The sequence below is a fragment of the Comamonas sp. JUb58 genome (genome assembly GCF_004364775.1).
Classification (GTDB): Bacteria; Pseudomonadota; Gammaproteobacteria; order Burkholderiales; family Burkholderiaceae_C; genus Comamonas.
Window position 1 is genome coordinate 1 of the sequence record NZ_SOAL01000024.1, and the last position, 83,205, is coordinate 83,205.

Annotated in this window: 73 protein-coding genes, 1 tRNA gene and 2 pseudogenes; 36 read left to right on the forward strand and 40 right to left on the reverse strand. The window is 63.8% G+C overall.

The genetic code is table 11. From position 1 onward, the window contains the following. The 4 genes from EDF71_RS21420 to EDF71_RS21435 all read left to right on the forward strand — a co-directional run. Positions 1-462 (forward strand): FAD-binding protein (locus tag EDF71_RS21420; RefSeq protein ID WP_208301109.1); only part of this gene is annotated, 462 nt, incomplete at its 5' end. 170 nt (positions 463-632) lie between these two features. Then, positions 633-2,426 (forward strand): acyl-CoA dehydrogenase, encoded by a 1,794-nt coding sequence (locus EDF71_RS21425; RefSeq protein WP_133858570.1) that lies wholly within the window; start codon positions 633-635, stop codon positions 2,424-2,426. A 107-nt stretch (positions 2,427-2,533) separates the two neighbouring features. Continuing rightward, positions 2,534-3,523, forward strand: a complete 990-nt coding sequence (locus tag EDF71_RS21430; protein ID WP_133858571.1) for a nitronate monooxygenase family protein — start codon at positions 2,534-2,536, stop codon at positions 3,521-3,523. Between the two features lie 86 nt (positions 3,524-3,609). After that, a complete protein-coding gene (locus tag EDF71_RS21435; protein ID WP_133858572.1) occupies positions 3,610-4,251 on the forward strand; it encodes a DUF1439 domain-containing protein in 642 nt (213 codons plus the stop codon). Here EDF71_RS21435 and EDF71_RS21440 read toward each other — a convergent pair. Then, entirely contained in the window at positions 4,248-4,709 is a 462-nt protein-coding gene (locus tag EDF71_RS21440) for a hypothetical protein (protein WP_133858573.1), read from the reverse strand. The genes EDF71_RS21435 and EDF71_RS21440 overlap by 4 nt on opposite strands. 1 nt (position 4,710) lies before the next feature. Next, on the reverse strand, positions 4,711-5,295 hold the full coding sequence (locus EDF71_RS21445) for a GbsR/MarR family transcriptional regulator (RefSeq protein WP_208301110.1): 585 nt from the start codon (positions 5,293-5,295) through the stop codon (positions 4,711-4,713). A 209-nt stretch (positions 5,296-5,504) separates the two neighbouring features. Here EDF71_RS21445 and EDF71_RS21450 point away from each other — a divergent pair, with 209 nt between their 5' ends. Next, positions 5,505-6,689, forward strand: a complete 1,185-nt coding sequence (locus EDF71_RS21450; RefSeq protein WP_347876684.1) for an acyltransferase family protein — start codon at positions 5,505-5,507, stop codon at positions 6,687-6,689. Positions 6,690-6,705: 16 nt separating this feature from the next. Here EDF71_RS21450 and rnk read toward each other — a convergent pair whose 3' ends face one another. Next, positions 6,706-7,119, reverse strand: coding sequence for a nucleoside diphosphate kinase regulator (gene rnk, locus EDF71_RS21455; RefSeq protein WP_133858575.1), 414 nt, complete (start codon positions 7,117-7,119; stop codon positions 6,706-6,708). A 248-nt stretch (positions 7,120-7,367) separates the two neighbouring features. Between rnk and EDF71_RS21460 the strand changes: the two genes are divergently transcribed. Then, positions 7,368-8,576, forward strand: coding sequence for a PA0069 family radical SAM protein (locus EDF71_RS21460; RefSeq protein WP_243854395.1), 1,209 nt, complete (start codon positions 7,368-7,370; stop codon positions 8,574-8,576). Here the strand turns inward: EDF71_RS21460 and EDF71_RS21465 are convergent. From EDF71_RS21465 to EDF71_RS21500, 8 genes are all read right to left on the reverse strand, one after another. Beyond that, positions 8,573-10,432 (reverse strand): phosphoethanolamine--lipid A transferase, encoded by a 1,860-nt coding sequence (locus EDF71_RS21465; protein ID WP_133858577.1) that lies wholly within the window; start codon positions 10,430-10,432, stop codon positions 8,573-8,575. The genes EDF71_RS21460 and EDF71_RS21465 overlap by 4 nt on opposite strands. Positions 10,433-10,551: 119 nt before the next feature. Beyond that, the gene (locus tag EDF71_RS21470; protein WP_133858578.1) at positions 10,552-11,862 is read right to left on the reverse strand and encodes a citrate synthase; all 1,311 of its coding nucleotides are present in this window, start codon (positions 11,860-11,862) and stop codon (positions 10,552-10,554) included. Between the two features lie 20 nt (positions 11,863-11,882). Beyond that, positions 11,883-12,176 (reverse strand): succinate dehydrogenase assembly factor 2, encoded by a 294-nt coding sequence (locus tag EDF71_RS21475; protein WP_021026928.1) that lies wholly within the window; start codon positions 12,174-12,176, stop codon positions 11,883-11,885. A gap of 15 nt (positions 12,177-12,191) precedes the next feature. After that, complete coding sequence (locus EDF71_RS21480; protein ID WP_021026927.1) at positions 12,192-12,896, reverse strand: succinate dehydrogenase iron-sulfur subunit; 705 nt, start codon at positions 12,894-12,896, stop codon at positions 12,192-12,194. 31 nt (positions 12,897-12,927) lie between these two features. Beyond that, positions 12,928-14,733 carry a succinate dehydrogenase flavoprotein subunit gene (sdhA, locus tag EDF71_RS21485; protein WP_133858579.1) on the reverse strand — a complete coding sequence of 602 codons (1,806 nt, stop codon included), beginning with the start codon at positions 14,731-14,733 and terminating at the stop codon, positions 12,928-12,930. A gap of 22 nt (positions 14,734-14,755) precedes the next feature. Further along, positions 14,756-15,121 (reverse strand): succinate dehydrogenase, hydrophobic membrane anchor protein, encoded by a 366-nt coding sequence (gene sdhD / locus EDF71_RS21490; protein ID WP_133858580.1) that lies wholly within the window; start codon positions 15,119-15,121, stop codon positions 14,756-14,758. 43 nt (positions 15,122-15,164) lie between these two features. Next, entirely contained in the window at positions 15,165-15,599 is a 435-nt protein-coding gene (gene sdhC / locus EDF71_RS21495) for a succinate dehydrogenase, cytochrome b556 subunit (protein WP_021026924.1), read from the reverse strand. A gap of 135 nt (positions 15,600-15,734) precedes the next feature. After that, positions 15,735-16,529, reverse strand: a complete 795-nt coding sequence (locus EDF71_RS21500; RefSeq protein WP_133858581.1) for a GntR family transcriptional regulator — start codon at positions 16,527-16,529, stop codon at positions 15,735-15,737. A gap of 277 nt (positions 16,530-16,806) precedes the next feature. Between EDF71_RS21500 and EDF71_RS21505 the strand changes: the two genes are divergently transcribed. The 6 genes from EDF71_RS21505 to EDF71_RS21530 all read left to right on the forward strand — a co-directional run bounded on the left by EDF71_RS21505 (position 16,807) and on the right by EDF71_RS21530 (position 23,587). After that, entirely contained in the window at positions 16,807-17,793 is a 987-nt protein-coding gene (locus EDF71_RS21505; protein WP_021026922.1) for a malate dehydrogenase, read from the forward strand. 16 nt (positions 17,794-17,809) lie between these two features. Beyond that, positions 17,810-18,598, forward strand: a complete 789-nt coding sequence (gene tam / locus EDF71_RS21510) for a trans-aconitate 2-methyltransferase (RefSeq protein WP_133858582.1) — start codon at positions 17,810-17,812, stop codon at positions 18,596-18,598. 12 nt (positions 18,599-18,610) lie between these two features. Further along, on the forward strand, positions 18,611-19,597 hold the full coding sequence (locus tag EDF71_RS21515) for an aldolase/citrate lyase family protein (protein WP_133858583.1): 987 nt from the start codon (positions 18,611-18,613) through the stop codon (positions 19,595-19,597). Positions 19,598-19,650: 53 nt separating this feature from the next. Continuing rightward, positions 19,651-20,256 carry a hypothetical protein gene (locus EDF71_RS21520; RefSeq protein WP_133858584.1) on the forward strand — a complete coding sequence of 202 codons (606 nt, stop codon included), beginning with the start codon at positions 19,651-19,653 and terminating at the stop codon, positions 20,254-20,256. A 70-nt stretch (positions 20,257-20,326) separates the two neighbouring features. Further along, the gene (gene acnB, locus EDF71_RS21525) at positions 20,327-22,912 is read left to right on the forward strand and encodes a bifunctional aconitate hydratase 2/2-methylisocitrate dehydratase (RefSeq protein WP_133858585.1); all 2,586 of its coding nucleotides are present in this window, start codon (positions 20,327-20,329) and stop codon (positions 22,910-22,912) included. Positions 22,913-23,137: 225 nt separating this feature from the next. Then, positions 23,138-23,587, forward strand: a complete 450-nt coding sequence (locus EDF71_RS21530) for a hypothetical protein (protein ID WP_133858586.1) — start codon at positions 23,138-23,140, stop codon at positions 23,585-23,587. Between the two features lie 273 nt (positions 23,588-23,860). Here EDF71_RS21530 and EDF71_RS21535 read toward each other — a convergent pair whose 3' ends face one another. Continuing rightward, complete coding sequence (locus EDF71_RS21535) at positions 23,861-24,154, reverse strand: hypothetical protein (RefSeq protein ID WP_208301112.1); 294 nt, start codon at positions 24,152-24,154, stop codon at positions 23,861-23,863. 266 nt (positions 24,155-24,420) lie between these two features. On the opposite strand from EDF71_RS21535, the gene EDF71_RS21540 reads away from it, so the two are divergent. Beyond that, the gene (locus EDF71_RS21540; RefSeq protein ID WP_133858587.1) at positions 24,421-25,098 is read left to right on the forward strand and encodes a 7-cyano-7-deazaguanine/7-aminomethyl-7-deazaguanine transporter; all 678 of its coding nucleotides are present in this window, start codon (positions 24,421-24,423) and stop codon (positions 25,096-25,098) included. 99 nt (positions 25,099-25,197) lie between these two features. On the opposite strand, the gene bfr is transcribed toward EDF71_RS21540, so the two are convergent. After that, a complete protein-coding gene (gene bfr, locus EDF71_RS21545) occupies positions 25,198-25,662 on the reverse strand; it encodes a bacterioferritin (RefSeq protein ID WP_133858588.1) in 465 nt (154 codons plus the stop codon). 209 nt (positions 25,663-25,871) lie between these two features. On the opposite strand from bfr, the gene EDF71_RS21550 reads away from it, so the two are divergent. Beyond that, positions 25,872-26,690: a nucleotidyltransferase domain-containing protein gene (locus EDF71_RS21550; protein ID WP_133858589.1), complete on the forward strand. Its 819-nt coding sequence runs from the start codon at positions 25,872-25,874 to the stop codon at positions 26,688-26,690. Here the strand turns inward: EDF71_RS21550 and EDF71_RS21555 are convergent, their stop codons facing one another. Then, a complete protein-coding gene (locus EDF71_RS21555) occupies positions 26,691-27,590 on the reverse strand; it encodes a LysR family transcriptional regulator (RefSeq protein ID WP_133858590.1) in 900 nt (299 codons plus the stop codon). Between the two features lie 197 nt (positions 27,591-27,787). Here EDF71_RS21555 and EDF71_RS21560 point away from each other — a divergent pair, with 197 nt between their 5' ends. From EDF71_RS21560 to EDF71_RS21570, 3 genes are all read left to right on the forward strand, one after another. Further along, on the forward strand, positions 27,788-29,494 hold the full coding sequence (locus tag EDF71_RS21560) for an acyl-CoA dehydrogenase family protein (RefSeq protein ID WP_133858591.1): 1,707 nt from the start codon (positions 27,788-27,790) through the stop codon (positions 29,492-29,494). 165 nt (positions 29,495-29,659) lie between these two features. Then, a complete protein-coding gene (locus EDF71_RS21565; RefSeq protein WP_243854396.1) occupies positions 29,660-30,586 on the forward strand; it encodes a tripartite tricarboxylate transporter substrate binding protein in 927 nt (308 codons plus the stop codon). Positions 30,587-30,604: 18 nt separating this feature from the next. Then, a complete protein-coding gene (locus tag EDF71_RS21570; RefSeq protein WP_133858593.1) occupies positions 30,605-31,747 on the forward strand; it encodes a CoA transferase in 1,143 nt (380 codons plus the stop codon). Between the two features lie 78 nt (positions 31,748-31,825). Here the strand turns inward: EDF71_RS21570 and EDF71_RS21575 are convergent, their stop codons facing one another. Both EDF71_RS21575 and EDF71_RS21580 read right to left on the reverse strand, forming a co-directional pair. Next, entirely contained in the window at positions 31,826-32,536 is a 711-nt protein-coding gene (locus EDF71_RS21575; RefSeq protein WP_133858594.1) for a DNA/RNA non-specific endonuclease, read from the reverse strand. Between the two features lie 115 nt (positions 32,537-32,651). Beyond that, positions 32,652-33,551, reverse strand: a complete 900-nt coding sequence (locus EDF71_RS21580) for a LysR substrate-binding domain-containing protein (RefSeq protein WP_133858595.1) — start codon at positions 33,549-33,551, stop codon at positions 32,652-32,654. A gap of 250 nt (positions 33,552-33,801) precedes the next feature. On the opposite strand from EDF71_RS21580, the gene EDF71_RS21585 reads away from it, so the two are divergent. Next, complete coding sequence (locus tag EDF71_RS21585) at positions 33,802-34,602, forward strand: IclR family transcriptional regulator (protein WP_133858596.1); 801 nt, start codon at positions 33,802-33,804, stop codon at positions 34,600-34,602. Positions 34,603-34,645: 43 nt separating this feature from the next. Here the strand turns inward: EDF71_RS21585 and EDF71_RS21590 are convergent, their stop codons facing one another. Beyond that, entirely contained in the window at positions 34,646-35,470 is an 825-nt protein-coding gene (locus tag EDF71_RS21590) for a proteasome-type protease (protein WP_133858597.1), read from the reverse strand. Next, positions 35,467-38,058: a DNA mismatch repair protein MutS gene (gene mutS, locus EDF71_RS21595; RefSeq protein WP_133858630.1), complete on the reverse strand. Its 2,592-nt coding sequence runs from the start codon at positions 38,056-38,058 to the stop codon at positions 35,467-35,469. Before mutS ends, EDF71_RS21590 begins: the two co-directional genes overlap by 4 nt. A gap of 540 nt (positions 38,059-38,598) precedes the next feature. On the opposite strand from mutS, the gene EDF71_RS21600 reads away from it, so the two are divergent. Beyond that, positions 38,599-38,979 carry an RcnB family protein gene (locus tag EDF71_RS21600; protein ID WP_133858598.1) on the forward strand — a complete coding sequence of 127 codons (381 nt, stop codon included), beginning with the start codon at positions 38,599-38,601 and terminating at the stop codon, positions 38,977-38,979. Between the two features lie 81 nt (positions 38,980-39,060). Here the strand turns inward: EDF71_RS21600 and EDF71_RS21605 are convergent, their stop codons facing one another. Then, the gene (locus EDF71_RS21605) at positions 39,061-39,972 is read right to left on the reverse strand and encodes an inositol monophosphatase family protein (RefSeq protein WP_133858599.1); all 912 of its coding nucleotides are present in this window, start codon (positions 39,970-39,972) and stop codon (positions 39,061-39,063) included. 162 nt (positions 39,973-40,134) lie between these two features. On the opposite strand from EDF71_RS21605, the gene EDF71_RS21610 reads away from it, so the two are divergent. Both EDF71_RS21610 and cysE read left to right on the forward strand, forming a co-directional pair. Beyond that, positions 40,135-40,959, forward strand: a complete 825-nt coding sequence (locus EDF71_RS21610; RefSeq protein WP_133858600.1) for an RNA methyltransferase — start codon at positions 40,135-40,137, stop codon at positions 40,957-40,959. Between the two features lie 39 nt (positions 40,960-40,998). Next, a complete protein-coding gene (gene cysE, locus EDF71_RS21615; protein ID WP_133858601.1) occupies positions 40,999-41,778 on the forward strand; it encodes a serine O-acetyltransferase in 780 nt (259 codons plus the stop codon). A 39-nt stretch (positions 41,779-41,817) separates the two neighbouring features. On the opposite strand, the gene EDF71_RS21620 is transcribed toward cysE, so the two are convergent. Beyond that, complete coding sequence (locus EDF71_RS21620) at positions 41,818-42,249, reverse strand: helix-turn-helix domain-containing protein (RefSeq protein ID WP_133858602.1); 432 nt, start codon at positions 42,247-42,249, stop codon at positions 41,818-41,820. Between the two features lie 91 nt (positions 42,250-42,340). Here EDF71_RS21620 and EDF71_RS21625 point away from each other — a divergent pair, with 91 nt between their 5' ends. Beyond that, a complete protein-coding gene (locus EDF71_RS21625; RefSeq protein ID WP_133858603.1) occupies positions 42,341-43,582 on the forward strand; it encodes an MFS transporter in 1,242 nt (413 codons plus the stop codon). Positions 43,583-43,588: 6 nt separating this feature from the next. Here the strand turns inward: EDF71_RS21625 and EDF71_RS21630 are convergent, their stop codons facing one another. From EDF71_RS21630 to gdhA, 4 genes are all read right to left on the reverse strand, one after another. Further along, positions 43,589-44,692 carry a PLP-dependent cysteine synthase family protein gene (locus tag EDF71_RS21630; protein ID WP_133858604.1) on the reverse strand — a complete coding sequence of 368 codons (1,104 nt, stop codon included), beginning with the start codon at positions 44,690-44,692 and terminating at the stop codon, positions 43,589-43,591. A gap of 90 nt (positions 44,693-44,782) precedes the next feature. After that, complete coding sequence (locus EDF71_RS21635) at positions 44,783-45,325, reverse strand: DUF2867 domain-containing protein (RefSeq protein WP_133858605.1); 543 nt, start codon at positions 45,323-45,325, stop codon at positions 44,783-44,785. A gap of 18 nt (positions 45,326-45,343) precedes the next feature. After that, complete coding sequence (gene miaA, locus EDF71_RS21640; protein WP_133858606.1) at positions 45,344-46,363, reverse strand: tRNA (adenosine(37)-N6)-dimethylallyltransferase MiaA; 1,020 nt, start codon at positions 46,361-46,363, stop codon at positions 45,344-45,346. A 140-nt stretch (positions 46,364-46,503) separates the two neighbouring features. After that, positions 46,504-47,850 carry an NADP-specific glutamate dehydrogenase gene (gene gdhA / locus EDF71_RS21645; protein ID WP_133858607.1) on the reverse strand — a complete coding sequence of 449 codons (1,347 nt, stop codon included), beginning with the start codon at positions 47,848-47,850 and terminating at the stop codon, positions 46,504-46,506. Between the two features lie 385 nt (positions 47,851-48,235). Between gdhA and EDF71_RS21650 the strand changes: the two genes are divergently transcribed. From EDF71_RS21650 to EDF71_RS21665, 4 genes are all read left to right on the forward strand, one after another. Next, complete coding sequence (locus EDF71_RS21650) at positions 48,236-48,862, forward strand: MarR family winged helix-turn-helix transcriptional regulator (protein WP_133858608.1); 627 nt, start codon at positions 48,236-48,238, stop codon at positions 48,860-48,862. Beyond that, positions 48,859-50,403 (forward strand): efflux transporter outer membrane subunit, encoded by a 1,545-nt coding sequence (locus tag EDF71_RS21655; RefSeq protein ID WP_133858609.1) that lies wholly within the window; start codon positions 48,859-48,861, stop codon positions 50,401-50,403. The genes EDF71_RS21650 and EDF71_RS21655 overlap by 4 nt, the downstream gene beginning before the upstream one ends. An 80-nt stretch (positions 50,404-50,483) precedes the next feature. Next, entirely contained in the window at positions 50,484-51,722 is a 1,239-nt protein-coding gene (locus tag EDF71_RS21660; protein WP_133858610.1) for an HlyD family efflux transporter periplasmic adaptor subunit, read from the forward strand. Positions 51,723-51,775: 53 nt separating this feature from the next. Beyond that, the gene (locus EDF71_RS21665; protein ID WP_133858611.1) at positions 51,776-53,344 is read left to right on the forward strand and encodes a DHA2 family efflux MFS transporter permease subunit; all 1,569 of its coding nucleotides are present in this window, start codon (positions 51,776-51,778) and stop codon (positions 53,342-53,344) included. A gap of 80 nt (positions 53,345-53,424) precedes the next feature. On the opposite strand, the gene mutL is transcribed toward EDF71_RS21665, so the two are convergent. Then, positions 53,425-55,542: a DNA mismatch repair endonuclease MutL gene (mutL, locus tag EDF71_RS21670; protein ID WP_133858612.1), complete on the reverse strand. Its 2,118-nt coding sequence runs from the start codon at positions 55,540-55,542 to the stop codon at positions 53,425-53,427. 193 nt (positions 55,543-55,735) lie between these two features. Here mutL and EDF71_RS21675 point away from each other — a divergent pair, with 193 nt between their 5' ends. Then, positions 55,736-56,380, forward strand: a complete 645-nt coding sequence (locus tag EDF71_RS21675) for a VTT domain-containing protein (RefSeq protein ID WP_133858631.1) — start codon at positions 55,736-55,738, stop codon at positions 56,378-56,380. A 71-nt stretch (positions 56,381-56,451) separates the two neighbouring features. On the opposite strand, the gene EDF71_RS21680 is transcribed toward EDF71_RS21675, so the two are convergent. Then, positions 56,452-57,999, reverse strand: a complete 1,548-nt coding sequence (locus tag EDF71_RS21680) for an N-acetylmuramoyl-L-alanine amidase (RefSeq protein ID WP_133858632.1) — start codon at positions 57,997-57,999, stop codon at positions 56,452-56,454. A gap of 53 nt (positions 58,000-58,052) precedes the next feature. Beyond that, positions 58,053-58,544, reverse strand: coding sequence for a tRNA (adenosine(37)-N6)-threonylcarbamoyltransferase complex ATPase subunit type 1 TsaE (gene tsaE / locus EDF71_RS21685; RefSeq protein ID WP_230774432.1), 492 nt, complete (start codon positions 58,542-58,544; stop codon positions 58,053-58,055). An 85-nt stretch (positions 58,545-58,629) separates the two neighbouring features. Here tsaE and queG point away from each other — a divergent pair, with 85 nt between their 5' ends. Further along, positions 58,630-59,679 carry a tRNA epoxyqueuosine(34) reductase QueG gene (queG, locus tag EDF71_RS21690; RefSeq protein WP_133858633.1) on the forward strand — a complete coding sequence of 350 codons (1,050 nt, stop codon included), beginning with the start codon at positions 58,630-58,632 and terminating at the stop codon, positions 59,677-59,679. Positions 59,680-59,698: 19 nt separating this feature from the next. Here the strand turns inward: queG and EDF71_RS21695 are convergent, their stop codons facing one another. Both EDF71_RS21695 and EDF71_RS21700 read right to left on the reverse strand, forming a co-directional pair. Next, positions 59,699-60,373, reverse strand: a complete 675-nt coding sequence (locus tag EDF71_RS21695) for a GDSL-type esterase/lipase family protein (RefSeq protein ID WP_133858614.1) — start codon at positions 60,371-60,373, stop codon at positions 59,699-59,701. 39 nt (positions 60,374-60,412) lie between these two features. Continuing rightward, entirely contained in the window at positions 60,413-61,342 is a 930-nt protein-coding gene (locus EDF71_RS21700; protein WP_133858615.1) for an AEC family transporter, read from the reverse strand. A gap of 234 nt (positions 61,343-61,576) precedes the next feature. Here EDF71_RS21700 and EDF71_RS21705 point away from each other — a divergent pair, with 234 nt between their 5' ends. From EDF71_RS21705 to xerD, 3 genes are all read left to right on the forward strand, one after another. Continuing rightward, positions 61,577-62,542 (forward strand): tripartite tricarboxylate transporter substrate binding protein BugE, encoded by a 966-nt coding sequence (locus EDF71_RS21705; RefSeq protein WP_133858634.1) that lies wholly within the window; start codon positions 61,577-61,579, stop codon positions 62,540-62,542. A 206-nt stretch (positions 62,543-62,748) separates the two neighbouring features. Then, entirely contained in the window at positions 62,749-63,729 is a 981-nt protein-coding gene (locus EDF71_RS21710; protein WP_027011016.1) for a tripartite tricarboxylate transporter substrate binding protein BugE, read from the forward strand. A gap of 67 nt (positions 63,730-63,796) precedes the next feature. Continuing rightward, positions 63,797-64,741 (forward strand): site-specific tyrosine recombinase XerD, encoded by a 945-nt coding sequence (xerD, locus tag EDF71_RS21715; RefSeq protein ID WP_243854392.1) that lies wholly within the window; start codon positions 63,797-63,799, stop codon positions 64,739-64,741. 18 nt (positions 64,742-64,759) lie between these two features. Here the strand turns inward: xerD and EDF71_RS21720 are convergent, their stop codons facing one another. From EDF71_RS21720 to mfd, 4 genes are all read right to left on the reverse strand, one after another. Next, on the reverse strand, positions 64,760-65,548 hold the full coding sequence (locus EDF71_RS21720; RefSeq protein WP_133858617.1) for an SOS response-associated peptidase family protein: 789 nt from the start codon (positions 65,546-65,548) through the stop codon (positions 64,760-64,762). 127 nt (positions 65,549-65,675) lie between these two features. After that, a complete protein-coding gene (argE, locus tag EDF71_RS21725; protein ID WP_133858618.1) occupies positions 65,676-66,827 on the reverse strand; it encodes an acetylornithine deacetylase in 1,152 nt (383 codons plus the stop codon). Between the two features lie 185 nt (positions 66,828-67,012). Beyond that, positions 67,013-67,726, reverse strand: coding sequence for a phosphoserine phosphatase SerB (gene serB, locus EDF71_RS21730; protein ID WP_133858619.1), 714 nt, complete (start codon positions 67,724-67,726; stop codon positions 67,013-67,015). Between the two features lie 63 nt (positions 67,727-67,789). Further along, the gene (mfd, locus tag EDF71_RS21735) at positions 67,790-71,266 is read right to left on the reverse strand and encodes a transcription-repair coupling factor (protein ID WP_133858620.1); all 3,477 of its coding nucleotides are present in this window, start codon (positions 71,264-71,266) and stop codon (positions 67,790-67,792) included. 392 nt (positions 71,267-71,658) lie between these two features. Here mfd and EDF71_RS21740 point away from each other — a divergent pair, with 392 nt between their 5' ends. Together EDF71_RS21740 and ispF are read left to right on the forward strand one after the other, a co-directional pair. Continuing rightward, positions 71,659-72,423, forward strand: coding sequence for a 2-C-methyl-D-erythritol 4-phosphate cytidylyltransferase (locus EDF71_RS21740; RefSeq protein WP_133858635.1), 765 nt, complete (start codon positions 71,659-71,661; stop codon positions 72,421-72,423). Between the two features lie 86 nt (positions 72,424-72,509). Then, a complete protein-coding gene (gene ispF, locus EDF71_RS21745) occupies positions 72,510-73,010 on the forward strand; it encodes a 2-C-methyl-D-erythritol 2,4-cyclodiphosphate synthase (protein WP_243854393.1) in 501 nt (166 codons plus the stop codon). A gap of 69 nt (positions 73,011-73,079) precedes the next feature. Here the strand turns inward: ispF and EDF71_RS21750 are convergent, their stop codons facing one another. From EDF71_RS21750 to EDF71_RS21765, 4 genes are all read right to left on the reverse strand, one after another. Continuing rightward, positions 73,080-73,475 carry a GFA family protein gene (locus EDF71_RS21750; protein ID WP_133858621.1) on the reverse strand — a complete coding sequence of 132 codons (396 nt, stop codon included), beginning with the start codon at positions 73,473-73,475 and terminating at the stop codon, positions 73,080-73,082. Between the two features lie 94 nt (positions 73,476-73,569). Next, complete coding sequence (locus EDF71_RS21755; protein ID WP_133858622.1) at positions 73,570-75,087, reverse strand: sensor histidine kinase; 1,518 nt, start codon at positions 75,085-75,087, stop codon at positions 73,570-73,572. Positions 75,088-75,248: 161 nt separating this feature from the next. Beyond that, positions 75,249-75,980, reverse strand: a complete 732-nt coding sequence (gene ompR / locus EDF71_RS21760; RefSeq protein WP_021027409.1) for a two-component system response regulator OmpR — start codon at positions 75,978-75,980, stop codon at positions 75,249-75,251. A 323-nt stretch (positions 75,981-76,303) separates the two neighbouring features. After that, positions 76,304-77,092 carry a 3-hydroxybutyrate dehydrogenase gene (locus tag EDF71_RS21765; protein WP_133858623.1) on the reverse strand — a complete coding sequence of 263 codons (789 nt, stop codon included), beginning with the start codon at positions 77,090-77,092 and terminating at the stop codon, positions 76,304-76,306. Positions 77,093-77,205: 113 nt separating this feature from the next. On the opposite strand from EDF71_RS21765, the gene EDF71_RS21770 reads away from it, so the two are divergent. The 3 genes from EDF71_RS21770 (at position 77,206) to EDF71_RS21780 (ending at position 80,578) form a co-directional block, all read left to right on the forward strand. Next, entirely contained in the window at positions 77,206-78,141 is a 936-nt protein-coding gene (locus EDF71_RS21770; protein ID WP_133858624.1) for an alpha/beta hydrolase, read from the forward strand. 138 nt (positions 78,142-78,279) lie between these two features. Beyond that, positions 78,280-80,418 carry a bifunctional (p)ppGpp synthetase/guanosine-3',5'-bis(diphosphate) 3'-pyrophosphohydrolase gene (locus EDF71_RS21775; protein ID WP_243854397.1) on the forward strand — a complete coding sequence of 713 codons (2,139 nt, stop codon included), beginning with the start codon at positions 78,280-78,282 and terminating at the stop codon, positions 80,416-80,418. Between the two features lie 83 nt (positions 80,419-80,501). Next, positions 80,502-80,578 (forward strand) — tRNA-Val (locus EDF71_RS21780). Positions 80,579-80,653: 75 nt separating this feature from the next. Here EDF71_RS21780 and EDF71_RS21785 read toward each other — a convergent pair. From EDF71_RS21785 to EDF71_RS21795, 3 genes and pseudogenes are all read right to left on the reverse strand, one after another. Beyond that, complete coding sequence (locus EDF71_RS21785) at positions 80,654-81,412, reverse strand: site-specific integrase (RefSeq protein ID WP_133858626.1); 759 nt, start codon at positions 81,410-81,412, stop codon at positions 80,654-80,656. A gap of 68 nt (positions 81,413-81,480) precedes the next feature. Further along, positions 81,481-82,197, reverse strand: a pseudogene (locus EDF71_RS21790) (IS3 family transposase); the annotation flags it as partial. Between the two features lie 14 nt (positions 82,198-82,211). Then, positions 82,212-83,108 (reverse strand): annotated as a pseudogene (locus tag EDF71_RS21795) (IS3 family transposase); the annotation flags it as partial. Positions 83,109-83,205 lie beyond the last annotated feature (97 nt).

Genomic DNA, 83,205 nt, shown 5'->3' on the forward strand with positions numbered 1-83,205 from the left:
ACCGGTGGCTCGGCCGCGGTTGAGAACGCAGCAGCCGTTGCCGACAGCGGCAAGAGCAGCTTTGTGGGCCGCGAAGTGACCAAGAACGACCGCCCCGAGCTGACGGCCGCCAAGATCATCGTCTCCGGTGGTCGCGCGCTGGGCAGCGCCGAGAAGTTCAACGAAGTGATGACCCCGCTGGCCGACAAGCTGGGCGCGGCCATTGGCGCCAGCCGCGCAGCAGTGGACGCGGGCTACGCACCCAACGACCTGCAAGTGGGCCAGACCGGCAAGATCGTCGCGCCTCAGCTGTATGTGGCAGCGGGCATCTCCGGCGCCATCCAGCACTTGGCCGGCATGAAGGACTCCAAGGTGATTGTGGCGATCAACAAGGACGAAGAAGCGCCGATCTTCAGCGTGGCCGACTACGGCCTGGTGGCGGATCTGTTTGAAGCTGTGCCTGAGATGGCCAGCCAGCTGTAAAAAACGTGCCTGCCACCAGCCCACACTGCAACAGCATCCTGCTGAGCTTGGATGTGATGGGCAGCGTGGTGGTAGACAGCCGCATCTGAAGGCATCCCTTAGGGGATGCCTTTTTTGTATGCGCGGCACACCCCCAAAACCACAAGCAACGATAAGACGAGGAGACAACGATGAGCTACAAGGCACCAGTCAAGGACATGCTGTTTGCGATGGAGCACCTGGCCCGCATCGACCAGGTGGCACAGATCCCCGGTTTTGAAGAGGCGGGGCTGGAGACGGCACAAGCCGTGCTGGAGGAATGTGCACGCTTCAACGAAGAGGTGGTGGCGCCGCTGAATGTGGTGGGCGACCTGCAGCCCTCGACCTGGAAGGATGGCCAGGTCAGCACCACGGCAGGATTCAAGGAGGCCTTTGCGCAGTATGTGCAAGGCGGCTGGCAGGGCCTGCAGCACCCGGTGGATGCTGGCGGCCAGGGCTTGCCCAAGACGATTGGTGCAGCCTGTGTGGAGATGCTCAACAGCGCGAACATGAGCTTTGCGCTCTGCCCCTTGCTGACCGATGGCGCCATCGAGGCCTTGCTGACGGCTGGTAGCGATGCGCTGAAAACGACCTACCTGGACAAGCTGGTCTCCGGCCAGTGGACCGGCACGATGAACCTGACCGAGCCCCAGGCCGGCTCGGACCTGGCGCTGGTGCGCACGCGCGCGGAACGGCAGGGCGATGGCAGCTACAAGGTGTTTGGCACCAAGATCTTCATCACCTACGGTGAGCACGACATGGCCGAGAACATCGTGCACCTGGTGCTGGCCCGGGTGGCTGGTGCGCCCGATGGCGTCAAGGGCATCAGCCTGTTTGTGGTGCCCAAGTTCCTCGTCAATGCCGATGGCACGCTGGGTGCGCGCAACGATGTGCACTGCGTCAGCATCGAGCACAAGCTGGGCATCAAGGCATCGCCCACCTGCGTGCTGCAATATGGCGACCAGGGCGGTGCCACCGGCTTTTTGGTGGGCGAGGAAAACCGGGGCCTGGAGTACATGTTCATCATGATGAACGCGGCCCGCTATGCCGTGGGCCTGCAGGGCGTGGCCATTGCCGAGCGCGCCTACCAGCAGGCCGCCGCCTTTGCCAAGGAGCGCGTGCAAAGCCGCCCGGTCGATGGCAGCGTGGCCGGCAGCGCCACCATCATCCACCACCCCGATGTGCGCCGCATGCTGATGACCATGCGTGCCTACACCGAAGGCTGCCGCGCGATGGCCTTGACGGCCGCTGCGGCATTCGATGCCGCCCATGCCCATCCTGACGCGCAGGTGCGCCAAGACAACCAGGCCTTCTACGAATTCATGGTGCCGCTCATCAAGGGCTACAGCACCGAGATGAGCCAGGAGGTCACCAGCCTGGGCGTGCAGGTGCACGGCGGCATGGGCTTTATCGAGGAGACGGGTGCCGCCCAGCATTACCGCGACGCCAAGATCCTGACCATCTACGAAGGCACGACCGCTATCCAGGCCAATGACCTGGTGGGCCGCAAGACCGCGCGCGATGGCGGCCAGGCCGCGCGTGGCATCGCCAGCCAGATCGAGCAGACGGAGCAGGCCTTGAAGGCCAGCAGCTCAGGCGCAGCCCAGGCTTTTGCACGCGCGCTGGCGCAGGCGCGGCAGGACTTTCTGGCGGTGGTCGATTACGTGGTGGCTGGCAGCAAGACGGCGCCCAATGATGTGTTCGCGGCCAGCGTGCCGTATCTGATGCTGGCGGGCAATCTGGTGGCAGGCTGGCAGATGGGCCGGGCCTTGCTGGCGGCCGAGCAGCAGCTCAGCCAGGGCGCGGCTGACAAGGCTTTCCTCGAAGCCAAGGTGACAACCGCGCATTTCTATGCCACGCATATTTTGGTAAAAACCTCGGCATTGCGCGAAGAAGTTCTGCACGGTGCGGCCCCGGTGATGGCGCTGCCGCAGGACAGTTTCTGAGCGCCATGCCACACATCTGAAGCCCCTCTCGCGCCTTGGCCAAGGCGCCTGGGGTCTGCGCCGCCCCCACAGCGCAGAAGGCTTTTGCCATTTGAAGGAGACCTTGTATGTCCAAGCTTCCCGGTGCGTTGCAGAACGTGCCTTTTCCGGTCATCGGCTCGCCGCTGTTCATCGTCAGCAACCCACAGCTGCTGATTGCGCAGTGCAAGGCCGGCATCGTCGGCTCCATGCCCGCGCTCAATGCCCGCCCGGCCGAGCAGCTCGATGACTGGCTGGCCGAAATCACCGAGACCCTGGCCGCACACAACCGCGCCCACCCTGACCAGCCTGCCGCGCCGTTTGCGATCAACCAGATCGTGCACCGGACCAATGAGCGACTGGAGCATGACATGGCGCTGTGCGAAAAGTACAAGGTGCCCATTTTGATCACCTCGCTGGGTGCGCGTGAGGACGTGTTCCAGGCCGCCCATTCCTGGGGTGGTGTGGTGATGCACGACATCATCAACAACAGCTTTGCACACAAGGCCATCGACAAGGGCGCCGATGGCCTGATCGCCGTGGCCGCTGGTGCCGGTGGCCATGCGGGCATCAAGAGCCCGTTTGCGCTGGTGCAGGAAATCCGCGAATGGTTTGACGGCCCGCTGGCCTTGTCTGGCAGCATTGCGCATGGCCGTGCCGTGCTGGCCGCCCAGGCCATGGGCGCCGACTTTGCCTACATCGGCTCGGCCTTTATCGCCACCGACGAAGCGCGTGCGGTGGAAGAGTACAAGCAGATGATCGTCAACTCCAACTCGGACGACATCATCTACAGCAACCTGTTTACCGGCGTGCACGGCAACTACCTGAGCCCCTCGATCCGCGCCGCTGGCATGGATCCGGACAATCTGCCGGTCTCCGACCCCAGCTCGATGAGCTTTGGCAAGGACCGCAAGGCCTGGAAAGACATCTGGGGCAGTGGCCAGGGCATTGGCGCCGTCAAGCAAGTGGTGCCCGCTGCCGAGCTGGTGGCCCGGCTCAAGCGCGAATACTTTGAGGCCCGCGATGCGCTGCTGGCCAGCAGCCCGAGCCGCGCAACGGCCCCTGCACAGGCGGCGTAACGCGCAGATACCAACACCGGCCGCCGGGGCTGAACTTTGGCCCTGCGGCGCTGTCCAACGGCGCTTGACGGCTATGGTGTGATGCGATGGAGAATCTGTTTTTTGCCCAAGGGCCCGCCCAGCCGCTGCAGCGCCGCCGCTGCCTGCTGTGGGCGGCCGCTGGCTTGGTGGCTGGCGCAGGCTTTGCGGCCACGGCGGCACAGGCTGCTGATAGCCCACTACCCGCTGGCGCGCGCAGCATCAGCATCAGCCAGGCACAGCTGCAGCAGGCGGTCGCTGCCAAGTTTCCGCTGGCCCGCTCCTGGCAGGGTATGGTCGTCATCCAGCTGCAAAAGCCCAGTGTGCAATTGCTGGCAGCCAGCAACAGCCTGCGTGCCGCCTTCGATATCTGGGTGACCGAAAAGCTGATGGGCAACGAATACCCCGGCCAGATGACCCTGGACTTTGGCCTGGCCTTCCAGGATGCCGATGCCAGCATCCGCCTGCACAACGTGCATGTGCAGCAGCTGCAGATGCAAGGTGTGCCCGCTGCCTACCAGGGCATGTTCCAGACCTATGCGCCCCGCCTGGCCGAGCAGGTGCTGCAAGGCCTGCTGGTCTATGAGCTTCCGGCCAGCCAGCGCATGCTGTTGCAAGGCCTGGGCTACACCGTGGAGCGCATGGAAGTGCAGGAGCAAGGCCTGCGCATTGTGCTGGCGCCCAAGACGGCTGCGGCGCCCACGCGTTAAAACAGGGAATAGGGGTAGTGGGCGGATAAGCCCGGCGCCAGTTGCTCCATCAGCGCCAAGGCTTGTGGCGCCAGTTCCAGCCCCTGGTCTTGCGCCGCTTCCAGCTGGGCCATCAGATCGGCCAGCTGCAGCCATTGCCCGGCATCGATGCCCAGCGGCTGGGGCAGGGCGTCGGGCCCGGCAGCGTGGTCCAGAAAGGCAACGGTCTGCTGCTGGTCCCGGCTCAGCAGCCAGGCATCGCCAGTGCCCGAGCAGGCAAACACCCACCAGTCCTGGCCCAGGTTCGCCAAGGGGGCATCGCGCCCCCAGGTTTCTTCGGCGGCGCCCAGGTGGTCTAGCAATACAAAATCGCCGGCGATCTCGGTCGTGGGCAGGCCATGGCCGGGCATCAGCGCGGGCCAGGCTGTGCCGGGCCAGAGCCGCTCGGCGATGGCGACCGGGGCTTGCAGCGCCAGCATCTCAGTCGTTGCCTTCCTTGCGGGCGGGCGATTTGCCGGTCAGGCGGTCCTTGATGGTCAGCACCCGGGTGACGGCGCTGCCCATGCCCATCAGCTGCAGGGCGGTGTCGGGGTTGAGGCGCTGCACATCGTCAAACCAGGTCATCAGTTTGTCGATCAGGTCGTACATCTCCTGCATGCGTTGCTGGGCGTATTGCTCGTCAGCGGAATGGGTTTCCTGCAGCAGGGCGGAGCGCAGCATCGACTGGGTGGGTTCGATCTCACGGCGGCGGCGCTCTTCGGCCAGGGTGCGAAAGATCTCCCAGACATCAGCCGGCGCTTCGAAGTACTCGCGCCGGTCACCCGGCTGGTGGCGCATATGCACCAGGCGCCAGGATTGCAACTCCTTCAAGCCCATGCTGACATTGGAGCGCGAGAACGACAGGCCCTCGGCAATCTCGTCGGCATTGATGGGCTGGGGCGACAGAAAGATCAGCGCATAGATCTGGCCCACGGTGCGGTTGATGCCCCAGCGGCTACCCATTTCGCCAAAATGTGAGACGAATTGGCGGGTGAGCTCGGGCAGCGGCGTTTGGGCTTGTTTCATGGCGCTGATTATCGGTTTTTTCTGGAAAAGCTGAAACGCCAGGCCGCCATGGCCCGGCGCTTCGCATAACCGCTTTGTAAAGACGGCAGATTTCGGCCTATCAGCGGGGCCGCCCCGTCAACGGCAGCGGATACAAAGGCGTTACACATGGAGTGGCACTGCGCGCGCGGTGCCACATCCTTGTCAGAACATTGCCGGCCTGCGTTGCAATGGCTCGCCCATTGTGGAGTAGCTGGCCAGAGACTATCTTGCCTACCACAACAACCCATAACAAACGAAATCTGTGGCTGGACATGACCAAAGGAGCTTGCTGTGCTGCCATCGTCTGGCACCACCTGGCTTTCTATGGCCCGATGTCGGATGTCGCAGCGCAAGTCACCCCCGGCATCATTGAATGGCTGGCCGAATATGCGCGCATTGCCGTGCAGATTTTCCTGGTCATGGGCGGCTTTCTGTCGGCAGCCAGCCTGGCACCCCAAGGCGTGGCCCGCTTTGGCAGCCCCCTGGCCAAGATTGGCCAGCGCGCGCTGCGCCTGCTCGCGCCTTATTCCGTCGCCCTGTTGCTGGCCGTGCTCATCGCAGCGCTGGTGCGGCCCTGGTTTGCCCATGAATCCGTGCCCGCCGAGCCCACCTGGCAGCAGTTGATCGCCAATGCGCTGATGCTGCAAGACATCAGTGGCGAAGACGCGCTGTCAGCCGGTGTCTGGTACGTGGCGATTGACTTCCAGCTGTTTGCCGCCGTTACCCTGCTGTTTGCACTGAGCCGCCGCTGGGCCCGCCAGTGGCTGGGCCTGCAGCTGGGCCAATGGGTGGTTCTGGCGCTAACGGCCTTGTCGCTGCTGGTGTTCAACCGCCACAGCGAGCTGGACATGTGGTTTGTCTACTTTATCGGCGCCTATGGCATGGGCATGCTGGCCTACTGGGGTAGCCAAAGCGCCAAGCCCTGGACCTGGACGGCCTGGCTGCTGGCGCTGGGCTTTGTGTCACTGGAAGTGGACTTCCGCCTGCGCATTGCGGTGGCGCTCTGCGGCGCCGTGGCCCTGCTGTGGCTGATGCGTGTGCCATCGGATGGCCGTCTGGTCGATTGGCTGGGCCGCCAGGCCCCCGTGCGCTGGCTGCAGTCGCTGGGCCAGATGGGCTACTCGGTGTTTTTGGTGCACTTTTCCATCGTGGTGCTGTGCAACGCGGTGGTCTCGCATGTCTGGCCGAGCCAGCCCTGGCTGAACTGGCTGGGCATGGGCCTGGCCTTTGCGCTGTCGCTGCTGGCCGGGCGCGCGCTCTACCTGGGTGTCGAGGCGCGTACGCCCAGCCTGCGTTCGGTGGCCCGCTGGGAGCTGGGCTTGGTCGGTGCCGGCCTGCTGGTCAGCCTGGTCAGCGCACGTCTGTCGATGTAGATCGGCCCTTGCCCGCTCAGCGGTGCAGATCGCCGGCCCGCTCGGGCTGGTAGCTGATGCCGGTCACGCGCACGGTCATGGTTTTTCCGCCCACTGAAGGCCAGGCCAGTTCATTGCCAATCGACAGGCCCAGCAGCGCACTGCCTACCGGTGCAAACACCGAAATCTTGCTGCTGGTGTCGTCCAGATCCTTGGGGTAGACGAGGGTCAGTTGGAACTGCTTGCCCGATTCGGCAATGTCAAAGTTCACCGTGGAGTTCATGGTCACCACATCCGGCGGGATATCGGTTGGCTCCACGATATCGGCACGCGCAATCTCGGCCTCCAGATCCGCCTTGCCGGGGAAGGCACTCGCCGGCATGGCCTCCAGCAGCGCTTCCAGGCGGTCCACATCCAGGGATGACAGGATGAGTTGGGGTTTGCGAGACATGAAAACTTCCTCCGGAGTATGTAATCCCCGAATGTAGGCCATGCCCCATTTCGCACCAAAATGGTGCGAATAGCCCTGGGTTTGGTGGCGCTTGCAGGGTAGATCGAGATGGCGCACAATGCATAGAAATACTGTATATAAAAACAGTTATCATGACTGCCCGCCATCCCTCCATCCACATCGTCAATACCGCCCCGCTGGAAGACCCGCAGGCCCTGCAGCGCTGCGCGGACGGCGTGGATGGGCCCGTGCCAGTGCGCGTGCCGCTGCCCGTGGCCCGCAAGGGGCGTGGAGCGGTAGGCGCGCCGCGCCACCGTTTTGCCAGCGATGTGCGGGAATGGGCCGACGATGGCTGGACCCCAGCAGCGGCTGAGGTGCCTGTGGCAGACGATGCGGACCCGTATCTGGAAGAAGGCGCCTGGTGGCAGCAGGACGCCGAGAACCTGCCGACCCAGGTGCATGAGGAGCGGGCGCGCAGCGCGATCCAGAAAAACGACTCCCCCGATATCTTCTTTGATCACTCGGTCAACCCCTACCGGGGCTGCGAGCATGGCTGCATCTACTGCTATGCCCGGCCGTACCACAGCTACCTGAACCTCTCGCCCGGGCTGGATTTTGAAACCCAGCTGTTTGCCAAGACCAATATTGCCCAGGTGCTGAAGGCCGAGATCAGCCGCCCGCGCTACCAGCCGGCCTCGCTCAATATCGGCTCCGCCACCGATTGCTACCAGCCGATTGAGCGGGAACTGGGCCTGACGCGGCAGCTGATCGAGGTGCTCAGCGAGGCCGAACACCCGTTCTCACTGATCACCAAGAGCAGCGCGGTGGAGCGCGATATCGACTTGATTGCCGCAGCGGCGCGCAAGAATGCGGCAGCCGTCTACATCACCATCACCAGCCTGGATCCGCAGCTCACCCGGCTGCTGGAGCCCAGAGCGGCTGCACCGCACCGGCGGCTGCGCACGATACGCCAGCTGACCGAGGCGGGCATCCCGGTGGGGGTGAGCGTGGCGCCGCATATTCCGTTTTTGACCGAGGACATGGAAGAGGTGCTGGCAGCCGCGCGCGAGGCCGGTGCCACCACCGCCTTCTACACCGTGCTGCGCCTGCCCTGGGAGCTCAATGGCGTCTTCCAGCAGTGGCTGCAGGCCCATTACCCGCAGCGCGCCGCCCGGGTGATGCAGCGGGTGCGCGACCTGCACCAGATCAGCGAGGCCGACCGGCTGCGCGGCAAGAGCTACGACAGCCAGTCCTTCAGCCGCATGAAGGGCCAGGGCCTCTGGGCCGACCTGGTCCGCCAGCGCTTTGTGCGCGCCTGCGCGCAGCTGGGCTATGGGCGTGAGCGGCAGGAGATGGATTGGCGCGGGTTTGAGGCCTGGCGCGCCCAGCAGCTGCTGCTGCCGCGGCAAGTGGGCGCCGCGCAGGCGCCACACCCAGGGCAGGGAAACCTGTTTTAGCCGCGCTTTCGTGCCGCAGCGCCATTGGCTGGCTGCGCTGTCGCAAGGCTTGCAGGTGCAGTGGCTGACGCCAGGTGCGCCAATGTTGCAGGCGGCGCAGAGCGACCCTTGCAGCTGGCAAAAATATCCAGATCGGCCTGGTGCAGCGCGGTCTGCACATCGGTCATGCCCAGCATCGAGTGGAACAGGTTGTCGTGGCTGATGCGGGCCGTGCCCACGGCCTGCTGCAGGCAGCTGGTACTCATGCCCATGCGTTGCTGCATGGCGGGGGAGAGCCAGGTGATCCAGGGCACATGCTTTTGCACATCGGGTGCGACGGAATAGGGCAGGCCGTGCAGGTAGATATTGTTCTCGCCCAGCGACTCGCCATGGTCGGCCACATACATCATCGCTGTGGGCTGGCGCTGACCTTTGCTGGCCAGCCAGTCGATCAGGCCGCTCAGCATGCGGTCGGTGGCCACTACGCTGTTGTCATAGGCGTTGATCAGCGAGGCGCGGTCGCAGGCCTGCAGATTGACGTTGTTGCACTCGGGGCTGAAGCGCTTGTCCTGGCTCAGCGAGCGCTTGAAATAGGCCGGGCCATGGCTTCCCATCTGGTGCAGTACTACCACCACGCCCTTGGCGCGTTGCTCGGCGGGCAGCGCGTTGATGCGCTCGTCCAGGCCATCGAGCAAAGCCATGTCCACGCATTCGCCGTCCTGGCAGAGCGCCTTGCGGGCGGCGGCGGGCAGGTCGGTCTCGGTGTTGGCGTTGTGCACGCGGGCGCAGACGCCCTTGCAGCCCGATTGGTTCTCAACCCAGAGGACGGCCAGGCCAGCGCGCTGCAGCACATCGAGCAGGTTCTCATAGGACTTGTCGCTGTTCTGGCTGCTGCGCCCCAGGTGCGAGAACATGCAAGGTACCGACACGGCGGTACTGGTGCCGCAGGACCAGGCATTGGTAGCCACGGCCAGGTCCTGGCGGGCAGACAGCAGAGGCGTGGTAGGGCGCTCATAGCCATTGGTGCCAAAGTTGCCGGCGCGGCCGGTCTCACCGACCACCAGCGCATAGATCGGGAAGGCGGTCTGGCCAGCATAGCTGGCGCCCAGCTTGGCATCTTCGCCAATCGGGTACAAGGTGGTGTCGCGGTGCTGGATTTGCTGCGCCACCAGATTACCGGCGGCATAGACGGTGGACAGCGGGTTCATCATGTAGCGCAGGCTGGTGTGGTTGCGCATGGCCGACGAGATGGGGCGAAAGCCCGCCATCACGACCACCACCATGGCCAGCACGGCCAGCAACACCATGCCCAGCTGCTTGAGCACCGGGCGCCAGCCAGAGCGCCGGGCCAGGGTCTGGCGCCAGATCCACCAGGTCGGCGGAATCGCGATGGCGCCCACGGTGACCACCAGGCTCCAGTGCAGCAGGTCGGCCGCTTCCTTCACATCGGTCTGCAGCACATTGACCAGCATCGACGCATCAATGGCGATGCCGTAGTTCAGCATGAAGCAGGCGGCAAAGGCGGCGACCCAGCACAGTGCGATCATCACCGGCTTGGCGGCACGGCCCCAGCTGATCAGGTTCAGCAGTGCCCAGCAGGCGCAGGCAATCGCTGTCCCCAGGCTCAGGCCCAGGACCCATTGCTGGGCGCTGCTCAGCCCCTCGGCCTGCGATATCGCCTTCCACAGAGCCAGATTGCCCACACTGGCCAGCCAGAGGCTGACAACCAGGCTCCACAGCCACACGGGTCGTGCGGGTGGCTGCGAGGTGCTGGTGACCAGATCGGCGCTGAAGGGCAGGTCGGCCGAATGGGGAGGAAATGCCGCCGTGTCTGCGGCCTTGCCTGTGGGGGTGATAAACCGGGCAAAGAATGTCATCCCGCCATGGTCGGCAGGCAAGCTTAACAAGTGATTAATATGACAAACACAATAAAAAAACCCGCCGAAGCGGGTTTTTTTGAAGCAGTGCCGGCGCAGGCTGAGCCTGGCCGCTGCGATCAGCGCTTGGCGATAGGCTGCACGTCGCGGGCCACCGAGCCGGTGTACAGCTGGCGTGGACGGCCAATCTTGTACTCAGGATCAGCCATTTGCTCGTTCAGCTGGGCGATCCAGCCAACGGTGCGGGCCAGTGCGAAGATGCCGGTGAACAGCTTCACTGGGATGCCGATGGCGCGTTGCACGATGCCGGAGTAGAAGTCCACGTTCGGGTACAGCTTGCGCGACACGAAGTAGTCGTCTTCCAGCGCAATCTTTTCGACTTGCTTGGCCAGTGCGAACAGCGGATCGTTTTCCAGGCCCAGTTCGGCCAGGATCTCGTTGCAGGTTTCCTGCATCAGCTTGGCGCGTGGGTCGTAGTTCTTGTAGACGCGGTGGCCAAAGCCCATCAGCTTGACGCCGCTGGACTTGTCCTTGACCTGCTCCATGAACTCACCGACCTTGGCGATGCCGCCGTTGGCCTGGATGCTTTCGAGCATGTTCAGACAGGCTTCGTTGGCGCCGCCGTGGGCAGGGCCCCACAGGCAAGCGACACCCGCGGAGATGGCTGCAAACGGGTTGGTGCCCGAGGAGCCGCACAGGCGCACGGTCGAGGTCGACGCGTTTTGCTCGTGGTCTGCGTGCAGGATGAAGATGCGGTCGAGCGCGCGCTCCACCACCGGGTTCACCACATACTCTTCGCAAGGGTTGCCGAACATCATGCGCAGGAAGTTGCCTGCGTAGGACAGGTCGTTCTTCGGGTACATGTAGGGCTGGCCCGTGCCGTACTTGTACGCCATCGCCACCAGGGTAGGCAGCTTGGCGATCAAGCGGATCGCAGCAATGTTGCGGTGCTCGGGGTTGGTGATGTCGGTGCTGTCGTGGTAGAAGGCCGACATGCCGCCCACCAGGCCCGTCAGAACGGCCATCGGGTGCGCATCGCGGCGGAAACCACGCAGGAAGAACTGCATCTGCTCGTTGACCATGGTGTGCTTGGTCACCGTGTCTTCGAACTCGGCCTTCTGCGTTGCATTGGGCAGCTCGCCGTACAGCAGCAGGTAGCAGGTTTCGAGGTAGTTGCAGTTCTTGGCCAGCTGCTCGATCGGGTAGCCGCGGTACAGCAGCTCACCCTTGTCACCATCGATATAGGTGATGGCCGACTGGCAAGCAGCCGTCGAGAGGAAACCGGGGTCGTACGTGAACATGCCGGTCTGCGCGTACAGCTTGCGGATGTCGATGACATCCGGGCCGATCGAGCCCTGGTAAACCGGAAGGTCTACGCTTGCTGCGCCGTTGCTAAACGATAGCGTGGCTTTGTTGTCTGCTAGTTTCATAAAACTGGTTCCTTCTCGAGTTAGTCCGCAAGAGATGCACGTGGTTTTCGGCTGCGCAGCATCTCCAGCACTTCATGAACATCTGGCGTGTCGAGGTCGCCTGTTGGTTCCTTGCGCCTGAGCATCAAGTCCAGCAGGTCGTTGTCCGACAGGTTCATCAAAGTGGTCAGCCCTTGCGCCTGGCGGACATTCAGGCTTGCTCCGTATGTGCGGAAGAACTGCTCGACGAAGATGTCGTTCTCCACCAGGCCTCGGCGACTACGCCAGCGCAGCAGATCGCGCGCACGTTCATCCAGCAGTTCGTTTTCCATCATTGCTCAATCTGGTTCTTACACCGCACGGCGAACCATCAGTTCCTTGATCTTGCCAATCGCCTTCGTGGGGTTGAGGTGCTTGGGGCACACGTCCACGCAGTTCATGATGGTGTGGCAACGGAACAGACGGTAGGGGTCTTCCAGGTTGTCCAGGCGCTCACCGGTGTGGTCATCGCGGCTGTCGGCGATGAAGCGGTAGGCCTGCAGCAAACCGGCGGGGCCCACGAACTTGTCGGGGTTCCACCAGAAAGAGGGGCAGCTGGTCGAGCAGCTGGCGCACAGAATGCACTCGTACAGGCCGTTGAGCTCTTCGCGCTCTTCGGGCGACTGCAGACGCTCCTTCTCGTTGGCGACAAAGCTGTCAGCCATCAGGTAGGGCTTGATCGAGTGGTACTGCTTGAAGAACTGGGTCATGTCCACGATCAGATCGCGGATGACGGGCAGACCGGGCAGGGGCTTCAAGACGATGTCACCCTTGAGGGTGTTCATGTTCGTGAGGCAGGCCAGGCCGTTCTTGCCGTTGATGTTCATCGCGTCCGAACCGCAGACGCCTTCGCGGCATGAGCGGCGGAAGGAGATCGATGGATCGAGTTCCTTCAGCTTGACCAGGGCGTCCAGCAGCATGCGCTCATGACCGTCGAGCTCCACCTCCACGGTTTGCATGTACGGCTTGGCATCTTTATCGGGATCGTAGCGATAGATTTTGAAAGTACGCTTCATTTTGGGATGTTCTTTCGTGGGCTGCGTGGATTTAGAAGGTACGGACCTTGGGTGGTACCGACGGCACGGTCAGCGGCTTGAGTTGCACTGGCTTGTACTCCAGGCTGTTGGCAGCGCTGTACCACAGGGTGTGCTTGAGCCAGTCGATGTCATTGCGACCCAGTGGGTACTTGGGATCGTCAGCAGGGTGCTCGTAGTCATCCACGGTGTGGGCGCCACGGCATTCCTTGCGGGCGGCGGCCGAGACCATCGTGGCCTGTGCCACTTCGATCAGGTTGGCCACTTCCAGCGCTTCCATGCGGGCGGTGTTCCAGACCTTGGACTTGTCCTTCAAGGTTACGCCACCAACGCGGGCGCGGATGTCGGCGATCTTCTGAACGCCTTCGTCCATGCTCTTTTGCGTGCGGAACACACCAGCGTGCAGCTGCATGCAGGCACGGATGTCGTTGGCCACGTCTTGTGCGTACTCACCGCTGGTCGACTCGTCGAGCTTGTTCAGGCGCGAAAGCGAGAAGTCCGATGCGTTGTCCGGCATGGGCTTGAATTCGCCGTAGCCGTTGACGTAGTTGACGATGTGCTTGCCGGCCGACTTGCCGAAGACCAGCAGGTCCAGCAGCGAGTTCGTGCCCAGGCGGTTGGCGCCGTGCACCGACACGCAGGAGCATTCGCCCACTGCGTAGAGACCGTTGACGACCTTGTTCTCTTCACCATCCCAGACAACGACCTGGCCGTTGATGTTGGTGGGGATACCGCCCATCTGGTAGTGGATGGTGGGCACCACAGGAATCGGTTCCTTGGTGATGTCCACGTTGGCGAAGTTGTGGCCGATTTCTTCCACCGAAGGCAGGCGCTTGCGGATGGTTTCTGCACCCAGGTGGGTCATGTCCAGCAGGATGTAGTCCTTGTTCGGACCGCAGCCACGGCCTTCCTTGATTTCCTGGTCCATCGAGCGCGACACGAAGTCGCGTGGTGCCAGATCCTTCAGGGTAGGCGCATAGCGCTCCATGAAACGCTCGCCATCGCTGTTGCGCAGAATAGCGCCTTCACCGCGGCAGCCTTCGGTCAGCAGCACGCCTGCGCCGGCCACGCCGGTGGGGTGGAACTGCCAGAACTCCATGTCCTGCAGCGGGATGCCTGCACGTGCAGCCATGCCCAGGCCGTCGCCGGTGTTGATGAAGGCATTGGTCGATGCCTGGAAGATACGGCCAGCGCCGCCGGTGGCCAGCAGCACGGCCTTGGCGTGCAGCTCGTACAGGTCGCCGGTTTCCAGTTCGATGGCGGTCACGCCGACCACATCACCGGATTCGTCACGGATCAGGTCGAGGGCCATCCACTCCACGAAGAAGTTGGTCTTGGACTTGACGTTTTGCTGGTACAGCGTGTGCAGCATCGCGTGGCCGGTACGGTCAGCGGCTGCGCAAGCGCGTTGCACGGGCTTTTCGCCGTGGTTGGCGGTGTGGCCGCCGAAGGGGCGCTGGTAGATCGTGCCGTCGGGGTTGCGGTCGAAAGGCATGCCGAAGTGTTCCAGCTCGTACACCACCTTGGGTGCTTCGCGGCACATGAACTCGATCGCATCCTGGTCACCGAGCCAGTCCGAGCCCTTGATGGTGTCGTAGAAGTGCCATTCCCAGTTGTCGGGCGACATGTTGCCCAGCGAGGCGGACACGCCACCTTGCGCTGCCACGGTGTGCGAGCGGGTGGGGAAAACCTTGGACAAGGCAGCCACGGACAGGCCAGCCTTGGACAGTTCCAGCGCAGCGCGCAGACCGGAGCCGCCTGCGCCGATGATGACGACATCAAACTTGCGCTTGGTGATGTTCTCTTTTGTATAGCTCATTGTTCTCTTTCAATCGCGGGTATCACAGACGCCACAGAACCTGCAGGCCCCAGCCGAGGCAGCCCACCAGCCAAACCAACACGAAAATCTGCAGCACCAGGCGCAGGCCGACGGGCTGGACGTAGTCCATGAGGATTTCACGCATGCCCACCCAGGCGTGGTAGGCCAAGGCCACCAGGGTGCCCACGGTGATGAACTTCATCCACTGGTGGGAGAAGATGCCTGCCCACTGTTCGTAGCCGATAGGGCCCTTGATCATCAGCACCTGGGCCAGCAGGGCCACGGTGAACAAGGCCATCAGCAAGCCGGTGATGCGCTGGGCCAGCCAGTCGCGCAAGCCGTAGTGCGCACCGGTCACGACGCGTTTGGAGCCGTAATTGACGGACATGGGGAATCCTTTCTTATTTATCAGTAAATGCGGTCGCGGGCGATCAGTACAAGCCGAACAGCTTGGCACCCAGGATGGCGGTCAGCGCCAGGCTGATGGCAAAGCAGACGATGGCCGAGCTCTTGCCAAATTCCTTGTTGACCGACTTGTGCGAGACATCCATCCAGATGTGGCGCAGGCCAGCGCAGAAGTGGTGCAGGTAGGCCCAGATCAGTGCCAGCACGGCCAGCTTGATGAACCAGCCCGCGAAGATGCCGGCGCCGGTGTTGAAGGCAGCGGTGAAGCGGGCGTAGGAGAATTCGGAGGAGATCGAGGTGTCGAGCAGCCAGACCACGAAGGGCAGCAGGAAGAACATGACCAGGCCACTGGCGCGGTGCAGGATCGACAGGATGGCTGCCACCGGGAAACGGTAGCCCGGCAGGTCCGTCAGCATGTTGATATTGCGAAACTCAGGCCGCTTCTTCGTGGTATCTGTCATGGTGTGAAATCTTTCGTGGATGTAACTGCTATGTAATCGCTAGGCTCAAACCTGCAAAATTTTATTGCAATGCAGCGCGCAGGTCTAAGGGTTTCTCTTTAACCCCGTGGTGACTACTCAGACTTGACCGGTGCATTAGCTCAGGGTATTGCTGTAATGGTGGGTGTCCGTCCGATAAAGACCTCGTCGTAATTCCATGGGAACATCGTTATAGGTGTAAGCGACGCGCTCCACGCTCAGCAGTGGGGTCTGTCCGTCGATATCCAGCAATTGGGCCTGCGCCGCATCGGGCAGCACGGCACGCAGTTTTTCCTGGGCGCGCACCATGCGCACGCCGTATTCCACCTCGAACATCGCGTAGGTGGCACCGGGGTAGTCGCGCATCTGCTCGGCCGACAGGCCCTTGAAGCTGCTGCTGGGCAGCCAGATGTCTTCGACGATGGTGGGGATGCCGGCAAACACCAGCACCCGGCGCACATGGATCAGCGATTCGCCGGTGGGTACCTGCAGCAGCTTGCAGATCTCGCTCTGGCCCTTGATGCTGCGGCAGGAGATGATGTTGCGCTGCGCTGGGCCTTCTTCATTGAGGTCGCCACTGTCCGGCAGGAGACGCAGGAAGCGGTACTGCACATTGCGCTCGGCATGGGTGGCCACAAAGGTGCCCTTGCCCTGGCGGCGCAGCAGCAGGTTCTCGGCAGCCAGCTCGTCGATGGCCTTGCGCACGGTGCCCTGGCTGACGCGGTAGCGGGCGGCCAGCTCCATCTCGCTGGGGATCATTTCGCCCGGTTTCCAGGCGCCGGCCTCCAGGCTTTGCAGGATCAAGCCCTTGATTTGTTGGTAGAGGGGGCTGAAGGCCGGGGTCGCACCACCCACGCTGTCGCCAGCGGACGTGATTCCGGTGTCGTTTGCATTGGGGGTGGAAGATGTCATGCGCTTGTCTTGGGAGAGATTCAATCTCTCGGGTGTCACAGTGGATGTGACATCCAACGGTTCAAATTTACAGCGCGCATTGTATAGCGCATCAGGGGTCAATCATATCTTATATAAGACATAAGACAAATTGACTGAGTGATCTGTTCAAGAGTACACTTATGCGCTGTTTACAGACCAGCCATCGGGGAATCCCGATCGCTGATTCCAGTCGTTTGACACCCTCTCCGATGCTGGCCTGCTTGGACACCTCATTTCTATTTTCTGGAGTTTTCCCATGAGCAAGAAGCCCGTACGTGTCGCCGTTACCGGTGCCGCTGGTCAAATCGGTTATGCCCTGTTGTTCCGCATCGCTTCGGGCGAAATGCTGGGCAAGGACCAGCCTGTCATCCTGCAACTGCTGGAAATTCCTGACGAGAAGGCACAGAACGCGCTCAAGGGCGTGATCATGGAGCTGGAAGACTGCGCTTTCCCTCTGGTGGCCGGTATCGAAGCCCACAGCGACCCGCTGCAAGCCTTCAAGGACACCGACTACGCGCTGCTCGTGGGTGCCCGTCCTCGCGGCCCAGGCATGGAACGTGCTGACCTGCTGGCTGCCAACGCCCAGATCTTCACCGCCCAAGGCAAGGCCCTGAACGCTGTCGCTTCGCGCAACGTCAAGGTGCTGGTGGTTGGCAACCCTGCCAACACCAATGCCTACATCGCGATGAAGTCGGCTCCCGACCTGCCAGCGAAGAACTTCACCGCCATGCTGCGTCTGGACCACAACCGCGCTGCCTCGCAACTGGCTGCCAAGGCTGGCTTCAAGGTCGGCGACATCCGCAAGCTGACCGTCTGGGGCAACCACTCGCCCACGATGTACGCTGACTACCGCTTCGCCACCGTGGACGGCAAGTCGGTCAAGGACGCGATCAACGACCAGGCCTGGAACAAGGACGTGTTCCTGCCAACCGTGGGCAAGCGTGGCGCCGCCATCATTGCTGCACGTGGCCTGTCGTCGGCTGCATCGGCTGCCAACGCTGCCATCGACCACATGCGTGACTGGGCCCTGGGCTCGGCTGGCGAATGGGTGACCATGGGCGTGCCTTCGAACGGCGAATACGGCATCCCAGCCGGCATCATCTTCGGCTTCCCAGTGACCACCGAAAACGGCGAATACAAGATCGTCGAAGGTCTGGAAATCGACGCGTTCTCGCAAGAATGCATCGACAAGACCCTGGCTGAGCTGCAAGGCGAGCAAGACGGCGTCAAGCACCTGCTGTAATCCAAGGCCGATCCGCATGCTTGCATGGAATGCCCAGCTCTACAGCCGGTTCGAGGACGAGCGCACGCGCCCGGCCGCCGAACTGCTGGCGCGCGTGGCCCTGCCCAGCGATACCCCCTATGTGGTGGATCTGGGTTGCGGGCCGGGCAATTCCACCGAGCTGCTGGCCCAGCGCTTCGTGCATGCACGGGTGCTGGGTATCGACCAGTCGCAAGACATGCTGGCCGCTGCGCGCCAGCGTCTTGCGCATGTGCATTTTGAGCAGGGCGACATCGCCCACTGGCAGGCTCCACTGCACAACGGGCGTTTGCCCGACCTGATTTTTGCCAATGCGGCCCTGCAATGGGTGCCAGACCACGCGCAACTGCTGCCCCGCTTGATGGGCATGTTGGCGCCCGGTGGCGTACTGGCCGTGCAGATGCCGGACAACCGCGATGAGCCCACCCACCGCCTGATGCGTGAAGTGGCAGCGCTGCAGCCCTGGGCTGCAGAAATCGGCGATCCGCATGCCTTGCGCACGGATTTGCTGGCCTTGAATGATTACTACGATGTGTTGGCCCGTGATGCGCAGGTGGATGCCTGGCGTACGGCGTACCAGCACCCAATGGACAGTGCGGAGGCGATTGTCCAATGGGTTCGTGGCACCGGTCTGCGACCGTTTCTCCAGCCTCTGAGTGCCGAGCTGCAAACCAGCTTTGTGGCCGAGTACACCCGCCGCATCGATGCCGCCTACGCGCTGCGCAGCGATGGCCGGCGCCTGCTGGCCTTCCCCCGCTTGTTTTTGGTGGCCCGCCGCCCCATCTGACGATTAGTAGCCATGAGTGTCTCCGCCATCCATCCCGCACAGGTACTGCTCGGCGCCCAGTCTGGGGCCCTGGCACTGCCGGTCTGCGACCACTACAGTGGCGTGGAAGACCGCATGCGCAAGAGCCTGGCCTTGCAGGCGCAGATGATGGAAGAGTTCGGCCGCTGCGTGTTCGATGTGACCCTGGACTGTGAAGACGGCGCAGCTGTCGGCCAGGAAAAAGCCCATGCCCAGCTGGTCGCATCGCTGGCCAAGAGCGCTGCGCCTGGTGCCCGTGTGGCCGCCCGCGTGCATGCGGCCGACCACGCCGCGCTGGCCGAAGACATCGCCACCATCGCCGGTGAGGCGGGCGAGCAGCTCTGCCACATCATGGTGCCCAAGGTCGAGTCGGTCGATGACATCGACCAGGTCGACCGCTTGCTGCAAGCGGCCACCAGCACCCCGGTGCCACTGCATGCGCTGATCGAGTCGCCCCAGGCCGTGCACCGCGCTTTCGAGATTGCCGCCCACCCCCGCGTGCAAAGCATCAGCTTTGGCCTGATGGATTTTGTCTCCGCCCATGGCGGCGCCATCCCCTCCAGCGCAATGGGCGTGCAAGGCCAGTTCACACATCCGCTGGTGCTGCGCGCCAAGCTGGAGATCGCAGCTGCCTGCCACGCCTACGGCAAGGTGCCGTCGCACTGCGTGGTGACCGAGTTCAAGAACCCCGATGCAATGGAGCAGGCCGCCCGCCGCGCCTATGGCGAGCTGGGCTACACCCGCATGTGGAGCATCCACCCCGCGCAGATCCGTCCCATCCTGCAGGCCTTTGCGCCCACGCAGAGCCAGGTCGATGAAGCGGCCCGTATCGTGCGGGCAGCGGCCGACGCGCAATGGGCGCCGATCAGCGTCGACGGGGTCTTGCATGACCGTGCAAGTTATCGTTACTTTTGGCAAATTTTGGAGCGTGCCGCGCAGACGGGTTGTCCGTTGCCGGGTACAGTGCGGGAGTGGCTGTAACCATTCGGGTCCAGCCCTTTTCCTGTTTCTTGCGTTGTATCGCGGGAGTTGTTATGAAAAATCGCGTGATTTCTTTGTTGGTCTTGGTTCCTGCGCTGACTCTGGCCATGGGCAGTGTGCAGGCGCAAGAGAAAAAGGCTGCCAAGCCAGCTGCGGCCAAGACGACCGCTGCCAAACCCGCCGCCAAGAAGGCACCGGCCAAAAAGGCCCCTGCCAAGCGTGCGTCCACCGCCAAGAAGGGTGCTGCGGTTGCCGCCGGCGCCGGTGCAGCCGCTGCGGCCGCATCCATTCCTGCCCAGCAGACCCTGACCCCCGCCGAGCTGGCCATTGCCGAGCAGGTCTACCAAGGCCGTATCAACTGCGAGCTGGGCGCCTCGATCAATATCGCCAAGGATTCGGTCAACCCCGGCTACTTCTTCGTTGAAGGCAAGGGCTTCAAGTACCACATGGCACCTGTCGCCACCTCCACCGGCACCGTCCGCCTGGAAGACCAGCACGCTGGCGCCATGTGGCTGCAGGTGGCCAACAAGTCCATGCTGATCAACCGCAAGCTCGGTCAGCGCCTGGCCGACGAATGCATGAGCCCTGAGCAAAACCAGGTTGCCGAAGCCATCAAGAAAAACCCACCTGCCGCACTGTTTGAAGGCAACGGCCGCTGATTAGAACAGCGGCGCGGCTGCCCGACGCCTTGCGAGCGCCCCACCATTGAAATAGAGAACCGGAGAACGTATGTTGAAAGCCTACCGCGACCATGTGACTGAGCGTGCCGCTCTGGGCATCCCCCCACTGCCGCTGGATGCCAAGCAGGTCGCTGACTTGATCGAACTGATCAAGAACCCGCCTGCCGGTGAAGACGCATTTCTGCTCGATCTGCTGACCCACCGCGTGCCGCCCGGCGTGGACGATGCCGCCAAGGTCAAGGCTTCCTTCCTGGCTGCCGTGGCACATGGCGACCTGAAAGTGGCGCTGATCTCGAAGGCCAAGGCCACCGAGCTGCTGGGCACCATGGTAGGTGGTTACAACGTTCATCCGCTGATCGAGCTGCTCGATGACGCAGATGTGGCCGCCGTGGCTGCCGATGCGCTCAAGAAGACGCTGTTGATGTTCGACTTCTTCAATGACGTCGCTGACAAGGCCAAGGCCGGCAATGCCAAGGCCAAGGAAGTGATGCAAAGCTGGGCCGACGCCGAGTGGTTCACTTCGCGCCCTGAAGTCGAGAAGAAGATCACCGTCACCGTGTTCAAGGTGCCCGGTGAGACCAACACCGACGACCTGTCGCCTGCACCAGACGCCTGGAGCCGTCCCGACATCCCTCTGCACTACCTGGCCATGCTGAAGAACACGCGTCCTGACGCGGCCTTCAAGCCCGAAGAAGACGGCAAGCGCGGTCCGATGCAGTTCATCGACGACCTGAAGAAAAAGGGCAACCTGGTCGCCTACGTGGGCGACGTGGTCGGCACCGGTTCTTCGCGCAAGTCCGCTACCAACTCCATCATCTGGGGCACGGGCGTGGACATTCCTTTCGTGCCCAACAAGCGCTTTGGTGGTGTCACTTTGGGCGGCAAGATCGCTCCCATCTTCTTCAACACGCAAGAAGACTCGGGCGCACTGCCAATCGAAGTGGACGTCTCCAAGTTGGAGATGGGCGACGTCCTCGACGTGCTGCCCTACGACGGCAAGATCCTGAAGAACGGCGAAACCATCGCCGAGTTCTCGCTCAAGAGCGATGTGCTGCTGGACGAAGTGCAAGCCGGCGGCCGTATCAACCTGATCATCGGCCGCTCGCTGACCGCCAAGGCGCGTGAAGCCCTGGGCCTGCCCGCATCCACCGTGTTCCGCCTGCCCCAGGCGCCTGCCGAATCCAAGGCCGGCTTCACGCTGGCGCAAAAGATGGTCGGCCGCGCTGTCGGTCTGCCAGAAGGCCAGGGCGTGCGCCCCGGTACCTACTGCGAACCGCGCATGACCACCGTGGGCTCGCAAGACACCACCGGCCCGATGACCCGTGACGAGCTGAAGGACCTGGCTTGCCTGGGCTTCTCCGCCGACATGGTGATGCAGTCCTTCTGCCACACGGCCGCCTACCCCAAGTCGGTGGACGTGAAGACCCACCGCGAACTGCCCAACTTCATCAGCAACCGTGGCGGCGTGGCCCTGCGTCCTGGTGACGGCGTGATCCACAGCTGGCTCAACCGCTTGCTGCTGCCTGACACCGTCGGCACCGGTGGTGACTCGCACACCCGTTTCCCGATCGGTATCTCCTTCCCCGCAGGCTCGGGCCTGGTGGCCTTCGGTGCCGCTACCGGCGTGATGCCGCTGGACATGCCTGAATCGGTGCTGGTTCGCTTCAAGGGCGAAATGCAGCCTGGCGTGACCCTGCGCGATCTGGTGCACGCGATTCCGCTGTACGCGATCAAGGCTGGTCTGCTGACCGTGGCCAAGGCCGGTAAGATCAACGAGTTCTCCGGCCGCATCCTGGAAATCGAAGGCCTGCCAGACCTGAAGGTCGAGCAAGCATTCGAGCTGTCCGACGCGTCTGCCGAGCGCTCTGCCGCTGGTTGCACGATCAAGCTCAACCCCGAGCCGATCAAGGAATACCTGACCTCGAACATCGTTCTGATGAAGAACATGATCGCCGACGGTTATGCCGATGCCAAGACCCTGCAGCGCCGTATCGAGAAGGTCGAAGCCTGGCTGGCCAAGCCCGACCTGCTCGAAGCCGACAAGGACGCCGAGTACGCGCACATCATCGAGATCGATCTGGCCGACATCAAGGAGCCTATCGTCTGCTGCCCGAACGATCCGGACGACGCCAAGTTCCTGTCCGACGTGGCCGGCACCAAGATCGATGAAGCCTTCATCGGTTCGTGCATGACCAACATCGGCCACTTCCGCGCTGCAGCCAAGCTGCTGGGCGGCCAGCGCGACATCCCCGTCAAGCTGTGGGTGGCACCTCCCACCAAGATGGACCAGAGCGAGCTGATCAAGGAAGGCCATTACGCCGCCTTTGGTACCGCTGGTGCCCGTACCGAAATGCCCGGCTGCTCGCTGTGCATGGGCAACCAGGCCCAGGTGCGCGAAGGCGCCACGGTGATCTCGACCTCGACCCGCAACTTCCCCAACCGTCTGGGCAAGAACACCAATGTCTACCTGGGTTCTGCCGAGCTGGCCGCGATCGCATCGCGCATGGGCAAGCTGCCCACCAAGGAAGAGTACCTGAAGGAAATGGGCGTGATCGATGCCGACAAGGCCTCCGTCTACCGTTACATGAACTTCAACGAAATCTCGGAATACGCCGAGGTTGCCGAGAAGATCTAAGCCTTTTGGCCCGAGTGCAGGGGTTTGCAGCCTCTGCCCTTCCAACCCGCTTCGGCGGGTTTTTTTATGCCTTGTATCTAGGTTATGCGTGCCGCCCTGTGCAAAAAAAACTGAGGTATGCACAATGTTCGCTGGCCGCAGGCTGGCGCCTGTGTGCCCGCGCGCCTGGCCATGCCAGGTGTGCGCGCCCAAGTTTTGAAATGCCCGACTGGAGAATTGAGTCCGATGAAGATGTGGAAATATGTGGTGGCGCTGCTGGTGCCTGGAGTGATGGCCAGTGCCAGCCTGGCGCAGGTGCAGAGTGGTGCCACGGACAGCGCCGCCTCTGCCGAGGTGACCAGTGTGCAGGCGACGCCTTGTGAAGGCGCCGTGATGTATGCGCTGGACAACTGGTACCAGGTGCAGCGCTGCGAAAGCTCGGGCTTTTTGATGCCCGAAGAGATTGCCCAGAGCAGCGCCGATTTTCTGGCTGCGCACCAGGGCATCGAGCAGGATGTGCGCAGCCAGAGCCCGCGTGCGCAGCAAGCGCTGGCCTTTGCCGGCACCAGCCCCTGGGACTGGAACGACCCGGGCAACCGCAGCACCCTGGAAAACCTCTGCCGCGACACCTTGCAGTCCCAAAAACGCATGGTGAGCGAGCCCAGCTGGCGCGAATCACTGAGCTGCGCGCGCTGATCAATGCACAGCGGGCAGGGCGCCCAAGCGCCAAACGCCCGCCTTTGTGGGACTGACTGACCTGGAGCCTTGAGCAGCCTTTGATGCAAGGCTGCCCAGGCTGCGAGGGCCGGGGGATCCTCTGCAAAACCCTCGCCAAGCGGGATGGACGCGGATCGGGATGAGACGCAAGGCGTCTTTTGCAGTCAATAGCGAGCTATTGACAAGGAAGACAACGCAGCGGATCGCCCGAGCCCGCGTTCAGACCACGGCAGGGAGTTTTGTAGAGGATCCCTAACCCAGGCGCACGTCGAAGTAAGCCTCCTCCACGCCAATCCCCTGAAAGCCCGCCTGCCGTGCCTTGTCAAAGGCCTTGAGCCAGGCGCGTGCCAGCACCTCTTGCTGGGCGGAGATCTCACCGCCTTCGGCGGCATCGGTGTAGGCGCTCAGCGCTTCCAGCATGTCTTGTTCATCGGGGAAAAACTTGCCGATCTCTCTGGCAAAGCGCGCTTCTGCGCGGTGCTTGAGGGCGGGATCAATGCCGTGGCAATCCTGCAGGCTGATGGCGATCGGGGTAGAGACTTCCATAGATTAGATGACTGTTTAAATAAACAGTGTCTAGTATCTCTGTTAACTGTTTATTTGTACAGGCTTTTATCATCGGCCTATGCAGGGCTGTGGCCAGAGACCGACGCGGCCATGCACTAGCGCTTGGGGCATTGCACCCTCGGCCAGGCCGGTTTTGCGCGGCGCGTATACAATATGGGCCCCTTGTGCCTGCATGCCTTTTTGTGCGCAGGCCATTTTTTCGTAGCCATGGGTTCCCTCGCCCCCATTGACCAAAAAGGAATGTCATGAACTCCGCTCATGCCGTGCAGACCCCTGTGTCGCGCGTGCCTTTCTATCTCTCCTTGCTGGTGGCCTTCCACATCGCCATCGTCATTGCCAGCAACTACCTGGTGCAGCTGCCCATCTCGCTGTTGGGCTTTCACAGCACCTGGGGAGCCTTCAGCTTTCCCTTTATCTTCCTGGCGACCGATCTGACCGTGCGTCTGATCGGCAAGGTCGAGGCGCGCCGTGTCATCACCCGGGCCATGCTGCCTGCGCTGCTGGTGTCCTATATCGTCGGCGTCATCTTCCATGAAGGGCGCTTCAACGGCTGGGAGGCCCTGCAGACCTTCAACAGCTTTGTGTTCCGCATTGCGCTGGCCAGCTTTGCCGCCTATGTGCTGGGCCAGTTGCTCGACATCCAGGTGTTTGACCGCATCCGCCAAAAGAGCCATGCCTGGTGGATGGCGCCCGCTGCCGCCTCGGTGTTTGGCCAGGCGCTCGATACCGCTGCCTTTTTCTCCATCGCCTTCTGGCGCAGTGCCGACCCCTTCATGGCCGCCAACTGGGTGGAGATCGCGTTGGTGGACTATGTCATTAAGCTGGCCGTGAGCCTGCTGCTGTTTGTGCCCGCCTATGGCGTGGTGCTGGCCGCACTGGTGCGCTCGATGCGCATGCCGACGGCAGCGACGGCTGCTCCCTGACCGGCAGTTCCGTTGGGCCGAGGGGCTGACGGGATGCTCGCCAAACAAAAGGCCGCCAGAATCAAATCTGGCGGCCTTTTGCATGGGCGCTGCTTGGCTTCAGGTCTGGCTTTGCAGGTAGTTGGGCAGGCCCATCATGTTGATCAAGCTGAGCTGCTTTTCCAGCCAGTAGGCATGGTCTTCTTCAGTGTCGCGCAGTTGGGCCAGCAGGATGTCGCGGCTCACATAGTCGCTGTGCTTTTCGCACAGTTCCATGCCCTGGCGCAGGCCGGCGCGCACTTCGTATTCGGTGTCCAGGTCCTTTTGCAGCATCTCGGGCACGGTGGCGCCGGGCGTGAATTCCTTGGGGCGCATATCGGGGCGGCCACCCAGCATCAGGATGCGGCGCAGCAGCGCGTCGGCATGCTGGGTTTCTTCCTGCATCTCATGGTCCAGGCGGGTGAACAGCTTGGTAAAGCCCTGGTCTTCGTAAATGCGCGAGTGGGCAAAGTACTGGTCGCGTGCGGCCAATTCGCCACGCAGGAGGTCCTTGAGGTAATCGACGACGTCGGGATGGCCTTGCATGTTCTTGTTCTCGGTAAAGTTTGCGAAGCCTGCAGTATCGCGTGTCTGTGTGACCTTGGTTGCGAAAGCAGCCAAATGCCCATGTAGCACCGCTCTGGATGCGGGCTGTAAGCAGATGCATTCGCATTGCCTATGCCGCCCGCGCAGACGAGGCCAGGGAATGGGCCGCGATAGTTCTGGCAAGATCAGAGGTTTTGAAGGGAGCGAGCATGAACCCATCCGAAGCCTGGCAAGCGCAAGTGCACCCCATCGACCCGGCGGTGCGCGCCGACATCGAGGCCAAACTGGCGCAGATCGAGATCGAGCACCAGGTGCGCATCCTGTTTGCCTGCGAGTCCGGCAGCCGGGGCTGGGGTTTTGCATCGCCCGACAGTGACTACGATGTGCGCTTCATCTACGCGCCGCGCCTGCCCTGGTACCTGAGCGTCAGCGAGCAGCGCGATGTGATCGAGCTGCCTATCTCCGATGTCTTCGATGTCAACGGCTGGGAGCTGCGCAAGGCGCTGGGCCTGCTCAAAAAGGGCAATGCCACCTTGATCGAATGGTTTGATTCGCCCGTGGTCTACCAGGCCGATCCGCTGTTTGTTGCCGACATGCGAGCGGCCATCGAACGCGTGCACCTGCCCGAGCGCACGCACTACCACTACCTGCACATGGCACGCAAAAACTACCGCGAGTACTTGCAGGGCGAGACGGTGCGGCTCAAAAAATACCTGTATGTGCTGCGCCCGCTGCTGGCCTGCCTGTGGGTGTCCGAAGGCCGGGGTGTGGCGCCGATGCGCTTCCAGGATCTGGTCGATGGCACCGTCGTCGACCCGGCGGTGCTCGATGCGATTGCGGCGCTGCTGGAGGTCAAGCGCGCGGCCAAGGAGTCCGAGCATGGTGCTGCGATGCCGGTGCTCAATGCCTTTATCGAGACCACCTTGGCGCAGCTGGAGGCCGCACCCGCGCCGCAGACACCGAGCGTGGACTTTGGGCCGCTCGATGACTTGCTGCTGCGCACCGTGCTGAGCGGCCACACGGCTTGATCAAGCGCCTTGCGCCACCGCCTGCACGGCCGATTGCAGGCTGAGCAGCAGCTTGTGCACCAGCGGATTGTCCGGCTGGCTGCGCCAGACGGCCAGCAGCTCGGACTGCGGCTGCTCGCCCATCAGCGGGATGAACACTACATCGGGCATGCCCACGCGCTGCAGCGCGGCCGGCACAATGGCCGAGCCCTGGCCCAGCGACACCAGCGACAGCACCGACAACCAGTGCCGCACCTCGTGCCGCACCTCGGGTGCAAAGCCATGGGCCATGCACATCTGGTAGATGCGCTGGTGGTAGAGCGGAGACACGGCGCTGGAGAACAGCACCAGGCGCTCATGCTTGAGCTGTGCCAAATTCAGCACCGCATGGCCGGCCAACGCATGCTGGCTTGGCAGGCAGGCCACAAAGGGCTCTTGCATCAGCAGCTGGCTGCGCAGGCCTTCGGGCAGCATCACCGAATGCACCAGGCCCATGTCCAGCTCAGCCTGCTGCAGGCCCAGCAGCTGCTCGGCGCTGTTGAGCTCGCGCATGTCGATGCGCACCTGCGGATGCGCGTGCTGAAAATGGGCCAGCGCCTGGGGCACGCCCCGGTACAGCGCCGAGCCCACAAAACCCAGGCGCAGATGGCCGCTGACGCCCTGGCCCACATCCCGCGTCTCCTGCACCGCCTGCCCGGCCAGCGCCAGCAGCTGGCGTGCGCGTGGCAGCAGGTGGGCGCCGGCGGCGGTCAGGCGCACGCCCTTGCTGCTGCGCTCAAACAGTGCGGCGCCGATCTCTTCCTCCAGCTGGCGGATGGCGACCGACAGCGGCGGCTGCGAGATGGACAGGCGCTGGGCCGCGCGGCTGAAGTGCAGCTCTTCCGCCAGGGTTGCGAAGTAGTTCAGCAGCCGCAGCTCCATGGGGTGCTCCTAACTATATTTAATACGTATCGATAAAGATTTTAATAATATTTGACGCGAATAGCGGCGGCTGCTGAAATGGCGCAAAACCTCGCGACCAGAGCGCGAACCCACGCACAAAAAACGCCTAACCCGCGGGCTGGCAGCGCAGTCCCTCCCCAGCACCGCGCCGCCAGCCCCGCCATCAGGAGACCCGCATGTCCGCAACGGACCCATCCCAGCGCAGCGCCATGGCGCAGGTAGCACAAGCCCATGCCCACCCCGTGCCTGATCGCCACGGCAGCAATTTCTACAGCACCGACCCGGCCTTGCAGCAGCTCTTGCAGCTTTACCTGCCTGCCGATTTGCTGGCCCATCTGCAGCCCTATCTGCAGCGCATGGGCGCGCTGGCCGGCGGCCGCATCGACGAGCTGGCCAGCATTGCCGACAAGAACCCGCCCACCCTGGAGCACCGCAGCCGTGCCGGTGAAGACCGCCAGCGCATCATCAAGCACCCGGCCTATGAAGAGCTGGAGCGCATCGCCTATGGTGAATTTGGTCTGCAGGCGATCTCGCACCGCGACGACATGCTGGGCTGGCAGGGCAAGATGCCGCCCATCGTCAAATATGCGCTGACCTATCTGTTCGTGCAGTCCGAGTTTGGCCTCTGCTGCCCCTTGTCGATGACCGACTCGCTGACCCGCACCTTGAAGAAATTCGGTGCGCCGGAGCTGGTCGCCAAGTACCTGCCGCAGCTGCTGTCGCTGGACTGGGACAGCCAGGCCCAGGGCGCCATGTTCATGACCGAGCAGGCGGCCGGCTCCGACATCTCCAACACCCAGACCCTGGCCCAGCCACAGGCCGATGGCAGCTGGCGGGTGACGGGCGACAAGTGGTTCTGCTCCAACCCCGATGCCGAGTTTGCGATGGTGCTGGCCCGTGTGGAAGGCGCACCCGCTGGCATGAAGGGCATCTCGCTGTTCCTGCTGCCCCGCAAGCTGGATGACGGCAGCCAGAACCACTACCGCATTATTCGGCTCAAGGACAAGCTGGGCACCAAGTCGATGGCCAGCGGCGAGATCCGCATGGAAGGCGCGATTGCCTACCTGATCGGCGAGCAGGGCCGGGGCTTTGTGCAGATGGCCGATATGGTCAACAACTCGCGCCTGTCCAACGGCGTGCGCTCGGCCGGCATGATGCGCCGCGCGGTGGCCGAGGCCGAGTTTGTGGCCAGCGAGCGCGTGGCCTTTGGCAAGCGCCTGCAGGATATGCCGCTGATGCAGCGCCAGCTGGACAAGCTGCGCGTGCCCGCCGAGCAGGCGCGCTCCATGGTGTTCCAGACTGCGCAGACCCTGATGCGCTCTGACGCGGGCGACAAGGAGGCCTATGCGCTGCTGCGCATCCTGACGCCGATGATCAAGTTCCGCGCCTGCCGCGATGCGCGCAAGGTGACCGGCGACGCGATGGAAGTGCGCGGCGGCTGCGGCTATATCGAGGAATGGACGGACCCGCGCCTGGTGCGCGATGCCCACCTGGGCTCCATCTGGGAAGGCACCAGCAATATCGTCGCGCTCGATGTCGTGCGCGCCATCCAGCGCGAGGGCTCGCTGCCGGTGCTGCAGGCCTATCTGCAAGGCCTGCTGGCGGACTGCCGCATCAGCGCAGGTTACCGCGATGCGCTGGATGCCGCATTGGCCCGCGCCAGCGCGCTGGCCGAGCGTGCCGCGCAAGACGGCGGCGCGGTGCTGGCCCGCCAGGCCGCCACCGGTCTGTACAACTGCACCACCGCGATTGCGATGGCCTGGGAAGCCGGCCAGATCGACTCGGCCGAGCGCTTGCGCCTGTCGCAACTGGTGCTGCTGCACCGGGTGCTGCCGCGCGATCCGCTGGCCAGCGAAGCCATTCCGCAGGATTGGCTGGCCTGATTCGCAGATCAGCCGATCCGCAGATCGGCAGATCGGCAGATCGGCAGAGACATCCTTATCAACAAGCAGGCACCAGACCTGCATCCCTCAATACATGGAGACAAAATGCAAAAATTTTCCTTGAACGCGGCGGCGCTCGCGCTCGCTGGCCTGGCAGGACTGGGTATGGCGTCGGCGCAGGCCGCTGACAAATTTCCCGACCGCCCGATCATGTTCACCGTGCCTTTCCCACCCGGTGGCCCCACCGATGCGATGGCCCGGATTCTGGCGACAGAGCTGACGCGCGAGCTGGGCCAGAGCGTGGTGGTGGAGAACCGCGCGGGCGCGGGCGGCAATATCGGCGCCGAGTATGTGGCGCGCGCCAAGCCCGATGGCTACACCATCATGTTCGGCACCTCGGGTCCGCTGGCGATCAACAAGAGCCTGTACAAATCCATCAGCTACGACCCGCGCACCAGCTACGCGCCCGTCATCTATGTGGGCTACCTGCCCAATATCCTGGTGGTGAAGGCCAGCCTGCCGGCTGACAACGTGCAAGGCCTGATCGCGTTGGACAAGGCCCATCCTGGCAAGCTCAATTTCGCGTCATCGGGCAATGGCGCTTCATCGCACCTGGCCGGGGTCATGTTCAACAACCTGGCGGGCACCAAGCTGCAGCACATTCCCTACAAGGGCACAGGCCCGGCGCTCAATGATTTGCTGGCGGGACAGGTCGACATGAGCTTTACGGATATCCTCACGGCCATGCCCTATATCAAGGCTGGCAAGGTCAAGCCGCTGGGCGTGGCCACCGCGCGCCGCTCCAGTGCCTTGCCCGACATTCCCACCGTGGCCGAGCAGGGCATGGCCGGGTATGACGTGAGTGTTTTCTTCGGTGTTGTCGCCCCCAAGGGCACGCCGCCCGAGCGCGTGCAGGTGCTCAACCAGGCCTTCTCCAAGGCACTGGATTCGGACAGTGTGAAAAAGGCCTTTGCTGCGCAGGGCCTGGAGGCATCGCCCGATCGCTCGCCTGCCTACCTGGGGCGCTTTATCGGCACCGAAGTGGACAAATGGCAGGCAGTGGTTCAGCAGTCGGGTGTGACGCTGGACTGACCAATCGGAAAACGGACCATGACAACAACACAGGCGACCAATGTTGGCGCTTTGCAGGGCATCAAGGTGCTCGATCTCTCGCGCATTCTGGGCGGGCCGCTGTGCGGCCAGATCCTGGGCGACCATGGCGCCGATGTGCTCAAGGTCGAGCCGCCGCAAGGCGACGATACGCGCAGCTGGGGCCCGCCGTTCCGCGATGGCGTGGCCTCGTACTACCTGGGCCTGAACCGCAACAAGCGCGTGCAGTTCATGGACCTGGCCAGCGCCGAAGGCCAGGCCCAGGTGCGCGCCTTGATGGCGCAGGCCGATGTGGTGGTCGAGAACTTCAAGACCGGCACGATGGAGAAATGGGGCATCGGCTACGAGCAAATGCAGCAGGAGTTTCCGCACCTGGTCTGGTGCCGCGTCACCGGCTTTGGTGCCGATGGACCGTTGGGCAGCCTGCCCGGTTATGACGCCGCCATCCAGGCCATGGCCGGGCTGATGAGCATCAACGGCGAGGCCGATCGCGACCCGCTGCGCGTGGGCCTGCCGGTGGTCGACATGGTCACCGGCCTCAATGCCGTGATCGGTGTACTGCTGGCGCTGCATGAGCGCGGCCGCAGCGGCCTGGGCCAGCTGGTCGATGCCTCGCTGTATGACGCCGGTATCTCGCTGCTGCACCCGCATGCCGCCAACTGGTTCATGAACGGCAAGATCCCCGGCCGCTCCGGCAATGCCCATCCCAACATCTACCCCTACGATGTCGTGAACACCGGCAAGGCGCCGATCTTTCTGGCGGTGGGCAATGACCGCCAGTTCCGCCTGATGTGCCAGCACCTGGGGCAGGAGGCCCTGGCCGACGACAGCCGCTTTGCCACCGCCGGCCAGCGCTCGGTCAACCGCGATGTGCTCAAGCCGCTGCTCGAACAGGCCTTTGCCGCGCATGATGGCGTTCAACTGGCCGAGGACCTGATGGCCATCGGCGTGCCCGCCGCGCCGGTGCTGAATGTGGAGCAGGCCTTGCAAGCCCCGCACACCGCGCACCGCGAGATGGTCGTGAAGATGGGCGACTACACCGGCCTGGGCGCCCCGGTCAAGCTGAGCCGCACCCCTGCGTCTTACCGCTTTGCGCCGCTGACCGAAGGTACGGCGTTTTTGGATGCCGCCAACGACCACTGATCTGCAGCATTCACCCGCAAAAAAGGCCCATGCCTGCGCACTGCAGCATGGGCCTTTTTGTGGGTGGAAGGGCGGTGCTCAGTCCAGCAGGCGAATGCCCGTGCGCTGCACAAACTCTTCATAGCTCAGGGGCTTGCCGGCCTTGGTCGATGGCTGGTTGTCCTGCAGATGCACCCAGCGCTGGCCGGTGGCCGGGTCGTAGACCATCTTGAACACGGCATCGGGCACCCAGACCTGACCGTCGCCAATGCTGCGGTGCTGCTTGCCAAACACCGGGCCGGTGATTACAAAGACATCGCCCTTGGCGCGGCGGATATAGCTGCGCGTGTCCTGCTCGATCTGCGACCAGGACTTGCCGTTCTGGGTCGGGTCCTGCGGCACCATATTGGCCAGCGAATAGCTTTGGGCCTTGCCGTACTTGGTGCTCATGTCACCGGCAGCCGCCATATGGCCACGGCTGAGGCCGGAGCGCTTGTAGTCCGACAGCTGGGCGCGTTCGCGCTCGGGCAGGCGCGCCTCGGGGTAGAACTTGTCGCTGCGCTTCAGGTCCTTGGCCTGCTCCAGCATGCGGGCGTTCAGGCGCTGGGCCACAAAGATCGGCGTCTTGGTCTGGCCTGAGTGCAGCACCGCGAACTCTTCAAAGCACAGCGGCCGCAACTGGCCATAGGCGTTGGTGCTGGGCGGCTTGCCCGAGAAGAACTGCGGGCAGTCATCAAAGCCTGCAGCCAGGGCAGGGGCGGCGGCGCACAGCAGCACTGGCGCCAGGTAAACAGAGAGGCGAGAAAACATAAGCGCGCAAGTGTTGCACAAGATCGGCCCGCCTGGCGCAAAGGCCGGGCAGGCCGTCGGCTATCCGGAGGTTGGCTGGGGTGCGTGCAAGCGGCGAATGGCTAGGGGCTGCTGCTTAATGCGCTGCTTCTTGCAAAAACGTCCACAGCTGCAGCGCCTGGGGCGGCAGCTGGGCCGGGTCGCGGCAGGCCAGCACCAGCTGGCGCGCGGCCCAGTCAACGCTCAGCGGCCGCAGGCGCAGCCGGGCCTGGGGCCAGCGCAAGGTGGCGCATTCGGCAGCAGTGCGTGGCACCAGCGCAGCGCCCAGGCCCATGGCGACCCAGTCGCACAGGGCCTCCAGGTGCGGGGCCAGTGCGCGGTAGCGCAGGGCGACCCCCGCCTGCAGCGCCTGCGCGGCCATCAGCTGGTGCAGCGCATGCTGGGGCAGCAGGCCGAGCAGTGCAATGTCCTTCAGGTGGTTCAGCTGCACATCCTGGGGCAGGGCGGCCAAAAGGCGCGTTGGGCCCAGCAGCACCAGCGGGTCATCGCGCCAGACCTGGGTGTGCAGGCTGCCCGCAGGCACGGCGTTGGAGAGCACGCCCATATCGGCTTCACCGGCCATCAGCGCGCGCGCAATCGCATCGCTGGTGCATTCGCGCAGCTCCAGGCGCAGCTGCGGGTTAGCCTGCATAAAGGCGCCCAAGGGTGCAATCAAATGCTCGCTGATTGCCGAGGTATTGGCCAGCAGCTCGATGCGCGTGCCCAGGCCCTGGCCAAAGGCCTGCATGTCTCCCGCCAACTGCTCCATCTGCAGCAGCATGCGGCGCGCATGGGGCAGCAGCACGGCACCCGCTTCGGTCGCTGTGACCCCGCGCTTGCTGCGGTGGAGCAAGGGCGCGCCCAGCACCGTCTCCATGCCCCGGATGCGCTCGCTGGCCGATGCCAAGGTGATATGGCAGCGCTCGGCCCCCTGGGTGATGGTGCCGGACTCCAGGGTATGGACAAAAAGGCGCAGGTCTTGCAGGTCAAAGCGCATGGCAGAGCGGGAACTGGATCGTGGGGGGATGCGACATGGTAGCGGGCTGTCGCGATGATGGCTATGGATTTTCCGTAGGGATCATTCGGAAGGCATCGCCGTTGAAGGGATCGAACCGCATGCCTATGGAAAAGAAGAATGCTTTGGTCTCTGTACCCACCACATGGCAGGAGACCGCGCAGTGCATGCGGCTGGCGACCGCTAACCACCCTGTGCTGGGGTATGCTACGGCGCAGTATGGGATGCAAACATGGCTACTTCGTCTTCTGAAAGCAGTGTTGCCGGCACGGCAGCGTTTTCCAAGTTCATGCGCGTGCTGCAATTGGTGGCAGATGGCAGCGAGCCCCTGGGTATTGCCGAGATGGCCAAGGCGACGGGTTTTCCGCGCCCGACGGTCCACCGCATTGTGGCGGCCTTGCAAGCCGAGCGCATGCTGGTAGAAGTGGGGACCACGCGCTGCTGGACCCTCGGCCCGCGCCTGGTGCAACTGGCCAGCCGCAGCTGGAGCCGCTCGGGCCTGCGCATGGCCGCAACGCAGGCGCTGCGTGATCTGCGCGATGCCACGCAGGAGACCATCCATTTCGCCGTGCCCTCGGGCCACAGCATGGTCTATATCGAAAAGCTGGAGAGCGACAGTGCCGTGCAGATGTCATCGCGCATTGGCACCAGCGTGAATCTGTACTCCACCGCCGTTGGCAAGGCCTACCTGGCCGCGCTGCCGCCCGCCGATGCCACTGCGCTGATGGCCGAACTGGGCTATGCGCCGCTGACGGCGCAGACGGTGGGCGATGCGCAGGCGCTGCAACGCCAGGTGGACGAGGTGCGCCAACGCGGTTGGTCCACCGATGCGCAAGAGAATGAAGAGGGCATTTACTGCTTTGGCGCCGCAGTGCTGGGGCCGGACGGCAGCCCCGTGGCCGCCATCAGCGTCAGCACCTTGCTGTTCCGCCAGCGTGAGGATGTGCAGGCCGCCTACATCCAGCCCCTGTTGCGCACCTGCCGCGCGATTGCCCAGCAACTGGCGCAGAACCCCAACCTGGTGCACGCCTGAGTGCCAGCGCTGGGCTCTGGTGAGCCCGCGCTGCAGCCGCGCTTTACAGCATCACGTTGGAGTTGGTGATCTTCTTCACCGGCCGAATGGCGCTGCTGTCCGGCTGGATCGAGGCGGCGTTGTCGCCGCTGTCCCAGTGCGGGTCTTCGATGCTGTCAAAAGCCTGGCGCAGCTTGTCGCCCCAGGTGTTGCGCACCATGCGGAAGTACTGGTTGAACTCGTCGATGCAGGCGATATTGTCGCAGCCGAGTTCGTCGGTGTCGTAGACCACCAAGTCCAGCGGCAGGCCCACCGACAGGTTGGATTTGAGCGTGCTGTCCATGGAGACCAGCGCGCACTTGGCCGCTTCGTTGAGGGGCGTGGTGGGGGTCAGCACGCGGTCCAGCACGGGCTTGCCGTACTTCGCCTCGCCGATCTGGAAGTAGGGCGTCTCGGCCGTGGCCTCGATAAAGTTGCCGGCCGAGTAGACCTGGAACAGGCGCGGGCTCTCGCCAGCGATCTGGCCACCAAACACCAGGCTGCAGTTGAAGTCCACGCCCGCGCGCTCCAGCGCCTTGCCGTCGCGCTCCTGGATATGGCGCACGGCAGCACCCAGCACGCGCGTCGCGTCAAACATGCTCTTGGCGTTCCAGATGGTGATGGGCGGGCCGCCGTTCTCGTCTTCGAGCTGCTGGGTCTGCAGAATCTCGCGCACCGATTGCGAGATCGACAGATTGCCGGCAGACAGCAGCACCATGAAGCGCTCGCCGCGCTTCTCGTACACCATCATCTTGCGGAAGGTGCTGATATGGTCCAGGCCCGCATTGGTTCGGGAGTCGGAGAGGAACACCAGGCCGGCGTTCAGCTTGATGGCTACACAATAGGTCATGACTTGTCAGCGAGTCGCTTGAGTGAATACAGTAGATCGAGTGCGTCGCGCGGTGTCAACGTGTCCGGCTGCAGCTCGCGCAATTGCGCCTCGACGGCGCTGGGTGTTGCGGTTTCGGCCGAGGCCGGTTGGGCAAACAGGTCCACCTGGGAGTCGCCTGCCTGCTGGCGCGATTCCAGCGCGGCCAGCGCATGGCGGGCATGGCTGAGCACGGGCGCAGGCATGCCGGCGAGCTTGGCCACCTGCACGCCATAGCTGCGGCTGGCAGGGCCCGGTTGCAGCTCATGCAAAAACACAATGTCGCTGCCCGCTTCGGTCGCGGCCACATGCATGTTGATCGCATGCTTGGCCTTGGCTGGCAGCTCGGTCAGCTCAAAATAATGGGTGGCGAACAAGGCCAGGGCCTTGGTCTTGTCATGCAGGTGCGTGGCAATGCCGCTGGCCAGCGCCAGGCCATCAAAGGTGCTGGTGCCCCGGCCAATCTCGTCCATCAGCACCAGGCTGTAAGGCGTGGCGGCGTGCAGAATCTGCGCGGCCTCGGTCATCTCCAGCATGAAGGTGGACTGGGCATTGGCCAGGTCATCGGCCGCGCCGATGCGGGTGTGGATCGCGTCGATCGGCCCCAGCAGGCAGCGCGTGGCAGGCACATAGCTGCCCATGCTGGCCAGCAGCGCAATCAGCGCCACCTGGCGCATATAGGTCGATTTACCGCCCATGTTGGGGCCGGTGATGATCTGCAGGCGCTGCAGGCTCGACAGCCGCGTGTTGTTGGCGATGAACGAAGCGTTGGAGGTCTCGGCCAGGCGTGCTTCCACCACCGGGTGGCGGCCCGCGTCGATGTCGATGCAGGGCTCGGGCACAAACTGCGGGGCGCACCAGTTCAGGGTCAATGAGCGCTCGGCCAGCGCGCACAGCGCATCCAGCGATGCAATGGCCTGGCCCACGCGGGTCAGGGCGCTGACATGCGGCTGCAACTGGTCCAGCACCTGCTCGTACAGCCATTTCTCGCGCTGCAAGGCGCGTTCCTGGGCCGACAGCGCCTTGTCCTCAAAGGTCTTGAGCTCGGGCGTGATGAAGCGCTCGGCGTTCTTCAAGGTCTGGCGGCGGCGGTAGTCGTCGGGCACCTTGTCCTTGTGGCTGCTGGTGACCTCGATATAGAAGCCATGCACCTTGTTGAACTGCACGCGCAGGTTGCTGATGCCGGTGCGCGCTTTCTCGCGCGTCTCCAGGTCCAGCAAAAAGGCATCGCAGTTGGTCTGGATGGCGCGCAGCTCGTCCAGCTCGCTGTCAAAACCATTGGCGATGACGCCGCCATCGCGCACCAGCGCCGCGGGCTCGGGGTCGATGGCGCGAATCAGCAGTTCCATCGCATCCAAGGGCGGCTGCAGCGCTTCAAAAATCTCGCCCAGCAAGGGCGCAGGTGCGGCGGCATTGCGTGCCAGCTGCTGCGCCTTTTGCAAGGTCAAGCCCAGCGCCACCAGCTCGCGCGGGCGCACCTGGCGCAGGGCGATGCGGGCAGTGATGCGCTCCACATCGGAGACGCCTTTGAGCTCGGTGCGCAGAATCTGCCAGGGTGCGGCAGAGAGCGTGTCGCTGTCGCCGCGCAGCACGCTGATGGCGCCCAGGCGCGCACGCGCATCGCTGCGGTCGCGGCTGGGTTCGAGCAACCAGCTCTTGAGCAAGCGGCTGCCCATGCCGGTCTGGCAGGTATCGATCAGCGAGAACAAGGTCGGGCCGTCCTCACCGCGCAAGGTCTTGACCAGTTCCAGGTTGCGGCGCGTGGTCGCCGGCAGGTAGATCAGTGCATCGTCGCGCACCACATGGATGGTCTGCACATGGGGCAGGTTGCGGCCCTGGGTGTGCTCGGCATAGGTGAGCAGCGCGCCAGCGGCCGCGTGGGCGGCATACAGGGTCTGCGCATTCCAGGCCTGCAGGCTGGCGGCGCCCAGCTGCTCCAGCAGCTTGCGCTCGCCCAGCTTTTCGTCAAACTGCCAATCGGGGCGCAGCGCCAGCGGGCAGGTCAGCACACCGCTGCTGCGCAGCTGGTACAGCGATTGCTCAAAGCGCTGCGAGGCACCGGCGCTGTAGGCCACTTCGCTGGGGGCAATGCGCGCAATCCAGGCGGGCAGTTCTTCATGGGTGCACTCGGCCAGAAAAATCTTGCCCTGGGTCACGCTCAGCCAGGCCAGGCCACAGCGGGCGCGCTGCGCCTGGTGCACCACCAGCAGCATGGCTTCGGCCTTGTCGCTCATCAGCTCGCTGTCGGTCACCGTGCCAGGCGTCACCACGCGCACCACCTTGCGGTCCACCGGCCCCTTGCTGGCCCCCACTTCGCCCACCTGCTCGCAGATCGCTACCGATTCGCCGAGCTTGAGCAAGCGGCCCAGGTAGTTCTCCAGCGCATGGAAGGGCACGCCCGCCATCGGAATCGGCTGGCCGGCCGACTGGCCGCGTTGGGTCAAGGTGATATTGAGCAGCTGGGCGGCCTTCTCGGCATCGCCATAAAACAGCTCGTAAAAATCCCCCATGCGGTAGAACAGCAGGGTGTTGGGGTGCTCCACTTTTGCAGCGTGGTACTGCTGCATCATGGGCGTGTGCGATGAAAAATCGGCTTTCGTAAGCGTTGGATTTTCCATTTGGTTTGAACTCATCTATTGGTGTCGGTTGGTATGAATCCAACTTGGCATGGCAGGGGTGATGGGGGGGCGGCATCGGCCTGTAAAGGCTAGCCTGAACGCTGTCGCACCAGGGGCAGGGCGCCATGCGCCGGTCTGTCTCTGGCCGCAATGCGCATCATACAAGGCTGGTCGGGGCCCACAGGGCCTGGGTGGGGTGAGCATATTAACGTAATTGGCGGTGTAAGTTGGCAACCACTCGCATGCATAACGAGGTAATGCCAGGGAGATTCGCCCCAGCATGAGCGCTCTGCCATGCCTGCAATGGCAGTATGAGCGGCAGCGATTTTGAAGAGATTTAACACCCCGATGCGAATGTAAAGCCCATCGCAGCGCCTTGAAAATCTCAGTAAAGCTGGCCGATTCCTACCGCTTTGCACTGCAGCTTGGGCCATCATGAACCGCAAGCAAGGCAGTGGTGCCTTGTGGCAATACAAGGATAGGAGGTCCTCAATGACTACATGGACAAATCGGATCGCAGTCGCTGCCTTGGTGGCAACCATGGGTGCTGGTGCAGTGGGCGTGCATGCCCAGCCGCGCCCTCCGCAGGATTCCCACCGCTATGACGACCGGGGCCATGCGCAGCCCGATCGCCGCCATGATTCGCACCGGCCTGATGCGCGCAACCACCGGGGTGCCGGGCCGGACCACCGCTGGGTCAAGGGCTCGCGCGTGCCGCCCCAGTACCGGGCGCATGGCTATGTGGTCAACGACTGGCGCGGCCACCGCCTGAGCTCGCCTCCGCGCGGTTACCACTGGATCCAGAATGGCGGTGACTACCTGCTGGTGGCCATTGCCTCCGGCGTGATTGCCCAGATTGTGTTTGGCAACTGATCGCTAGACTACTTTCTGATCGCCCAAAGACAAAGCCCGCAGGCATGGCCTGCGGGCTTTGTCGTAAGGGAGCGCGGAGATTTACTCGGCTTGCTCGGCGTCTGGCTCGGCGGGGGTGTCCGCAGCGGGCTCGGCGCCGTCGTCGTTCAGGGCCTGGCGCACGCCGGCCTTGTCACCCGCGCTGGCAAACTTGCTGTACTTGGCCAGGATAGGCACCAGCTGGCCGTAGATGCGGGGCGTGCCGGCCAGCACTTCGCGTTGCTCCAGGAAGTCGGCTTCACCGGTGAAGTTGCCGACCAGGCCGCCGGCCTCGGTCACCAGCAGCGAGCCGGCTGCCACGTCCCAGATGCTCAGGCCCGTTTCAAAGAAACCATCGCTGAAACCAGCGGCCACATAGGCCAGGTCCAGTGCCGCTGCGCCGGGGCGGCGCACGCCGCTGGTGCGCTGCATCACATCGCCCAGCATGGCCATGTACTGCTTGAAGTTGTCGCCCGGACGGAAGGGGAAGCCGGTGGTGATCAGGGTGTCGCGCAGCAGGGTGCGCTTGGACACGCGGATGCGGCGCTCGTTCAGGAAGGCGCCACGGCCACGGGTGGCGGTGAACAGGTCGTTGCGGGTGGGGTCGTACACGACGGCTTGCTCGATGCGGCCGTTCACGGCCAGCGCGATGCTGACGCAGTAGACGGGGAAGCCGTGGATGAAGTTGGTGGTGCCGTCCAGCGGATCGATGATCCAGATGTGGTTGGAGCGGGGGTTGCCGTATTCGTTGCCCGATTCTTCGGCGAGGATGCCGTGGTCAGGGTAGGCGGTCAGCAAGGTCTCGATGATCGCTTGCTCGGAGGCCTGGTCCACTTCGGTCACAAAGTCGTTCACCTGTTTGGTCGAAACCCGCACCGATTCCACGTCAAGCGCGGCACGGTTGATGATGGCGCCAGCAGCGCGAGCGGCCTTGATGGCCATGTTGAGCATGGGGTGCAGGGAGGAGGACGACATAAATTGTGTGGGCGTAAGTGGGGCAGCAAAAACGCTGCGAAACGCTGGGGCAAGAGCGGCTTGTAGATCGCGGCCGGCGATGCGGCAGCGACAATAGGGGCTAGATTGTACCTGCGCTCGATTTTTTTCGCTGGTGCATGCCCCTTTTTGCTCGACCTGTCTATGAAAACCCGTTTTGTTCTGATTGAAACCAGCCATGCCGGCAATGTGGGCGCTGCCGCCCGTGCCATCAAGACCATGGGTTTCGATGACCTGGTGCTGGTGCGCCCGCGCTGGAGCAATGTGCTGCGCAAGGAAGAAACCATCCAACGCGCCAGCGGTGCACTGGATGTGCTGGCCAACTGCCGCATTGTGCAGTCGGTGGAGGAGGCCTTGGATGGCATGAGCCACCTCTGCGCCACCGCCATGACCCCGCGTGACTTTGGCCCACCGGCCCGCACGCCGCGCGAGCATTTTGCGCTGCTGCTGCAGGGCGCGCTCGCGGCCCAGCCTGGGCCGGCTCCGCTGGATGAAGACACCAGCCCCGCAGCTAGCGATGCAGCCAGCGACGCCACAGCCGCCAACCCCAGCGGCGAGACCGGCGTCGCCTTTTTGTTTGGCTGCGAACGCTATGGCATGGCCAATGAGGATGTGTACCGCTGCAATGTGGCGCTGTCGATTCCGACCAATCCGGATTTTGGCTCGCTGAACCTGGCCTCGGCCGTGCAGGTGGTGGCCTATGACTGGCGCCAGGCACTGGGCGGCTATGGCGTGAGCGATGTGGCGGCGCGCGGCGAGCGGGCCGATGCCCAGCAGGTGGCAGGCATGCTGGCGCATTGGCAGCAGGCGCTGGCCGAGATCGGCTTTCTGGACCTGGATGCCCCCAAGAAGCTGATGCCCCGGCTCAACCAGATGTTCAACCGCGCGCAACTGACCCAGGAAGAAATCCACATACTGAGAGGTGTTGCCAAGGCCATGCTGCGTACGGCCGAGGCCACAAAACGCTAGACTGGCGGGCCCTCGAATACTTATATAACCATTGTTTCCATGCTTGACCGCCTGCGTTCCGATATTCAGTGCATCCTCGACCGCGATCCTGCTGCCCGCAGCCGTTGGGAGGTTGTCACCTGTTATCCCGGTCTGCATGCGATCTGGATGCAGCGCCCCGCGCACTGGTGCTGGAACCATGGCTTCAAATGGACGGGCCGTTTCATCTCGCACCTGGCCCGCTGGCTGACCGGCATCGAGATCCACCCGGGCGCGCAGATCGGCCGCAATGTCTTTATCGACCATGGCATGGGTGTCGTGATTGGTGAGACCGCGGTGGTGGGCGACGGCTGCACCATCTACCACGGCGTTACCCTGGGCGGCACCACGCTCTACAAGGGCGCCAAGCGCCATCCCACCTTGGGCAAGAACGTGGTGGTGGCTGCGGGTGCCAAGGTGCTGGGCGGTTTTGAGGTTGGTGATGGCGCCAAGATCGGCAGCAATGCCGTGGTCATCAAGCCCGTGCCTGCAGGTGCCACGGCCGTGGGCATTCCCGCCCGCATCATTGCCTCGCGCCAGGGCGCCAGTGCCGATGTCACTGCAGCGCAGACAGACCAGAAGTTTGCCGCCTACGGCGTGACGCAAGAGGATGACCCGCTGTCCAAGGCCATGCGCGGCATCATCGACAGCGCGGCCGGCCATGAGCAGCAGATCACCATGCTCTGGGCGGCCATCGAGAAGCTGTCGGTGCAAAGCAAGGTGGGCGATTGCGTGCCTTGCGATGCGCAGCGCGAAGCCGAGTTTGAAGCCCAGAAGCTGAGCGACCTGGTCGGCAAGTAAGCCGGTGTCGGTTGCCGGTCGCTGGCCCAGCCAGGTCGGCTAGCCCAGCTTGCGCACCATCGCAGCATCGGGCGCCAGCACCTGGCCATCGGCGGTCTTTGGTTGCATGCGGGCTACCGGCTGGCCGCTGGCTTTTTCCACCAGGCTCGAATGCACCTCGCCGGGCGCAAACAGCTGGTCCTCCCCCCATTGGCGCAGCGCCACCACCACCGGGAACAGGCCCAGGCCCTTGGCCGTCAGCGCATATTCCTGGTAGGCACTGCCGTCGGATGCGGGCTGCGTCTGCAGCACACCCGCATCCACCAGCTTGCGCAGGCGGTCGCTCAGGATATTGCGCGCCATGCCCAGGTTGCGCTGCAAATCCCCAAAGCGCTGCACCCCATCAAAGGCATCCCGCACGATCAACAGCGACCAGCGGTCGCCAATGGCATCCAAGGCGCGCGCAACAGGGCAGGGCTCAGGCGAGGTCATGTGCGGTTCTCCAAGTTCCGGTCAATCAAGTTGCATTTTAAAACTGGAATGCCTAGAATCAATCTGGTTTTAAATTAAAACTAGATTGGCGATGACTTCTTCTTCTTGCGTTGATACCCCGGGCCCGCAGGCCCAGCGCGCTGCCGTGCCGCCTGGCCTGGTAGGCCTGTTTGCCGTGGCTGCTGGCGCCAGCGTGGCCAATGTCTACTACGCCCAGCCCTTGCTGGATGCGGTCGCGCAGGACCTGGGCATACCGCTGGCTGCCGTGGGTGGCGTCATTACGGCCACGCAGCTGGGATCCGCCCTGGCCTTGCTGCTGCTGGTGCCGCTGGGCGACCGGGTCAACCGGCGGCCCTTGATGGCCTGGCAGTTGCTGGCCCTGGTGCTGGCGTTGCTGGCGGTGGCTTGGGCGCCATCTGCGCCCTGCTTGATGGCGGCGATGCTGGCAGTGGGCTTGCTCGGCACGGCGATGACCCAGGGCCTGATCGCCTACGCCGCCAGCGCGGCACCACCTGATGCCCAGGGCCGGGTCGTGGGCGGCGCGCAAAGCGGGGTCTTCATCGGCCTGCTGCTGGCGCGGGTGTTGGCGGGGGCTGTGGGCGACGCCTGGGGCTGGCGCAGCGTCTATATGGCCTCAGCAGCGCTGATGCTGGCGATGGCCTTGCCTCTGTGGTGGTGGCTGCCGGTGCTGGCGCATCGGCCATCCAATCTGGGCTATGGCCAGTTGGTGGCATCGATGGGCAGCCTGCTGCGGCGCGACCGGGTCCTGCAGGTGCGTGGCGTGCTGGCCTTGCTGATGTTTGCCGCGTTCAGCATTTTCTGGAGCAGCCTGGTGCTGCCGCTGCGCGCGGCGCCCTTTGGTTTTTCGCACAGCGCCATTGGCCTGTTTGGCCTGGTGGGCGCTGCTGGTGCCTTGGCGGCCACCGTGGCGGGGCGCTGGGTGGACAGGGGCCAGGCACAGCGCGCATCGCTATGGGCCTTGCTGGCGCTGCTGCTGGCCTGGCTGCCCTTGGCCGGTTTGGGCTGGCTGCCCGACCCGCGCTGGGCGATAGCGGCCCTGGTGCTGGGCATTGTGCTGCTGGACCTGGGCGGCCAAGCCTTGCATGTCAGCAACCAGGGCCTGATCTTTGCGCGCAGCAATGATGCGCACAGCAGGGTGGTGGCCGTCTACATGCTGTTCTATGCAGTCGGCAGCGGGCTGGGGGCCATCAGCGCCACCAGCATCTATGCCTATGCGGGTTGGCTGGGCGTTTGCGCGCTGGGTGCGGTGGTCAGCGGCGCCGCGCTGCTGTTTTGGTGGGCGACCCGGGACTGGATGCGCGCAGGCGCCTGATGGGTTTCAGCCCTGGCCGTGCAGCAAGGTCTGCAGTGCCTGCTGCGTGGCCTCGCAGTCACCAAAATGCGTGCTGACCCATTCGCGGTGGTAGTACGTTGGCAGGTAGCGCTCGCCAGCGTCGCACAGCAGGCTGAGCAGCGAGCCGGTTTCGCCCCGCTGGCGCATGCCATCGGCCAGGCGCAGCATGGCCACCATATTGGTGCCGGTCGAAGGCCCCACCTTGCGGCCCAGCACATCGCCCAGCAGCTGCATCGCGGTGACCGATTCGCGGTTGCTGACGACCTCCATATGGTCCACCACGCCCCGGACAAAGCTGGGCTCGACGCGCGGGCGGCCAATGCCTTCGATGCGCGAGCCGGGCGCCGTCAGGCTGGCGTCGCCACTGCGCCAGTAATCATGGAACACGCTGCCTTCCGGGTCGGCCACACAGACCTGGCTGTCGTAGCGCATGTAGCGCACAAAGCGGCCAATGGTGGCGCTGGTGCCGCCGGTGCCCGCACCCACCACGATCCAGCGCGGGACGGGGTGGCGTTCCATGCGCATTTGCTGGAACATGCTCTGCGCGATGTTGTTGTTGCCACGCCAGTCGGTGGCGCGTTCGGCATAGGTGAACTGGTCCATGTAGTGGCCGCCGGTGGTCTGGGCCAGCGCACGGGCGGCATCATAGACTTCGCCGGCATGGCCGACAAAGTGGCAGCGTCCGCCTAAAAATTCAATCTGCGCAATCTTCTCGGGCGAGGTGGACTGCGGCATCACTGCGACAAAAGGCAGGCCCAGCAGGCGCGCAAAATAGGCCTCGCTCACGGCCGTGGAGCCGCTGGAGGCTTCGACAATCGTTGTGCCCTCTCGCACCCAGCCATTGCACAGCGCATAGAGAAACAGCGAGCGCGCCAGCCGGTGCTTGAGGCTGCCGGTGGGGTGGGTAGATTCATCCTTGAGGTAGAGGTCAATCCCCGCCTGCGCGTAGCAGGGCAGGTTCAGGGGAATCAGGTGGGTGTCGGCACTGCGCTGGTAATCAGCGTCGATCTTGGCAATGGCCTGGTCACGCCAGCCGTGGTGGTTGAGGGCCTGGGGAGCGCTGATGGTGGGGGTGTCGTGGGGCTGCATGGCTATGGATTATGACGCCATGACAAAAAATGGCTATCCAGGCAGAGCTGCCTGCACTGCCATGGCAAGCGCAAATGGCTGCTTCCGTCGTCAGACGCTTGCAGGCTGTGCGCGCCCCAGAGCGGCCAGCACCGCAGGCGCAATGCGCCGGTGCATAGGCGCCACCGGCAGCATGTACAGATGGCCAAGCAGGTTGCGGACATGCACCACCGTTGTGATGGTGATGGCGACCTGGTCTTGCTGGCCCGCCACAGGCGCCCGGTGCACGCTGAGCACCACGTTCAGATGCTTGTCGCTGTCGCCGATCAGTGCTTCATCGGCGCTGTTCTCAACCACCGTAAATACGCCCACGCGCTCGCCTGGTTGGTAGGCGCTGGCGGGGCGCAGCGGGTCGATCTGGGAGAGGGTGCCCAGGTCCTTGAGTCCCACCAGTTGGCCCACCCGGTTGCGGGCCTGCATGCACCACTCAATCCAGCGCGGCGTGCGTGCGACGGCGGCCAGAAAATAGGCCAGCGCGGGCTCGCCGGCCTCTGCGGTGTGGATGCACCAGGCATCCTGAAAATGCGCGCCGGCCAGGCGTTGGGCGATGCGGCTGCCCGTAGGTGGGCGGCATTCTTGCGGATGGGTTGGCATGGTGTGGATGAGCGCTAATTATTGGGCAGTGGCCAGCCGAGCGCTGGCGGCCTGCAGCCATTGGTCCAGCGCATCGGGCGCGTCGCAGGCAATGGCCTGGCGGGCGGGCATGCTGCGCAGCCAGGTGATCTGGCGCTTGGCCAGCTGGCGGGTGGCGGCAATGCCCTTGTCACGCATCTCTGCCCACAAGGCGGGCGGTACATCGCTTTCGGTCTGCACGGCGATGCCTTGTTGGACGCAGCTGTCGAGCATCTCCCACATCTGGCGGTAGCCCACGCAGCGCATCGATGGCAGGTTCAGATCCAGATCGCCGCGCGCGCGCAGCTGCAGCACCTCGGCCAAAAAGCCCTGGGCCAGCATCTGGTCGTAGCGCAGCGCAATGCGCGCATGCAGCCAGGCGCGGTCGCTGGGCTCCAGGCTGAATAGTTGAAAGCTGGGTGCCAGCTGCAGCAATGGCGATGGCCGCTTTTGCTGCGCATGGAAATACGACAGCGGCTGGCCGCTGACCCGCCAGACCTCCAGCGCGCGCTGCACCCGCTGGCTGTCACCCGGCGCCAGGCGCTGCGCGGTAACGGGATCGACCTGCGCCAGCAGCCCATGCATATGCGGCCAGCCATGGATGGCCGCCTCGGCATCGAGCTGGGCGCGCACCGCCGGGTCGGCGGCAGGCATGTCGTCAATGCCATCCATCAGCGCCTTGAAATACAGCATGGTGCCGCCCACCAGCAAGCTGATGCCACCCCGCGCATGGATTTGCGCCACCAGCGCCAGCGCGTCGTTCACAAACTCTGCTGCGCTGTAGGCATCCAAGGGGTCGCGGATATCGAGCAGGTGGTGGGGAATGCCGGCCTGCTCTTGCAGGCTGGGCTTGGCCGAGCCAATGTCCATGCCCCGGTAGATCAGGGCCGAATCCACGCTGATGATCTCAACAGGCCGCGCCGCGCCCAGTTGCTGCGCCAGCGCGATGGCGGCGCCGGTCTTGCCGGAGGCGGTGGGGCCTGCCAGGCCCAGGCAGAGAGGGGTATCAACAGCGTGCACGTCGGGGAGCTAGTCAGGGCAGCGGCAGCCGGCACAAAGCGGCGGCTGCTGCGGCAAAAAGGGGAAAAGGCGCGCGCCTCTTGGCCCATGAAAAAAGGAGCCTTGCGGCTCCTGGGGTGGGGCGATCAGGCGCAGGCCGATTACAGCACACCTTGGGCCAGCATGGCGTCGGCCACCTTCACAAAGCCGGCGATGTTGGCGCCGTCGATGTAGCTCATGGTGCCGTCGTCGCGCTGGCCGTACTTGACGCAAGCCGAGTGGATGCCTTCCATGATTTCGAACAGGCGCTGGTCGACTTCGGCAGCAGGCCAGCTCAGGCGCAGGGCGTTCTGGCTCATCTCTAGGCCGGAGGTGGCGACGCCGCCGGCGTTCGATGCCTTGCCGGGTGCGTAGAGCACGCCGGCCTTTTCAAAGGCCTTGGCCGCTTCGATGGTGCAAGGCATGTTGGCGCCTTCGGCCACGCAGAGCACGCCGTTGGCGATCAGGGTCTGGGCATCGGCCAGTTCCAGCTCGTTCTGGGTGGCGCAGGGCAGGGCCACGTCGGCCTTGATGAACCAGGGGGTCTTGCCTTCGTAGTACTCCACGCCCGGCACTTGCTTGGCGTAGTCGCTCACGCGGCCGTACTGCTTGTTCTTGATGTCCATCAGCTTGACCAGCTTGTCGCCGTCAAAGCCGGCGGCATCGTAGATGGTGCCCGAGGAGTCGGACGCCGACACCACCTTGGCGCCCAGCGCCATGGCCTTGTCGATGGCGAACTGCGCCACATTGCCCGAACCCGAGACCGAGACCGTCAGGCCTTCGAAGCTCTTGCCACGGGTCTTGAGCATTTCCTGCGCAAAGTAGACGGTGCCAAAGCCGGTGGCTTCGGGGCGGATCAGCGAGCCGCCAAAGGCCAGGCCCTTGCCGGTGAACACGCAGTCGGCGCGGTTGGCCAGCTTCTTGTACATGCCGGCCATAAAGGCCACTTCACGGCCGCCCACGCCGATATCGCCGGCTGGCACGTCGGTGTCGGAGCCCACGTGGCGGAACAGCTCGCTGATGAAGGCCTGGCAGAAGCGCATCACTTCGGCATCGCTCTTGCCCTTGGGGTCGAAGTCCGAGCCGCCCTTGCCGCCGCCCATGGGCAGGGTGGTCAGTGCGTTCTTGAAGGTCTGCTCAAACGCCAGGAACTTGAGCACCGACAGGTTGACCGAGGGGTGGAAACGCAGACCGCCCTTGTAGGGGCCGATGGCCATGCTGTGCTGGATGCGGTAGCCACGGTTGACTTGCACCACGCCCTTGTCGTCCACCCAGCTGACGCGGAAGCTCACCACGCGCTCGGGTTCCACCAGGCGTTCGAGCAGGCTCTGTTGGGCGTAGCGGGGGTTCTTCTCAATGAAGGGCCACAGGCTTTCCATGACTTCGGTCACGGCCTGCAAGAACTCGGGCTGGCCGGGGTTGCGCTGTTCGACGTAAGCGAGAAACTGGGCCAGGGATTGGTGTTGCATGGACAAACTTTCAAGGTCTAAAGCCGGCTTGCACTGGTTTTGTGCGAAGGCCGAGGTGTGCACAGCGATGGTGCGCCATCGCGCCGAAAACCGACATTATGCCGAATGTGCATGCGTTAATGCATAAAACCCACATGGGATGACCCTGATAAGTCCGCGGATTGCACTGCTTTGGTGCTTTTTGGGGGTTGCGGCGGCGGGACAGAACTGCTGCCGTGCCCTGAAATGGGGCTGTCCCAGGGGTAAAGGCCGGCTGTCACCCAGAGCACTGCAGTGCAACAAATCTGTGTGCTGATTGTGGTCTTTGCCTTTTCAATAATTGCCTAGGCAATGAATGATTGGATAATCATTGCCTTGTAAACAATTTCAGAAAAGGGCCTGCGGCATGACCGATTCGCACCAGGAAAAAACCGCGTCTGCTGGCGAGGACCAAGAAGCGCTGGCAGGCGGCTTTCCCGAGATTGAAGCCATCCGTCCCGTGGATTTCCCCTGCTGGTTGATGCGCATCATCTCCACCGTGGTACGTGCCGAGGTGGACCGCCGCATGGAGCCGCTGGGCCTGACGCAGGCGCAGTGGATTCCGGTGCTGCACCTGGCCAGCGGCAAGGCCCATACCTCGGCCGACCTGGCACGCCGCACCCTGCAGACGCCGGGCGCGATGACGCGCCTGGTCGACCGCCTGGTGGACAAAGGCATCATCGAGCGCGAACGCTCCACCGACGACCGCCGCGTGGTCAGCCTGCGTTTGACCGATGAGGGCCTGGCCGCTGCGATGCAGGTGCCCGACATCGTCAAGGGCGTCAACAGCGCCGCGCTCAGCCCCTTGTCCCCTGATGAATTGACCCAGTTCCACGGTTACCTGCGCCGCATCTATGAGGCGATGCCCAACACCTTGTCGGTGGACATGTGCCTGCCCCAGGATGGCTGCGCCAGTGAGGCTACCGATAACTCTGACAACTCCGATAACTCCGACAACACAGCACACCAGCCCGGCAAGGAGAGGGCACTATGACCAGCAGTTTTTCTTTTGTGGGCGCCGACCGTCGGCTGGCCCTGTCAGCCATTGCGCTGGCGGCCACCACCTTCATCGCCGGATGCGCCGATATGCGCGGCATCGATACCCATGCCCAGCTGCGCTCGCCGCAGTCTGTCGGCTTGCTCACCGAGCCTTCAGCGGCGGACCAGGCCGCGACCGTGGCCCCGGTCGATGCGCAGTGGTGGAAGGGCCTGGGCGATGCCCAGCTCAACGCCCTGATCGACACCGCCCTGGCGGACAACCCCAACCTGCAATCGGCGCAGGCGCGCATTCGCAAGGCCTGGTCGCTGGCGCAGGTCAGTGAATCGGCCCTGGGCCCGCAGGTCAATGGCCAGGCCAATGCCTCGCGCAACCATGCGCCGGCCAATGGCATGATTCCGCCGCCCCTGGCCGGCAACAACTACAGCACGGCCGAAGCGCGCATCAACGGCAGCTGGTCGCTGGACCTGTTTGGCAAGCACCGCGCAGCGCTGGATGCCGCTGTGGGCTCGGCCCGCGCGGCCCAGGCCGACATGGACGCGGCCCGCGTGCTGCTGACCAGCAATATGATGCTGGCCTATGTGCAGCTGTCCCGCCTGCAGGCGCAGGAAGAGGTGGCCGTGCGCGCCATCGACCAGCGCGCCCACACCCTGCAATTGGTGCGTGACCGCTATGACGCGGGCCTGGACACCACCCTGGAAGTGCGCCAGAGCGAGAGCGGTGTGCCCCAGGCCAAGGTGCAGCTGCTGCAAGTGCGTGAGCAAAAGCAGCTGGCGCAGAACGCGCTGGCCGCCTTGATGGGCCAGCCCGCACGGGCCCAGGAGCTGGTGGCATCGCCCATCGCCCAGCTGAGCCTGCCGCGCTTTCCGGTGCAGCTGTCGTCCAACCTGCTGGGGCGCCGGGCCGATATTGTGGCCGCGCGCTGGCGCGTGGAAGCCGCCGAGCAAGGCATTCGCCAGGCCAAGGCCGAGTTCTATCCCGATATCGACCTGACCGCCTTCCTGGGTCTGTCGAGCATCGGCTTCAACAACTTTGCCAAGGGCAGTGCGCGTGAATGGGGCGTGGGCCCGGCGCTGAGCCTGCCGATCTTTGATTCGGGCCGTCTGCGTGCCAACCTGAGCGGCAAATCGGCCGACTATGAGCTGGCCGTGCAGGGCTACAACCAGGCGGTGATCACGGCAGTGCACGATGTGGCCGACCAGGTCGCCAGTGCCCGCTCTGCCCATGCGCAGCTGCCCGAGCAGCGCCGTGCCGCCGATGCCGCACAAAGCGCACTCGATATTGCCAACCAGCGCTATGCCGCTGGCCTGGGCACCTATCTGAATGTGCTGTCGGCCGAGACCAATGTGCTGACTCAGCGCCAGCAGATGGTGGATGTCGAGGCCCGCATTCTGTCGAGCAATGCCGCACTGGCACAGGCTTTGGGTGGTGGCTACCAGGAGCAGACCCACAGCAGTGACAGCAGCGACAGCAGCGCCAACCCGGACAGCAACCCTCCAACCCAGACCAACGCCCCGATGGACAGCGCCAAGAGCTGACCTGCCCACCTCGCGTGCAACACACATAAGCAAGACCTTGAAGGCCAGGCCTCTCGTCACATAACTCGCTACGCAACACCATGTCGAACAACAACACTTCCGTTTCTCCCTCCGCTGCGCCTGCTGCCCCTGAGGCACCCGCTGCCCAGCCCCGCAAAAAATGGCTGCTGCGCCTGACCGGCCTCGTGGTCGTGCTGGGTGCCGCCTATGGCATCTATGACTGGATGGTCAACAGCCATTTCGAGGAAACCGACAACGCCTATGTGCAGGGCAATCTGGTGCAGATCGCGCCGCAGACCGCTGGCACCGTGCAGTCCATCCTGGCCGATGACACCGACTATGTGAAGGAAGGCCAGGCCCTGGTGCGCCTGGACCCGGCCGATGCCAAGGTGGCGTTCGAACAGGCCAAGGCCAACCTGGCCCAGGCCGTGCGCCAGGTGCGCACCCTGTATGTGAACAATGGCTCCTACACCGCGCAGATCGCGCAGCGCCAGGCCGAAGTGGCCAAGGCCAAGAATGACCTGGTCCGCGCGCAGAGCGACCTCAAGCGCCGCCAGGCACTGACCGGCAATGGCGCGGTGTCGAAGGAAGAGCTGAGCCATGCGCAAAGCCAGGTGGATGCCGCCCAGGCCGCCGTCAATGCGTCGCAAGCCGCCGTCAACACGGCCCGCGAGCAGCTGGCCAGCAACCAGTCGCTGACCGAAGGCATCAGCGTGAACGACCACCCCAATGTGCAGGCCGCTGCGGCCAAGGTGCGCGAGGCCTACCTGGCCATGCAGCGCAATGAGCTGGTCTCGCCCGTCTCTGGCGTGGTGGGCAAGCGCTCGGTGCAGGTGGGTCAGCGCGTGGCCCCTGGCACGCCGCTGATGACCGTGGTGCCGATGAACCAGCTTTGGGTCGAGGCCAACTTCAAGGAAAACCAGCTGCGCAACCTGCGCCTGGGCCAGCCCGTCAAGATGACGGCCGACCTCTACGGCAAGAAGGTCGAATACAGCGGTACGGTCGAAGGCCTGGGTGTGGGCACGGGCGCTGCCTTCTCGCTGCTGCCTGCGCAGAACGCCACCGGCAACTGGATCAAGGTGGTGCAGCGCGTGCCAGTGCGCATTGCCCTCGATCCCAAGCAGGTGCAAGAGCATCCGCTGCGCGTAGGCCTGTCGATGCTGGTGGATGTGGACATCCAGAACCAGGACGGCAAGCTGCTGGCCGATGTGCCGCGCAAGGAGCCGCTGGTGCAGACCAATGTGTATGACGTGCAGGACGAAGGCGCCGATGCGGTGATTGCGCAAGTGATTGCCAGCAATGCCGGCAAGAAGCTGTAAGCGCCCCATGTTTTGACCAGGGCCTGCCCAACAGGGCGGCCCAAGGATGCGTTATGGCAACTTCCAATCCCACGTTACCCCACCCGCCGCTCGAAGGATCGGCGCGCCTCATCGGCACCCTGGCGCTCTCGGCAGCGGTGTTCATGAATGTGCTGGACACGTCGATCGCGAACGTGTCGCTGCCGGCCATTGCCGGTGATCTGGGCGTCAGCGCCAATCAGGGCACCTGGGTGATCACCAGCTTTGCCGTGGCCAATGCGATCTCGGTGCCGCTGACCGGCTGGCTGTCGATGCGCTTTGGCCAGGTGCGGCTGTTCATGCTCAGCGTGACCTTGTTCGTGATCTCGTCCTGGCTCTGCGGCCTGGCCCCGAACATGACGACCTTGATCGCGTTCCGCATCTTGCAGGGCTTTGTCGCCGGGCCGATGATTCCGCTGTCGCAGTCGCTGCTGCTGGCCAGCTACCCGCGCGCGATGGCGGGCACGGCGATGGCCTTCTGGTCGATGACCACGCTGATCGCGCCGGTGATGGGCCCCTTGCTGGGCGGCTGGATCACCGACAACATGTCCTGGCCCTGGATCTTCTACATCAACGTGCCTGTCGGCATGCTGTCCGTGGGCGCCACCTGGGCGATCTTCCGCAACCGGGATTCGGCCCGCAAGGCCTTGCCGATCGATGCGATTGGTTTGGGGCTGCTGGTGGTCTGGGTCTCGGCGATGCAGATCATGCTGGACATCGGCAAGGAGCATGACTGGTTCCAGTCGCCGATGGTGGTCGCCTGTGCGGTGATTGCAGTCGTCGGCCTCTTGTACTTCTTGATCTGGGAGCTGGGCGACAAGCACCCGGTGGTGGACCTGCGCCTGTTCAAGAACCGCAATTTCTGGGCCGGCACCCTGGCCATCTCGGTGGGCTATGGGCTGTTCTTTGGCAATGTGGTGCTGCTGCCCTTGTGGTTGCAGCAGTTCATGGGCTATACCGCCACCGATGCCGGCCTGGTGCTGGCGCCAGTGGGTTTGCTTGCGCTGGTGCTGTCGCCGGTGGTGGGCAAGACCATCCACAAGGTCGATCCCCGGCGCTATGCGACGGCCTCGTTCATCGTGTTCGGTCTGGTGATGTGGATGCGCTCGCGCTTCAACACCCAGGTGGACCTGATGACCATCATGATCCCGACCATCGTGCAGGGCGCGGCCATGGCAGGCTTTTTCATCCCGCTGATGACCATCACCTTGAGCGATATCCCGCCCGAGAAAATGCCCAGTGCGTCTGGCCTGTCCAACTTTGTGCGGATCACTGCCGGTGCGGTGGGCACCTCGGTCGCCACCACCTTGTGGGAGCGCCGCGCCACCTTGCACCATGCGCAACTGGTGGAGCACATCAGCCTGGGCGACGGCCCCACCGCGCAAGTGGTGCAAGGCCTGCAGGCCTCCGGCCTCACCTTGCAGCAGGCTTTGGCCCGGGTCGATCAGCTGGTCAACCAGCAGGCCTTTATGCTGGCGGCCAATGATATTTTCTGGGCCTCGTCGATGCTGTTCCTGCTGCTGATCCCACTGGTCTGGCTGGCCAAGGGCCCCAAGAAGGGCCAGGGCGGTGGTGGATCGGAGGCAGCATCGGCTGCGCACTGATCCAGCATTGCATACCGCTGCATCAATCAAAAAAGGAAGCCTCGGCTTCCTTTTTTTCGTTTGCAGCGCTGCGCTGCGGTTCAGCGGCCGCGCAGGAACAGCGCGTCCAGCTCCTTCATGTTCAGCTGGCGCCAGGTGGGCCGGCCATGGTTGCACTGGTCGGAGCGCTCGGTGTGCTCCATATCGCGCAGCAGTGCGTTCATCTCGTCGATGGTGAGTTGCCGGTTGGCACGCACGGCGCCGTGGCAGGCCATCGTCCCCAGGATCTCGTTGCGGGCGCGTTGCACAACCGTGCTGGCATCGTGCTGTGCCAGCTCGGCCAGCACGCTGCGCGCCAGCTCCACCGGGTTGCCTTGGGCCAAGGTGGTGGGCGTGGCGCGCACGGCCAGGGTCTTGGGCGAGAAGGGCACCACCTCCAGGCCCAGTTGGGCCAGGGTTTCGCTGTGGTCTTCGGCGGTCGCTACCTCTTCGGGTGTGGCCGAGAAGGTTGCTGGAATCAGCAGCGGCTGGCTGGCAATGGCGCTGTTGGCATCGCCATCATCGAGCTGGCTTTTGAGGCGTTCGTAGACGATGCGCTCATGGGCTGCGTGCATGTCGACAATGACCAGGCCCTGGGCGTTTTCCGCCAGGATGTAGACGCCATGGATTTGCGCCACGGCCCGGCCCAGCGGCCAGGGGTTGTCGGCCGACTCGGGTGGCAGCGTGGGCACCAGCGGGGCGCCGGCGGCCATGGCGCCAGCAGTAGGTTGCGGGTTCCAGCGCGGGCTGGCTTCCTGCACCTGCCAGGGCGTCGCATCGATGCTGGTGGGGGAGCTGGTAGATGTGCTGGTGGGCGTGCCTGCCAGCGCCGCATCGGGTGATGCCGTGCCGCCAGCCTGGCCCCAGAGCGCAGCCGTTTGCTGCAGCGCCTGCAGGCCGTTGACGCGGGGTGGCGTATCAAAGCGCATCGCAGTCTGCGCCTGGGGTGCGGGCGCATAGGCCTGGCCGGGCAAGGCGGTCGGCTGGCCTGCCGCAGCGGTTGTGGGTGCGGCGGCTGCAGCATCCAGCAATTGCTGGGCGCGTGGCGCGGCCAGCGCGTTCTCCACGCCATGCAGCACTGCCTGGTGCACCTCGCGGCTATCGCGAAAGCGCACCTCGATCTTGGTCGGGTGCACGTTCACATCGACCCGCATCGGATCGAGGCTGATGTAGAGCGCATAGACGGGTTGGCGGTGGCCGTGCAGCACATCCTCATAGGCGGCACGCGCGGCATGGGTGAGCACCTTGTCGCGCACAAAGCGGCCGTTGACATAGCAGAACTGCTGGTCGGCACGCGAGCGCGCGGCATCGGGCAGGCCCGCGCGGCCACGCACCTGCACATGGCCGGCCCGGTAGTTCACGACAATCGATTGCTCCAGAAAATCGGGGCCCAGCACATCGGCTAGGCGCTTGTCCATGGCCCGCTGCTCCAGCTGCTGCCAGGCGGCGTCGTCGGGCTGGTCTGCATCGCTGCGGGGTGGCAAGGTGGCGCGCCACTGCTCCACCAGCTTGCCCTCATGCCAGATGGCAAAGCCCACAGCCGGGCGGGTCAGCGCATGGCGGCGTACGGCCTCCACGCAATGGGCCAGTTCGGTGGCATCGGTCTTCAGGAACTTGCGCCGTGCAGGCGTGCTGAAGAACAGCTCCTTGACCTCCATCGTCGTGCCAGGGTTGCGGGCGGCGGGGCGCAGCTCGCCACTGCGGGCATCGAGCAGGTAGGCGGTCTCTTGCTGGGCGGGGCGCGAGAGTACGCTCATCTCCGACACCGAGGCAATGGCAGCCAGGGCCTCGCCCCGGAACCCCATGGTCGCCACCGATTCCAGGTCATGCAGGTTGCGGATCTTGCTGGTCGCGTGGCGGCGCAGCGCAATCGGCAGTTCTTCGCGCGGAATGCCACAGCCATCGTCTTCCACGGTGATCAGCCGCACGCCGCCGGCGAGCAGGCGCACGGTGATGCTGGTGGCCCCTGCATCGAGCGCGTTGTCGACCAGCTCACGCACGACGGAGGCGGGTCGTTCCACGACCTCGCCGGCCGCTATCTGGCTGACCAGCTCATCGGGCAGATCCTGGATGGGGCGGCGCGCGGGCGCTGCCCGGTCTGCACTGTGGGCTGCAGGCGTTAATGCGTCGTTGGGGGCGTCTGCCGGGTCAAGGGAGGCGGGTGCGGTATCTGCTGTCATGCAGGGATTTTAGGCAAAGCCGCCTGGCATTCGGGGTAAAGTGTGCAATCGCCACTTGGTGCCCTGGGGCTGTAGTTCCCTAGCCTGCTTAAGTGGTGATCAAGATGGTTTGCCGCAGGGCCTCAGGGCTGCTGCGGTTTTTGTGTAGAGAGGTTGTGTTTTGGAATTTTTCAGCTGGTTCATCGATGCAGGCATGCATCTGATCGACTTCATCTTGCATGTCGACAAGTACCTGGAAGCTTTTGTAACGACCTATGGCATGTGGGTCTACGCGCTGCTGTTTCTGATCGTCTTTGTCGAGACCGGTGTCGTGGTGATGCCCTTCCTGCCTGGCGATTCGCTGCTGTTCATCGTGGGTGCCATGTGCGGTGCGGGGCTGATGAGCTTTCCGCTGGCCACCGGCTTGCTGTTTGCGGCGGCCTTCCTTGGCGACCAGTGCAATTACCAGATCGGCCACCATTTAGGGCCCAAGGTGTTCAAGTGGGAGAACTCGCGCTGGTTCAACCGCAAGGCCTTTGACAAGGCCCATGCGTTCTACGAGCGCTATGGCGGCATCACCATCATCCTGGCGCGCTTCATGCCGTTTGTGCGCACCTTTGCGCCCTTTGTGGCGGGTGTGGCCAACATGAACCGTGCCAAGTTCATCGCCTACAACCTGATTGGCGCGGCCATCTGGGTGTTTGGCATTTGCGCGGCGGGTTACTTCTTTGGCAACCTGCCCTGGGTCAAGGCCAACCTGGAGAAGATCATCTGGGGCCTGATCCTGGTGCCCGGCCTGCTGGCCATCTTTGGCGCCTGGCGCGCTGGCAAGAACGAGAAGGCGGCTGGCACCGTCTGAGCAGTGCGAGCATGATGACGAAGGGACCGCCTAGGCGGTCCCTTTTTTTGTGGCTGGAAGCGGGGTGAGGCTTATACCGTGCGGTTGCGCGCCAAGGGCGGGTTCTTTGCAAAGTACGCCTGGATGCCGCGCATGATGGCATCGGCCAGCTGGTTCTGGTAGGCGGTGGTGCGCAGCTTGGCTTCTTCTTCCGGGTTGCTGATGAAGGCGGTCTCGACCAGCACGCTGGGGATGTCGGGCGCCTTCAACACCGCAAAACCGGCTTGCTCCACGCGGGGCTTGTGCAGGCGGGCAAACTGGCCCAGCTGGCCCAGCACATGGGTGCCGAGCTTGAGGCTGTCATTGATCTGGGCGGTGGTGCTCATGTCGAGCAGCGCGCGCTGCACATGGGCATCGCTGCTGCCAACGCCGGCGACGTTCAGGCCACCGACCATGTCGGCCTGGTTTTCCTTGTTCGCCAGCCAGCGCGCGGCCGAGCTGGTGGCGCCGCGCTCGCTCAGCGCAAACACACTGGCGCCATTGGCCGATGGCTTGGTGAACGCATCGGCATGGATGCTGATGAACAGATCGGCCTGCACACGGCGGGCTTTTTCGACCCGGGTGTTGAGCGGCACAAAGAAGTCGGCATCGCGCGTCATGAACGCGCGCATCGGGTTGCCGCCGACGCTGCTGTTGTTGATGCGCTCGCGCAGCATATGGCCGATCTTGAGCACGATGTCTTTTTCGCGGATACCGCTGGGGCCGGTGGCGCCGGGGTCTTCACCGCCATGGCCGGGATCAAGCGCCACGATGATGAGGCGGTCGGTGCGCGAAGCCGGGCGGCCGCGTGCTGGCGGCGGGCTCGGTGGTGGCGCAGGGGGAGGGGGTGGCGGAGCTGCAGCCACCACGGTGGGCGGTGGGGCGACTGGCGCAGGTGGGGGGGTGACGGGGCGGTTGCCGCTCTTGGCAATCAGCTCGGCCAGCGGGTCGGCCGCTTGGGCGACGGCCGCTGGCGATGGTGGCGCTGCAGCCACCACGGTGCCCAGCGCGGCGGGCGCGGGCGGGTCGCCAGCAATGGCGGCGGCGACCGAGGGCGGCAGGCTGCTGCCCGCTGCAGGCGGGGGCACAGGTGCCGGCGCTGCGGCCACGGCGCTGTGGCTGTTCTCCATCATGCGCTCGCTGATCAGGCTCTCGAGTGGATCGCTGGGCCGGGCGGGGTACAAGTCGAGCACCAGGCGGTGCTGGTAGGGGGCGACCGGTTTCAGGGTAAAGACCTGGGGCTTGGCCTCCTGCTTGAGGTCGATGACCAGCCGCACCACATTGGGCGAGTTCTGGCCCACGCGGATGCCGGCGATATTGGGGTCGTCCGAGCGGACCTTGGCCACCAGCTCACGCAGCGCGGGGTTGAGGTCGATGCCCTCGATATCGACCGCCAGGCGCGGCGGCTCGGGCACAAAGCGCTGTTCGGTCTTGAGCGGCGTGTCGGACTCGATCGTGACGCGGGTGTAGTCCTTGGAGGGCCAGAGGCGCACGGCAACGATGCTGGCGCCAAAGGCCAGATGGCTGCTGCCCAGCAGCAGCACCAGGCTGCCGCCGCGCAGCACATCGCGGCGCGACAGACCGGGGTGGCTGGCGGGCACGCCGTCAGCAGGGGTGAAAGGGGCAGAGGCGGGGAGATATTTCGGGGTGTCGCTCACGCTGAAAACCCTTGGACGATGGAGGCACCTGCCGGGGTGAAGGCCTGCAGATGCACCTGGCGTTCTGATTCGTTGATTGCTTCAATACTGATAGCTACATCGGCAATAGGTGTTACCGCTGCAGCCTTCTGCGGCCATTCTGCCACTTTCAGGCCGGGGCTGGCAAAAATATCGCGGAAGCCAGCGTCTTCCCACTCGCGCGGATCGTCGAAACGGTAGAAGTCAAAGTGCCAGACCGGATAGTCGCGGCCCTCATGGGGTTCGACCACCGCGTAGGTGGGGCTCTTGATGCGGCCCTGCACGCCCAGGGCGCGCAGCAGGTGGCGCACCAGGGTGGTTTTTCCCGCGCCCAGATCGCCATGCAAAGTTAGGTAAACATTGGACAGCGCTGGCTGCGCGGCCAGGCGCGCGGCAAAAGCTTCCGTATCGCGCTCGTCTTTCCAGATGCAGTGGAGCGAGGGATAGGAGGGGCTGGCAGTAGCGTTCAAAATGTCGTTCCCGGGCCACGCAGGCCCTCAGGTTTTTTTACAATGGCAGCACATGGACGCCGCTGATCCCACTTTCATCCAACAGATCAACGACTGGGCGCTGGAGCTGGGATTTTCCCAAATCGGCGTGGCAGGCGTGGATTTGTCGACGGCGGAAGCTGGATTGATGCAGTGGCTGGAAAAAGGTTTCCATGGCGAGATGCATTACATGCAGGCCCATGGCCTCAAGCGTGCCCGGCCGGCGGAGCTGGTGCCCGGCACGCTCAGCGTGATTACAGCACGCATGGATTATCTGCCGCAAAACACCCCGCTAGACTGGCAGCGCCAGGAGTGGGAGCGCCATGCGCGGCCCGGCGAGGGCCTGGTCAGCGTCTATGCCCGGGGGCGCGATTACCACAAGGTGCTGCGCAACCGGCTGCAAAAGCTGGCCGAACTCATCGATGCAGCGCTCAGTGAACACAACCTGGCACACCGCGCGTTCACCGATTCGGCCCCCGTGCTGGAGGCCGAGCTGGCCAGCCGCAGCGGCCAGGGCTGGCGCGGCAAGCACACGCTGGTGCTGAGCCGCGATGCCGGCTCGATGTTTTTTCTGGGCGAGATCTTTGTCAACATCGCCTTGCCCGCCACCGCGCCGGTGACGGCCCATTGCGGTCAGTGCACGGCCTGCATCGATGCCTGCCCGACGGCGGCCATCATTGCGCCGCAGTCCATCGATGCGCGGCGCTGCATCTCTTACCTGACGATTGAGCTCGATGGCGCCATTCCCGAGGAGTTCCGTGCGCCCATGGGCAACCGCATCTATGGCTGCGATGACTGCCAGCTGGCCTGCCCCTGGAACAAATTTGCCCAGCGTGCAGTGCTGCCCGATTTTGATGCGCGCGGGGCGCTGATGGACCAGCAGCTGCCCCATCTATTTGCATGGGACGAGGCCACGTTCCTGCGCATCACCGAAGGCAGCCCCATACGCCGCATCGGCCATGAGCGCTGGCTGCGCAATATTGCCGTGGCCCTGGGCAATGCCTGGCGCCAGACCGGCGATGCGCGCTATGCGCAGGCGCTGCACAGCCGTGCCGACCACGACAGCGCCGTGGTGCGCGAGCATGTGGCCTGGGGGCTGGGCCAGCGCAGCGCCTGAGGGCCGGCGGGCCCCCTGATCAACCGCTGAAAAAGCCCGAGGCCTTGAGCTGCGCTACCAGCAAGTCGGTAAAGCGCGCATAGCCTGCGGCATTGGCATGCACCTGGTCGGCACGCATGGCGTCATTGGCCAGCACCTCGCTCCAGGCCTTGGCGAGCAGGGGCACCTGCTCCTCCTTGGCCAGCGCTTCATAAATCGGGTGGTCCTGGATGCGGCCGGTCAACGCGGCGCTCATGCTGAACTCAGGCACCGCCACCAGCAACACCGGAATGTTCTGCGCCTTGCACTGCTGCAGCATGCTGGCGATCTGCGCCTGGGCCGCTTGCGCGCTTTGGCGGCGCAGCCAGTCGTTGCCGCCGGCGCAAATGATCACCAGGGCGGGATGGTGGGTCTCCAACAGCTGCGGCAGGCGCTGCGCAATCTGGCTGCTGGTTTCGCCGGAGATGCCGGCATTGACCACGTTCCAGCCGGTGCGCTCGGCCAGCAACTGCGGGTAGGACTGCGCGGCGCTGGCGCCCACGCCCTGGGTCAGCGAATCGCCCAGCGCCAGCACGGTGGCACCGGCGGGCAGGGCGGTAGCCAGTGGCGCCTTTTTGCTGCAGGCGGCAAGCCCGGCAGTCGCCAGGCCCAGGAAGGGGAGAAAGGCCAGGCGCTGAAGGCTTTGGCGGCGAGCGGTGTCACGGGTTTTCTGCATAGCCGCCGAGCTTAACCCATGGCTTTTACGCAGCTGTTGTTAAACCGGCCACCAGCCCAGCAGGCTGAGCGCAAACGGCAGACTGGCCACGCCGCAGATGGTGGACAAGGTGACCAGCCCGGCCACATAGGCGCCGTTGTAACCCATGCGCGCGGCCAGCACATAGCAGGTCGATGCGGTGGGCAAGGCAGAGAAGATCAACAGAATGGCGGCCTGCTGGGCCGACAGCGCCAGCCAGTGGGCCATGCACAGCGCAATCAGGGGTGTGACAAAGTGGCGGATGGCCAGGACCGAACCGCTGAGCAGCTTGCCGCGCGCCAGCAGCCCCAACTGCATACCGGCGCCCGCCGACATCAGGCCCAGCACGATGGAGGCCTGGCCGATGCGGGCCACCGTGGGCTCGACGATCGCGGGCAGGCGCAGGCCGACCAGGTTGCAGATCAGTGCGGTGAGGGTGGCAACGATCAGCGGGTTGCGCAGCAGCTCGCGCATAAAGCCATGCTGCGAGCCCCGGGCCATCGGGTAGACGGCTGCAATATTGAACATGGGCACGCAGACGCCGATCAGCACCGAGATCAGCTGCAGGCCTTGGGGGCCGGCCAGCCGGTCAGCCAGCGCCAGGCCGATGAAGGAGTTGAAGCGAAACGCGATCTGCGCGCTGGCGGCGGCGTCGCGGCTATCCACCCTTGTGCCCAGCCAGGGCCAGCGCGGCAGGGTGTAGGTCAGCGCCACAGCGACGAGGCCGGTGGCCACGCCGGCCAGCATCAGGTTGGAGGTGCCTTGCCAGTCGATCGGGCTGCGGATGATCGAATAGAACAGCAAGGTGGGAAAGAGGAAGTAGTACACCAGGCTTTCCACCGGCTGCCAGATGGCCCGGTTCAGCGCCGTGTAGCGGCAGACCAGGTAGCCAATCAGGATCAGCGAGAAGTCGGGGAAAAGCAGTTGGGCGTAGTTCACGGGCGCAAGCATAGCGGAAGGGCCCGCGCTACGGCCCAATTGCTGTCGCCGTGGTAAGCATGTTGCTGGGTGCAAGCCCTGCCAAAGCGGTTGCCAATCGCGCTATCTGCCGCCCCGATGCGGGAAAACACGGGCCATCGGCCGCGCGCTTTGGGGCAGAACAGGCGGGCAACACCGCTAGCATGGTGGCTACATCCAAGCTGGCCCCAGCCGGCAATCGCAGATCCCGAGGAGACCTTCACCATGATGAACCGCCGACTGTGCCTGGCCATGGCACTGGCGCTGGGCAGCAGCGCTGCCCTGGCCGCTGATCCCTATCCCAACAAGCCTATCCGCCTGATCGTGCCCTTTGCCGCAGGCGGCACCACCGATATCGTGGCCCGGGTGATCTCGGAGCCACTGTCCAAGGCGCTGGGCCAGCCGGTGGTGGTGGACAACAAGAGCGGTGGCGGCGGCACTGTGGGCGCAGCCGAAGCGGCACGCGCCCATCCCGATGGCTACACCCTGAGCATTGCGACGGTATCGACAACAGCCACCAACCCGGCCGTCAACCCCAAGATGCCCTACAACGTGCAGCGCGATTTCACGCCCATCATCAATGTGGCAGCCACGCCCAATGTGATTGCCGTGCACCCGAGCTTTCCGGCCACCAACTACCAGGAGTTCATTGCTGAGCTCAAGAAGAACCCCGGCAAGTACTCCTATGCCACGCCCGGCACCGGCAGCATTGCCCATCTGCTGATGGAAATGCTCAAGTCCGAAACCGGTGTGAATGTGGTGCACATTCCCTACCGCGGCGGCGGCCCAGCCCTGAACGACACGGTGGCCGGCCAGGTCAACATGATCTTTGACAACCTGCCCTCGGCCTACCCCTTCATCCGCGACAAGCGCCTGCGCGCCATTGTGGTGGCAGCGCCCCAGCGCGTGGCCGGTCTGGAATCCATCCCTACCTTCACCGAAGTGGGCGTGCCCGTGGTCAACCGCAGTGCCTATTACGGCATCGTCGGTCCCAAGAACCTGCCCAAGGAGATTGTTGACAAAGTCAACGCGGCCACCAAGAAGGCGCTGGAAGACCCGAACGTGCAAAAGCGCATTGCGGAGACCGGCTCGGACATCCTGGGCACCACCCCGGAAGTCTTTGCCCAGCAAATGAAGGACGAATACGCGGCCTACAAGGCGGTGGTGGACAAGCAGGGTATCCATCTGGATTGATCCGCAACTCCTGCGTTATTCCGCTTCAAAGCGCGTGCTCTCCCTAGGGAAATCACGCGCTTTTTGTGCGGTTGCAGCACGGTTGCGGAGGTATTAATCCGGTATAAACGCGCTGTGCTGAAAAAGCATTACGTGGCCGTGCGCCATGCGGGTCATCCACCGGCACGCGAACCACGGCCGCACTATTTCAAATGAGGAGATTCATCATGCAACGTCGCTCTCTCGTGGGCCTGACCTTGATCGCTGCTGCCGCAGCCACCTTGAGCACTGGCGCTCTGGCCGATACAAAATACCCTAACAAGCCCATTCGCCTGATCGTTCCTTTTGCAGCTGGCGGCACCACCGATATCATTGCGCGCGTGATCGCCGACCCCCTGGGCAAGGAGCTGGGCCAGCCTGTGGTGGTGGACAACAAGGGTGGTGCTGGCGGCACCATCGGTGCGGTGGAAACGGTGCGCGCTGCGGCCGACGGCTACACGCTGGGCATTGCTACCGTCTCCACGGTGGCGACCAACCCCGCGATCAACCCCAAGATCTCCTACGACCCGATCAAGGACTTCACGCCCATCATCAATGTGGCGGCCACGCCCAACATCATTGCGGTGAACCCGAAGTTCCCCGCCAAGGACTACAAGGAGTTCGAGGCCGAGCTCAAGAAGAACCCCAACAAGTACGCCTACTCGTCCTCGGGCACCGGCGGCATCCAGCACATGCTGATGGAGCTGTACAAGAGCCTGACCGGCATCCAGATGACCCACATCGCCTACCGTGGTGCGGGCCCGGCGCTGAACGACACGGTAGCCGGCCAGGTCAACATGATCCTGGACAACCTGCCGTCGACCCTGCCTTTCGTGAAGGACAACCGCCTGGTGCCCATCGTCGTGGCTGCGCCTGAGCGCCTGGCCGTGCTGCCCAATGTGCCTACCTTCAAGGAAGTGGGCCTGGAGCCCGTGAACCGCATGGCTTTCTACGGCATCCTGGCGCCCAAGGGCGTGTCCAAGGATGTGGTGGACCGCATCAATGCCGCCACCAAGAAGGTGCTGGCCGACCCTGCGGTGAAGAAGCGCATCGAAGACACCGGCTCGCTGGTGGTGGGCAACACGCCCGAGCAGTTCGCCGAGCAGATCAAGGCCGAGTTCGACGTCTACAAGGACGTGGTGAAGAAGCAGGACCTGAAGCTGGACTGATCCCGGCTCTTGAAGTCCCCAGCCGCCCGCGCAAGCCGGCGGCTTTTTTCATGCCATGATGCCGGGCATGGCAAGCTCTCCCCGCTCTGAATCCGCCCGATCTGCAGCCCCCAGCCCCGCCGCTGCAACGCAGCCGGTGATTGACCGTTTTATCGATGCGGTGTGGCTGGAAGATGGCCTGGCGCGCAACACCTTGGCGGCCTACCGGCGCGACCTGGCGCTGTACGGCCAGTGGCTGGCCCAGGAGCACCCTGGCCAGGCACTGGAGCGCAGCGATGAGGCCCAACTGCAGGCCTTTTTTGCCAGCCGCATGGGCGACAAGTCCAGCACGGCCAACCGGCGCCTGACGGTGCTGCGGCGCTTCTTCCACTGGGCGCTGCGCGAGTCGCTGATCAGCACCGATCCCACCTTGCGCATGCTGGCCGCACGCCAGCCGCTGCGGGTGCCCAAGACGATGACCTCGGCCATGGTCGATGCGCTGCTGGAAGCCCCCGACGCCGGCAACCCGCTGGGCCTGCGTGACCGCGCGATGCTGGAGCTGATGTATGCCAGCGGCCTGCGGGTGTCGGAGCTGGTGGAGCTGCAAAGCGTGCAGCTCAGCCTGGCCGACGGCATCGTGCGCGTGGTGGGCAAAGGCAGCAAGGAACGACTGGTGCCCTTTGGCCAGGTGGCCCAGCAGTGGCTGGAGCAGTACCTGGCCGAGAGCCGGCCCGCCATTCTGGCCGGGCGGCAAAGCGCGGACTTGTTTGTCACCCAGCGCGGCAGCGGCATGACGCGGGTCGCCTTCTGGATGATCGTGAAGAAATATGCACAGCGCGCCGGCATCACTGCTCCTCTGTCACCCCACACCTTGCGCCATGCCTTTGCCACGCACTTGCTCAACCATGGCGCCGATTTGCGCGTGGTGCAGCTGTTGCTGGGCCATGCCGATATCTCCACCACCACCATCTATACCCATGTGGCGCGCGAGCGCCTCAAGGTGCTGCACAGCCAGCACCATCCGCGTGGCTAGCGCGGCGGGCAGCGGCAATCAGATCCCCAGCGGGTTCTTGCGGCCCTTCTCGACCGGGTTGGCCAGCAGCTTTTGCGCCGGGTAGGCGCGCAGAAATTCCTTGGCCTTGTAGGCCGATGAACGCAGCCAGGCGTCATAGGCGCCTTCGTTCAGGATGGCGGGCATGGTCTTGTCGTTACCGGGTTGCTGGTAGCGGTTCATCAGCGCATGGGCGTTGGCGTTGACGGTGATGATGGCGTAGCTCAGCAGCTCGGTGCCGTCATCATCGGTCCAGCGGGACCAGATACCGGCGACGCCCATCGGCAGGCCATCGACGCGGGCAATGCGGGTGGGCTTGGCCTTGCCGGTACGGTAGTCGTCGGTCACGAACGCCATCATCGGCACGATACAGCGCTGGTTGTTCAGCCAGGCATCGCGAAAGGCGGTGCTGGTCGAGGCATTGTCGGATTTGACATTCACCAGCTTGGTGGCGCGCAGCTGGCCGTCGGATGCGGACTTGACCCAGTGCGGCACCAGGCCCCATTGCGCGGGCACCAGCAGACGCGGTGTGGCCACTGGCGCAGCGGCGGGCGCGGGTTCGGCATCGGCCGGGGCGCCGCTCGCTGCGGCTTCTGCAGCGGCCTGCTCGGCCAGCGCTGCCTTGCGTGCCGAATTTTCGGCATCGGTGGAGCCTGTCAGGCTGGTGGTGATGAAGAAGCCGGGCCGGCGCGGCGTCATCTTGCGCTCGCCCATCTCTGCAGGCGGCTCTACCTGAAAGGCGCTGAGGTACAGCTCGGGGGCTTTGAGGGCTTCGTATTGGGTGCTCATGGGCGCAATGGTACGTGAAGGCTGCAGCGGCATGCGCTGGCGCCGGTTTCTGGCAGAAGATAAAAAGCCCACCCTGGGGCAGGGTGGGCTCGGTGGCAAGCCTTGCGGCCGCAGTGCGTATTTTAGATCAGAGCGACTGGCCCAGCTTGCGCAGGAAGCGCTCGCAGGCTTCGAGCTGGCTGATCTCGACAAACTCATTGGGCTTGTGGGCCTGCTCGATATTGCCGGGGCCGCAGACCACGGTGGGGATGCCCAGGTTTTGGAACAGGCCGGCTTCGGTGCCATAGGCCACCTTGCGCGTGGCCAGGTCGGCGGTCAGCGCGCGCACCAGCGCGGTGATGGCGGCTTGCTCGCTGGCTTCCAGTGCGGGGGCAGCGGGGCCGGTTTCGATGTCGATGCGGGCATCGGCAAACTCGCGACGCATGCGTGGCAGCAGCTCGCCGGTCACATAGCTTTGCACTTTGGCCTGGATGCTGTCGGCCGTCATGCCGGGCAGGTTGCGGAACTCGTAGTTGAACTCGCAGAGCTCGGGGATGGTGTTGACCGCGATACCGCCCGAGATCTGGTTGGTGGTCATGGTCGTGAACGGCACATCGTAGAACTCGTCGTAGGGGCCGTTGGCCTTGAACTGGTCGGCCACATCGCGGATATGGCAGATCAGGCGTGCCGCGTACTCAATGGCATTGCAGCCCTTGGGGGTCAGCGAGGAATGCGCTGCCTTGCCATGCACCTTGCAGCGGTACAGGTTGATGCCCTTGTGCGCGACCACCACCTGCATGCTGGTGGGCTCGCCCACCACGCAGCCATCGGCCTGCTGGCCACGTGCCTTCAAGGCGCGCAGCATCACCGGTGCGCCGGCGCAGCCCACTTCCTCGTCATAGGACAGGGCCAGGTGGATCGGCTTTTTGCGCGGCATCGCGATGAACTCGGGCACCAGCGCGATCGATGCGGCGATGTAGCCCTTCATGTCGGCGCTGCCACGGCCGTACAGGCGGCCTTCTTTTTCGGTCAGGGTGAAGGGATCGCTGTCCCAGTTCTGGCCGTCGACCGGCACCACATCGGTGTGGCCCGACAGCACGATGCCGCCTTGGGTGCTGCCGTCATCGGCGGGCAGGGTGGCGAACAGGTTGGCCTTGTCGCCCTCGGGGGAGTGGATCAGCTCGACCTTCAGACCCTGGTGGGCCAGTGCGTCACGCACGGTTTCGATAAGGGCGAGGTTGGAGTTGCGGCTGGTGGTGTCGAATGCGACCAGCTTTTCCAGCCAGGAGCGGGTGTTCATAGCGCTTCACTTGGTGTTACATGCAAGTGACCGAGTGTAGGGCGCTTGCGCCTTACCGGCAGCGCGCACCGCCTAAGCTGGGGTTGGGTGTTGGGGCTTTAGATGGGATGGCCCAGTGGCTGGGACCGAAAGAAAAACGGGAGCCCGTAGCTCCCGTTGTTGCCCGACCTGGTCGGAAGGGGTTATCAGCGCAGCACTTCGAGCAGGCGGTCCAGCCCGCCGGTGTTGATCGCCACCTTGGCCTCGGCACGCACGCGGGGCTTGGCGTGGAAGGCCACCGACAGGCCCACGGCACGCATCATCGGCAGGTCGTTGCTGCCATCGCCCACGGCAATCACCTGCTCGGGCGCAATGCCCATCAGCGACGCCAGGCCCAGCACGGTGCTGCGCTTTTCTTCGCCGTCGCAGATGTCGCCCCAGCTCTGGTCGATCAGGCCGCCGGTCAGTTGGCCGTCCTTCACCTCGAACTGGTTGGCGCGCACAAAGTCTATGCCCAGCAGGCTTTTGACATGGTCGGCAAAGTAGGTGAAGCCGCCGGAAACCAGCAGCACCTTGAGGCCGGCGGCATGCGCCGCATCCACCAGGGTCTTGGCGCCGGGGGTCAGGGTCAGGCGCTCTTGCAGCACGCGCTCGATCGAGGCCATGGGCACGCCCTGGAGCAGGGCCATGCGCTGGCGCAGGCTGTCCTTGTAGTCGGTGATCTCGCCGCGCATCGCCGCTTCGGTGATCGCAGCGACCTCGGCCTTCTTGCCGGTGACGTCGGCGATCTCGTCAATGCACTCGATGGTGATCAGGGTCGAGTCCATGTCGAACGCGATCAGCTTGTAATCGGACAGCTTTTGCGGCGTGGCCAGGTTCTGGATGGTCAGGCCGGGGGCGAATTCGGTGGAGGCACTCATGGGAGCTTTACAGGGGTGAGGGTAGGGGAATGATAAACGGGCCGCAGGGCACAGACAGTCCGATCAGGCCGTGGCCACGGCGGCTGCCACCGGCTTGCCCAGGCTGCGCACCACATCGCGCACCATCTGCACGCGGTCCTTGACCTCGGGCAGGGCGCGCTCGATGCGCAGCTTGTCGTTGCCGGCCAGCTTGATGGCCTTGTTCTTCTGGATCAGGCTGATGATGGTCATCGGCTCGATCGGCGGGTTGGGGTAGAAGGTAATGTTGATCACGCCGGGCGCGGCATCGACCTTTTGCACACCAAAAGGCTCGCAGAGCACGCGCAGGCGGTGCACATCGACCAAGGTCTGGGCCTGCGGCGGCAGCTTGCCAAAGCGATCCACGATCTCTTCGAGCAGGTTGTCGATCTGGTCGCTGGTCTTGGCGGTTGCCAGCTTTTTGTAGAACGACAGGCGCAGGTGCACATCGCCGCAGTAGTCGTTGGGCAGCAGCGCGGGGGCGTGCAGGTTGATGTCGGTGGCGGCAGACAGGGGACTGAGCAGGTCGGGCTCCTTGCCTTCCTTCAGGCTGCGCACGGCCTCGGACAGCATCTCGTTGTAGAGCTGGTAGCCGATCTCCATCATGTTGCCGCTCTGGTTGTCGCCCAGCACTTCGCCGGCACCCCGGATTTCCAGGTCATGCATGGCCAGGTAAAAGCCGCTGCCCAGCTCTTCCATCTGCTGGATGGCTTCGAGGCGCTGCGCAGCCTGCTTGGTCAGGCCGTCCAGATCCGGCACCATCAGATAGGCATAGGCCTGGTGGTAGCTGCGGCCCACGCGGCCGCGCAGCTGGTGCAGCTGCGCCAGGCCAAACTTGTCGGCACGGCTGATGATGATGGTGTTGGCGCTGGCCACGTCGATGCCGGTCTCGATGATGGTCGAGCACAGCAGGATGTTGTAGCGCTGGGCCACAAAGTCGCGCATCACGCGTTCGAGCTCACGCTCGGGCATCTGGCCGTGGGCCACGGCGATGCGGGCCTCGGGCAGGATCTCTTCGAGCTTCTGGCGGCGGTTCTCGATGGTCTCGACCTCGTTGTGCAGAAAGTAGCACTGGCCGCCGCGTTTGAGTTCGCGCAGCACGGCCTCGCGGATCACGCCGGTGCCTTCGCTGCGCACAAAGGTCTTGATCGCCAGGCGGCGCTGCGGTGCGGTGGCAATCACCGACAGGTCACGCAGGCCATCGAGCGCCATGCCCATGGTGCGCGGGATGGGGGTGGCCGTCAAAGTCAGCACATCGACCTCGGCGCGCATGGCCTTCATCGCCTCCTTGTGGCGCACGCCAAAGCGGTGCTCTTCATCGATGATGAGCAGGCCCAGGTTCTTGAACTGGGTTTTTTCAGACAGCAGCTTGTGGGTGCCGACGACGATGTCGACGGTGCCGTCGTCCAGGCCCTTGATGGTGGTGCTGACCTCTTTGCCGGAGCGAAAGCGCGACACCAGCGCCACCTTGATCGGCCACTTGGAGAAGCGGTCGGCCAGGGTTTGGTAGTGCTGCTCGGCCAGCAAGGTGGTGGGCGCAAGTAGGGCCACCTGCTTGCCACCGGTGACGGCCACAAAGGCGGCGCGCAAGGCGACTTCGGTCTTGCCAAAGCCCACATCGCCGCAGACCAGGCGGTCCATCGGCTGGGGCGAGATCATGTCCTGGATCACCGCATGGATGGCGGCGCGCTGGTCGGCGGTTTCCTCAAAGCCGAAGTCGTTGGCGAACTGCTCATAGTCCTGCGGGCTGTAGCGGAAGGCATGGCCTTCGCGGGCGGCGCGGCGGGCGTAGATGTTGAGCAGTTCGGCCGCCGTGTCGCGCACCTGCTCGGCGGCCTTGCGGCGGGCCTTTTCCCACTGGCCGCTGCCCAGCTTGTGCAGGGGGGCCTCTTCGGCCGAGACGCCTGTGTAGCGGCTGATTTGCGCGAGCTGGCTCACCGGCACATAGAGCACGGCCTTGTCGGCATATTCCAGGTGCAGAAACTCCTGCATCGAGGGGCTGCCATCGGGGTTCTTCTGCCCCACATCCATGTTGATCAGGCCGTGGTAGCGGCCAATGCCGTGCTGGGCATGGACAACCGGGTCGCCCACCTTCAGCTCGGACAAGTCCTTGATCAGCGCCTCGACATCGCTGGCCTGCTCCTGGCGGCGCTTGCGGCGGGCACCGCCGGTGGCGGCGAACAGCTCGGTCTCGGTGACAAAGTCAATGCCTTGCTCGGCCCAGCGAAAGCCCTTGGCCAGCGCCGCAGTGGCGATGCCGACCGGCTCGTCCGTGGTCTGCTGGAACTCGGCCAGCGAATCAAAGGCTGGCGGGTTCAGGCCGCTGGCGCGGAAGAAGTCGAGCAGGCTCTCGCGCCGGCCATCGCTTTCGGCCAGCAGCAGGGTGCGGGCCTGGCGCTGGGCAATGTGCTGCTGCAGCTTGGCCAGCGGGTCCTCGGCACCACGCACCACGGCCAGGTCGCCAAGCTTCTGGAAGATGGCGCTGTGCTCGACGTCCTCCAGCTGCGGGCGCAACGACAGTTGGGCCATCTGCTTGGCGGTGGCGTAGAACTGGTCGGGGCTCAGGAACAAGCTGTCGGGCGGCAGCACCGGGCGTTCCGGGTCGCCCTGCACCAGGCGGTAGCGGTCGCGCGTGTCTTGCCAAAAGCGTTGGAAGGCCGGCTCGATATCGCCATGCAGCACCACGGTGGCCTGGCCGCCCAGGTAGTCGAACACGGTGGCGGTCTCGTCAAAGAACAGCGGCAGGTAGTACTCGATGCCGGCGGTGGCCACGCCATTGCCCATGTCCTTGTAGATGCGGCTCTTGGTGGGGTCGCCCTCGAGCATCTCGCGCCATTTATTGCGGAAGCGGGCGCGGGCCTCGTCGTCCATCGGGAACTCGCGCCCGGGCAGCAGGCGCACATCCTTGACCGGGTAGAGGCTGCGCTGGGTGTCGGGGTCAAAGGTGCGGATGGAATCGATCTCGTCATCGAACAGGTCGACGCGGTAGGGCACGAGCGAGCCCATGGGGTAGAGATCGATCAGGCCGCCGCGCACCGAGTATTCGCCATGGCTCACCACCTGGGAGACATGGTTGTAGCCCGCCAGGGTGAGCTGGGCCTTGAGGCGCGCTTCATCCAGCTTTTGCCCGGCCTTGAATGCAAATGTGTAGCCCGCCAGGAAGGAGGGTGGCGCCAGGCGGTACAGCGCCGTGGTAGCGGGGATCAGCACCACATCGGCCTCGCCCTGGCTGATGCGCCACAGCGCTGCCAGCCGCTCGCTGATCAGGTCCTGGTGCGGCGAGAAGGTGTCGTAGGGCAGGGTTTCCCAGTCGGGGAACAGGGCCACGCGCAGTTCGGGCGCGAAAAAAGCCAGCTCGTCCTGCAGGCGGTGGGCATCGCCCGCATCGGCGGTGATGATGGCGGTGACGCGTTGCCCGGCCGCCTCGCGCGTGGCCAGGTTGGCGAGCAGCAAGGCATCGGCGCTGCCGGGGGGCATGGGCAGCTGAAAACGTTTTCCGGCGGTGAGTTTGGGGAGTTCCATAGGGGTCTACAACCAGTCCATAGACGGACTACAGCCCGGGGCGGCATGCCGCGCCTGGGCCTATCAAAGCCAAACGCGCCCCAAGAGGGCGCACCTGACCACACCAAGTTATAAAAAATAACCAGGGATCCGCTGCAGAACCCGCGCCCAAAACCAGGGGCATAGATCGGTTGGAAGCACAAGGCTTGTTTTGCAGCGGAACCCGCAATCACGGGTCTGGCTGACAGCTCCGTGCAACCTCTGCATTCTAAAATACCCCCATGAACCAGACCGTCCACAACGAATTGATCCCTGCTGTACCCAGGGCCGCCCCCGACGTGGCTGCGCCGGTGACGCTGCCCGCAACGGTGCCGCCCGCAGACCCGGGCACCCAGACCCAGGCGCTGGGGGAGATGCGGCAGGAGGTAGTGGCCAAGTTCTGGGCCTTTTTGCCCTGCGCCGGGGTAGGTGCCCGGGCGGTGGATGCCAACCGACCGGCCCATGTGCCCAAGCAATACCAGGAGGTGGCGGGTTGGCCGCTGGTGCTGCATACCTTGGCCGCCTTTATGGCGGCCAAGCCGCTGTCGGGCGTGCTGGTGGGGGTGAGCCCTGGCGATGATTTCTTGCAGCGCTACCAGCGGCCAGGCTTTGCCATCAGCCCCTGCGGCGGCCCCAGCCGGGCCGATACGGTGGCCGGCGGTCTGCGCAGTTTGCTGGGCGACTCGGGCCTGGGCGCCCAGCCGCATGACTGGGTGCTGGTGCATGATGCTGCGCGCTGCCTGATCAAGCCCAGCCAGATCGAGCAGCTGATGCAGGAATGTGCGGCCGATGAGGTGGGTGGCCTGTTGGCGCTGCCATTGCCCGATACACTCAAGGCCGCTGCCACCGATGCCCACGGCCAAAGCCGGGTCAGCAGCACCTTGCCACGGGTGGACAAGTGGCTGGCGCAGACGCCGCAGATGTTCCGCATCGGCGCGCTGCTCGAAGCGCTGGAGCGCTGCCATGATGTGACCGACGAAGCCAGTGCCATCGAGGCGCTGGGCTTGCAGCCTCGCCTGGTGCCGGGCAGCAGTTTCAACTTCAAGGTCACCTTCCCCGATGACTTTGCGCTGGCCGAAGCCTTGCTGCTGCAGCGCATGGCCAGCGGTGAGAGCCAGGTGGCCGCGCTTTTTGAGTGATTCCCCGGTGATGCGCTGCCGAACCCTCGCAAGAGGGTGCGGCAGTGGTTTGCAGCTTGGGGTGATGTACATGGACGAGATAAGGGATGCAAATGCTGCAAATGCGCATTGGTGAGGGTTGGGATATTCATGCGCTGGTGCCCGGGCGTGACTTGATTTTGGGCGGCATCAAGGTGCCGCACACCACGGGCTTGCTGGGCCATTCGGATGCCGATGTGCTGCTGCATGCGATCACCGACGCCTTGGTGGGCGCTGCTGGTATGGGCGATATCGGCTCGCATTTCCCGGATACCGATGCCGCTTTCCGGGGTGCCGATTCGGCCGTGCTGCTGGCCGAGGCCATGCGCCGCGTGGCCGCCAAGGGCTGGCAGGTCAACAATGTGGACAGCACCGTCATCGCCCAGGCGCCCAAGCTGGCGCCGCATATTCCGGCCATGCGCGCCAATATCGCCAAGACCTTGGGTATTGATGAATCCCAGGTCAATGTGAAGGCCAAGACGGCCGAGAAGATGGGCCCGGTGGGGCAGGGCGCGGCGATGGAGGCCCGTGCGGTGGTGTTGCTGGTACGGGCTGGCGAGCAGGCCTGAGTCAAGCACTGGCAAGAAAGGATGACCGCCTGCCAGAGGCGGTCATCCAACGTGCCGTGAGGCACCAGCTCAGTTCTCTTCGTACTGCGCCAGCACTTGCGCCCCGGTGAGCTTGGGCGTGTCGTTGGCCAGATCGTAATAGGCCGGTTTTTCGTCGATGAAAATCTGCGAGGCCAGCTGCATGCCGTCCTCGTCCTGGAACAGGCCGGCCGACAGAAAATGCTCGTTCGTGGCCAGCAGGCGGTAGAACAGATGCGTGCCACAGTGGCTGCAAAAAGCGCGCTCAGCCCAGGGGGAGGACGCATAGCGGCTGACGGGGCCCGTCAACTCCACCTCGGTGCCGCCATGCAGGGTGAAGGCGGGGCCCTCACCCCAGCGCCTGCACATGCTGCAATGGCATACATGGACATCTTGGACGGTGGGGGCAGTCACATGGACCGCACCGCAAAGGCACTGTGCTTGCATGTCAACTCCTAGGGCAGGCATTCAGGTGCCAGCATTCTATGCACAGACGGGGCTTTGTGCCAGCGGCGCGCAGGCCGCTGGCGGGCGAGGGGCCTTATTGCAGGTCTGCCAGATTGGTCTGGGCACCTGGCAAATGCCGCTTGATCTGCGGGCGCAGCAGGCGGCGCTTGGGTTCTTTGCCAATGGCCTGGTCGGGTGCGCGGCGCAGGTAGATGCTGGTGACCAGGCCGGTGCTGCCGTCCGAGGCATTGACCATGCTCAAGCGACCACCCATGCGCTGCACGGTTTTCTCGACGATCGACAGGCCCAGGCCCGCGCCTGCAGCCGCCGTGCGGGCGGTGTCGCCCCGGTAGAACGGCTTGGTCAGGCTGCTCAGCTGGTCCTTGGAGACGCCGGTGCCATGGTCACGCATGCGGATGGTGACCGTGCTTTCGCTGAACTTGACGGTGATGTCGACGCGGGTGTGCGAGGCGCCGGGCGTCTTGCCATAGCGGCGTGCGTTTTCCAGCACGTTGGACAGCACCCGCGAGAGCTCGATCTCATCGGCATTGACCATCAGCTCTTCGGGCACCTTCATGTGCACCTGCAGCTCCTGGTGGTCTTGCACGGCGTAGACGCAAGAGGACACGACGCCGTAGACATTGACGGGGGCGAGCTTGGCGGCATGGTCGGGACGGGCGTAGTCGAGGAACTTGTCGATGGTGGCATCGAGCTGCACGATGTCGGCCACCATGTGCTCGCGCGCGACCTGGTCGAACACGCTCATCTCGGTCTCCAGCCGCAGGCGGGCCAGGGGCGTGCGCAAGTCGTGTGAGATGCCGGCAAGCATGACGGCACGGTCCTGCTCCAGCTTGGACAGGCGCTCGCTCATGCGGTTGAAGCCGATATTCACCTCGCGGATTTCGCTGGTGACCGCGTCTTCGTCCAGCTGGGCGGCAAAATCGCCTTCGCGCAGCCGGTTGGTGGCACTCGACAGCTGCTTGAGCGGCCGGTTGATGAGACCGGCAATCACCGCCGCACCGGCCAGCGACAGCGCCGCTGCCGTCAGCACCCAGACCAGCCAGGTCTTGCCGCCAGCGGGGTTGAAGCGCGAGGGCTCGATCAGGAACCAGTTCTGGTCGCCATCGATGGTGAAGCCCACCCACAGGCCTTCTTCGCCATTGACGCTGCTGGCCACGATGGTGCTGGAGCCCAGGCGTTTGGTGACTTCCTGCGTCAGGCGCGCGCCCAGCGGGGTGGAGTTGTCGATGGACTCGTACACATCCTTGGGCTCGCGCGGCACGATGCGCACGCCTTCCTGGTCGGCCATGGTCTTGACCAGGGAGACGCGGGCGATGGCATCGGAATGCATCAGCGCGGCGCGGCTGAGGTTGACCAGGGACGCGATCTGCTGGGCCGTCTGGATGGCGCGGGGTTCCGTTTCGAGGGAGCGCAGGGTCTGCACCCAGGCGAGGATGCTGCCCGTCAGCAGGATGGCGAGCAGAAAGAAGGTGCGCCAAAACAGGTTGAGGCCGACGCGGGTGCGCTTGTTGCTGTGCGCGGCCGCTGCGGCGCTGCCTTCCAGGGGAGCCAGACCGGACTGGTCGGCTTCGTTAACGGGAGTGGGAGCCATGGTCCGTGTGCAGGTAAAGGGGTCAGTTCAGTTGGGAGGCCCAGAACCTGGATAGGTTCTCACCACAGATGCTATTGGACACCATTGTGTGCCTCTGGTGTAGATATAAAAAAACCGCCCTCAGCCTGGCTGGGGCGGTTGCAGGACATTCGGGCTAAAAATCAGTTGGCACCATCGGGTACGAACACATAACCCACGCCCCAGACGGTCTGGATGTAGCGCGGCGCAGCAGGGTCAACCTCGACCAGCTTGCGCAGACGCGATACCTGCACGTCCAGGCTGCGGTCAAAGGGCTCGAACTCACGGCCACGGGCCAGCAGGGCCAGCTTTTCACGCGACAGCGGCTGGCGGGGGTGGCGCACCAGGGTCTTGAGCATCGCGAATTCGCCGGTGGTCAGTGGCAGCTCTTCGCCATCCTTGGTCAGCACGCGGGTGCTCATGTCGAAGGTGAAGGGGCCGAAGTTGACCACTTCGTTCTCGCCCGATGGCGCGCCAGGCGCTTCTTGCGGTGGGCGGCGGCGCAGCACGGCGTGGATACGGGCCAGCAGTTCGCGGGGGTTGAAGGGCTTGCCGATGTAGTCATCCGCGCCCACTTCCAGACCCACGATGCGGTCCACGTCCTCACCCTTGGCGGTCAGCATGATGATGGGGGTGCGGTCATTGCTGGCGCGCAGGCGGCGGCAGATGGACAGACCGTCTTCACCGGGCATCATCAAATCGAGCACGATCAGATCCACGGTCTCGCGCAGCAGGATGCGTTGCAGGCCCTTGCCGTCTTCGGCAATCATGACTTCAAAGCCTTCATGCGACAGATAGCGGCGCAGCAGATCACGGATACGTGCGTCATCATCAACGACCAAGATTTTGTCGACGCGATTGGTTGCGGTAACCATGGGTGGAGTCCTCCGGTTGATATGTAACTTTTACATTTTGACCGGTTTTTGCTAAAAATGCGCAACTCCGACCCGTTTTTTGACCCATGGTTACAAAATTTGCGTTACATATGCAGTCTGGGAGATGGTTTCTGACGCAATAAATCGACTTTTTCCTGCATTTTTTGCGCAAATTACCGTTTTTAAAGAATCAGGAAGGCTGGATTTCAAAAATGTTTCATATTTATGCGTTTGGTGCATGGATGGCTTGAGGCATGAAAAAAGGCGCTTTCGCGCCTTTGATATGTAAGGGGCGCAGGGCCCCAATGATGACTGGCTGCGCCTTATTGCGCGACCCAGCCGCCATCCATGTTCCAGGCCACGCCGCGCACATTGTTGGCTGCAGGCGAGCAGAAGAACACGGCCAGCTCACCCAGCTCCTCAGGCGTGGTGAACTGCATCGAGGGCTCCTTCTCGCACAGCAGCAGCTTTTTGGCCTCTTCATTGCTGACATTCATTTGCGCGGCCTTGGCATCGACTTGCTTTTGCACCAGCGGTGTGAGCACCCAGCCCGGGCAGATGGCATTGCAGGTGATGCCGCTGGCGGCGTTCTCCAGCGCGGTCACCTTGGTGAGGCCCACGATGCCGTGCTTCGCAGCGACATAGGCCGATTTGCCGGCCGAGCCGACGAGGCCATGGACCGAGGCGATATTGATGATGCGACCCCAGCCTGCCTTTTGCATGGCCGGTAGTGCCAGTCGGCTGGTGTGGAAGGCGCTGGTCAAATTGATGGCAATGATGGCGTCCCAGCGCTCGACCGGGAAGTCCTGCACATTGGCCACATGCTGGATGCCGGCGTTGTTGACGAGGATGTCCACCTGGCCAAAGGTTTGCGTCGCATAGGCAAACATGGCCTCGATGTCGGCGGCCTTGCTCATGTCGGCACCGTGGTAGCCCACGCGGGCACCCGAGCCGCTGCTGCTGATGACGTCTTGCACTTCCTTGAGCGGCCCTTCGGAATCGCCAAAGCCATTCAAGATGATGTTGGCGCCCTGGCGCGCCAGCGCCTTGGCAATCCCCAATCCGATGCCGCTCGTCGATCCGGTGACGAGCGCTGTTTTTGCTTTCAACATCCAATATCTCCAGTTACTCGGTTAGTATTCATGCAAACGCAAGCATCCATCCTAAGGCAAACCCCAGCCACGGTTTGCCTGGTAGCGCTGCGTTCTTCTATATAAGAGGGGCCATGTACCAAGATCCACGCTTGCAGTATGTCACCTGTGCGGTGGCGGGGAATACGGACACGGGTCGCCAGGGTGCCACGCACCGGATGGCGTATTGGGAGTGGAACGACACCGGGGATCTGAACCACCCGCATGTGATCGTCTGCGCCCATGGCCTGACCCGGCAAGGGCGTGATTTTGATGTGCTGGCACGGCAGCTGGCGCTGCAGGCGCGGGTGATCTGCCCCGACGTGGTGGGCCGCGGCTACAGCGATTGGCTGGAGGACCCCGCCGGCTACCAGGTGCCCTTGTATGTAGCCGACATGCTGGCCATGCTGCAGCAGGTGCACCGTGCGGCACCCATTGGCAAGCTCGATTGGGTGGGAACCAGCATGGGTGGCCTCATCGGCATCGGCCTGGCGGGCGAGCCGAGCATTCGGCCGCTGATGCCCGCACCCATCCGCCGTTTGGTACTGAATGATGTGGGGCCGACCATCGAGCCCTCGGCACTGGCACGCATTGGCAGCTATGTGGGCCAGCACATGCTGTATGGCTCCGAGCAGGAAGCGGTGGCGGCCATGGGCCAGCTGTCCAAAGGTTTTGGCCCGCACAGCGATGAGGAATGGCTGGCACTGTCGCGCCCGATGCTGCGGCCGGAAGCCGGTGGCAGCGTGCGCCTGCACTATGACCCGGCCATTGCGCAGCCGATGCAGGCGATGACGCCCGAGATGGCTGCCGCTGCCGAGCAATTGCTATGGCGTCTGTACGAGCAGATCGATGCCGTCACCTTGGTGCTGCGCGGTGCAGATTCAGACTTGCTTTCTGCGCAAACGGCCCAATCTATGGCGGAACGCGGCCCCAGGGCGCGGGTGGTGGAGTTTGCCGGTGTCGGCCATGCCCCCACCTTGGTATCTTTTGATCAAACGGCTGCAGTGCTGGCTTTTTTATGCGGTGCGTAGCGCACGCCCCGGAGGGGGTGTGATGGTGGTGACAACATGAAAAGTCTTACGGCAGTCGCTCAGCCCGCGCCAGGCGCGGAACATCTTCCCCCGGAGCCAGTCTCCCCGCTGGTGGCTGCCACTGCCAATGCCTTGCCGATGCAAGACAATGTGCTGGCCCGGGCCCGCGCTTTCTCCGTACCGCTGATTGCTGAAGAGACTCTGGATACCGGCGAGAACGCCCTGCAGCACGCCGATGCTGTTGCTGCCATCCTCAAGCATATTGGTGGCTCCGAAGCCATGCAGGCGGCCGCTTACCTGGTGCACACCAGCGAGCAGCTGAACAAGCCGCGCGAAGTCATCGGCAAGGCCTTTGGCGAGAGCTATGCGGTGCTGGCGGTGGAAACCGTGGCGCTGATGAAGGTGCAGGCGCAGGCGCGCCAGGCCGATGCCGGCCATTTGGTCGATGACCCGGCCACCCAGACAGAGAACATTCGCAAGATGCTGCTGGCGTTCTCGCGCGACTTGCGCGTGGTGATGCTGCGGCTGACATCGCGCCTGCAGACCCTGCGCTGGTATGCGGCCACCAAGGGCCCCGTATCGCCCGCCGTGGCGCGTGAAAGCCTGCAGGTTTTTGCACCGCTGGCCAACCGCCTGGGTATCTGGCAGATCAAGTGGGAGCTGGAGGATCTGGCCTTCCGCTTTCTGGAGCCCGATACCTATAAGAAGATCGCCAAGCTGCTGGACGAGACCCGGGTGGAGCGCGAGCTCTATATGGTGGGCTTGCGCGAGCGGCTTGAATCCGATCTGCGCGCGCACAGCATCAGCGCGACCGTGGCTGGCCGCCCCAAGCATATCTACAGCATCATCAAGAAGATGCGCGGCAAGTCGCTGGGCTTTGACCAGCTCTTCGACATCCGCGCGCTGCGCGTGGTGGTGCCCACGGTCAAGGACTGCTATGCGGCCCTGTCCTTTGTGCACGAGGCCTTCAGCCCGGTGGAGTCGGAGTTTGACGACTACATCGCCCGGCCCAAGCCCAATGGCTACCAGTCATTGCACACGGTGGTGCGGGACGAGCACGGCAAGGCCATCGAGATCCAGATCCGCACCCAGGCCATGCACGACCATGCGGAAAACGGTGTGGCTGCCCACTGGGCCTATAAGGAAGCGGGCACCAAGGGCTATGCTGGCGTATCTGCCACCAGCGACTACGACGCCAAGATTGCGGTGCTGCGCCAGCTGCTGGCCTGGCGCAAGGACATGGTCGGCCAGACCCAGGACAGTGGCCTGTTTGACGACCATATCTATGTGCTGACGCCAAACGCGGCAGTGATCGAGCTGCCCCAGGGCGCCACACCGGTGGACTTTGCCTATTCGGTCCACACCGATCTGGGCCACCGCTGCCGGGGTGCCAAGGTCGATGGCCAGATGGTGCCGCTCAATACACCACTGCAAAACGGGCAGACGGTGGAGATCGTCTCCGTCAAGGAAGGGCGGCCTTCGCGCGACTGGCTCAATGCCGACCTGGGCTACCTGGTCAGCTCACGCGCCAAGGCCAAGGTGCGCGCCTGGTTCAATGCCCAGGTCACGCACGAAACGGTCAGCCGTGGCCGCGAGCTGGTGGAAAAGCTCTTGCAGCGCGAAGGCAAGACAGCGCTCAAGCACGACGACCTGGCGGACCAACTGGGCTTCAAGACCGCAGAGGCCTTGTTTGAGGTGGTGGGCAAGGACGAGCTGTCGCTGCGCACCATCGAAAACATCCTGCGCCCCCCAGAGCCCATGCAGGCCGATGACGAGCTGGTGCTGAGCCGCCCGCGCAAGGCCACCGAAGGCTCGGGCAAGGGCGGCGTGCTGGTGGTGGGCGTCGATTCGCTGATGACCCAGCTGGCCAAATGCTGCAAGCCGGCACCACCCGATCGCATCGGCGGCTTTGTGACGCGGGGCAAGGGCGTGAGCGTACACCGCCACGATTGCAGCAACTTCCGCGAGATGTGCGCCCGCAACCCCGAGCGCAGTATTGATGTGGAGTGGGGGCTGCCCACCAGCGGCCAGCGATCGGCCGAAGCGGTCTACCCTGTGGATGTGGCGGTGGAGGCGCATGACCGCCAAGGCCTGCTGCGTGATATCTCTGAGCTGTTCGCGCGGGACAAGACCAATGTGATCGGCGTACAGACCCAGTCCGTCAAGGGTACAGCCTGGATGACGTTCACGGTGGAGGTGTCGGATTCGGGCAAACTGGCCAAGGTGCTGGCCTCTGTGGCGACGGTATCGGGCGTGCGCTCGGTGCGCCGGAAATAGGGCTGAAAAGCACTATTTTCAAAAAAAGACTCAACTTTCCATTTGGGTCGTTTTTTCTGGCTATAATTTGAGTCTTCAACGACAGGCGCGTAGCTCAGCTGGTTAGAGCACCACCTTGACATGGTGGGGGTCGTTGGTTCGAGTCCAATCGCGCCTACCAAATTTTCCCTCTGAAGAGAACCAGACTTCAGGATAACAGGGAACTTCTGGGGAACTTTTCGAAGTTTCTTTTTGATCAAACCGCCTTTTTTAGGGCGGTTTTTTCGTTTCCGAGCAGCTGTTCTAGCTTTGCCTTCTCTCGACCCCGATCTGACCCGTCAATCCACTTGGCATAGACGGTGAAAAGCATCTTGGCATTCTTGTGCCCCATCTGCCTGACGATGTAGGTCGGGTTCACGCCTGCGCTTAGTGCATTGGTGGCATAGGTGTGCCGCGTCTGGTACGGCCGGCGCCACCGAATGCCGGTAGCTCGGAGAGCAGGGCGCCAGTAGGTGTCTCGCTGGCTGCGCTCATCGTGCCAAGGTTTATTGGTCCCCGGGTTCTCAAAGATCCTGCGGCCTTGCTCGCCATCCCGATGATCCACGCCGCCCAACATCGTCCAGGGCTTCATGGCCTCCAGTGCGCCGAGGGCACGGCTGACCAGGTCGACATCGCGGGAGTTGTAGGTTTTGAGCGGCTTCACCTCGCCTGAGGTCCTGGCGCGCTCCACGCGGATGGATGCGCTGGCCCAATCCACATCACCCCAGCGCAGTTCGATTAGCTCCTCTGGGCGCATGCCGGTCATGAAGGCGAATTCAAAATAGGCCCAGGCACGGATGTCGAAACGCTCCTTTAAGTGGGCAAGCACTTTCTCCATCTCAAAAGTCGAGAGAGGGTCAGGCGGGGGTATCTGGTGCTTGCTGTTCTCGATCCCCTCCATGGGGTTATCCATCTTGAGGCTGCGGCCGGCCAGCGTAAAAACCCCGCGCAGGCAGATCAAATAGTTATTCAGCATGTTAGTGCCGATGCAAATCTGATCAGCTAAACCACAAAGGGGGGTGTGGATAAAAACTTGGACTCGTTTTATGCCGTAAGTCCGAGGCTTACCCGGTATTCGATAGGGCTGAGAGAGCCAAGGGCGATCTTGATCCGCTTTTCGTTATACCAGCGGATGTAGGAATCGACCGTTTCGATGAACTCCTCAATGGTCGTGGCCTGCCAGTCCCGAGGATAAAACAGTTCCGTCTTGAGACGACCGAAGAATCCTTCACACGCCGCGTTGTCAGGCGAGCAGGCTTCGCGAGACATCGAGCGGGTTAGGTTCGCCTCGCTCATTCTCGATAGCCAGCCTGGCCACCGGTAGTGGCCACCACGATCAGAGTGGACCACGGGACGATCGTTGGTGTCTGCCACTGTCTCGATAGCTGCATCCAGCATTGTGTTGACGAGCTCAGCATCTGGATTCGTTCCAATGGTCCAGCTCACTACCGTGCCGTCGAAGCAATCGATGATCGGCGACAGGTAGATCTTGCCCGCTGGGATCTGGAATTCAGTGATATCCGTGAGCCATTTCTCGTTGGGGGCTGCGGCCTGGAAGTTGCGGTTGATGATGTTCTCGGGCGCTTGGCTGATCTCGCCGAGGTAGGACGTGTACCTGCGCCGTTTGGGCTTGGCCACGATTAACCTCTCTTGTTTCATCAACCGCTGCACGACCTTCTCAGATATCGACACGTCCTGCCTGGTCAGCGAGGCCTGCAGCCTTCGGTAGCCGTAGCAGCGGTGGTGGGCTTCCCCCAGTTTCCCGGACGCTTTGCCTAGCCCTTTAAAAGTTGCCGCTCCTCGAATTGAACTGGGCTAAGGTAGTTCAATTTTGAGTGTTTCCTGAACGGGTTGTAGAACCGCTCAATGTAGTCGAACACATCGGCCCTGGCTTGCTCCCTGGTGCGGTAGACCGTACGAGCGCAGCGCTCTGTCTTCAGTGTCGAGAAGAAGCTCTCCATCGCCGCGTTGTCCCAGCATTCACCGCGACGGCTCATGCTGCAGGTGATGTTCTGACTCTTCAATAACTTCTGGAACTCTTCGCTGGTGTACTGGCTGCCCTGATCCGAGTGATGCATCAGCGCAGTGGGTCGACCTCGACGCCACAAAGCCATCAGCAGGGCGTCGCTCACCATCCTAGCCTGCATGGTGTCACTCATTGACCAGCCTACAATGCGCCTCGAGTAGAGGTCCATTACGGCGGCCGCATATAACCAGCCCTCGGCCGTCCAGATATAGGTGAAGTCTGCAACCCACTTCTGGTTGGGCTCCAACGCCTCGAACTCGCGTTGCAGGTGGTTCGGCGCGATGTGATGCGCCAGCTTGGTCGCTCCATCTCCTGGAAGCTGACGGCGTTTGCGTCTTGCTTGCAGGTTCGCCAGCTTCATCAGCCGTGCTACACGGTTGACACCGCATTGCTCGCCGGTAGCCCTCAGGTCATGCCACACCCGCGGGCTGCCGTAGGTCCGGTCGCTAAGCTCGAAACTCTCTCGAATGCTGCGTGTGAGCCTGGCATCGGACAGGCTGCGCTCGCTGGCAGGCCTGCCGAACCACTCGTAGAACCCACTGGCCGAAACGTTCATCGCACGGCACATCGCTCGCGTGGGCCACACATCCCGATGGCGAACAATAAAGGCGTACTTCACAGCGGGTCCCTTGCAAAGTAGCGAGCGCTTTCCTAAGAAACACTCGGCGTCGGCGCTTCCTGCAGGGTGAAGCCGAACTCGGCTGCTCGGCGGTGCAACTGTTTGACAACTCGCTCGCGATATC

Excerpts from the sequence above, each read along its gene's own strand:
- EDF71_RS21425 (WP_133858570.1), top strand. The coding sequence starts at position 633 with ATGAGCTACAAGGCACCAGTCAAGGACATGCTGTTTGCGATGGAGCAC.
- EDF71_RS21430 (WP_133858571.1), top strand. The coding sequence starts at position 2,534 with ATGTCCAAGCTTCCCGGTGCGTTGCAGAACGTGCCTTTTCCGGTCATC.
- EDF71_RS21435 (WP_133858572.1), top strand. The coding sequence starts at position 3,610 with ATGGAGAATCTGTTTTTTGCCCAAGGGCCCGCCCAGCCGCTGCAGCGC.
- EDF71_RS21440 (WP_133858573.1), bottom strand. The coding sequence starts at position 4,709 with ATGCTGGCGCTGCAAGCCCCGGTCGCCATCGCCGAGCGGCTCTGGCCC.
- EDF71_RS21445 (WP_208301110.1), bottom strand. The coding sequence starts at position 5,295 with ATGAAACAAGCCCAAACGCCGCTGCCCGAGCTCACCCGCCAATTCGTC.
- EDF71_RS21450 (WP_347876684.1), top strand. The coding sequence starts at position 5,505 with ATGGCTCGCCCATTGTGGAGTAGCTGGCCAGAGACTATCTTGCCTACC.
- rnk (WP_133858575.1), bottom strand. The coding sequence starts at position 7,119 with ATGTCTCGCAAACCCCAACTCATCCTGTCATCCCTGGATGTGGACCGC.
- EDF71_RS21465 (WP_133858577.1), bottom strand. The coding sequence starts at position 10,432 with ATGACATTCTTTGCCCGGTTTATCACCCCCACAGGCAAGGCCGCAGAC.
- EDF71_RS21470 (WP_133858578.1), bottom strand. The coding sequence starts at position 11,862 with ATGAAACTAGCAGACAACAAAGCCACGCTATCGTTTAGCAACGGCGCA.
- EDF71_RS21475 (WP_021026928.1), bottom strand. The coding sequence starts at position 12,176 with ATGATGGAAAACGAACTGCTGGATGAACGTGCGCGCGATCTGCTGCGC.
- EDF71_RS21480 (WP_021026927.1), bottom strand. The coding sequence starts at position 12,896 with ATGAAGCGTACTTTCAAAATCTATCGCTACGATCCCGATAAAGATGCC.
- sdhA (WP_133858579.1), bottom strand. The coding sequence starts at position 14,733 with ATGAGCTATACAAAAGAGAACATCACCAAGCGCAAGTTTGATGTCGTC.
- sdhD (WP_133858580.1), bottom strand. The coding sequence starts at position 15,121 with ATGTCCGTCAATTACGGCTCCAAACGCGTCGTGACCGGTGCGCACTAC.
- sdhC (WP_021026924.1), bottom strand. The coding sequence starts at position 15,599 with ATGACAGATACCACGAAGAAGCGGCCTGAGTTTCGCAATATCAACATG.
- EDF71_RS21500 (WP_133858581.1), bottom strand. The coding sequence starts at position 16,529 with ATGACATCTTCCACCCCCAATGCAAACGACACCGGAATCACGTCCGCT.
- EDF71_RS21505 (WP_021026922.1), top strand. The coding sequence starts at position 16,807 with ATGAGCAAGAAGCCCGTACGTGTCGCCGTTACCGGTGCCGCTGGTCAA.
- tam (WP_133858582.1), top strand. The coding sequence starts at position 17,810 with ATGCTTGCATGGAATGCCCAGCTCTACAGCCGGTTCGAGGACGAGCGC.
- EDF71_RS21515 (WP_133858583.1), top strand. The coding sequence starts at position 18,611 with ATGAGTGTCTCCGCCATCCATCCCGCACAGGTACTGCTCGGCGCCCAG.
- EDF71_RS21520 (WP_133858584.1), top strand. The coding sequence starts at position 19,651 with ATGAAAAATCGCGTGATTTCTTTGTTGGTCTTGGTTCCTGCGCTGACT.
- acnB (WP_133858585.1), top strand. The coding sequence starts at position 20,327 with ATGTTGAAAGCCTACCGCGACCATGTGACTGAGCGTGCCGCTCTGGGC.
- EDF71_RS21530 (WP_133858586.1), top strand. The coding sequence starts at position 23,138 with ATGAAGATGTGGAAATATGTGGTGGCGCTGCTGGTGCCTGGAGTGATG.
- EDF71_RS21535 (WP_208301112.1), bottom strand. The coding sequence starts at position 24,154 with ATGGAAGTCTCTACCCCGATCGCCATCAGCCTGCAGGATTGCCACGGC.
- EDF71_RS21540 (WP_133858587.1), top strand. The coding sequence starts at position 24,421 with ATGAACTCCGCTCATGCCGTGCAGACCCCTGTGTCGCGCGTGCCTTTC.
- bfr (WP_133858588.1), bottom strand. The coding sequence starts at position 25,662 with ATGCAAGGCCATCCCGACGTCGTCGATTACCTCAAGGACCTCCTGCGT.
- EDF71_RS21550 (WP_133858589.1), top strand. The coding sequence starts at position 25,872 with ATGAACCCATCCGAAGCCTGGCAAGCGCAAGTGCACCCCATCGACCCG.
- EDF71_RS21555 (WP_133858590.1), bottom strand. The coding sequence starts at position 27,590 with ATGGAGCTGCGGCTGCTGAACTACTTCGCAACCCTGGCGGAAGAGCTG.
- EDF71_RS21560 (WP_133858591.1), top strand. The coding sequence starts at position 27,788 with ATGTCCGCAACGGACCCATCCCAGCGCAGCGCCATGGCGCAGGTAGCA.
- EDF71_RS21565 (WP_243854396.1), top strand. The coding sequence starts at position 29,660 with ATGGCGTCGGCGCAGGCCGCTGACAAATTTCCCGACCGCCCGATCATG.
- EDF71_RS21570 (WP_133858593.1), top strand. The coding sequence starts at position 30,605 with ATGACAACAACACAGGCGACCAATGTTGGCGCTTTGCAGGGCATCAAG.
- EDF71_RS21575 (WP_133858594.1), bottom strand. The coding sequence starts at position 32,536 with ATGTTTTCTCGCCTCTCTGTTTACCTGGCGCCAGTGCTGCTGTGCGCC.
- EDF71_RS21580 (WP_133858595.1), bottom strand. The coding sequence starts at position 33,551 with ATGCGCTTTGACCTGCAAGACCTGCGCCTTTTTGTCCATACCCTGGAG.
- EDF71_RS21585 (WP_133858596.1), top strand. The coding sequence starts at position 33,802 with ATGGCTACTTCGTCTTCTGAAAGCAGTGTTGCCGGCACGGCAGCGTTT.
- EDF71_RS21590 (WP_133858597.1), bottom strand. The coding sequence starts at position 35,470 with ATGACCTATTGTGTAGCCATCAAGCTGAACGCCGGCCTGGTGTTCCTC.
- mutS (WP_133858630.1), bottom strand. The coding sequence starts at position 38,058 with ATGATGCAGCAGTACCACGCTGCAAAAGTGGAGCACCCCAACACCCTG.
- EDF71_RS21600 (WP_133858598.1), top strand. The coding sequence starts at position 38,599 with ATGACTACATGGACAAATCGGATCGCAGTCGCTGCCTTGGTGGCAACC.
- EDF71_RS21605 (WP_133858599.1), bottom strand. The coding sequence starts at position 39,972 with ATGTCGTCCTCCTCCCTGCACCCCATGCTCAACATGGCCATCAAGGCC.
- EDF71_RS21610 (WP_133858600.1), top strand. The coding sequence starts at position 40,135 with ATGAAAACCCGTTTTGTTCTGATTGAAACCAGCCATGCCGGCAATGTG.
- cysE (WP_133858601.1), top strand. The coding sequence starts at position 40,999 with ATGCTTGACCGCCTGCGTTCCGATATTCAGTGCATCCTCGACCGCGAT.
- EDF71_RS21620 (WP_133858602.1), bottom strand. The coding sequence starts at position 42,249 with ATGACCTCGCCTGAGCCCTGCCCTGTTGCGCGCGCCTTGGATGCCATT.
- EDF71_RS21625 (WP_133858603.1), top strand. The coding sequence starts at position 42,341 with ATGACTTCTTCTTCTTGCGTTGATACCCCGGGCCCGCAGGCCCAGCGC.
- EDF71_RS21630 (WP_133858604.1), bottom strand. The coding sequence starts at position 44,692 with ATGCAGCCCCACGACACCCCCACCATCAGCGCTCCCCAGGCCCTCAAC.
- EDF71_RS21635 (WP_133858605.1), bottom strand. The coding sequence starts at position 45,325 with ATGCCAACCCATCCGCAAGAATGCCGCCCACCTACGGGCAGCCGCATC.
- gdhA (WP_133858607.1), bottom strand. The coding sequence starts at position 47,850 with ATGCAACACCAATCCCTGGCCCAGTTTCTCGCTTACGTCGAACAGCGC.
- EDF71_RS21650 (WP_133858608.1), top strand. The coding sequence starts at position 48,236 with ATGACCGATTCGCACCAGGAAAAAACCGCGTCTGCTGGCGAGGACCAA.
- EDF71_RS21655 (WP_133858609.1), top strand. The coding sequence starts at position 48,859 with ATGACCAGCAGTTTTTCTTTTGTGGGCGCCGACCGTCGGCTGGCCCTG.
- EDF71_RS21660 (WP_133858610.1), top strand. The coding sequence starts at position 50,484 with ATGTCGAACAACAACACTTCCGTTTCTCCCTCCGCTGCGCCTGCTGCC.
- EDF71_RS21665 (WP_133858611.1), top strand. The coding sequence starts at position 51,776 with ATGGCAACTTCCAATCCCACGTTACCCCACCCGCCGCTCGAAGGATCG.
- mutL (WP_133858612.1), bottom strand. The coding sequence starts at position 55,542 with ATGACAGCAGATACCGCACCCGCCTCCCTTGACCCGGCAGACGCCCCC.
- EDF71_RS21675 (WP_133858631.1), top strand. The coding sequence starts at position 55,736 with ATGCATCTGATCGACTTCATCTTGCATGTCGACAAGTACCTGGAAGCT.
- EDF71_RS21695 (WP_133858614.1), bottom strand. The coding sequence starts at position 60,373 with ATGCAGAAAACCCGTGACACCGCTCGCCGCCAAAGCCTTCAGCGCCTG.
- EDF71_RS21700 (WP_133858615.1), bottom strand. The coding sequence starts at position 61,342 with ATGCTTGCGCCCGTGAACTACGCCCAACTGCTTTTCCCCGACTTCTCG.
- EDF71_RS21705 (WP_133858634.1), top strand. The coding sequence starts at position 61,577 with ATGAACCGCCGACTGTGCCTGGCCATGGCACTGGCGCTGGGCAGCAGC.
- EDF71_RS21710 (WP_027011016.1), top strand. The coding sequence starts at position 62,749 with ATGCAACGTCGCTCTCTCGTGGGCCTGACCTTGATCGCTGCTGCCGCA.
- xerD (WP_243854392.1), top strand. The coding sequence starts at position 63,797 with ATGGCAAGCTCTCCCCGCTCTGAATCCGCCCGATCTGCAGCCCCCAGC.
- EDF71_RS21720 (WP_133858617.1), bottom strand. The coding sequence starts at position 65,548 with ATGAGCACCCAATACGAAGCCCTCAAAGCCCCCGAGCTGTACCTCAGC.
- argE (WP_133858618.1), bottom strand. The coding sequence starts at position 66,827 with ATGAACACCCGCTCCTGGCTGGAAAAGCTGGTCGCATTCGACACCACC.
- serB (WP_133858619.1), bottom strand. The coding sequence starts at position 67,726 with ATGAGTGCCTCCACCGAATTCGCCCCCGGCCTGACCATCCAGAACCTG.
- mfd (WP_133858620.1), bottom strand. The coding sequence starts at position 71,266 with ATGGAACTCCCCAAACTCACCGCCGGAAAACGTTTTCAGCTGCCCATG.
- EDF71_RS21740 (WP_133858635.1), top strand. The coding sequence starts at position 71,659 with ATGCGGCAGGAGGTAGTGGCCAAGTTCTGGGCCTTTTTGCCCTGCGCC.
- ispF (WP_243854393.1), top strand. The coding sequence starts at position 72,510 with ATGCAAATGCTGCAAATGCGCATTGGTGAGGGTTGGGATATTCATGCG.
- EDF71_RS21750 (WP_133858621.1), bottom strand. The coding sequence starts at position 73,475 with ATGCAAGCACAGTGCCTTTGCGGTGCGGTCCATGTGACTGCCCCCACC.
- EDF71_RS21755 (WP_133858622.1), bottom strand. The coding sequence starts at position 75,087 with ATGGCTCCCACTCCCGTTAACGAAGCCGACCAGTCCGGTCTGGCTCCC.
- ompR (WP_021027409.1), bottom strand. The coding sequence starts at position 75,980 with ATGGTTACCGCAACCAATCGCGTCGACAAAATCTTGGTCGTTGATGAT.
- EDF71_RS21765 (WP_133858623.1), bottom strand. The coding sequence starts at position 77,092 with ATGTTGAAAGCAAAAACAGCGCTCGTCACCGGATCGACGAGCGGCATC.
- EDF71_RS21770 (WP_133858624.1), top strand. The coding sequence starts at position 77,206 with ATGTACCAAGATCCACGCTTGCAGTATGTCACCTGTGCGGTGGCGGGG.
- EDF71_RS21775 (WP_243854397.1), top strand. The coding sequence starts at position 78,280 with ATGCAAGACAATGTGCTGGCCCGGGCCCGCGCTTTCTCCGTACCGCTG.
- EDF71_RS21785 (WP_133858626.1), bottom strand. The coding sequence starts at position 81,412 with ATGCTGAATAACTATTTGATCTGCCTGCGCGGGGTTTTTACGCTGGCC.